The sequence below is a fragment of the Streptomyces sp. NPDC049597 genome, assembly GCF_040675505.1.
Classification (GTDB): Bacteria; Actinomycetota; Actinomycetes; order Streptomycetales; family Streptomycetaceae; genus Streptomyces.
Map to the genome: position 1 here is coordinate 115,344 of NZ_JBFAOY010000007.1, position 114,047 is coordinate 229,390.

99 protein-coding genes, 2 pseudogenes and 1 riboswitch (2 of these 102 cut by a window edge) are annotated in these 114,047 nt (G+C 70.7%); of the genes and pseudogenes, 30 read left to right on the top strand and 71 right to left on the bottom strand.

Features of this window, described 5'->3' with window-relative positions; all coding sequences use genetic code 11:
- The 5 genes from AB0K02_RS11100 to AB0K02_RS11120 all read right to left on the bottom strand — a co-directional run.
- Positions 1-380: the 5' portion of a gamma-glutamyl-gamma-aminobutyrate hydrolase family protein gene (locus AB0K02_RS11100; RefSeq protein WP_365992084.1), read on the bottom strand. The gene continues 397 nt to the left of window position 1, outside the view; 380 of the gene's 777 nt are visible here — the first part of the coding sequence; the start codon lies at positions 378-380; its stop codon lies beyond the left edge, outside the window.
- A complete protein-coding gene (locus AB0K02_RS11105; RefSeq protein WP_365992085.1) occupies positions 377-1,489 on the bottom strand; it encodes a Zn-dependent alcohol dehydrogenase in 1,113 nt (370 codons plus the stop codon). The genes AB0K02_RS11100 and AB0K02_RS11105 overlap by 4 nt, the downstream gene beginning before the upstream one ends.
- On the bottom strand, positions 1,486-2,844 hold the full coding sequence (locus AB0K02_RS11110) for a glutamine synthetase family protein (RefSeq protein WP_365992192.1): 1,359 nt from the start codon (positions 2,842-2,844) through the stop codon (positions 1,486-1,488). The genes AB0K02_RS11105 and AB0K02_RS11110 overlap by 4 nt, the downstream gene beginning before the upstream one ends.
- A gap of 1 nt (position 2,845) precedes the next feature.
- On the bottom strand, positions 2,846-3,451 hold the full coding sequence (locus AB0K02_RS11115) for a hypothetical protein (RefSeq protein ID WP_365992086.1): 606 nt from the start codon (positions 3,449-3,451) through the stop codon (positions 2,846-2,848).
- 167 nt (positions 3,452-3,618) lie between these two features.
- On the bottom strand, positions 3,619-5,073 hold the full coding sequence (locus AB0K02_RS11120; RefSeq protein WP_365992087.1) for an NAD(P)/FAD-dependent oxidoreductase: 1,455 nt from the start codon (positions 5,071-5,073) through the stop codon (positions 3,619-3,621).
- Between the two features lie 296 nt (positions 5,074-5,369).
- On the opposite strand from AB0K02_RS11120, the gene AB0K02_RS11125 reads away from it, so the two are divergent.
- Positions 5,370-7,013, top strand: a complete 1,644-nt coding sequence (locus AB0K02_RS11125; protein WP_365992088.1) for a long-chain fatty acid--CoA ligase — start codon at positions 5,370-5,372, stop codon at positions 7,011-7,013.
- Here AB0K02_RS11125 and AB0K02_RS11130 read toward each other — a convergent pair.
- The 15 genes and pseudogenes from AB0K02_RS11130 to AB0K02_RS11200 all read right to left on the bottom strand — a co-directional run bounded on the left by AB0K02_RS11130 (position 7,010) and on the right by AB0K02_RS11200 (position 19,569).
- Positions 7,010-7,336, bottom strand: coding sequence for a hypothetical protein (locus AB0K02_RS11130; protein WP_365992089.1), 327 nt, complete (start codon positions 7,334-7,336; stop codon positions 7,010-7,012). The two genes, AB0K02_RS11125 and AB0K02_RS11130, sit on opposite strands and share 4 nt — an antisense overlap.
- Positions 7,337-7,570: 234 nt before the next feature.
- Positions 7,571-7,987 (bottom strand): hypothetical protein, encoded by a 417-nt coding sequence (locus tag AB0K02_RS11135; protein WP_365992193.1) that lies wholly within the window; start codon positions 7,985-7,987, stop codon positions 7,571-7,573.
- A gap of 45 nt (positions 7,988-8,032) precedes the next feature.
- A pseudogene (locus AB0K02_RS11140) lies at positions 8,033-9,090 on the bottom strand (AMP-binding protein); the annotation flags it as partial.
- 61 nt (positions 9,091-9,151) lie between these two features.
- A complete protein-coding gene (locus tag AB0K02_RS11145; protein WP_365992090.1) occupies positions 9,152-9,283 on the bottom strand; it encodes a hypothetical protein in 132 nt (43 codons plus the stop codon).
- Complete coding sequence (locus AB0K02_RS11150) at positions 9,280-10,404, bottom strand: acyl-CoA dehydrogenase family protein (protein WP_365992091.1); 1,125 nt, start codon at positions 10,402-10,404, stop codon at positions 9,280-9,282. The genes AB0K02_RS11145 and AB0K02_RS11150 overlap by 4 nt, the downstream gene beginning before the upstream one ends.
- Positions 10,401-11,597 (bottom strand): acyl-CoA dehydrogenase family protein, encoded by a 1,197-nt coding sequence (locus AB0K02_RS11155; RefSeq protein WP_365992092.1) that lies wholly within the window; start codon positions 11,595-11,597, stop codon positions 10,401-10,403. The genes AB0K02_RS11150 and AB0K02_RS11155 overlap by 4 nt, the downstream gene beginning before the upstream one ends.
- Positions 11,594-12,826, bottom strand: coding sequence for an acyl-CoA dehydrogenase family protein (locus AB0K02_RS11160; protein WP_365992093.1), 1,233 nt, complete (start codon positions 12,824-12,826; stop codon positions 11,594-11,596). The genes AB0K02_RS11155 and AB0K02_RS11160 overlap by 4 nt, the downstream gene beginning before the upstream one ends.
- Positions 12,826-13,869 carry a phosphotransferase family protein gene (locus tag AB0K02_RS11165; protein WP_365992094.1) on the bottom strand — a complete coding sequence of 348 codons (1,044 nt, stop codon included), beginning with the start codon at positions 13,867-13,869 and terminating at the stop codon, positions 12,826-12,828. The genes AB0K02_RS11160 and AB0K02_RS11165 overlap by 1 nt, the downstream gene beginning before the upstream one ends.
- Positions 13,866-14,318, bottom strand: a complete 453-nt coding sequence (locus AB0K02_RS11170; protein WP_365992095.1) for a MaoC family dehydratase — start codon at positions 14,316-14,318, stop codon at positions 13,866-13,868. Before AB0K02_RS11170 ends, AB0K02_RS11165 begins: the two co-directional genes overlap by 4 nt.
- A 26-nt stretch (positions 14,319-14,344) precedes the next feature.
- The gene (gene fabG, locus AB0K02_RS11175) at positions 14,345-15,103 is read right to left on the bottom strand and encodes a 3-oxoacyl-ACP reductase FabG (protein WP_365992096.1); all 759 of its coding nucleotides are present in this window, start codon (positions 15,101-15,103) and stop codon (positions 14,345-14,347) included.
- A gap of 34 nt (positions 15,104-15,137) precedes the next feature.
- A complete protein-coding gene (locus AB0K02_RS11180) occupies positions 15,138-15,812 on the bottom strand; it encodes an HAD family phosphatase (RefSeq protein WP_365992097.1) in 675 nt (224 codons plus the stop codon).
- Positions 15,809-16,804, bottom strand: coding sequence for an NADPH:quinone oxidoreductase family protein (locus tag AB0K02_RS11185; protein WP_365992098.1), 996 nt, complete (start codon positions 16,802-16,804; stop codon positions 15,809-15,811). The genes AB0K02_RS11180 and AB0K02_RS11185 overlap by 4 nt, the downstream gene beginning before the upstream one ends.
- Positions 16,801-17,586, bottom strand: coding sequence for an SDR family oxidoreductase (locus AB0K02_RS11190; RefSeq protein ID WP_365992194.1), 786 nt, complete (start codon positions 17,584-17,586; stop codon positions 16,801-16,803). Before AB0K02_RS11190 ends, AB0K02_RS11185 begins: the two co-directional genes overlap by 4 nt.
- Positions 17,583-18,338, bottom strand: coding sequence for an SDR family oxidoreductase (locus tag AB0K02_RS11195; protein WP_365992099.1), 756 nt, complete (start codon positions 18,336-18,338; stop codon positions 17,583-17,585). The genes AB0K02_RS11190 and AB0K02_RS11195 overlap by 4 nt, the downstream gene beginning before the upstream one ends.
- A gap of 13 nt (positions 18,339-18,351) precedes the next feature.
- Positions 18,352-19,569, bottom strand: a complete 1,218-nt coding sequence (locus tag AB0K02_RS11200; protein WP_365992100.1) for an acetyl-CoA C-acetyltransferase — start codon at positions 19,567-19,569, stop codon at positions 18,352-18,354.
- Positions 19,570-19,717: 148 nt separating this feature from the next.
- Here AB0K02_RS11200 and AB0K02_RS11205 point away from each other — a divergent pair, with 148 nt between their 5' ends.
- Together AB0K02_RS11205 and AB0K02_RS11210 are read left to right on the top strand one after the other, a co-directional pair.
- A complete protein-coding gene (locus tag AB0K02_RS11205; RefSeq protein WP_365992101.1) occupies positions 19,718-20,044 on the top strand; it encodes a helix-turn-helix domain-containing protein in 327 nt (108 codons plus the stop codon).
- A pseudogene (locus tag AB0K02_RS11210) lies at positions 20,034-20,111 on the top strand (hypothetical protein); the annotation flags it as partial. The gene AB0K02_RS11205 and the pseudogene AB0K02_RS11210, both read left to right, overlap by 11 nt.
- Positions 20,112-20,971: 860 nt before the next feature.
- On the opposite strand, the gene AB0K02_RS11215 reads toward AB0K02_RS11210, so the two are convergent.
- Positions 20,972-22,210 carry a helix-turn-helix domain-containing protein gene (locus tag AB0K02_RS11215; RefSeq protein ID WP_365992102.1) on the bottom strand — a complete coding sequence of 413 codons (1,239 nt, stop codon included), beginning with the start codon at positions 22,208-22,210 and terminating at the stop codon, positions 20,972-20,974.
- A gap of 345 nt (positions 22,211-22,555) precedes the next feature.
- Between AB0K02_RS11215 and AB0K02_RS11220 the strand changes: the two genes are divergently transcribed.
- Both AB0K02_RS11220 and AB0K02_RS11225 read left to right on the top strand, forming a co-directional pair.
- Positions 22,556-23,443 carry an NAD(P)-binding domain-containing protein gene (locus tag AB0K02_RS11220; RefSeq protein WP_365992103.1) on the top strand — a complete coding sequence of 296 codons (888 nt, stop codon included), beginning with the start codon at positions 22,556-22,558 and terminating at the stop codon, positions 23,441-23,443.
- Positions 23,444-23,759: 316 nt separating this feature from the next.
- Entirely contained in the window at positions 23,760-25,106 is a 1,347-nt protein-coding gene (locus AB0K02_RS11225; protein ID WP_365992104.1) for an MFS transporter, read from the top strand.
- 655 nt (positions 25,107-25,761) lie between these two features.
- Here the strand turns inward: AB0K02_RS11225 and AB0K02_RS11230 are convergent.
- Positions 25,762-25,992 (bottom strand): hypothetical protein, encoded by a 231-nt coding sequence (locus AB0K02_RS11230; protein WP_365992105.1) that lies wholly within the window; start codon positions 25,990-25,992, stop codon positions 25,762-25,764.
- Positions 25,993-26,539: 547 nt separating this feature from the next.
- On the opposite strand from AB0K02_RS11230, the gene surE reads away from it, so the two are divergent.
- A complete protein-coding gene (gene surE / locus AB0K02_RS11235; RefSeq protein WP_365992106.1) occupies positions 26,540-27,328 on the top strand; it encodes a 5'/3'-nucleotidase SurE in 789 nt (262 codons plus the stop codon).
- Between the two features lie 129 nt (positions 27,329-27,457).
- Here the strand turns inward: surE and AB0K02_RS11240 are convergent, their stop codons facing one another.
- The 3 genes from AB0K02_RS11240 to AB0K02_RS11250 all read right to left on the bottom strand — a co-directional run bounded on the left by AB0K02_RS11240 (position 27,458) and on the right by AB0K02_RS11250 (position 30,955).
- The gene (locus AB0K02_RS11240) at positions 27,458-27,649 is read right to left on the bottom strand and encodes a hypothetical protein (protein WP_365992107.1); all 192 of its coding nucleotides are present in this window, start codon (positions 27,647-27,649) and stop codon (positions 27,458-27,460) included.
- A gap of 123 nt (positions 27,650-27,772) precedes the next feature.
- Positions 27,773-28,369 carry a TetR family transcriptional regulator gene (locus AB0K02_RS11245; protein ID WP_365992108.1) on the bottom strand — a complete coding sequence of 199 codons (597 nt, stop codon included), beginning with the start codon at positions 28,367-28,369 and terminating at the stop codon, positions 27,773-27,775.
- A gap of 174 nt (positions 28,370-28,543) precedes the next feature.
- Positions 28,544-30,955 (bottom strand): SpoIIE family protein phosphatase, encoded by a 2,412-nt coding sequence (locus AB0K02_RS11250; protein ID WP_365992109.1) that lies wholly within the window; start codon positions 30,953-30,955, stop codon positions 28,544-28,546.
- A gap of 469 nt (positions 30,956-31,424) precedes the next feature.
- Here AB0K02_RS11250 and AB0K02_RS11255 point away from each other — a divergent pair, with 469 nt between their 5' ends.
- Positions 31,425-32,198: an alpha/beta hydrolase gene (locus tag AB0K02_RS11255; RefSeq protein WP_365992110.1), complete on the top strand. Its 774-nt coding sequence runs from the start codon at positions 31,425-31,427 to the stop codon at positions 32,196-32,198.
- Between the two features lie 170 nt (positions 32,199-32,368).
- Positions 32,369-32,809 carry a hypothetical protein gene (locus AB0K02_RS11260; RefSeq protein ID WP_365992111.1) on the top strand — a complete coding sequence of 147 codons (441 nt, stop codon included), beginning with the start codon at positions 32,369-32,371 and terminating at the stop codon, positions 32,807-32,809.
- Positions 32,810-33,234: 425 nt separating this feature from the next.
- On the opposite strand, the gene AB0K02_RS11265 is transcribed toward AB0K02_RS11260, so the two are convergent.
- A complete protein-coding gene (locus tag AB0K02_RS11265) occupies positions 33,235-34,563 on the bottom strand; it encodes a class I SAM-dependent RNA methyltransferase (RefSeq protein WP_365992112.1) in 1,329 nt (442 codons plus the stop codon).
- A 70-nt stretch (positions 34,564-34,633) separates the two neighbouring features.
- Positions 34,634-36,682 carry an APC family permease gene (locus AB0K02_RS11270; protein ID WP_365992113.1) on the bottom strand — a complete coding sequence of 683 codons (2,049 nt, stop codon included), beginning with the start codon at positions 36,680-36,682 and terminating at the stop codon, positions 34,634-34,636.
- Positions 36,683-36,865: 183 nt separating this feature from the next.
- On the opposite strand from AB0K02_RS11270, the gene AB0K02_RS11275 reads away from it, so the two are divergent.
- Both AB0K02_RS11275 and AB0K02_RS11280 read left to right on the top strand, forming a co-directional pair.
- Positions 36,866-37,534: a TrkA family potassium uptake protein gene (locus AB0K02_RS11275; RefSeq protein WP_365992114.1), complete on the top strand. Its 669-nt coding sequence runs from the start codon at positions 36,866-36,868 to the stop codon at positions 37,532-37,534.
- Positions 37,534-38,202 carry a TrkA family potassium uptake protein gene (locus AB0K02_RS11280; protein WP_365992115.1) on the top strand — a complete coding sequence of 223 codons (669 nt, stop codon included), beginning with the start codon at positions 37,534-37,536 and terminating at the stop codon, positions 38,200-38,202. The genes AB0K02_RS11275 and AB0K02_RS11280 overlap by 1 nt, the downstream gene beginning before the upstream one ends.
- Positions 38,203-38,283: 81 nt before the next feature.
- Here the strand turns inward: AB0K02_RS11280 and AB0K02_RS11285 are convergent, their stop codons facing one another.
- The 8 genes from AB0K02_RS11285 to AB0K02_RS11320 form a co-directional block, all read right to left on the bottom strand.
- The gene (locus AB0K02_RS11285) at positions 38,284-39,042 is read right to left on the bottom strand and encodes a DUF3159 domain-containing protein (RefSeq protein WP_365992116.1); all 759 of its coding nucleotides are present in this window, start codon (positions 39,040-39,042) and stop codon (positions 38,284-38,286) included.
- A gap of 3 nt (positions 39,043-39,045) precedes the next feature.
- Positions 39,046-39,471, bottom strand: coding sequence for an OB-fold nucleic acid binding domain-containing protein (locus AB0K02_RS11290; RefSeq protein WP_365992117.1), 426 nt, complete (start codon positions 39,469-39,471; stop codon positions 39,046-39,048).
- A 33-nt stretch (positions 39,472-39,504) separates the two neighbouring features.
- Positions 39,505-40,200 (bottom strand): response regulator, encoded by a 696-nt coding sequence (locus AB0K02_RS11295; protein WP_365992118.1) that lies wholly within the window; start codon positions 40,198-40,200, stop codon positions 39,505-39,507.
- Between the two features lie 101 nt (positions 40,201-40,301).
- Entirely contained in the window at positions 40,302-42,848 is a 2,547-nt protein-coding gene (locus tag AB0K02_RS11300) for a sensor histidine kinase KdpD (RefSeq protein ID WP_365992119.1), read from the bottom strand.
- Between the two features lie 167 nt (positions 42,849-43,015).
- Entirely contained in the window at positions 43,016-43,747 is a 732-nt protein-coding gene (locus AB0K02_RS11305) for an ABC transporter ATP-binding protein (protein WP_365992120.1), read from the bottom strand.
- A gap of 140 nt (positions 43,748-43,887) precedes the next feature.
- Complete coding sequence (locus tag AB0K02_RS11310; RefSeq protein ID WP_365992121.1) at positions 43,888-44,661, bottom strand: DUF3710 domain-containing protein; 774 nt, start codon at positions 44,659-44,661, stop codon at positions 43,888-43,890.
- Position 44,662: 1 nt separating this feature from the next.
- On the bottom strand, positions 44,663-45,175 hold the full coding sequence (dut, locus tag AB0K02_RS11315; RefSeq protein WP_365992122.1) for a dUTP diphosphatase: 513 nt from the start codon (positions 45,173-45,175) through the stop codon (positions 44,663-44,665).
- Complete coding sequence (locus AB0K02_RS11320) at positions 45,175-45,795, bottom strand: PaaI family thioesterase (RefSeq protein ID WP_365992123.1); 621 nt, start codon at positions 45,793-45,795, stop codon at positions 45,175-45,177. The genes dut and AB0K02_RS11320 overlap by 1 nt, the downstream gene beginning before the upstream one ends.
- A gap of 58 nt (positions 45,796-45,853) precedes the next feature.
- Here AB0K02_RS11320 and AB0K02_RS11325 point away from each other — a divergent pair, with 58 nt between their 5' ends.
- Positions 45,854-46,312, top strand: coding sequence for a DUF3093 domain-containing protein (locus tag AB0K02_RS11325; RefSeq protein ID WP_365992124.1), 459 nt, complete (start codon positions 45,854-45,856; stop codon positions 46,310-46,312).
- A gap of 46 nt (positions 46,313-46,358) precedes the next feature.
- On the opposite strand, the gene AB0K02_RS11330 is transcribed toward AB0K02_RS11325, so the two are convergent.
- The 4 genes from AB0K02_RS11330 to AB0K02_RS11345 form a co-directional block, all read right to left on the bottom strand.
- On the bottom strand, positions 46,359-47,327 hold the full coding sequence (locus tag AB0K02_RS11330; protein WP_365992125.1) for a hypothetical protein: 969 nt from the start codon (positions 47,325-47,327) through the stop codon (positions 46,359-46,361).
- A gap of 13 nt (positions 47,328-47,340) precedes the next feature.
- Positions 47,341-47,637, bottom strand: coding sequence for a DUF4193 domain-containing protein (locus tag AB0K02_RS11335; protein WP_018848140.1), 297 nt, complete (start codon positions 47,635-47,637; stop codon positions 47,341-47,343).
- A gap of 382 nt (positions 47,638-48,019) precedes the next feature.
- On the bottom strand, positions 48,020-49,258 hold the full coding sequence (locus AB0K02_RS11340; protein ID WP_365992126.1) for an ATP-binding protein: 1,239 nt from the start codon (positions 49,256-49,258) through the stop codon (positions 48,020-48,022).
- A gap of 5 nt (positions 49,259-49,263) precedes the next feature.
- Positions 49,264-49,917 carry a response regulator transcription factor gene (locus AB0K02_RS11345; RefSeq protein ID WP_365992127.1) on the bottom strand — a complete coding sequence of 218 codons (654 nt, stop codon included), beginning with the start codon at positions 49,915-49,917 and terminating at the stop codon, positions 49,264-49,266.
- Between the two features lie 321 nt (positions 49,918-50,238).
- On the opposite strand from AB0K02_RS11345, the gene AB0K02_RS11350 reads away from it, so the two are divergent.
- The gene (locus tag AB0K02_RS11350; protein ID WP_365992128.1) at positions 50,239-50,406 is read left to right on the top strand and encodes a hypothetical protein; all 168 of its coding nucleotides are present in this window, start codon (positions 50,239-50,241) and stop codon (positions 50,404-50,406) included.
- Between the two features lie 134 nt (positions 50,407-50,540).
- Here AB0K02_RS11350 and AB0K02_RS11355 read toward each other — a convergent pair whose 3' ends face one another.
- Positions 50,541-51,341, bottom strand: coding sequence for an inositol monophosphatase family protein (locus AB0K02_RS11355; RefSeq protein WP_365992129.1), 801 nt, complete (start codon positions 51,339-51,341; stop codon positions 50,541-50,543).
- Between the two features lie 10 nt (positions 51,342-51,351).
- On the bottom strand, positions 51,352-52,479 hold the full coding sequence (locus tag AB0K02_RS11360; RefSeq protein WP_365992130.1) for a ferrochelatase: 1,128 nt from the start codon (positions 52,477-52,479) through the stop codon (positions 51,352-51,354).
- A gap of 136 nt (positions 52,480-52,615) precedes the next feature.
- Here AB0K02_RS11360 and AB0K02_RS11365 point away from each other — a divergent pair, with 136 nt between their 5' ends.
- The 3 genes from AB0K02_RS11365 (at position 52,616) to sepH (ending at position 56,838) form a co-directional block, all read left to right on the top strand.
- On the top strand, positions 52,616-53,866 hold the full coding sequence (locus AB0K02_RS11365) for an MFS transporter (protein WP_365992131.1): 1,251 nt from the start codon (positions 52,616-52,618) through the stop codon (positions 53,864-53,866).
- On the top strand, positions 53,847-55,145 hold the full coding sequence (locus tag AB0K02_RS11370) for a D-arabinono-1,4-lactone oxidase (protein ID WP_365992132.1): 1,299 nt from the start codon (positions 53,847-53,849) through the stop codon (positions 55,143-55,145). The genes AB0K02_RS11365 and AB0K02_RS11370 overlap by 20 nt, the downstream gene beginning before the upstream one ends.
- 646 nt (positions 55,146-55,791) lie before the next feature.
- A complete protein-coding gene (gene sepH, locus AB0K02_RS11375; RefSeq protein ID WP_365992133.1) occupies positions 55,792-56,838 on the top strand; it encodes a septation protein SepH in 1,047 nt (348 codons plus the stop codon).
- A 224-nt stretch (positions 56,839-57,062) separates the two neighbouring features.
- On the opposite strand, the gene AB0K02_RS11380 is transcribed toward sepH, so the two are convergent.
- Positions 57,063-57,893 carry a sulfurtransferase gene (locus AB0K02_RS11380; RefSeq protein ID WP_365992134.1) on the bottom strand — a complete coding sequence of 277 codons (831 nt, stop codon included), beginning with the start codon at positions 57,891-57,893 and terminating at the stop codon, positions 57,063-57,065.
- 223 nt (positions 57,894-58,116) lie between these two features.
- Here AB0K02_RS11380 and AB0K02_RS11385 point away from each other — a divergent pair, with 223 nt between their 5' ends.
- Positions 58,117-58,905, top strand: coding sequence for a VOC family protein (locus AB0K02_RS11385; RefSeq protein WP_365992135.1), 789 nt, complete (start codon positions 58,117-58,119; stop codon positions 58,903-58,905).
- Between the two features lie 149 nt (positions 58,906-59,054).
- Here AB0K02_RS11385 and AB0K02_RS11390 read toward each other — a convergent pair whose 3' ends face one another.
- Genes AB0K02_RS11390 through AB0K02_RS11405 form a run of 4 tightly spaced genes read right to left on the bottom strand, consistent with a single transcriptional unit; the run spans position 59,055 to position 65,110 of the window.
- Positions 59,055-59,705 (bottom strand): thymidine kinase, encoded by a 651-nt coding sequence (locus AB0K02_RS11390; protein ID WP_177151634.1) that lies wholly within the window; start codon positions 59,703-59,705, stop codon positions 59,055-59,057.
- A gap of 47 nt (positions 59,706-59,752) precedes the next feature.
- Positions 59,753-60,955: a nucleotide pyrophosphatase/phosphodiesterase family protein gene (locus AB0K02_RS11395; protein ID WP_365992136.1), complete on the bottom strand. Its 1,203-nt coding sequence runs from the start codon at positions 60,953-60,955 to the stop codon at positions 59,753-59,755.
- Complete coding sequence (locus AB0K02_RS11400; RefSeq protein WP_177151636.1) at positions 60,955-61,539, bottom strand: DUF5998 family protein; 585 nt, start codon at positions 61,537-61,539, stop codon at positions 60,955-60,957. The genes AB0K02_RS11395 and AB0K02_RS11400 overlap by 1 nt, the downstream gene beginning before the upstream one ends.
- Before the next feature lie 37 nt (positions 61,540-61,576).
- The gene (locus AB0K02_RS11405; protein WP_365992137.1) at positions 61,577-65,110 is read right to left on the bottom strand and encodes a GNAT family N-acetyltransferase; all 3,534 of its coding nucleotides are present in this window, start codon (positions 65,108-65,110) and stop codon (positions 61,577-61,579) included.
- Between the two features lie 164 nt (positions 65,111-65,274).
- Here AB0K02_RS11405 and AB0K02_RS11410 point away from each other — a divergent pair, with 164 nt between their 5' ends.
- Positions 65,275-65,556, top strand: coding sequence for an HPr family phosphocarrier protein (locus tag AB0K02_RS11410; protein WP_365992138.1), 282 nt, complete (start codon positions 65,275-65,277; stop codon positions 65,554-65,556).
- A gap of 199 nt (positions 65,557-65,755) precedes the next feature.
- Here the strand turns inward: AB0K02_RS11410 and AB0K02_RS11415 are convergent, their stop codons facing one another.
- The 4 genes from AB0K02_RS11415 to AB0K02_RS11430 form a co-directional block, all read right to left on the bottom strand.
- On the bottom strand, positions 65,756-66,433 hold the full coding sequence (locus AB0K02_RS11415; RefSeq protein ID WP_365992139.1) for a GntR family transcriptional regulator: 678 nt from the start codon (positions 66,431-66,433) through the stop codon (positions 65,756-65,758).
- Positions 66,434-67,188: 755 nt separating this feature from the next.
- Positions 67,189-67,968, bottom strand: coding sequence for a M23 family metallopeptidase (locus AB0K02_RS11420; protein ID WP_365992140.1), 780 nt, complete (start codon positions 67,966-67,968; stop codon positions 67,189-67,191).
- A 13-nt stretch (positions 67,969-67,981) separates the two neighbouring features.
- Positions 67,982-68,140, bottom strand: a riboswitch (cyclic di-AMP (ydaO/yuaA leader).
- Between the two features lie 232 nt (positions 68,141-68,372).
- Complete coding sequence (locus AB0K02_RS11425; protein ID WP_365992141.1) at positions 68,373-69,761, bottom strand: pitrilysin family protein; 1,389 nt, start codon at positions 69,759-69,761, stop codon at positions 68,373-68,375.
- Positions 69,758-71,128 (bottom strand): pitrilysin family protein, encoded by a 1,371-nt coding sequence (locus AB0K02_RS11430; protein ID WP_365992195.1) that lies wholly within the window; start codon positions 71,126-71,128, stop codon positions 69,758-69,760. The genes AB0K02_RS11425 and AB0K02_RS11430 overlap by 4 nt, the downstream gene beginning before the upstream one ends.
- 242 nt (positions 71,129-71,370) lie before the next feature.
- Between AB0K02_RS11430 and AB0K02_RS11435 the strand changes: the two genes are divergently transcribed.
- Positions 71,371-73,821: a DNA topoisomerase IV subunit A gene (locus AB0K02_RS11435; protein ID WP_365992142.1), complete on the top strand. Its 2,451-nt coding sequence runs from the start codon at positions 71,371-71,373 to the stop codon at positions 73,819-73,821.
- On the opposite strand, the gene AB0K02_RS11440 is transcribed toward AB0K02_RS11435, so the two are convergent.
- On the bottom strand, positions 73,818-74,951 hold the full coding sequence (locus AB0K02_RS11440; RefSeq protein WP_365992143.1) for a GTP-binding protein: 1,134 nt from the start codon (positions 74,949-74,951) through the stop codon (positions 73,818-73,820). The genes AB0K02_RS11435 and AB0K02_RS11440 overlap by 4 nt on opposite strands.
- A gap of 276 nt (positions 74,952-75,227) precedes the next feature.
- On the opposite strand from AB0K02_RS11440, the gene AB0K02_RS11445 reads away from it, so the two are divergent.
- The 4 genes from AB0K02_RS11445 (at position 75,228) to AB0K02_RS11460 (ending at position 78,714) form a co-directional block, all read left to right on the top strand.
- Entirely contained in the window at positions 75,228-75,875 is a 648-nt protein-coding gene (locus tag AB0K02_RS11445) for a DUF6082 family protein (protein WP_365992144.1), read from the top strand.
- A gap of 115 nt (positions 75,876-75,990) precedes the next feature.
- The gene (locus tag AB0K02_RS11450; protein ID WP_177151644.1) at positions 75,991-76,227 is read left to right on the top strand and encodes a hypothetical protein; all 237 of its coding nucleotides are present in this window, start codon (positions 75,991-75,993) and stop codon (positions 76,225-76,227) included.
- 130 nt (positions 76,228-76,357) lie between these two features.
- Positions 76,358-78,034 (top strand): sensor histidine kinase, encoded by a 1,677-nt coding sequence (locus AB0K02_RS11455; protein ID WP_365992145.1) that lies wholly within the window; start codon positions 76,358-76,360, stop codon positions 78,032-78,034.
- Positions 78,034-78,714: a response regulator gene (locus tag AB0K02_RS11460; RefSeq protein WP_365992196.1), complete on the top strand. Its 681-nt coding sequence runs from the start codon at positions 78,034-78,036 to the stop codon at positions 78,712-78,714. The genes AB0K02_RS11455 and AB0K02_RS11460 overlap by 1 nt, the downstream gene beginning before the upstream one ends.
- A gap of 237 nt (positions 78,715-78,951) precedes the next feature.
- Here the strand turns inward: AB0K02_RS11460 and AB0K02_RS11465 are convergent, their stop codons facing one another.
- The 3 genes from AB0K02_RS11465 to AB0K02_RS11475 all read right to left on the bottom strand — a co-directional run bounded on the left by AB0K02_RS11465 (position 78,952) and on the right by AB0K02_RS11475 (position 83,428).
- Positions 78,952-80,553 carry a cation acetate symporter gene (locus tag AB0K02_RS11465; protein ID WP_365992146.1) on the bottom strand — a complete coding sequence of 534 codons (1,602 nt, stop codon included), beginning with the start codon at positions 80,551-80,553 and terminating at the stop codon, positions 78,952-78,954.
- Positions 80,550-81,029, bottom strand: coding sequence for a DUF485 domain-containing protein (locus tag AB0K02_RS11470; protein WP_365992147.1), 480 nt, complete (start codon positions 81,027-81,029; stop codon positions 80,550-80,552). The genes AB0K02_RS11465 and AB0K02_RS11470 overlap by 4 nt, the downstream gene beginning before the upstream one ends.
- Positions 81,030-81,301: 272 nt before the next feature.
- Entirely contained in the window at positions 81,302-83,428 is a 2,127-nt protein-coding gene (locus tag AB0K02_RS11475; RefSeq protein WP_365992148.1) for a DNA topoisomerase IV subunit B, read from the bottom strand.
- A gap of 433 nt (positions 83,429-83,861) precedes the next feature.
- On the opposite strand from AB0K02_RS11475, the gene AB0K02_RS11480 reads away from it, so the two are divergent.
- The gene (locus tag AB0K02_RS11480; protein ID WP_100109587.1) at positions 83,862-84,092 is read left to right on the top strand and encodes a hypothetical protein; all 231 of its coding nucleotides are present in this window, start codon (positions 83,862-83,864) and stop codon (positions 84,090-84,092) included.
- 121 nt (positions 84,093-84,213) lie between these two features.
- Here AB0K02_RS11480 and AB0K02_RS11485 read toward each other — a convergent pair whose 3' ends face one another.
- The 5 genes from AB0K02_RS11485 to AB0K02_RS11505 all read right to left on the bottom strand — a co-directional run bounded on the left by AB0K02_RS11485 (position 84,214) and on the right by AB0K02_RS11505 (position 90,901).
- A complete protein-coding gene (locus tag AB0K02_RS11485) occupies positions 84,214-85,050 on the bottom strand; it encodes a serine protease (protein WP_365992149.1) in 837 nt (278 codons plus the stop codon).
- Between the two features lie 165 nt (positions 85,051-85,215).
- Complete coding sequence (locus AB0K02_RS11490; protein ID WP_365992150.1) at positions 85,216-86,769, bottom strand: RNA polymerase sigma factor; 1,554 nt, start codon at positions 86,767-86,769, stop codon at positions 85,216-85,218.
- Between the two features lie 338 nt (positions 86,770-87,107).
- The gene (locus tag AB0K02_RS11495; RefSeq protein WP_365992151.1) at positions 87,108-87,995 is read right to left on the bottom strand and encodes a FadR/GntR family transcriptional regulator; all 888 of its coding nucleotides are present in this window, start codon (positions 87,993-87,995) and stop codon (positions 87,108-87,110) included.
- A gap of 613 nt (positions 87,996-88,608) precedes the next feature.
- Positions 88,609-89,373, bottom strand: a complete 765-nt coding sequence (locus AB0K02_RS11500; protein ID WP_365992152.1) for an NUDIX domain-containing protein — start codon at positions 89,371-89,373, stop codon at positions 88,609-88,611.
- Positions 89,374-89,479: 106 nt separating this feature from the next.
- Positions 89,480-90,901, bottom strand: a complete 1,422-nt coding sequence (locus AB0K02_RS11505; protein ID WP_365992153.1) for a DUF4192 domain-containing protein — start codon at positions 90,899-90,901, stop codon at positions 89,480-89,482.
- A 111-nt stretch (positions 90,902-91,012) separates the two neighbouring features.
- On the opposite strand from AB0K02_RS11505, the gene AB0K02_RS11510 reads away from it, so the two are divergent.
- Complete coding sequence (locus AB0K02_RS11510) at positions 91,013-93,184, top strand: RecQ family ATP-dependent DNA helicase (RefSeq protein ID WP_365992154.1); 2,172 nt, start codon at positions 91,013-91,015, stop codon at positions 93,182-93,184.
- 225 nt (positions 93,185-93,409) lie between these two features.
- On the top strand, positions 93,410-94,039 hold the full coding sequence (locus tag AB0K02_RS11515) for a hypothetical protein (RefSeq protein WP_365992155.1): 630 nt from the start codon (positions 93,410-93,412) through the stop codon (positions 94,037-94,039).
- Between the two features lie 78 nt (positions 94,040-94,117).
- On the opposite strand, the gene AB0K02_RS11520 is transcribed toward AB0K02_RS11515, so the two are convergent.
- The 3 genes from AB0K02_RS11520 to AB0K02_RS11530 all read right to left on the bottom strand — a co-directional run bounded on the left by AB0K02_RS11520 (position 94,118) and on the right by AB0K02_RS11530 (position 96,219).
- On the bottom strand, positions 94,118-94,735 hold the full coding sequence (locus AB0K02_RS11520; RefSeq protein ID WP_365992156.1) for a hypothetical protein: 618 nt from the start codon (positions 94,733-94,735) through the stop codon (positions 94,118-94,120).
- 82 nt (positions 94,736-94,817) lie between these two features.
- Positions 94,818-95,519: a ribonuclease HII gene (locus AB0K02_RS11525; protein WP_365992157.1), complete on the bottom strand. Its 702-nt coding sequence runs from the start codon at positions 95,517-95,519 to the stop codon at positions 94,818-94,820.
- A gap of 73 nt (positions 95,520-95,592) precedes the next feature.
- The gene (locus AB0K02_RS11530; protein ID WP_365992158.1) at positions 95,593-96,219 is read right to left on the bottom strand and encodes a TetR/AcrR family transcriptional regulator; all 627 of its coding nucleotides are present in this window, start codon (positions 96,217-96,219) and stop codon (positions 95,593-95,595) included.
- Between the two features lie 121 nt (positions 96,220-96,340).
- Between AB0K02_RS11530 and AB0K02_RS11535 the strand changes: the two genes are divergently transcribed.
- On the top strand, positions 96,341-97,894 hold the full coding sequence (locus tag AB0K02_RS11535; protein WP_365992159.1) for an MFS transporter: 1,554 nt from the start codon (positions 96,341-96,343) through the stop codon (positions 97,892-97,894).
- Positions 97,895-97,972: 78 nt separating this feature from the next.
- Here the strand turns inward: AB0K02_RS11535 and AB0K02_RS11540 are convergent, their stop codons facing one another.
- Together AB0K02_RS11540 and AB0K02_RS11545 are read right to left on the bottom strand one after the other, a co-directional pair.
- Positions 97,973-98,881 (bottom strand): ADP-ribosylglycohydrolase family protein, encoded by a 909-nt coding sequence (locus tag AB0K02_RS11540; protein ID WP_365992160.1) that lies wholly within the window; start codon positions 98,879-98,881, stop codon positions 97,973-97,975.
- A 12-nt stretch (positions 98,882-98,893) separates the two neighbouring features.
- Positions 98,894-99,553: a histidine phosphatase family protein gene (locus AB0K02_RS11545; RefSeq protein WP_365992161.1), complete on the bottom strand. Its 660-nt coding sequence runs from the start codon at positions 99,551-99,553 to the stop codon at positions 98,894-98,896.
- A 166-nt stretch (positions 99,554-99,719) separates the two neighbouring features.
- On the opposite strand from AB0K02_RS11545, the gene AB0K02_RS11550 reads away from it, so the two are divergent.
- A complete protein-coding gene (locus AB0K02_RS11550; protein WP_365992162.1) occupies positions 99,720-100,424 on the top strand; it encodes a TetR/AcrR family transcriptional regulator in 705 nt (234 codons plus the stop codon).
- Here AB0K02_RS11550 and AB0K02_RS11555 read toward each other — a convergent pair whose 3' ends face one another.
- Positions 100,425-101,030: a YdbC family protein gene (locus AB0K02_RS11555; RefSeq protein ID WP_365992163.1), complete on the bottom strand. Its 606-nt coding sequence runs from the start codon at positions 101,028-101,030 to the stop codon at positions 100,425-100,427.
- Between the two features lie 138 nt (positions 101,031-101,168).
- Between AB0K02_RS11555 and AB0K02_RS11560 the strand changes: the two genes are divergently transcribed.
- Together AB0K02_RS11560 and AB0K02_RS11565 are read left to right on the top strand one after the other, a co-directional pair.
- Positions 101,169-102,128 carry a DUF1152 domain-containing protein gene (locus AB0K02_RS11560; RefSeq protein ID WP_365992164.1) on the top strand — a complete coding sequence of 320 codons (960 nt, stop codon included), beginning with the start codon at positions 101,169-101,171 and terminating at the stop codon, positions 102,126-102,128.
- Between the two features lie 57 nt (positions 102,129-102,185).
- Positions 102,186-102,704, top strand: a complete 519-nt coding sequence (locus AB0K02_RS11565; RefSeq protein ID WP_365992165.1) for a TerD family protein — start codon at positions 102,186-102,188, stop codon at positions 102,702-102,704.
- A gap of 138 nt (positions 102,705-102,842) precedes the next feature.
- Here the strand turns inward: AB0K02_RS11565 and AB0K02_RS11570 are convergent, their stop codons facing one another.
- Together AB0K02_RS11570 and nrdR are read right to left on the bottom strand one after the other, a co-directional pair.
- On the bottom strand, positions 102,843-105,725 hold the full coding sequence (locus AB0K02_RS11570) for a vitamin B12-dependent ribonucleotide reductase (protein WP_365992166.1): 2,883 nt from the start codon (positions 105,723-105,725) through the stop codon (positions 102,843-102,845).
- 168 nt (positions 105,726-105,893) lie between these two features.
- On the bottom strand, positions 105,894-106,403 hold the full coding sequence (gene nrdR / locus AB0K02_RS11575; RefSeq protein WP_365992167.1) for a transcriptional regulator NrdR: 510 nt from the start codon (positions 106,401-106,403) through the stop codon (positions 105,894-105,896).
- 519 nt (positions 106,404-106,922) lie between these two features.
- Here nrdR and lexA point away from each other — a divergent pair.
- Positions 106,923-107,708 carry a transcriptional repressor LexA gene (gene lexA, locus AB0K02_RS11580; protein WP_215176000.1) on the top strand — a complete coding sequence of 262 codons (786 nt, stop codon included), beginning with the start codon at positions 106,923-106,925 and terminating at the stop codon, positions 107,706-107,708.
- A 134-nt stretch (positions 107,709-107,842) separates the two neighbouring features.
- Here the strand turns inward: lexA and AB0K02_RS11585 are convergent, their stop codons facing one another.
- The 4 genes from AB0K02_RS11585 to AB0K02_RS11600 all read right to left on the bottom strand — a co-directional run.
- Positions 107,843-109,813, bottom strand: a complete 1,971-nt coding sequence (locus AB0K02_RS11585; protein WP_365992168.1) for an ATP-dependent DNA helicase — start codon at positions 109,811-109,813, stop codon at positions 107,843-107,845.
- Positions 109,814-109,850: 37 nt separating this feature from the next.
- On the bottom strand, positions 109,851-111,704 hold the full coding sequence (locus tag AB0K02_RS11590) for an IucA/IucC family siderophore biosynthesis protein (RefSeq protein WP_365992197.1): 1,854 nt from the start codon (positions 111,702-111,704) through the stop codon (positions 109,851-109,853).
- A gap of 164 nt (positions 111,705-111,868) precedes the next feature.
- Positions 111,869-112,519 (bottom strand): GNAT family N-acetyltransferase, encoded by a 651-nt coding sequence (locus tag AB0K02_RS11595; protein ID WP_365992169.1) that lies wholly within the window; start codon positions 112,517-112,519, stop codon positions 111,869-111,871.
- Between the two features lie 31 nt (positions 112,520-112,550).
- Positions 112,551-114,047 carry the 3' portion of an IucA/IucC family protein gene (locus tag AB0K02_RS11600; protein WP_365992170.1) on the bottom strand. Its footprint extends 408 nt past the window's final position, so the window shows 1,497 of its 1,905 coding nt (coding positions 409-1,905); its start codon lies beyond the right edge, outside the window — the gene reads right to left on this strand; the stop codon is at positions 112,551-112,553.

A 114,047-nucleotide genomic window follows, 5' to 3' on the forward strand; every position in this document is an offset into this window, starting at 1 on the left:
TGACCGCGGCACACGGCCAGGATCGGGAGGTCGGCCTGGAGCGCTGCCACGATCAGGGCCGCCTCGTACTCGTCTCGTTGGACGTCCGGCGCATCGAAGTCCCACCTCGGGTCGACTCCGGGGTCGACCTGGGCGCTGCCGCCCCATCGGGAGGGGTGAACATCCTGACCGCCGGTGACGACGAGTCCGTCGAGACGGTCGACGACGGCTTCCGCGTCGACGCTGAACGGCAGGTTGACCGGTATTCCGCCGGCGGCCGCCACGTTGTCGCCGAACGCGCTGAAGTACGAGTCGGTGAACTGGTACTGGAAGCGGCGGGACGTCCTTTTCACCATGCCCAGACTCAGGCGGCGGCCCGTGATTCCGATCAGCGGCTTCATGTACACGCCTCCCCGACCCGGGCGACGACGCGGATCTCCTGTCCGGACGCCAAGGCCTTGAATCCGTCGTTGATGGTGGCCAGGTCGCACCGGGCGGTCACGAGATCGTCGAGGTGGAGCAGGCCTATGCGGTTGAAGTGGACATACAGCGGGACATCGACCTTGAAATGGTTGGAGCCCATGAACGAGCCCTGGATGCGCTTCTCCTCCAGAAACAGCTCCGCCCCCCGGACCGGAATCGGCTGCGAGTCCGGGATCATGCCCATCACTGTGGCGGTCCCGCCCGGCCGGAGCATGGCGAACGCCTGTCCGGCAGTGGTGCCCGAGCCGACCGCTTCGAACGCATGGTGCACGCCGGTGCCGGTGATCGCCCGAACCGCCGCAACCGGGTCGGCTTCCCTTGCGTTGACCACGTGCGTCGCGCCGAAATGGAGCGCCCGCTCCAGCTTGCCCGGCACGACGTCGATCCCGATGATCTGCGCTGCGCCCGCCAGTTGTGCTGCTTGGACGGCAGCGAAGCCGACCCCGCCCAGTCCGATCACGGCAACGCTGTGCCCGGTGTGCACCGAGGCGCTGTGCAGGACCGCGCCCATGCCTGTCGTGACGGCGCAGCCGAGCACGCTCGCCGTCTCAAGACGGATGTTGTCCGGGATGGAGACGAGGCTGTTCTTGTGGACGAGCATCATCTCCGCGAAGGCGCCGACGCCGGCGGTCGGCCGCACCGGTCGGCCGTCGCGCTTGGTCAGCCGCGGCCGGGATCGCTGCTGTTGCAGCCGTGAGCGGTTCACGCACAGGGTCTGTCTCCCGGTCACGCAGTACTCGCAGGTGCCGCAGTACACGGACAGGCACGTCACGACCGTGTCACCCGCCGCGAACTCCGAGACGCCCGATCCGACGGCCACGACCCGGCCGACCGCCTCGTGCCCGAGGACGATCGGCGGTTGCGACTGGAAGGTCCCGTCGATCTCGTGCAGGTCCGAGTGGCACAGACCGGCGTACGCCACCTTCACCAGGACCTCGTCCGGTCCGGGATCGTCGATCACGAGCTCCTCGATCTCGAGGGGGCCCGGCGCCGTGTTCAGGACGGCGGCTACGATCCGGGTGCTCATGCCAGCTCGAAGTATCGGCTGCGCTCCCACGGCGTGATCCCGCAGTCGGGATCGCCCCCACCCATGGTGTGGAACGACATCCACTCCCACCGGCGCGTGCCGGTCCAGTAGGTGACGAATGCACGGCCGAGCGCCTCGGGAAGGATCTTGTCGTCTTCCAGTGCCGCAGTGGCTTGGCTGATGCTCGCCGGAATCAGCTCCCCGTCGGGGAGGAACCAGGCCATGCCGGTGAAGGGGGCGGGCGGCTCGAGTTCGTTGCGGACTCCGAAGAGACCTGCGCCGAGAACAGCCGCAGTGACCAGGTACATGTTCGCGTCCGAACCGGGCACGCGGTATTCGACGCGGGACTGCTTCGGGTGACCCACGACGGCGCGCACCGCCGTCGTCTTGTTGCCGACGCCCCACGTGATGGTCGTAGGCGGACCCTCGGCAGGGACGAGCCGGCGATAGGAGGTGATGAAGGGAAGGGCGATCGACGTCGTACCCGCCATCGCCGGCATCAGGCCGCCGATGAACCGGCTCATCGCGTCGGACAGGCCGTCGGGGCTGTAGAAGGCGTTCCCGTCCGGCGTCCCCAGCGAGAGGTTCAGGTGCGACGCCTGGCCCCAGGCGTCCGACCACTTCGCCATGAACGTCACGGTCCGCCCGAGCTCGTGGCCCACCTCGCGCATCACCTGGCGGCATCGGGCCCACCGGTCGGCGACCGCGACGACATCGCCCATCGCGACATTGATTTCGATCTGGCCTGCGGCGGCCTCGTCGTTCCATGCCTCCCAGTCGATGCCGATGGCCCGCAGCCGCTCCTCCACCCGCTCCAGGTATGCGCGCCAGTCCGCGTCCTTGGCGAGCACGTAGGCGCTTCCGCTGGTGCCGCCGAGCGGGGTGAGATTCTCGTAGCCCTTGGCGCGGGCTTCGCGAATCGGCTCCTCGAACACGGTCGCTTCGATCTCGATGGCGGCGTTGGCCGTGAAACCGAGTTGCCGGGCGTCGGCCTCGACGCGGCGCAGCAGGTTGCGAGGACAGACGGAGACCGGAGTGCATTCCTTGGTCCAGAAGTCGCCGATGACGGCCGCCTTACCCGGCTTCCACACGCACATCGTGCCGAGGTCGGGGCGAAGGAAGATGTCCTCCATCTCGCCGCGCCACGACGGGAAGGGCATACCGAGGATCGGGAAGCTGCCCAGGTCGTTGCCGAACACGACATCCGCAAAGGCGAATCCCTGCTCGATGCCGCTCAGGAACTTGCCTCGCGACAGGGTCTTGCCGACGAACGTGCCGTCGAGGTTGGTCGCCTGGATCTCGACGGAGGTGATGCCGTGCTCATCCAGCCAACGGTCAAGCTCATCCATGGTCATCTCAGCCACCGAATCTCACCTTCCAGTGCGCGCCGCACATGGCCGACAGTTGCGCCACGCTGCCGACGACGGTGACGCCGAGCGCGAGGCCGAACACAAAGGAATCACCGCGACCGCTGAACACCGTCGACAGCGCCTCTGCGGGGCCATGCACCTCGTACGCCCCCGAGCCCTCGCCGAAGCGGACCTCCTGCTCCTCGGTCGAGCAGACAACGCGGAGCCCCTCGGGGAACCCCTCCGAGCCCTGGTTCGCCGCCCAGAAGGACGACGCGGCATCACGCCACTCGGGGAGCGGCGGGTCCAGAAGCGTCGCGACGGCCTCGGCGAGCGGGTCGGGCGTCTCGGCCAGCGCGTACTCGGTAAAGGGGACGAGGGGGATCGCCTCGACGCCCGCGTCCACGCCGTGGTGGACGTCCACGCCGCAGTCGGCGAAGACCAGGGTCGCGGCCTGGGCGTCCAGCCCCGATCGCAGGGCCACGGTGCCGGTCAGCCCCGTGAGGAGGTCACGGAGTTCGGGAACCGCCGCGCTCTCGCGCAAGACCCTCGCCAGCGAGAGTACGAGCGGAGTCGGATCCGCCTCGACCTCGATTCTCACAGCGCCACTCATGGGCACTCACCTCAATCATTCGCGGCCGAACACGGGGTGCCGGCGCCCTCCACAGAATCCCGATCAAATGACTTGCACACTTGACTGAGTCGTTTGACTTGAACGTAGTCTCGGTGAAGCGTGGGCGTCAATCACATGGAGGCAAAGAAATCGCTCCTTGCCGGGCGCTATGCGAAGCGCAGGACGCCGTCCTCGAAAGGCGCGCTCAGCAGGTCCTTCAGCTGCTCGTGGACCTGGGGATTGATCCACGGCTCGCGGTCGCCCTGGGCCGGCATGTCATCCATGTGGCGCACGAGGTAGCCCGAGGAGACGTCCTTCATCCAGGGCCCGCGCGGCATGCCCTGGTCCTCGTCGCGCAGCACAGGCGTCACGACCGCCGCGCCCAGCTCGTCCATCCTGGTGAGCAGCGAGCTCCAGAACCGGTTGACCAGTTCGAGGCGGAGCGTCCAGGAGGAGTTGAGGTAGCCGAAGGCCATCAGGAGGTTCGGGACCCCGCTGAACGCGACCCCCTTGTAGGTGACGGTCTTCGAGAAGTCGATCGGCTCACCGCCCACGCTGAACCGGATCTTCCCCAGCGTGACGAGTTTCAGGCCGGTCGCGGTCACGATCACGTCGGCCGGGACCTCCTCGCCGGATGTCATACGAAGGCCACTCTCGGTGAACGTCTCGATGTGCCCCGTCACCACTTCGGCCTTGCCGTCACGGATGGCATGGAAGAGGTCCCCGTTGGGCACCAGGCACAGGCGCTGATCCCAGGGCTCGTAAGTCGGGGTGAAGTGCCTCTCCCGGCAGTCGCGGCCGACGATCTTCTCTATGTCATCGAAGAGGGGCTTCTTGAAGGCCTGGGGATCCATGCGTGCGAACTGGTACCTCGCTTGCTGGTCCTGGAGGTTGCGCAGCCGGATCCGCGTGAACGCCTCCTCGCCGCCTATGTCCGCGCGTAGCCGGTTGGCCTCCTCGTCGACATCGGAGTCGATGGCCACGTAGGAAGGCGACCGCTGCACCATCGTGACCTTCGACGCGGTCCGGGCGAGGGCCGGGACCAGGGTGATCGCGGTGGCACCGGATCCGATGACGACGACCCGCTTTCCGGCGCAGTCGAGGTCGGCCGGCCACTGCTGGGGGTGGACGATCGATCCGCGGAATGCCGCTTGGCCGGGGAACTCCGGCTTGTGGCCGCCGTCGTGGTCGTAGTAGCCCGCGGCCATGTAGAGGTAGGAGCAGGCGACGCGTTCGCGACCGGTGGGGCCCGCGACCTCCAGGATCCAGGAGCGGTCGCCCTGCGACCAGTCGGCACCGACAACCCGGCGCCCGAGGCGGATGTGCTGCCCCAGCCCGTACTCGTCGACGGTCTCCTTCAGGTAGTCGAGGATGGCCTCACCCGAGGCGATCGACTTCTCGGCGGTCCACGGCTTGAAGCCGTACCCCAGCGTGAACATGTCGCTGTCGGAGCGGATCCCGGGGTACCGGAACAGGTCCCACGTGCCCCCGACGTCGTCGCGCGCCTCGAGCATGACGAACGACCGCCCGGGGTGCGTCGCCGTCAGTTCGACCGCCGCCGCGATGCCTGAGAGGCCGGCGCCGACGATCACCACGTCGACGCGCTCAATGGTCTGGTCCATAAGGGTCACTTCCCACCTTGTTCACACGATGCGTTTCAGCACGTCGGACCAGCCCGGCATCACGTGCCCGGACTTCCCGGCCACCCTTCGGCAGGGCGTTGCGACGGCCTCGCGAAGTTGAGTAGAGTCATTTGACTAGATCTGATGCCTGAGTCAATTGGCCAACATGATGGTAGCCAGGCTCTCCGGGCCAGCGTCAACCCCTGCCGAGTCGATCGCGTCCTCCGCCGCCGGGGAGGACCAGCTGCCGCGCACTCGAATGCCGACACGGCGACCTCCCACCCAAGGAGCAAGAAATGCTGAGCACGATGCAGGACGGGCCACTGTCGCTCGCCAATTTGCTGCGCTACGCGGCCTCCGTGCACGCAGACGCCACCGTCACCACCTGGACGGGCGGGGCGGCACGCCGGCGCACGTTCGGTGAACTGGGCACACGGGCCGCCCGACTGGCGAACGCCCTGCGCGGCCTGGGCGTCGGGCCTTCCGACCGCGTGGCGACGTTCGTGTGGAACAACACCGAGCACATGGAGGTCTACGCCACGGTCCCCGCCATGGGCGCGGTTCTTCACGCCCTGAACATCCGCCTGTTCCCCGAGCAGCTCGTGTTCACGGCCAACCACGCCGAGGACCGTGTGGTGTTCGTGGACGGGTCACTCGCTCCCGCTTTCGAAGAGGTACTCCCCCGGCTTCACACCGTGCGTCACGTGATCGTCGTGAACGGTGACGCGGCCGGCTTCCGCGTGCCTCGGGGGGTCGAGGTCCACGACTACGAGCCCCTCCTCGAGGCGCAGCCCGCCGTGTACGACTTCCCCGTGCTGGACGAACGCTCAGCTGCAGCGATGTGCTACACCTCGGGCACCACGGGCGACCCCAAGGGCGTGGTGTACTCCCACCGTTCGCTCGTCCTGCACGCGATGCACGTGACCACTCCGGCCGCGATGGGGCTGGCGACGAGCGACACATGTCTGGCGATCGTGCCGATGTTCCACGTCAACGCCTGGAGCCTGCCGTTCGCGTCCATGCTCTCCGGCGCGTCACTCCTCATGCCCGACCGCTTCCTGCAACCCGAGCCGCTGCTGGCCATGATGGAAGCGGAGCGACCGAGCTCCGCCGCTGCCGTACCGACCATCTGGACGGGGCTCGCCGCGAGGCTCGCGACCCACCCGCAGGACATCAGCCACCTTCGCGAAGTCGTCGTGGGAGGCTCGGCCATGCCGCCCACGCTGATGAAGACCTTCGAGGAGCACCACGGGGTCAAGGTCGTCCACGGTTGGGGGATGACCGAGACCTCGTCCGTGGGCACAGTGGCCCACCCGCCGGCCCGCGCGACCGGTGAAGACCGGTGGCGCTACAGGATGAGCCAAGGACGGTTCGCGCCGCTGGTCGAGTTCAGGCTCAAGGGCGACGACGGCACCCCCGTGCCCCACGACGGTGAGTCGCTCGGCGAGCTGGAGGTGCGAGGGCCCTGGATCACGGGCTCCTATTACAGCCCGGACGACGAGCCGGTCGAAGCCGGCGCCTTCGACGACGGATGGCTGCGGACCGGCGACGTGGGCCGGATCAGCCCCGACGGATTCCTCACCCTCGTCGACCGGGCGAAGGACGTCATCAAGTCCGGCGGCGAATGGATCTCCTCCATCGACATGGAGAACGACATCATGGCGCATCCCGCCGTCGCCGAGGCGGCCGTCTTCGGCGTCCCCGACGAGCGCTGGGACGAACGGCCCTGCGCGGCCGTCGTCCTGAGGAACGGTGAAGGTGAACCGACCGACGCCGCGGCACTGAGGGAACACCTGACCGAGAACTGGGCCAAATGGCAGCTCCCGGAACGCTGGGCCTTCGTCGCCGAGATCCCCAAGACCAGCGTGGGGAAATTCGACAAGAAGGTCCTCCGTCGTCAGTACGCCGAAAGCCGGCTCTCCTTCATCCACCTGGATTAGGGCTGCGCCCCACCGACAGGTGCGTAGGCCTTCAGCATCGCGCAGGCGGTCGCCGTGTCGCGCAGCCTGCGCTGCTTGTCGCCGTTCGTGAGCATCTGCAGCGGAGAGCCCGTCGACCAGGGATAGACCCGCAGCACCGAGTGGAGTTTCTCGTCCTGGAGCGGTACGTCGACCTGGCGCAGGACGGCCTCCGACGACTTGAGAAAGGCGTCGTAGAAGCCGACGGAAAGCTCAGAGTCGTAGCGGTCGGCCCAGACTGTGACCTCGATCATGGCCCGCACCCGGACGGGGTTCTCCACACTCCACTGCATGGCGCTCGTCAAGCGCCGCTCTATCACGTGCCCCAGACTCGCGTTCTCGCCCTCCGGCACTATCGACGTCGCGCACACTGCGACGCCCCGGAGACGGTCGGGGCGTCGTTGGCGGCGGAGATCCAGGTGTTGTTCCCTCATCTGGACGAGCAGCAGCGCCGTCTGGCCAGTCGCCACGGCCCCGGCATGCCGAGCATGCCGGGGCCGTGGCGACGAGTGCGTCCGCGGAGGTCAAGGCGGCGGCGCTCAGCCGCGAAGTTCTCGCTTGAGGATCTTCCCGGTCGGGCCCTTGGGCAGCTCGGTGAGGAGCCGGACCTCACGGGGGTACTTGTAGGCGGCGAGCCGCTCCTTGCAGTAGGCCACCAGCTCATCGCTCTCGGCGATCTCGCCCCGCTTGAGCGCGATGTACGCGAGCACCTCCTCGCCGAGCCGCTCGTCCGGCCGACCGACGACCGCTGCCTCCGCCACGGCCGGGTGGGCGTAGAGCACCTCCTCTATCTCGCGGGGGTACACGTTGTAGCCCCCTCGGATGACCAGGTCCTTCAACCGGTCGACGACGAACAGGTAGCCGTCCTCGTCCCGGTAGCCCAGGTCGCCGGTGTGGAACCAGCCGTTGCGGACCACCTCCGCCGTGGCCTCGGGCTTCTTGTAGTAGCCCTTCATGACGTTGTGCCCGCGGACCACGATCTCCCCGACGTGCTCCTCGCCCGGTGGCAGCTCCTTGTCGTCCGCATCCACCACCCGGACCTCCCCCCCCAGATCGGCCTGCCGACCGAGAGCACCTTGCGCCGCTCCGCGTCGATGTTGAACGTCACGGTGCTCGCCGTTTCCGACAGGCCGTAGCCCTCCAGGACCACCACGCCCGGGAACTTCTCCTCAAAGGCCTGGATCACCTCACCAGGCATCGAAGCGCCGCCCGAGATGCCCGCCCGCAGGCTCGACAGGTCCCGCCCTGCGGTGTCCAGCTGCAGCAGGGCGACGTACATCGTCGGAACACCGGAGAACACCGTGCAGCGATGCCGCTCGATCGCGTCCGCCACAGCCCCGGCCTCGAAGCGCGGGACCAGCACCAGGCCGCCGCCGTACCGTACGGCGATGTTCAGCACGCTGGAGAGCCCGAAGACGTGGAACAGCGGCAGTACCGCCACCGCGATGTCGTCGGCGGAGAAGCCGAACAGCTCCCCGGAGACCGTGCAGTTCATATGGAGCTGATAGTGCGTCAGCTCAGCGCCCTTCGGCTTGCCGGTGGTGCCGCTGGTGTAGAGCAGCACCGCGGTGTCGTCGGCCATCGTCGGGTGGATCTCCCGCGAGTCCTCGGCCGCGTAGAGCTCGTCGAAGTGCCGCGTCCCCTCGGGCCGTACGTCGCTGCCCGGGGCGTTCACGACGTACGTCGGCACCTCGCCGGCCGCTCGAGCGCCCCGGAACGCCGCCTCGGCGAACTGCTCGAAGGTGAGCAGCAGCTTCGCGTTACTGTCCGCCAGCTGGTAGGCGATCTCGTGGGCGGTGAGCAGCGGGTTCAGCGGCACCATGACCAGCCCGGCCTTGAGGATGCCGAAGTAGCCGAACAGGAACTGCGGAAGGTTCGGCAGCTGCACCGCCACCTTGTCGCCCGGCTCCAGGTCCAGTCCGAGCAGACCGGCGGCGACCCGCCCCGAGATCTCGTCGACCTGGGCGTAGCTGAAGGACTGGTCGCCGAAGTGCACCAGGGCCTTGTCCGGGGTGGCCGCGGCGGACTCGCGGAGCGTGGTGGCGAGGTTGAAGGACATCGTGGGTTCGCTTTCGATGGTCGATCGGTCGTGGGAGGGTTCAGCGACCCTTCAGCGGCCTTCAGCGGGCCTCGAAGATCCGGCGCGGCACATCGTGCGAACACCTGCGTCGTACGAAGACGTGCTCGTGCATGAGCGTCACCCCGAGCTCCCCGCTGTCGACGGGGCCCCGGACGGTCCGGATCTCGGTCATCGTGCCCCCTGCTGGGCGAGAGTTCGCGTGGCGGCGGGCAGGTCTACGAGTCCCGCCAGGTGCGCGCGGTGAGCCCCCGGCGTGCCGAACGCGATCTGGTCGGCCTTCGCGCGCTTGAGGTAGAGGTGGGCGGGGTGCTCCCAGGTCATGCCGATGCCGCCGTGCAGCTGCACCGCCTCCTCGGCGGCCTTCACGGCCACATCGCTGCAGTAGGCCTGGGTCACCGCGGCCGCCACGGCCGCGTCCTCGTAGCCGGCCGCGAGCGTCGCCGCGGCGTACCGGGCGGCGGCGGCCGCCGACTCGACCTCGGTGAACAGGTCCGCCAGCCGGTGCTTGAGCGCCTGGAACCCGCCGACCGCCCGGCCGAACTGGCGGCGCTCCTTGAGGTAGCCGATCGTCGTGGTCAGGCACCACTGGGCCACGCCGAGCTGCTCGGAGGCGAGCAGCGCCGCCCCCGCCTCGAGGGCACGCCGGACGGCGGCCGCACCGTCGGCGACGACCAGCTCACCGGCCACGCCGTCGAGGGTGACGTCGGCGAGCTGCCGGGTCATGTCGAGGGAGAGCACCGGCGCGACGCCGGCCTCGGCGGCGTTCACCGCGTACACCGCGACGCCCTCACCGGTCGCGGCGGGCACGAGCAGGACGTCGGCCTCGAGGGCTCCGGCGACGCTCGTGACGGTGCCGGTGAGCCGACCGTCCGCGTCGACTCGCACCAGCTGAAGGGCGCCGTCGGGGGCCGTCGAGAGCGGTGCGGCGAGCGCGGCGGTCCGCTCCCCCGCGGCGAGCGAGGCGAGGAGGTCACCCTCGGCGTCGAGTAGGACCGTGGTCGCGACCACGGCGCTGGTGAGGAACGGTACCGGGGCCACCGTGCGGCCCAGCTCCTCCAGGACGACCGCGGCTTCGCGGGCCGACGCGCCGGCACCGCCGCGCTCCTCCGGCACCAGCAGTCCGGCCAGGCCCAGATCGACGGCCAGCGCCTTCCACAGTCCGTCGACGAGCGACCGGTCGCCGTCGTACACGGCCGTCACCGCGGTCGGGTCGCAGTGGTCGGCGAGCAGGTCGCGTACGGAGGCGCGCAGGTCGTCCTCGACGTCGGTGTAGAGCAGGTCGAGATCGCTCATCGGGCGAGCTCCTTCCAGGGGATGTCCTTGTCGACGCGCGGCTCGGCGGGGAGGCCGAGGACCCGCTCAGCCACGATGTTGCGCAGGATCTCCGAGGTGCCGCCCTCGATCGAGTTGCCCTTGGCGCGCAGGTAGCGGTAGCCGGCGTCGCGGCCGGTGAAGTCGACCTTCTCCGGCCGCACCAGGGTCCAGTCGGAGTAGCGCAGCCCGTCCTCGCCGAGCAACTCCAGCTCCAGCCCGGTCAGATCCTGGTTGAGCCGGGCGAAGGTCAGCTTCATCGCCGAGCCAGCCGGGCCGGGCTGGCCGATCGCGAGCTGTTGCCGCAGCCGCTGGCCGGTGAGCCGGGCGACCTCCGCCTCGACCCACAGCCTCATCAGCCGGTCGTGCAGCTCGGGGGTGCGGCGGTCCGGATGGTCGCGCCAGGTCTGCGCGACGACACCGACCATGCCGCCCTCGCGGGGTGCGGCGTCGCCGCCGATGGCCACCCGCTCGTTGTTGAGCGTGGCGTTGGCGACCTTCCAGCCCTCACCCTCGGCGCCGAGCCGCTGGCTGTCGGGGATCCGCACGTCGGTGAGGAAGACCTCGTTGAACTCCGCCTCGCCGGTGATCTGGCGCAGCGGCCGGACGTCGACGCCGGGGTCGGTCATGTCGCACAGGAAGTAGGTGAGGCCGCCGTGCTTGGGCACGTCCGGGTTGGTGCGGGCGACCAAGATCGCGAACCGGGCGTTGTGGGCGCCCGAGGTCCACACCTTCTGGCCGTTGACCACCCAAGTGTCTCCGTCGCGGACCGCCCGGGTGGCGACCGCGGCGAGGTCGGAGCCGGCGCCGGGCTCGCTGAACAGCTGGCACCACACCTCCTCGCCGGTCCACAGCGGCTTGAGGAACCGCTGCTTCTGCTCCTCCGTGCCGAAGGCCAGGATCGTGGGGGCCGCCATGCCCAGGCCGATGCCGTTGGCGTGCCGGTTGTTGTCCGGTGCCCCGGCCGCCTCGAAGAGGCGGTCCACCTCGGGCTGCAGGGCCCGGGGCAGGCCGAGTCCGCCGTGTCCCTCGGGGAAGAAGACCCAGGCCAGCCCGGCGTCGTACCGCGCCCGGAGGAACGCCAGCCGGTCGGTGGCCTGGGGGACGTGGGCGGCGAGGAAGTCGGCGACACGGCGCCGCAGGTCCTCGTACACGGCCGTTTCGTCGGTGGTCATCGGGCCTGCCTTTCGGTGGCCTGGCGGCGCAGCTCGTTGCGGGCCAGGGCGTTCTTATGCACCTCGTCCGGTCCGTCGGCGAAGCGCAGCGTGCGGATGTTGGCGTAGGCGCCGGCCAGCGGGAAGTCCTGGGAGAGTCCACCGGCACCGTGCACCTGGATGGCCTTGTCGAGGATCCATTGCACGGTGGCCGGGGTGGCGATCTTGATCGCCTGGATCTCGGTGTGGGCGCCCTTGTTGCCGACGGTGTCCATCAACCAGGCGGTCTTGAGGATCAGCAGCCGCAGCTGCTCGATCTTCACCCGGGACTCGGCGATCCAGTCACGGACGACGCCCTGCTCGGAGATCGGCTTGCCGAACGCGACGCGCTCGTCGGCTCGGGCGCACATCAGCTCGATGGCCCGCTCGGCGACGCCGATGGAGCGCATGCAGTGGTGGATCCGGCCGGGGCCCAGGCGGGCCTGGGCGATGGCGAAGCCGTCGCCCTCGCCGCCGACCAGGTTGGCCGCGGGGACCCGTACATCGTGGAACTCCAGCTCGGCGTGGCCGCCATGGTCGTGGTCGTCGTATCCGAGCACCTCCATGCCGCGCTTGATCTCCAGCCCGGGAGTGTCGCGCGGGACGAGGATCATCGACTGCTGGCGGTGCCGGTCGGCGGTGGGATCGGTCTTGCCCATCACGATGAAGATCCGGGCGTTGGGGTTCATCGCGCCGGTGATCCACCACTTGCGGCCGTTGACGACGTACTCGTCGCCGTCGCACTCGATGCGGGTGGCGATGTTGGTGGCGTCGGAGGAGGCGACGTCGGGCTCGGTCATCGCGAACGACGAGCGGATCTCACCGGCGAGCAGCGGTTCGAGCCACTCCTTCTTCTGCTCCTCGGTGCCGAACATCGCCAGCACCTCCATGTTCCCGGTGTCCGGCGCCGCGCAGTTGAGGACCGCCGGCGCCAGGCGGCCGCTGCGGCCGGTGATCTCGGCGAGCGGGGCGTACTGCAGGTTGGTCAGCCCGGCGCCGTGGTCGCCGGGGAGGAACAGGTTCCACAGCCCGCGGCGGCGCGCCTCGGCGCGCAGCTCGGCGAGCACGGGAACCGAGTCCCAGGCCCAGCGGTTCTCGAGCTTCCCGAGCTGCTCGTGGAAGACCGGCTCGGCCGGGTGGACGTGGGTGTCCATGAAGTCCAGGAGGCTGGCGCGCAGCTCCTCGGTCCTGGCATCGAGAGTGAAATCCATCAGCGGTGCTCCTTCAGTGCGGTGAGTCCGGCGTCGAGCAGGGGGTGGACGACCTTGCCGACGTGCTCGAAGCCCGCGCCGACGGTCTGGCCGTGCAGATGGCGGTAGTGGATGCCCTCGAGGATCGCGGCCAGCTTGAACGACGCGAGCCCGAGGTAGAAGCCGAAGCGGGACAGGTCGCGGTCGCTGCGGGCGGCGTACCGCTGGAGGGTCTCGTCCTCGGTGAGGAAGCCGGGTGCCGACGCGGCGTCGGCCACCGCGCTTCCGCCGAGCAGCGTGCCGAGCCGCTGGTAGAGCACCAGCAGGGCCAGGTCGGTCAGCGGGTCGCCGAGGGTGGCCATCTCCCAGTCGATGACCGCGGCCGGCCGGTCGCGGTCATCGGTGAGGACGTTGTCGAGCCGGTAGTCGCCGTGCACGATGCCCGGTGCCGACTCCGGAGCGACGTCGGCGGCGAGCCGGGCGTGCAGCTCGTCGGCGGCCGACAGGTCGCGGCAGTAGGACGCGTCGAGCTGCTTCTTCCAGCGGCCGACCTGCCGGGCGAGGAAGCCCTCGGGCCTACCGAAGTCGGCCAGGCCGACCGCGGCCGGGTCGACCTCGTGCAGGGTGGCCAGGGTGTCCACCAGCCCGGTCGAGATCGCGCGGGTCCGCTCGGGGCCGAGCGGCGCGAGCTCGGACGCGTGCCGGTACGGCGTCCCGGCGACCCGTTCCATCACGTAGAACGGGGCGCCCAGCACGTTGGTGTCCTCGCACAGGGCGTAGGTCGTGGGCACCGGCACCTCGGTGTCCTGCAGCGCCGACATCACGCGGTACTCCCGGGCCATGTCGTGCGCGGTCGCCAGCACGTGCCCGAGCGGCGGCCGCCGGACGATCCAGGCCTGCCCGGTCCCGTCCGTCACCTCGTAGGTGAGGTTCGACTTGCCGCCGGCGACGAGCCGCGCCGTCAGATCCCCGCCGGCTCCGGGCACCGACGAGGAAAACCAGTCGGTGAACCGGGCCAGGTCGAGACCGGGCAGATCGCTGCAACCAGTGGTCGCGTTCGTCATGGCACCAGGATGCTGACGGTCTCGACGACGCAAACGGGCTTGTCGCCGCCCTCGCGCTCGATGGTGACCTTCGCGGTGAGCTGGTGGCCACCGCCGCCGGGCACCAGTGAGACCAGCTCGACGCCGGCCCGCACCCTGGAGTCCACTGACACCGGCGAGGGGAAGCGGAGCTTGTTGGCGCCGTAGTTGACGCCCATCGTCAGGCCCTCGACTTTGTAGACCTGCCAGACCAGCATCGGCACCAGCGACAGGGTGAGGTATCCGTGCGCGATGGTGCTGCCGAACGGGCCCCGTGCCGCCTTCTCGGGGTCGACGTGGATCCACTGGTGGTCGCCGGTAGCCTCGGCGAAGGTGTCGATCTGCTGCTGGGGGACGGTGTGCCAGTCGGAGTACCCGAGGTGGGTGCCGACCGCCTTCTCCAGCTCCTCGATGCCATGGAAGACCTTCATCGTCTGCTCCTCTCTCTGCGGCCCGGTCAGGCCTTCGGCCCGCCGGCGACGTACAGCACCTGGCCGGACACGAAGCCGGCCCCCTCGCTGACGAAGAAGGACACTGCGTGGGCGATGTCCGCGGGCCGGCCGGTGCGGGCGACCGGGATCTGCGACGCGGCGGCCTTCTTGAACTCCTCGAACGGCATGCCGACCCGCTCCGCGGTGGCGGCGGTCATCTCGGTCTCGATGAACCCCGGGGCGATCGCGTTCGCGGTGACGCCGAACTTGCCGAGCTCGAAGGCGAGGGTCTTGGTGAAGCCCTGCAGACCGGCCTTGGCTGCGGCGTAGTTGGCCTGGCCTCGGTTGCCGAGCGCCGAGGTGCTGGACAGGCTGACGATCCTTCCCCAGCCGGCCTTGGTCATGTAGCCCTGGACGGCGCGGGTCATGAGGAAGGAGCCGCGCAGGTGCACGTTCATGACCGCGTCCCAGTCGTCGGCGGTCATCTTGAACATCAGGTTGTCGCGGATGATGCCGGCGTTGTTGACCAGCACAGTGGGCTCGCCCAGCTCCTTGGCGATCCGATCCACGGCAGCCTGCACGCCCTGCTCGTCGGCGACGTCGACGCCGACGGCCAGCGCTCGGCCGCCGGTGGCCTCGATCTCCTCGGCGACCGGCTTGCAGGCCGCCTCGTCCAGGTCGATGACGGCGACGGCGAAGCCGTCCGCGGCGAGCCGCTTCGCGACGCCGGCGCCGATGCCGCGGGCCGCTCCGGTCACGACGGCGGTGCGGGTAGTGGTGGTCATGGGGTCACTCCTGTTGGTGCTGGGCGGGCGTGGGTCAGTGCTGGGGTACGGCGGGCAGCGGCTGCGGTGGCAAGTCGGGGACGAGCTCGGCCAGGGCCGCCCGGGTGCCCGCGGCGTCGGTGTGCAGGAGGGCCTGCATGCCGAGCGCCCGGGCGCCGAGCAGGTTGGGCTCGGCGTCGTCGACGAAGACCACCCGCTCGGCAGGCAGGTCGAGCCGGTCGAGAGTCAGCTCGTAGATCGGGGCGAGCGGCTTGCGCAGGCCGACCTCCCCCGAGATCACGACCGGGTCGAGGAGCGCGTCGATCCGTTCCCGGGGGTAGGTGTTCCCCCAGCTGTTGGACAGCAGCGCGACCCGGACGCCGAGGTCGCGCAGTTCCTCGCAGAGGGCGAACATCGCCGGGTCGGGGCGCATCCCGGCGAACAGCCGCCCGAGCAGGCCGACCGGGTCGACGGGCCGCCCGTCAACGGTGGTGAGCTCGGCGGCGAACAGGGCGTCGAACTCCGCGACGGACAGCTCCCCGGTCTCCAGCCGGTGGATCGGGGTGCCGTCCGCGGCGTCGCGCGAGAGCCACGCCTTGAGGGTTCGGGAGAACGACGCCGGCTCGATGCCGTCGGCTTCGATCCAGGCGGCGATCGAGTGGCGGACCGGACCGGTGAGCACGCCACCGTAGTCGAACACGACGGCGTCGACCCGACGCTCGCCGGTCACCGGGCTGCTCCCTGCAGGTAGACCACCCGGCCGACGGTGACGCCGTCGGCGAGCCGTTGCACCCCGTCGGCCACCTCGTCCAGCGCGAGCCGCTCGCTGACCAGCGGCCGTACGGCACCCCGGGCGGCCAGCGCGGTGAGGTCGCGGTGGCAGTCGGCGACCGCCGCCGGGTCGTAGCGGTTGTAGAGCCCCCAGTGCAGACCGACGATCGAGTAGTTCTTCACCAGCGCGTGGTTGAGCGCGGCCGACTGGATCTGGCCACCGGCGAACCCGACGACGAGGATCCGGCCCTCGAAGGCGATGCACTTGGTCGAGCGCCGGTAGGTCTCCCCGCCGACGGGGTCGTAGACGACGTCGGCACCCCGGCCGCCGGTCTCGGCCTTCACGACGTCGACGAAGTCCTCCTCGCGGCGGTCCACCACCACGTCGGCGCCGAGCTTGCGGGCGACCTCAGCCTTCTCGGGGCCGCCGACCACGCCGATCACCCGGGCGCCGGCAGCCTTCCCGAGCTGGATGGCAGCGCTGCCGACACCGCCTGCCGCGGCGTGCACGAGCAGTGTCTCGCCCGCGCGCAGGCCCGCCCGGCGGTGCAGGCCGAACCAGCCGGTCTGGTAGCCGATGTAGAGCGAGGCCGCCTCGGCGTCGTCGAGGTCCGCGGGCGCCGGGAAGGTGGTGGCAACATCCAAGAGCGCGAGCTCTCCGAAGCCGCCGTACGGCAGTACGGCACCGCCCAGTACCCGGTCTCCGACCGCGAACCCGGTGACTCCCTCGCCGAGCGCGGCCACTTCGCCGCACAGCTCCACGCCCGGCGTGAACGGCAGCTCCGGCTTGACCTGGTACTCCCCGCAGCACATCAGGACGTCGGGGAAGTTGGCCGGCGCGGCCAGCACCTTCACCACGAGCTGTCCCGGCCCCGGCTCGGGGTCGGCCACTTCGACGAGCCGGAGTACGTCGCGGGGTCGGCCGAGCTCGGCCACCTGCCAGGCCTTCATGCGAGCGCCCCCTGTTCCTCGAGACGGCGCTGGAGTTTGTTCATGCCGGCCAGCCAGCGGTCGGTCCGCCCGGCCCGGTTGGTGTAGTACTCGCCGACCTCGGGGTGCGGCAGGATCAGGAACCGGTTGTCCTGCAGGGCCTGCCACACGGTCTCGGCGACGTCCTCGGGCGCGAGCGCGGCGTCGTGACTGAGCAGGTCCTGCAGCCCGCCGGCGTTGTCCAGCATCCTGGTCTTCACGCCCTGCGGGCAGATCGCCTGCACGACGACGCCGCGGTGGCGGTAGGTCGCCGAGAGCCATTCGGCGAACGCGACGGCGGCGTGCTTGCTGACCGAGTACGTCGGGCTGCCCAGCATGGTCAGCAGGCCGGCCGCGGACGCCGTGACCACGAACCGGCCGGCGCCCCGCTCGACCCACTCGGGCACGAGCAGCCGCGCGGCGCGCACGTGCGCCAGCACGTTGACGTCGTGGGTGGCCGCCCAGTCCTCTTCTGAGGCGTCCAACCCGTGGCCGCGGTCGATGCCGGCATTGGCGAACCAGATGTCGATGCCGTCCAGGTGTGCCCGGGCGGCCTCGACCAGCGAGGCCACGCCCGCCTCTGACGCTGCGTCACCGGGCACGGCGTACGCACCGATCTCCCGCGCCACCTGCGTCGCGGCCTCGCCGTCCAGGTCGTTGACCACGACCCGCGCGCCTTCCGCCGCGAGCCGCGCGGCCAACGCACGGCCGATGCCGTGGCTGGCGCCGGTGACCACGACGCTCTGTCCCTGCACCGGCATCAGACACCTCCGGTCAGGGTCACGCCGCCGTCGACCACCAGCAGATGCCCGGTCATCCACGCAGCCTCGTCGGAGAGCAGGAACGCCACCACGCTGCCGATGTCCTCCGGGACACCGAGCCGCCCCAGCGGGTACGCCGCGGCGACCTCCTCCTCCCGCCCGTCGTAGAGCGCGGTGGCGAACTTCGTCTTCACCACCGCCGGGGCCACCGCGTTCACCCGGATGTCCGGGCCGAGCTCGACGGCCAGCTCCTGGGTGATGTGGGTGAGCATCGCCTTGCTGGCGCCGTAGAAGCCGATGCCCGGCGACGGCCGGATGCCGGCCACGGAGGAGACGTTGACCACCGAGCCGCCGTGTTCCTTCATCCAGGCCTGGTGCACCTGCTGCACCCACGACAGCGCCGCCAGGCAGTTCACCTCGACGATCTTGCGGGCCGCGTCCAGGTCCATCTCGACCATCGGGCCGTACACCGGGTTGATGCCGGTGTTGTTGACCAGCAGGTCGGCACTGCCGAAGGTGTCGACCGCGCGCTTGACGACCTCGGCCTGGTGGTCGACGTCGGCCGCGTGCCCAGCCACACCGATCGCGTGGCCGGGTCCGCCCAGCCTGGCCACGGCCTCGTCGAGCGCCTCCTGCTTGCGGGCGGTGACGACGACCTTCGCGCCGTCGGCCACCAGCCGCTCGGCGATGGCCAGGCCGATCCCCCGGCTGGCTCCGGTGACGATCGCGGTCCGTCCTGCGAACCTCGTGCTCATGGGGTCGCTCCTCTCAGCTCAGCCGCTCGAGGACCATGGCCATGCCCTGGCCGCCGCCGACGCACATGGTCTCCAGGCCGAACTGCTTGTCGTGGTACTGCAGGGAGTTGATCAGGGTGCTGGTGATGCGAGCGCCGGTCATGCCGAACGGGTGCCCCACGGCGATCGCCCCGCCGTTGACGTTCAGCCGGTCGAAGTCGATGCCCAGCTCCCGGGCCGACGGGATCACCTGGGCGGCGAACGCCTCGTTGATCTCGACCAGGTCGATGTCGCCGATGGTCAGGCCGGCGCGGGCGAGCGCCTGCCTCGAGGCCTCGACCGGACCGAGCCCCATGATCTCGGGCGAAAGGCCGGTGACGCCGGTGCTGACGATGCGCGCCAGCGGCGTGAGGCCGAGCTGCTTCGCCTTCGTGTCGGACATGATCACCAGCGCCGCCGCGCCGTCGTTGAGCGGGCAGCAGTTGCCGGCCGTCACGGTGCCGTCGGGGCGGAAGACCGGCTTGAGCGCGGAGACCGCCTCCAGGGTGACGCCGGGGCGCGGGCCGTCGTCCCGGGTGACCTGGCTGCCGTCGGGCAGCGTCACAGGGGTAATGTCACGGGCCCAGAAGCCGTCGGCGATGGCCTGCTCCGCCAGATTCTGCGAGCGCACCGCGAAGGCGTCCTGGTCCGCGCGCGTCACGCCCATGGACTGCGCGACGTTCTCGGCGGTCTGCCCCATCGTGATGTAGGCGTCGGGCAGCCGGCCCTCGGTCCGCGGGTCGGCCCAGGTCTGGCCACCGGAGGCGAACTTCTCGGTGCGCGCCTGCGCCTCGGCGAAGACCGGGTTCTCGGTGTCCGGCAGGCCGTCAGCATTGCCCTTGAAGTACCGGCTCACCGTCTCGACCCCGACGGAGAGGAACACATCGCCCTCCCCAGCCTTGATCGCGTGCAGGGCCATCCGGGTGCTCTGCAGGCTGGACGAGCAGTAGCGGTTGACCGTGGTTCCGGGCACAGAGTCCAGACCGGCCAGCACCGAGACGATACGGGCCATATTGAAGCCGGACTCACCGCCGGGCTGGCCGCACCCGAGGACCAGATCGTCGATTTCGGTCGGGTCGAGCTCGGGCACCTTCGCCAGCGCCGCCCGCACCATCTGGACGGCGAGGTCGTCGGGACGCATGTCCTTCAGCGACCCTTTGACGGCCCGGCCGATCGGCGAGCGGGCGGTGGCGACGATCACGGCTTCAGGCATCAATGCTCCCCTTCAACATACTAAGCGGTTGCTTACCGCGTTGCCGGTCACCCTGCCCCAGGGGGACCGAGGCGTCAACCGGCGACTGCATGTAACCCGCATCACACGAGCCGGAGCGGCCAGGACGGTGACAGTGACGGAGGACGACATGACCAGCCCCGAGGACCGTTCCCGCGCCGGCGAGACCCGCGCACAGCCGCTCGAGGCCGAGGCCGCGTTCGCGGACCGGTGCTTCCACGGGACCCCCACGCGCGACATCGCGTCGACCGCGGGCATGAGTCCGGCCGCGCTCTACGTCCACCACAAGTCCAAGGAGGAGCTACTCCACCTGATCTCGCGGACCGGCACGAGCCGACACTCGACCTGGTCCGTTCGGGCGATCGCCTCGGCACCCGACCCAGCCGGCCGCCGCCGTACGCTCCTTCGCCGTCCACCACACCTGGGCCCACACCAGCGCACGCATCGTGAACCATGAGCCGGCCTCGCTCGGCGACGAGCACCTCGCCGAGATCCGGGACATCCGCCGGCAGATCGACGTCGAGATCCGGCGCCTGGTGGAACGCGGCATGGGCGCCGGCGTCTTCGACACCCCCAACCCCGCATGGCGGCATGCCCGCACCACCGACGAAGGGGGCCGAGGCCTCTTCCTCGTCGCGCAACTCACCCGGCGACAGGGCACCCGCTACACCCTCGGCTTTGTAGCGAACGGTGATCTTGGGGTGGGCTCTACGCGGCTGCTGCGGCCCAGGCGCGGGTGACGGCCGCGATTTCCTCGGGGCCGGGCGCTCGGTGAGGTCGGCGGGGTGGTGCCCGTGCAGCGCGTATCAGAGCACGGTGGTCGTGCAGACGGCCAGGCCGAACGGGACGGAGCGCTCCACCGCGCGCCGGGTGCGGTTGCGCGCCCGGCCGATGCCGAAGTCCTCGCGCATCTGGTGGTATCGGCGGAGATCAGCGCGAGGTCATAGGCCTGAGTCGAGTCCGGGTCGCGTGCCAGGTCAGGGCAGGATCACCCGCTCGGGGAACCTCACACCCCTCATGCGAGATCGCCGCAGAGTCGAGACTGCCGCCGACTTTCTCGAACTCGGGGGCGATGGCCGCGATGAGATTCGTGGCCGAGCCCCGCCGAGCGGTGGAGCCGCGGGGCAGCGCGCGAAGGGGCGCCTGCTGCCCCACTTCCAGGCACGATCGCCATCGCGCGGTGCACCACCCCGACTCGTCCCCGCACACCAGCAGAGCCGCACCGCCCGGCGCGCCCGGTCAGCCGATTCCCGTCAACCACCACGGACATCCGACGGATCGCCGAATTCCCTTGATATCCAAGGCTATTGAGGAGCTTTTGAGGGCCGCCCAGTTTGCGCACGAGAGCAGGTGCGAACCTCACCGTTCCGCACCGCGCAGCCGATCAACATCCGGAGCCCTGGTCCTGCTGCAGTTCCACCAGCATGAGGGCGGCCGAAACGCTCGTCGGATCGTGGTCGAGCGGCCTCGGCAGCATTGTGCGGGCCTTGGCGAGACGCCGTTCGATGGTGTTGCGGTGGGCGAACAACCGGTCGGCGGTTCTCGAAACGCTGTACCCCTCGGCGATGTAGGTGCGCACCGTGCACTGCAGGACCGGGTCCGCTGTCGCCAGATCGCCGAGAGCGCCGGCTACGAACTGCTCGGCCTGGCTCGGATCGGCTGTGAGCAGGTCGACGAGGTGCACATCCTCGTAGCGGACGACCTGTCGCGGCGATCCGACCCGGGCCAGCAGGCGCTGTGCCGCGGCAGCGTCCAGATGGCTCTGCCTGAAACCCGGGAGACCTGCTCCGGGACGGCCGAGGGTCACGCGTACGCCGGGGGTCTTCTCCAAGACGTGCAGAACATCGGCCGCCGGCGGAGCCTCGTGCGCAGGGATCCACAGCCAGAGCGCGGATGTGCTCGGCGGGAGGGTCAGACGGCGGGTCGCACCGCACGTCCGCATGACGCACTCGGCGGCTCGCTCGAGCTCATGCACATCGGCTGGGGAATCGACCCACAGGATCGCCGCGACGTGATGCCCGGCCAGCGGATACCCGAGCTGCTCCTCCGCACGTCCGGGGCTGATGCGCGCGCCCTGCAGCAGCAATTGGACCGTCGTGTGCCGCTGCGCCTGTGCGCCGAGGCCCATCTCCGCGCGGATTTCGTCGACGTAGGTTCCGACCGCGGCGATGGAGTCGTCGGTATAGGTCGTCAGCGAGTTGGTGGACACCTCTATCAGCTCGCGCAGCTCGTCGCGGTCCGTGGTCGCGGCGAAGCACTGCTCGACCCACAACCCCCAGCCGACCCGCTGGGCGGCACGCCAGGACCCGATTTCGTTCAGGTCCATCCCGCGCAGCACAAGGTCGCGGGCGGTGATCAGCATCTCGCGGTCCTTGGCCGGAGTCACCCGGCGCCCCGGTTCCTGCAGGTTGGACACGAGCCAGTGCGTCAGATTGGCCTTGCAGAGGCGCCGGTCCGCCTCCGACAGCACGGGATCGTCGACGTACTCGCGCTGCCGCGCCTCGCGCTGCGAGGCCCGCCACACCTGGTCGACGACCTCGTCCGGCACCGGCAGCAGGCCTTCAGCGATTTGCCGAATCAGCTCGCACACCCGTTCGGACGGATTCGGCCACAACATCTTCATGCACCGCGATCGTAGGCGTGAAAGGGATTGGGGCATGGTGCCTCCCACCGTGCGGATGCCGCAAGGTGCGGAGTACACCCAGTCTCACTCGAACCTGTGCTGAACGCGCCCTGGCAGGACGACGGCCCCAGCAGCCAGGGTCGAAGCGGAAGAGAGCCATTTCAGCCCCCGTCGACCCATGTGCGACCCAGGAGTGCGGTAACTCCGTCGTCGTCGGCCTGCGCGTCGCATTGCAGGGGACCGTAGTGCCGGCCTGCAGGCCGTCCGGCGACGTCGGCCTGAGGCGTGCGCCCCCGTCGGTTGGAAGTGACGAGCGACGTGGCAGTCATCGAAAGGAATGGATTCATGGGCAGTACGAAGAAGTACGACGTCCTGGTCATCGGCTGTGGGCTGATGGGAGCCGCACTCGCGAGAACCCTCGCCGGGCGGGGCTATTCGGTGGCCGCGTGGAACCGCTCGCCGGAACGGGCTCTCGCGCTCGCCGACTCGGGCGTCTCGCCTGTGGTTTCACTCGACGAAGCGGTGCCGGCGTCGAGGATCTGCATCGCCTGCACCAACAACTACGAGAGCACGCGCTCGGCTCTCCAGCCGGTCACCGCCTGGGGCTCCACCACATTGGTCAATCTGGGCAGCGGATCGGCCGACGAAGCCGAGGACATGGCGCGCTGGGCGGGCGAGCGAGGTGCCTCCTACCTCGACGGACTCATCGCCTCCTACCCCAGCGGCATCGGCTCTCCCCAGGGAATGGTCCTCGTGTCCGGGCCGGCCGACCTCTGGGAGGAGCACCGGGACGTCTTCATGAGCCTCGGCGGTGCGTCACAGCACGTTTCCGACGAGGTGCGCGGCGCCGGGGTGCTGGAGGCGAGCATGATCGGCGCGTTCTTCGTCGCGGCGCTGGGCGCCTACGTCGAGGCAGCGACCTATGCGATCGATCAGGGACTCTCCCCGCGGGCGTTGGCTTCGACGGCGGCGCAGGCGATCGCCCTGCTCGAGGAAGTGACGCCGGAGACCGCGACCGCGATCGCCCTCGACTCCCACGAGACCGACCAGGCGACACTGAAGACCTTCGCTGAGGGCGCCCGGGCCACGCTGGCCACCATGCGTGCCGCGGGGCACCGTGGCCGGCTGATCGGGGCGGCTGTCGAGAATCTCGACCTCGCCGAGCAGGCCGGGCTCGCCGATCTCGCGTTCTCTGCACAGAGCAAGGTCCTCACCAGGCCAGACACACAGTAACGGGTCGGCAAGCAGGCGCCCGGCCACTGGCGACGCGCTTACGCACAGCAGCGGCGCTGTGGTGCATGGTGCACCACAGCCACCCGCATGTTGGTCGGTCCTGCCATAGCCGCGGCGAGGCCCTGCCACGCACCTTGAGACCCACCTCACACGTCGGCGCCGGGCTCAGCCGGAGGAGACGGTGCCCCCTCTCGTACGGGAGTGAATCACGATGACAAGAGCGAACGAGACAGTGCTCAGCGCCGGAACAGGCGTTGCAGCCCAGGCTTCGAGCAAGCGAGGCTCACTGATCAGCGTCTCCGCGCTGCTGTGCACGGTGACCATCGCTGTCAACTTCATGCTGGGGCCTCTGCTGCCCCTGATGCAGAGCCACTTCGCAGTCGGCGTCTCGGCGGCGACCTGGGTCATCACGGCGATGTTGCTAGGCAGCGGCGCCGGCTTCGTGCTCATTCCGCGCCTGCAGGACATCGTCGACGACCGCACGATGCTGCTGTGGTCCGGCGTCCTCCTCACGGTGGGCGCGCTGATCCCCGCCATCGCCGACTCGTACCCGGCACTGCTCGTCGGGTCGGCCGTGCTCGGCTTCGGCAGCGCGGCGCAGATGCTCCCGCTCGGCTTCCTGCGCCGCCACCTGTCCGACTCCTCGGTGGCCACCGCGGTCAGCGTCCTGGTCATGGCCACCGGAACCGGCGTCGTGGCCGGCATGGTGGGCGGCGGCCTGTCGGTGAAGTACCTGTCGTTGTCGGCCTTCTTCTGCATCCTGGCAGCGGCGTTCGCGGCGACCACGGCGGCACTTCTGGCGGTCGTTCCGCACTCGCGCCCCGCCTCCTCGGCGCGGATCGGCGTGTGGGGAACGGTGTGGATGATCGCCTGGGTGACGCTGATACTGCTCGCCATGGCGCAGATCAGCGTCTGGGGCAACGTGTGCTACCTGATCCTTGCCATCGGGGTCGTCGCCGCTGTCGCCTGGGTGCTGGCGCAGCGCCGGTCGACCGCCCCGGTCTTCGACCTCGCGATGCTGAAGCGGCCGTACGCCACGACGGCCTGCGTGGCCTCCTTCCTGTTCGGCGCTGTCGATGCGGCCTTCGTCCTGCTGGTCGCTTACTACGCCCAGACCCCGGCCGAGGTCGGATACGGCCTCGGCACCGACGCGCTCGGGACGAGCCTCCTCATGCTGCCGTTCGCGCTGACCATGTTCATCAGTGGCAAGGTGGCGGAACGCATGGTGCAGCAGGGACGTCCCGGCGTCATCCTGGCCGTGGGCGCGGCAATATGCGGCCTCGGACTCGTGTGGCTCGCGTTCGCCCACGACCACACGTGGCAGTACCTCGTCGGCTCGGCCCTCGTCGGTCTCGGAAGCCGCGCAGGCTACAGCGGCTCGTTTGCGATTCCGCAGCTGGTGGTGGACGAGGAGCAGGCCGGGATGGCTGCTGGCATCCCGGCCACGGTGATGATGATCGGCGCCGCTTTCGGCGCCGCGGTCAACACGATCGTCCTGTCCCTCGCCTTCATCCCCGAGGTCCCCGGAGTGCCGCAGCCCCACCTCTACACCGTGGGATACCTGGTCGCAGCCGCCTTCCCGGTCGGCGTTCTCGCCGCCACAGCCGTGTCCTCCGCCCGCCACCCGGGCGCCTTCAAGGCCCTGGTGGCGCAGGCCGCGTAAGCCGCCGACGCCGCAACGGACATCGTGATCGATCAAGCTTCGCTCGTCGAAGGCAGCGCTGGCCGCCACCCGAACGGCAACGCACTCGTTCTTGCCGACACCAGGCTCACATGCTGAACGTCAAGGCGAACCAGGTAGCCGTGCTGCCGGCCGACCGCGGCGTCAAGCCCGGCGGCGAGGGAGCGCACGGAGCAACGAGCAGCTCCAGGTGCAGGTCCTCGAAGGCCACGATCCCTCGAAACCTCCCCCAGTGGTCACTCTCAGTGCGCCCGACCGGGCACCGTGACCGACGTGGCCGTGCTCGGCTGCGGACTGATAGGCGCCGCACTGGCCCGCACTTCGCCGCAAAGGCCGCAAGACGGCCGCATGGAACCGCTCCCCGGCCAGAGCCGAGGCAGTTGCTCCCGACGGAGTGAGCTCGATCCGGGACATCGACGAGACGGCGCGGTCCTCGAAGGTGGTGGTCACCTGCACCTCGCCGTACGACACGACGCATAAGGCGCTGGCGGGCGTCACCGGCTGGACCGGCACGAGCGATTCTCTGCTACCCGCAGCAGATCGGCACCGGGAACGGTCGTCCACCCGGGCTCATCGGAGGCGTGGGGCGGGCACGAGCAGACCCTGATGGCGACAAGTAACCCACTCGACGCTTGTGTCAGACGACGTCAAGGCCGCCGGCGTGCTCGACGCCACCATCATCGGCGCGTTCTGCTCGCCGGCGCTGAACGCCTGCGTCGAGGCGGCGGCGTACGCCCTGGACCAGGGCGTACGTCGCCCCGGAGACCCTCAACGCTCTGAGCGAGATGGCCTCCCGGACTTTCGCCGCCATGGCGAACGAGTCGGTCGCCGCGATCGCGAGCGACCAGCACCGCCCGTCTGAACGCATACGCCGTGGGATGCCGCGCCGCGCTCGACGTCATTCAGGCCGCGGGCTTCAAGGGCCGGATGCTCGAGGCCGCCGTGGGGAACGTGAACGACGGCGCCCGGCGAGGACAGGGCGCTGGCGGTCGGCTTCGTCGGCGCAGGGCCCAGACCGTGAAGCTCGGACGTCGATCCGGCCCTGCTCGAACGGCTGCGCTGCTACTGAGTACCCGTCAAATACCGCGAAACCAACAGGGTTACGGCGGTCGCAGGCAGGCACGGAAGCCCGCGACACGGCCTCTCGGAGCCGAGCGAGTCACGCGACTCGTCCCCGTCGCATGGTCTCTCCGTAGCGCAGAACGCGGCATCGCGAAAGGAACACGCCCCAAGAAGGGGGCGCCTTCACCCCGAGGATCGGAGAACACATGATGAATCGACGAGGCAGGATCGCGAGCCTCGCTCTCGGTCTGGCCACACTGGGCGTGGCCGGACCATCCGTCGCCGTCACGGCGCATGGAGAGAGCCGTGCCGCCGCAACCGCCGCGCGCCCAAGCTGCACAGGACCTCTCGATGTGCTCCTGACCAACGACGACGGCTGGTCGGCACCAGGCATCCAGGCGGTCTACACAGCGCTCAAGGCCGCCGGGCACCGGGTGACGATGGTCGCCCCGCTGAAGAACCAGTCGGGCATGAGCTCGCGGATCGCGTACGGCGGGGTGCTGAAGGTGACCCACCCAGTGGCGCAGGATGACGACATTCTCGCCGTCGACGGCTCCCCCGCCGACGCGGTGGCGTTCGCGCTCCACGCGCTCCCCGCCGACCGGTACCCGGATGTCGTGGTGTCGGGTGCCAACTACGGGCAGAACACCTCGCGCGTGACCAACCACTCGGGGACCGTCGGCGCGGCGACCACCGCCATGGACCGCGGGGTCTCGTCGATCGCCGTCAGCTCCGAGTCTCCTTGGGACTACGACGGGGACGCCACGAATCCGCCGGACTTCGAGGGCACATCAGCCTTCGTGGTCAAGCTCCTGCGCACCCTGCAGGAGTCGTCCGAGGACTGCCGGCGGCTCCTGCCCAAGGGCCTCGGCCTCAACGTCAACTACCCCTTCGACGGCCTCAAGGAGGTGAAAGCAGCGAAGCTGGACGCCATAGATCCCTTCCCGACCACCTACACGCTTCGGGAGGACGGCGACTACGACATCTCCGCCGTCAACGCCGACTCGGACCGGAGCGACGTCGACTACCAACTATTGAAGGACGGCTACGCGACGATCACCCCGCTCGACGGCGACCTCTCGGCGTCGCGCACGGGCCAGGACCTCTCCTTCGTCACGGAGTTGGTGAAGGGTATGAACTGAACTGACAGGCAGGGGTCCCGCCCCACTACGGCGCGAGCGCTCGTCCCCGAGGGTGTTCGGGGACGAGCGCCTTAGATCGTCGTGCTCCCGCTCACGCGCCCTGCGCGACTGCGCGCAGCCCGGCGGCCGTCAGGGGCCGGGGGCCTCGCCGACGGCGTCGAAGCCGGTGCCTCCGGTCAGGCCCTGGAGGTTGAAGTATCCGACGCCCAGGTGGAAGTCCAGGCGGTCCAGGTCACGTCCGCTCGACTCCGCGTAGCGGTCGGCGAGTTCGGCTCTCTTCGGCAGGCGCTCGCCGGTCGATGCCTCTGGGCCGGCCAGCACCGGTGCGAAGGCAGACCGCCGACTTGCCTTCATCCGCCTGCATTAGGGCTGCGCCCCACCGACAGGTGCGCTCTTGACAGCCGCGTCTCCGGCACCCCTCCAGCGTCCGGAAACGCGGCTCCTTCAGGCGGTCTTTCGCGCACCTTCGCCCAGGTAGGCCTTCAGCATCGCGCAGGCGGTCGCCGTGTCGCGCAGCGTGCGCTCCTTGTCACCGTCTGTAAGCATCTGTAGCGAGAGCCCGTCGACCATGGACGTCGCGACCCTCACCACCGAGTCCAGCTCCTCATCCGAAAGCGTCTCGTCGGCCTGGCGCAAGGCTGCCTCCGAAGACTTGAAGAAGGCGTCGTAGAAGCTGACGGAAAGCTCAGGGTTGTAGCGGTCGGCCCAGACTGTGACCTCGATCATGGCCCGCACCCGGACGGGGTTCTCCACGCTCCACTGCATGGCGCTCGTCAAGCGCCGCTCTATCACGTGCCCCAGAGTCGCGTTCTCGCCCTCCGGCAGATCGACGTCGACAGGCATCTCCTCAGAGAGCTGCGCAAAGACGGCGAGCAGGAGGTTTTCCTTGTTCTGAAAGCAGTAATGGAGGGAGGCGAGTGGTGCCTTCGCCTCATCGGCGATCTTCCGGGTAGTGGCTCCGTCGGCGCCCTCGCGAGCGATCACCCGCACAGCCGCCTCGATCAACTGTTCCCGCCGCGCCTCCGCCGACACGTACGCCATCCAACACTCCCAGAGGAACCGACTCAGTCATTTGAACCACTTGAACGGTATCATGGGCCGGCCATCCACTTTGGCGAACGATGTGGTCAGACCTGCTTGCGCGCGTACGGGCCGTGCAGGGCGCGGCTGCGGGAATGGATCTGCGCGAGTGTTGCCGGCTTTCACCCAAAGGCGTCACAGTCCGAACGCCAGGGGGGTGATCTCCTGTGGATCCAATGACAATTCGGTCCAGATCGTCTTGCCGGTCGGGGTGTAGCGGGTTCCCCAGCGTTGCGTCATCTGTGCGACGAGGAAGAGGCCGCGGCCGCCCTCGTCCTCCATCGCGGCTCGACGCAGGTGCGGGGAGGTGTGACCGCCGTCGGAGACTTCGACGATGAGTCCGCGTTCCCGGATCAGCCTCAGGCGGATCGGGGGGCGGCCGTAGCGGATCGCGTTGGTGACCAGTTCGCTGACGGCGAGTTCCACCGTGAAGGAGGCACCCTCACCGATTTCCCACCGTTCGAGCTGTTCACCGACCAGCGACCGCGCGCGGGCCACTTCGCCGGGGTCGGCGGGTATGTCCCAGGTGGACACCAGATCCTCGGCGAGGGCGTGCATCCGGACCAGGAGCAGGGCGGCGTCGTCCTCGGGCGGTTGCGGCAGCAGCGCGGCGGTGGCGCTGTCGCAGAGGTTTTCCAGCGGGTCGCTCCCAGGGTCGGAGACCACCTCGCACAGGGCGCGAATCCCCAAGTCGATGTCCCGGTCCCGGCTTTCCACCAGCCCGTCGGTGTACAGCGCGAGCACCGCGCCTTCCGGAACCTCGACTTCCGCACTCTCGAAGGGAAGGCCGCCCAGGCCCAGCGGAGGCCCGGCGGGAAGGTCGAGGAGTTCGGCGCGTCCGCCGGGCGTGACCAGCACAGGCGGGGGGTGCCCCGCCCGTGCCATGACGCAGCGCCGCGAAACCGGGTCGTAGATCGCGTACAGGCAGGTGACGCCGAACGCCTGGTCCTCCGCCTCATCCGCCGTCCGGATGGCACCGGCCTGGACCACCAGGTCGTCCAGGCGGGCGAGAAGTTCTTCCGGCGCGAGATCGAGCGCCGCAAGGGCGGCCACGGTGGTACGCAGACGCCCCATGGTGGCGGCTGCATTCATTCCACGGCCCGCCACGTCCCCGACCACGAACCCGACGCGCGCCCCGGACAGCGGGATGACGTCGTACCAGTCCCCGCCGACACCCACCGGCCCCGTTGCCGGCAGGTAGCGGTGGGCGAGCTCCACCCCGGCCGGCCGGGGCAGCGCGCGGGGCAGGAGGTTTTGCTGCAACATCAGTGCGGTCGCGTGCTCCCGGGCGTACCGGCGGGCGTTGTCCACACACACTGCGGTACGGGACGCCAGTTCCTCGGCGAGCGCGACTTCCTCGGCATCGAAGGGATCACGCGGCGCGGATCGCACGAAGGCCACCGCCCCCATCGCCACGTCCCGGGCTTCCAACGGCACCACCAGAGCACCGGCCGCCGGGTCAAAGACCGGCGCGGCGTCCGCGAGACATCCCGGTCCTGCCGCGTCCAGGGCCGCGGCCGCGATGTCACCGACCGCCGCGGCACGCGTGCTCCGCGCCACCTCGCACAGCTCGGAACCGGCCTTGCCGCCGCTCACCGACACCGGGGGTTCCTGCCCGCTCAGCACCGACGCGAACAGACCGACCACGACCGCGTCCGCGAACTCCGGAACCACCAGATCGCCCAGCTCGCCCGCCGTGCGCCGCATGTCCAGGGTTCCACCGATGCTGCCCCCCGCCCTGCTCAGCAACGCCAGGCGCTGCTGCGCCACATAGCGCTCACTGATGTCCACGCCGGTCTCGCAGACCCCGACCGGCACCCCTTCCTCGTCGTTGAGCACGAAGTACGAGGCCGTCCAGACGTGCTCGCGCAGCGGCTCGACTTGGGTGACGCTCCGGTAGCGCATGTCAATCACCGGTTCGCCGGTCCGCGCGACGCGTCGGATGATCTCCTCGACGTCCGGCGTCTGATGACCTTCGTCATGCAGGAGCGCGCCTTCCGGGAGGAGGTCCTTCTGGAACTTCCCGGCGCATTGCTCCACCGGGGCGCCGAACTGCTCCTCGACCGCATGGTTGAACCAGCGAATCCGGCCGTCCGTTTCGTAGATGGTCAGCAGGACGGGCGACTGGCGGTAGAGCCCGGCTATCACGGCCCGGTCGACGACCTGCTCGCGCAGTTCTCGCGCGGGCATCGCTCGCACGAGCCAGGCAACCCCGGATGTACCGTGAGGCAGCCGGCTGCAGTTCACGGCCGCCTCGACCCGGTGCCCGTCACGACGGCGTACCGGCCGGATTTTCGGCGTCCGCCCACGACCCCCACTGGCGGTGAACAGGCCGGTGCCGGTGTCCGCGTCGGCCAGGATCACATCGGCGGGACGGCCCAACACCTCATCCGGGCGATACCCGAACAACTTCTCGGCTTCTCGGCTCCACCCGACGAGCCGCTGCTCACGGTCCAACACCATGACCGCACCATCGGCCGCGGACACACCCGCGGAAAGACCGCCTTGCGAGGATCTGGCGTCCTGGGGGCTGCCGAGCTCAGTCATGACCGTTCCGAGTATCCCGTGGTACGGAGCCTGTGGCCTGTCCAATGTATCGCCGGATCCCGCAATCAGCCCCTCCCCGCATGTTGATCGCATGATCTAGTCGTGCGACCATGCCTAACCGGCTAGATCTTGTCAAGGTCCCTGCATGCGGAGCGCCCCTGTGACCACTCCCCCCATTCCCCCCGTCGAGCGACCGATACCATCTCCTGACCCGGACGGCAGACCGGCCCGGCCAGGACCCGCGGCCACAGGGGCACAATCGCCGCCCGGCTGGCGCGGACTCCTCGATCCCGAGTCGGTCCTGGCAGCCGACTTTCTGGCCGAGGTGCTCCCGCAGCCTCTGCATACCCTCGGGCTGGAGGGGGTGCGGAGGTTCACGGCCCCGCAACCTCCGCCCCGGCTCACCCAGGTCGCGTCCGTAACGGAAGAGACCGCGACCTGGACCGGGCCGGCCGGGGCACTGCACTCCGTGCCGGTTCGCATCTACCGGCCGCACGCGCCCCGCACGGGGCCTGCCGGCCTGCCCTGCCTCCTCTACCTCCACGGCGGGGGCTTCACGGTCGGCACCCTGGACGGCTCCGACGAAGTGTGCCGTCTCTTCAGCCGCCACGCCGAGTGCGTCGTGGTCTCGGTCGACTACCGGCTGGCCCCCGAGCATCCGTACCCCGCCGCCATCGACGACACCAGGGCAGCCCACGGCTGGCTCGTCGAAAACGCGGCCGCCCTCGGCATCGACAGCCACCGCATCGCGGTCGGCGGCGAATCGGCCGGCGGAAGCCTGGCGGCAGCGCTCTGCCTGGACCTGCGCAGCCGCGGACTGCCCCAGCCGGCCCTCCAGATCCTCGTCTACCCGGGGGTGGACGACTCCTTCGAGCGCCCGTCCTGGACCGAGTTCGCAGACGCCCCCCTGCTGGGGACCGCCGACGCGCAATGGTTTATGCGTCAGTACGTCGGCGACGGCGTGGCACCCAGCCCACTCCTGACGCCCCTCCAGGCTCCGACCCTGGCCGCTCTCGCCCCCGCCCACATCATCACCGCGGAAGTGGACTGCATGCGCGACGACGCCGAGGCATACGCACGCCGGCTCGAGGCAGAAGGCGTACCCATGCTGCACCACCGCTATCCAGGGGTGTTCCACGGGTTCTTCACCGAGACCGGCACCTTCGCCAAGGCCACCGAAGCCGTCGCGGACGCGTGCGCCAGCCTCCGTACAGTCTTCACCGACGGGGCTCTCCCCTCATGATCGAACCATCCTGAAATCCCTCCGACCTGCCCCGGCGTCATCGGGAACGACGATCACGTCTTCCTGATCACCCAGCTCGGATGCACAGGCGTCGAGCTGGGTGATCGCGCTGGCATGGCTGGAGACAGCAGGCCCCGGCAACGTCGAAGCTGAGGACTCCGCGGCCGGACGTGCCGCCGTCGACGGCGAGCGTGCTGCCGGTGATGCAGGACGAGGCCGGCGATGCCAGGAAGAGCACTGCAGTCCAATTCGTGCTGTCGGCCCAGCCTGCCGAGAGGGCTGCGTTCTGCGATGGCGCCCATCAGCAGGTCCTCGGGCACGACCGCTGCCATCTCGCCGGCGAAGTAGCCGGGCGCCACGGCGTTGACCCGGATGCCCCGGCGGCCCGCGGGCTCAAGCACCGAATCCGCTGGGCCCACACCCGGATCAGCACCGCCGCGGACTTCCTCACCGCCATGCGCGAGCAGGGACTGCTCGCCGGCGCTCCGAGCACGCGCTCCTTGGTCCGTGACTTCGTGGTCTCGGCCGCGCGCCGCGGCCACAGCCGCCCGCTCCCGGTGCCCCACCGGCCCAAGAAGGACCCGGTCGGCCTCGACGAGGACTCCCACTGAGCGGTGCGCATCGTGAAGTTGCAGGTCATGGGGCTGGTGTGCGGGCGTCTTGCCGTGCTCGCGCTGGTCGGCGGCCGGTGTCCACGAGGAAGATCGTCCGACTCGGCGGCCGGGGCGGCGCCGCACTGCTGGCCGCTCGAAGCCCCGCGACGGCACGAAGCCTGGACCGTGACCAGGCGACGTCGACTACATGAACTCCTTTGGCAGCCGCGAGCGAGCAAGGAGCTCTTGCCGATCCGACCCTGGTGCTTCTGCCAGGCCGCCACGCCCTCACGAGGCCCACCGCATGCCGTCCGAGCAGCCCACAGAGGGCCTGACACCCCATCAGAACGAGCGTCAAATGAGCGTCACGAGCGTCATTTCAGCGTCAAGATATCGCCCGTAACGCCCACACCGCACATAATGCGCACGCGCAGAATCGCAGATCAGAAGCCCTTCGCGGCCGGCTCAAGGATCGCCACGCACTCCACGTGATGCGTCATCGGAAACAGGTCGAACGCCCGCAGCGTCCTCGGCTTGTAGCCGCTCTCGCGGAAGTACGCCAGGTCCCGTGCCAGCGCCGCCGGGTCGCAGGCCACGTACGCGATGCGGCGGGCGCCCAGGGAGGCGAGGTGCCTGACCGTCTGCTTGCCGGCGCCCGCGCGGGGCGGGTCGAGGACGATCAGGTCGACCTCCTCGATGCCGGTGCGCGGAAGTACGGACTCCACCTTGCCCTGTTCGATGCGGACGCGGTCGAAGTCCTGGAGGTTGTGGCGGGCGTCCTCCACCGCGCGCTTGCCCGACTCGATGCCGAGCACCGCGCCCTTCTCGCCCACCCGGTCCGCGAGGGCACCCGCGAACAGGCCCACGCCGCAGTACAGGTCCAGCGCCATGTCGCCCTTGCGGGGCAGCAGGCCCTGCATCACGGCCTTCACCAGCACGTCCGCGGCCTGCGGGTGCACCTGCCAGAAGCCGCCCATGCCCACGCGGTACGTGCGCTCGTCCGCGCGCTCGCGGACGAAGGCGCGGCCGTGGACGCGGTGGACGGAGCCGTCGCGCTCCTCGACGCGGAGGACCGAGACCGGCTTGTCGAGTTCGACGAGCGGGAGCCGGCCGCCGGGACGCGGCGTGAGGACGACCTGGCGGTCGCTCGAACCGGACGCCGCGATCGCCTCGACCGTGGCCATCTGCGGCCACTCCCGCTTCTCGACGCCCAGTTCGCTGACGCCCGGTGCCGCGATCATGCAGTGCTCGATGGGCTGGACGTCGTGCGAGCGGTGCTTGCGCAGGCCCGCCCGGCCTTCGGCGTCGATCGCGTACTGCACGCGCGTGCGCCACGCGGGCACCTCGCCGGCCGGGACCTTGTCGCCCGGCGCCGGCATCACGGTGCCGTCCCAGCCGGCCTCCTCGGGCGTCAGGCCCGCGAGGCGCTTCAGCTGTTCGGCGACGACCTCGCCCTTGAGGCGCCGCTGCGCCCCCGGCTTGGCGTGCTGCCAGTCGCAGCCGCCGCACTTGCCGGGCCCGGCGTAGGGGCACGGGGCCTCGACGCGGTCCTTCGACGCCTCCAGGACGCGCACCGCGTCGGCACGCAGGAAGCGGGAGCCCTCCTCGCCCTCCGTGACCCGGGCGACGACCTTCTCGCCGGGGAGCGCGTGCCGGACGAACAGCACGCGGCCCTCGTCGGTGCGGGCGATGCAGTGGCCGCCGTGCGCCACGGGACCGACCTCGACCTCGTACTCCTCCCCGATCAGCGAAGAATCAGGTGCGTTCTGCATGACGAGGTGACTCCAGAGGTGAGGCGGGGACTGCCGGAGCGGCAGCCCACCAGTCTACGTGGCCCGCGGCTCAGCTCCTGGCCGCCGGCTGCCTGGGGCGCTCGTCGACCGGACCGCGGCGCACCGAGCCGGGCGCGTTCCACTCCTGGCGCTTCCTGGCCCGCTTCTTCGCGACCTCGGAGGACTGGAGCTGGTACGGCACCGAGGTCACCATCACACCGGGCGTGAACAGCAGCCGGCCCTTGAGACGCAGGGCGCTCTGGTTGTGCAGGAGGTGCTCGTACCAGTGGCCGACCACGTACTCCGGGATGATCACGCTGACCGCGTCCCGCGGGCTCTCGCGGCGCAGGCTCTTGACGTAGTCGATGACCGGGCGGGTGACCTCGCGGTACGGGGAGTCGAGGATCTTCAGCGGGACGTTGATGCCGCGCCGCTCCCATTCGGCCTGGAGCGCCTTGGTCTCGGCCGGGTCGACGTTGATGCTGAGCGCCTCCAGCTTGTCGGAGCGCATCAGCTTGGCGTACGCGACGGCGCGCAGCGTCGGCCGGTGGACCTTGGAGACCAGGACGATCGAGTGCACGCGGGAGGGGCGCACGCTGTCGTCGCTCGGCTCGTCGGGTGCGGCGATCTCCTCGGCGACCCGGTCGTAGTGCTTGCGGATCGCGGTCATCGTTCCGTAGAAGATCACCATGCCGAGCAGGGCGACCCAGGCGCCGTGCGTGAACTTGGTGGCGAGGACGACCACCAGCACCAGGCCCGTGAAGAAGGCGCCGAAGGTGTTGATCGCACGGGAGCGGATCATGTGGCGGCGCTTGGCCTTGTTGCGCTCCGTCCTCAGGTGCCTGTTCCAGTGCCGGACCATGCCGGTCTGGCTGAGCGTGAAGGAGACGAAGACGCCGACGATGTAGAGCTGGATCAGCTTGGTGGAGTCGGCCCCGTAGATCCAGACGAGGAGGATGGCCGCGCCGGCGAGCAGCACGATGCCGTTGGAGAAGGCGAGCCGGTCGCCGCGGGTGTGCAGCTGACGCGGCAGGTAGCGGTCCTGGGCGAGGATCGAGCCGAGGAGCGGGAAGCCGTTGTACGCGGTGTTCGCGGCCAGGAACAGCACGAGCGCGGTGGCGGCGGCGAGCAGCACGAAGAAGAACGTTCCGTCCCCGAAGACGGCGGCGGCGACCTGCGAGATCACCGGGTGCTGGACGTAGTCGGCACCGACCGGGGCGCCGTTGAGGATCAGGTCCGTCGCGGGGTGCTCGGCCATCTTGACGTCGGTGGCCATCGCCAGGCCGATGATGCCGCAGAACATGGTGACGGCGAGTCCGCCCATCAGCAGCAGCGTGGTCGCCGCGTTCCTGCTCTTGGGCTTGCGGAAGGCGGGGACGCCGTTGCTGATCGCCTCGACGCCGGTGAGCGCCGCACAGCCGGAGGAGAAGGCGCGCAGCAGCAGGAAGACGAGCGCGAAGCCGGCGAGGCCCTGGTGCTCGGGCTTGATCTCGTAGTCGGCGGTCGGTGCGCGCATGGTGTCGTCGAGGACGATGCCCTTGAAGGCGCCCCAGAGGATCATGATGAAGACGCCGGCGACGAAGACGTACGTCGGGATCGCGAAGAGCTTGCCCGACTCCTTCACGCCGCGCAGGTTCATCAGCGTCAGCAGCACGATGATGACGATGGCGCTGAGCACCTTGTGCTCGACGACGAACGGGATGGCCGAGCCGAGGTTCTCCACACCCGAGGAGATGGAGACGGCGACGGTCAGGACGTAGTCGACGAGCAGGGCGCTGGCGACGGTCAGGCCGGCCTTCGGGCCGAGGTTGGTGTTGGCGACCTCGTAGTCCCCGCCGCCGCTCGGGTAGGCGTGGACGTTCTGCCGGTAGGAGGCGACGACCGTGAACATCAGCACCACGACCGCCGCGGCGATCCAGGGGCTGAAGTGGTACGCCGACACACCCGCGATGGACAGGACCAGCAGGACTTCGCCAGGGGCGTACGCCACAGAGGAGAGCGGGTCGGAGGCGAAGACGGGGAGTGCAACGCGCTTGGGGAGGAGTGTTTCCCCGAGCCTGTCGCTGCGCAGCGCCCGGCCGATCAGGATCCGTTTGGGCACGTCGGTCAGTTTGGACACGGGGAGGATCGTAAGCGTTCGAAATGAGTCATGCCCACTTCTCACCCGGGCCTTAACGGAATCCTGTCTCCCCGTGACGCCCGGGTCCAAGGGGCGACCGCGCGTGTTTAGCTAGGGCCGCGGTCTGAGACCCTGGAGGGTCTTGACAGCGAGACAGGATCAGTGACAGCCGGAAGGACGGTCGTGCACATCGTCATCATGGGGTGCGGGCGAGTGGGAGCCGCCCTCGCGCAGACCCTGGAGCAGCAGGGGCACACGGTCGCCGTCGTCGACCAGGACCCCACGGCCTTCCGTCGCCTGGGATCGGGATTCGGCGGCCGCCGTGTCACCGGAGTCGGCTTCGACCAGGACACCCTGCGCGAGGCGGGGATCGAGGACGCGGGCGCGTTCGCCGCGGTCAGCAGCGGCGACAACTCGAACATCATCGCCGCGCGGGTGGCGCGGGAGATGTTCGGCATCGAGAACGTGGCCGCGCGGATCTACGACCCGCGCCGCGCGGAGGTCTACCAGCGCCTGGGCATTCCGACGGTCGCGACGGTCCGCTGGACCGCCGACCAGATGCTGCGGCGGCTGCTGCCGTCTGGCGCGGAGCCGCTGTGGCGCGATCCGAGCGGCGGGGTGCAGCTGGCGGAGGTCCACACGTCGCCGGCGTGGATCGGCCACAAGGTCAGCAGGCTGCAGGAGGAGACGGGCGTACGTGTCGCGTTCCTCACCCGGCTGGGTGAAGCGGTGCTGCCGACGTCGCAGACCGTCTTGCAGGAGGGCGACCTCGTGCACGTGATGATGCGTACGGACGAGATCGCGAAGGTCGAGGCGGCCTTCGCGGAGGGCCCCGAGGAGGGCGGTCACTGATGCGGGTGGCTATTGCGGGCGCCGGTGCGGTGGGGCGTTCCATCGCGGGCGAGCTGCTGGAGAACGGGCACGAGGTCCTCCTGGTCGACAAGGCCCCGACCGCCATCTCGGTGGAGCGGGTGCCGCAGGCGGAGTGGCTGCTGGCCGACGCGTGCGAGATCACGTCGCTGGACGAGGCGGCGCTGCAGCGCTGCAACGTGGTGATCGCGGCGACGGGCGACGACAAGGTGAACCTGGTCGTGTCGCTGCTCGCCAAGACGGAGTACGGGGTGCCGCGGGTCGTCGCCCGCGTGAACAACCCCAAGAACGAGTGGCTCTTCAACGAGGCATGGGGCGTGGACGTGGCCGTGTCCACCCCGCGTCTGATGTCGGCGCTGGTGGAGGAGGCGGTGAGCGTGGGCGACCTGGTGCGTCTGCTGCGCTTCAGCCACGGCGACGCGAACCTGGTCGAGCTGACGCTGCCGCCGGAGTCGGCGCTGGCGGGTACGCAGGTGGGCGATGTGGCCTGGCCGGAGGACACGTCCCTGGTCACGATCATCCGCGGTCCCCGGGTCCTGACCCCGAGCACGGAGGAGACGCTGGAGGCGGGCGACGAGCTGCTGTTCGTCGCGGCCCAGGCGCGCGAGGAGCAACTGGAGGACCTGCTCTCCGTCCGCCGCGAGTCCTGACGACCCGGCGGCACCTCGCGCATACGGGACGGCCCGGAACCGATGGGTTCCGGGCCGTCCCGTATGCGCGAGGGCGGGAGGCTACGCCTCGCCGCCGGGGGTCCGTGCCGCCGCCGTGCGGGCCTTCTCCTCCCGTTCCTCCGCCTCCATCTCGGCGAAGACGTCGATCGGCGGCGGCGCCTTGGCCAGGAACAGCCAGGTCAGGTACACGGCCAGCAGGAACGGAGGGATCTTGAGCGTGACCAGGACCCAGCCCAGCTGCGTCGTGTCCGCCCACCAGTACAGCGGGAAGAGGATGGCGCACTTGGCGAGCAGGATCAGGCCCCAGGCCCAGCTCGCCTTCGCGTACGCCTTCTTGCGGCCGGGGTTGCGGGTGCGCCAGGAGAGGTTCTCCTTGAACACCGGGCCGAGGATCAGGCCGATCAGCGGCACGCCCGCCAGCGTCGTGATGATGTACGCGAGGGCGAGCCCGAGCGTGTAGAGCATGCCCGGCAGGTAGAAGTCCTTCGCGTTGCCGGTCATCATCGCGAAGACGACACCGAAGGCCACGCCGAAGACGCCGCTGAAGGCGTGCTTCACGGTGTCCTTGCGCACCAGCCGGACGGCCACCAGCACCAGCGAGACCGCGAGCGCGGCGATCGCCGAGACGTGCAGGTCCTTGTTGACCGTGTAGATCGTGACGAAGAGCAGGCCCGGCAGGACCGTCTCCACCATGCCGCGCATGCCGCCGAACGCCTCGAACAGCGCTGCCTCGGTGACCGCCTTGCTGTCGGCGGGGCCCTGCGCGCTGTCCTGCTGCTGGTCGTTCGTCGTCGGGGTCGGCTTGTCGACAGACGTCACCGGCTACTCCTGTCCGAGCGGTCGGAGTTCGTATTTGGGATTGAACAGCACCCGGCGGCCGTGGCTCATCGAGATCCGGCCGGACGCGATCATCCTGCGGCCCGGCTCGATGCCCACGATGGACCGGCGGCCGAGCCAGACGACGTCGAGCGGTGCCGTGCCGTCGAAGAGCTCCGCCTCCAGCGCGGGCACACCGGCCCGCGGACGAAGGGTGACGGTGCGCAAGGTACCAGTGACCCGCACGACCTGGCGGTCGCCGCAGTCGCAGATTGGGGTGCACCCCGATGCCTGGGCGTCCTCCTGGAGCTCCTCCGACTCGAGATCCTGCTGCGAACTGGAGAGCCGGTCGAGCATGCGGCGGAAGCGGCCGACGGGTTTCGACGCCCTGTCGTCCTTCGCCGCCTTCTCAGGACGGGGTGCAGCACTCATACAGAAAGCCTACCGGCCCCCACAGGGGCCGGATCAACGTTCGAAGCGGTACCCCATGCCGGGCTCGGTGACGAAGTGCTTGGGGTGCGAGGGGTCGGCCTCCAGCTTGCGGCGCAGCTGCGCCATGTAGACCCGGAGATAGTTGGTCTCCGTTCCGTAGGACGGGCCCCAGACCTCCTGGAGCAGCTGCTTCTGGCCGACCAGGCGGCCGGTGTTGCGCACGAGGACCTCCAGCAGATGCCACTCGGTGGGGGTCAGGCGTACGTCGCGTCCGTCGCGGTTCACCTTCTTCGCCGCGAGGTCGACGGTGAAGGTCTCGGTCTCGACGGTGGCCGCGCCTGCGTCGCCGTCCTCGCCGCCGCCGACGGGCTCGGCCCTGCGGACGGCGGCGCGCAGCCGGGCCAGCAGTTCGTCCATCCCGAAGGGCTTGGTGACGTAGTCGTCGGCGCCGGCGTCGAGCGCCTCGACCTTCTCGTCCGAGGAGTGGCGCGCGGAGAGCACCAGGATCGGCACCCTGGTCCAGCCGCGCAGACTCCTGATGACCTCGACGCCGTCCATGTCGGGCAGGCCGAGGTCGAGGACGACGACGTCGGGCTGACGGGCGGCGGCGATGTCGAGCGCGGTCGCGCCGTCGGGAGCCGAGTCCACCTCGTACTTGCGCGCCTTCAGATTGATGACGAGGGCGCGGACGATCTGCGGCTCGTCGTCGACCACGAGCACCCGGGTCATGCCGGTCCGCCTTTCTGCCGAGTGGGCTGGGTGGGTGGGGACTGCCGTGCGGGCCGAGGGACTCCGCAGGGGCCGGCGGGCGCCGGGCGCGCCGCGCGGCGTCATGTCGTCGCCCGCGCGGGCAGAGCGGCGGTGCCCTTGCGGCCGTGTCCCGGCGCGGCGCACAGGGTGAGCACCATGGTCATGCCGCCGCCGGGGGTGTCCTCGGCGGTGAGCGTGCCGCCCATGCACTCGACGAAGCCCCGGGCGACGGCGAGGCCGAGGCCGACGCCTGCGCCGCGCGGGGCGTCGCCGTAGCGCTGGAACGGCTCGAAGATGCGTTCCTTCGCCTCGTCGGGCACTCCGCTGCCGCGGTCGGCGACGCGCAGTTCGACCCGTTCCCCAAGAGCGCTGGCCGCGACGGTGACGGGAGCGCCGGCGGGGCTGTACTTGACGGCGTTCTCGACGATGTTGGCCACCGCCCGCTCCAGCAGCCCGCGGTCGACGGCCACCATGGGCAGCGACTCGGGGATGTCGAGGCCCACGCTCTCCGGCGGTACGCCGGCCAGCGCGAGCGGGATCACCTCGTCGAGACTCGTCTCGCGGATCAGCGGGGTGACGGTGCCGGTCTGCAAACGCGACATGTCGAGCAGGTTGCCCACCAGGTGGTCGAGACGGTCCGCGCCCTCCTCGATGCCGGCGAGCAGTTCGGCCTCGTCCGCTTCGGACCAGGCGACGTCGTCGGACCGGAGCGAGGAGACCGCGGCCTTGATGCCCGCGAGCGGGGTGCGCAGGTCGTGGCTGACGGCGGCGAGCAGTGCGGTGCGAATGCGGTTGCCCTCGGCCAGCGCCCGGGCCGCCTCCGCCTCCCCCACCAGGCGCTGGCGGTCGAGGACGACCGCTGCCTGGGTGGCGAACGCGGCGAGCACCCGACGGTCCTCGGCGGGCAGTACGCGGCCGGAGAGGGCCAGCGCCATGTGGTCGCCGACGGGCATGTCCACGTCCGCGTCGTCGGGGCGGGCCGCGGGAGCGGGTCCGACGCTCGCCGTGCACGTCCACGGCTCGACGTCGCCGGCACGCTCCAGGAGGGCCACGGACTCCATCGCGAAGGTCTCCCGGACCCGTTCGAGGAGCGCGTCGAGCGCGGTCTCGCCGCGCAGCACACTGCCGGCGAGGAAGGAGAGGATCTCCGACTCGGCCCGCAGCCGGGCCGCCTGATGGGTGCGGCGGGCGGCGAGGTCCACGACGGAGGCGACCGACACGGCCACCGCGAAGAAGATCACGATGGCGACGAGGTTGTGCGGCTCGGCGATGTCGAGGGTGTGGGTGGGCGACGTGAAGTAGTAGTTGAGCAGCAGTGATCCGACGGCGGCGGAGGCGAGCGCGGGGAGCAGCCCGCCGATCAGTGCCGCCGCGACCGTGAGGAAGAGGAACAGAAGGACGTTGTTGGCGAGGCCGGGGCCGTTCGCCATGCTCGTCAGCACCAGGCTCAGCAGCACGGGCGCGACGACGCCGGCGACCCAGCCCGCCGCGATCCGGGAGCGGCCGAGCCGGGCGCCGCGGGCCCCGGGCAGGCCGCGCCCCTTGCCGGCCTCGTCGTGGGTGACGATGTGGACGTCGAGGTCGTGCCCGGAGTCGCGGGCCACGGTCGCGCCGACGCCGGGGCCGAAGAGGTACTGCCAGGTCTTGCGGCGGCTGGAGCCGAGGACGATCTGGGTGGCGTTGACCCCGCGTGCGAACTCCAGGAGCGCGGAGGGCACGTCGTCGCCGATCACGTGGTGGAAGGTGCCGCCGAGGTCCTCGACCAGGGTGCGCTGGACGGCGAGTTCCTTGGGGGACGCGGAGGTCAGCCCGTCGCTGCGGGCGATGTAGACGGCGAGGATCTCGCTGCCCGAGCCCTTGCCCGCCATCCGGGACGCGCGCCGGATCAGGGTGCGGCCCTCGGGTCCGCCGGTGAGACCGACGACGATGCGTTCGCGTGCCTGCCAGGTGGAGCGGATGTTGTGCTCGCCCCGGTACTGCTGGAGGTATTCGTCGACCCGGTCGGCGAGCCAGAGCAGGGCCAGCTCGCGCAGTGCGGTGAGGTTGCCGGGGCGGAAGTAGTTGGACAGGGCGGCGTCCACCCGGTCCGGCTTGTAGATGTTGCCGTGCGCCATCCTGCGGCGCAGCGCCTGGGGCGCCATGTCGACGAGTTCGATCTGGTCGGCTCTGCGGACCACCTCGTCGGGGACGGTCTCCCGCTGCCGTACGCCGGTGATCGACTCGACCACGTCCCCGAGTGATTCGAGATGCTGGATGTTGACCGTCGATATGACGTCTGTGCCGGCGGCGAGCAGCTCCTCGACGTCCTGCCAGCGCTTGGCGTTGCGGGAGCCCGGCACGTTGGTGTGGGCGAGTTCGTCGACGAGGGCGACCGCGGGGCCGCGCTCCAGCACGGCGTCGACGTCCATCTCGCCGAGGGCGACGCCTCCGTGGGTGATCTCGCGGCGCCGCACGTGTTCCAGTCCGTGGAGCAGCGCCTCGGTGCGCGGCCTGTCGTAGTGCTCCACGAACGCGACGACGCAGTCCGTGCCGCGTTCCACGCGGCGGTGCGCCTCGGAGAGCATCGCGTACGTCTTGCCGACTCCGGGCGCCGCACCCAGGTAGATCCGAAGCTTGCCGCGTCCCATGGCCCCATTGTCTTCTCTGTGCCGCGTCACGCGGCGGCGGCGTCGGCCGCCGCCCGCGCAGCGTCGACCCTACGTCGAACAGAGGGGGTGAATGGGACGCCGGAGGACTCCCCGGTGCGTATTGACGCGATTCTGACGCGCCCCGGCCCGTGGCCGCCCGCGGCCCGTCAGTGCTCGACGATCTCGCCGTCGCGCAGCTCCAGCACCCGGTCCGCGAGGTCGAGCAGCTGGGCGTCGTGGGTGGCGACCAGGGCGGTGACCCCCTCGCCCCGGACGACGGCGCGCAGGAGCTCCATGACCGAGAGCCCGGTCTCGGCGTCCAGCTGGCCGGTCGGCTCGTCGGCGATGAGCAGGGCGGGGCGGTTGGCGAGGGCCCTCGCGATGGCGACGCGCTGCTGCTGGCCGCCGGAGAGCTCGCCGGGGCGCTGGGCCGCGTGGTCGGCGAGGCCGACGAGGGCGAGCATCAGCTGCACCCGCTCCTCCCGCTCGCGCGGATCCGCCTTGCGCAGGCGCAGGGGCACGCCCACGTTCTCGGCCGCGCTCAGGATCGGGATCAGGCCGAAGGACTGGAAGATGAAGCCGATCCGGTCCCGGCGCAGCTCCAGGAGGCCGTTCTCGCCGAGCCCCGACAGGTCGATGCCGTCGACGGTGATCCGGCCCTCGTCCGGGGAGTCGAGACCGCCGACGAGGTTGAGGAGCGTGGTCTTGCCGGAGCCGGAGCGGCCCTTGAGGGCGACGAGTTCGCCGCGGGGGATCTCGAAGGAGACGCCGCGGAGCGCGTGCACGGCCGCGGCTCCGGTGCCGTAGGACCGGCGCAGGTTCTCCACCCGCACCATCGGCGCGTCGGCCCGGTCACCGATGACGGCGGTGCCGCCGTGCGCGCTGCTGCTCTCGGTCATGCGTCCCCCCGTACGTCCTGATCGTCCGGGCCACAGTATGTGCAGGGGCCATGCGCACGGGCAACGGCCGTGCGCACAAACGCGCTTGGGCCGCGGCTCCCGCGGAGGGGAATCGCGGCCCAAGCGCCCTTGCACGTGTGTCAGCGGACCTCGGTGATCTCGGGTCCGCGCTGGAGCTGGCCCATGCCTCCGGAGAAGCGGGATCCCTCCTGCTCCTCCTGCTGGACGCCCTCGGGCACCATCTGGGCGTCGTCCGGCAGCTTGAGGACGATCGGGTCGCGGGGCGCCATCGGGCCGTCGCCGCGCACGACGACGGTGTCCCGGAAGATCTGCTCCAGCAGACCGGCGGCCTGCGGCTGCACCGCGGCCTGCCCGGAGATCACGCCGCGCAGGAACCAGCGGGGGCCGTCGACACCGACGAAGCGGACGAGCTGTACGCCGCCCGTGCCGTCGGGCAGCTGCACGGGCACCTGCGCCCGCAGCTCCCAGCCGAGCGGGCCCTCGACCTCGTCGATGACCCCGCCCTGCCGCGTGATGCCGGAGGCGATCTCCTCACGGACCTCGCCCCAGATGCCTTCCTTCTTGGGTGCCGCGAAGGCCTGCAGCTGGATGGCGCTGTCGCGCAGCACGACCGTGGCGGCGACGATCGCGTCGCCGGCGACCTCGACGCGCAGTTCCATGCCCTCGACCCCGGGCACGAAAAGTCCGCCCAGGTCGACCCGGCCGTCGCCGGGCCGGGAGACCTCGGAGACGTCCCAGGGGCCGTCGGGCCGGGGCGCCGGCGGGAGGTTCACCCTGCGGGGCGCGCTCTCCTCGGCGTCGGTGCCGAGCTCGTCCGACTGGTCGGCGACTCGCTCGGCCTCGCCCGCCGCCGTGTCACCGGCGGAACCACTCTTCTTGCGACGTCCGAACACGTCACTGTCCTTCCCGGTCAGATACGACCGAAGCGTATCGATTCCCACCCGTAGTGCCGTCCACGGCGGCGTGACCGCCGGTGGACCCGAAGCCCCCCTCGGCCCGCGCCGAGCCGGGAAGCTCCGCCACCTCGTGGAAGCGCACCTTCTCGACCTGCTGGACGACCAGTTGGGCAATCCGGTCGAACCGTTCGAACCGCACGCTCTCACGCGGGTCCAGATTGACCACGATCACCTTGATCTCCCCACGGTACCCGGCATCCACCGTCCCTGGGGCATTCACGAGGGCCACTCCGCAGCGCGCGGCGAGACCCGAGCGCGGATGCACGAAGGCCGCGTACCCGTCGGGCAGCGCGATCGACACTCCGGTGGGCAGGACGGCGCGTTCGCCGGGGGCCAGCTCTGCCGCCTCGCAGGTCACGAGATCGGCGCCGGCGTCGCCGGGGTGTCCGTACGCCGGGAGCGGGACCTCGGGGTCCACACGGCGGATCAGTACGTCGACGGGTTCACGCATCACGGGTTCACCTCGAAGGCGCGGGCGCGCCTGATCTGGTCGGGGTCGGCCATGGCTGCCTGGATCTCCTCGGCACGGCCGTTGTCGATGAAGTGGTCGACCTTGACCTCGATGAACAGCGCACCCGCGCGGACGGCCACCGGTCCGTCCGGGCCGCCGATCCGGCCGGTGGCACGCGAGTAGATCTTGCGCCCGGCGACGGCGGTGACCTCGGCGTCGAGGTGCAGCACGGTGCCGACGGGCACGGGGCGCACGAAGTCGGTCTCCAGCTTGCCGGTCACGGCGATCACGCGCAGCAGCCAGTTCAGCGAGCCCAGCGTCTCGTCCAGCGCGGTGGCGAGGACCCCGCCGTGGGCGAGGCCCGGTGCGCCCTGGTGGGCGGGCCTGACGGTGAACTCGGCGGTGACGCGCACGCCCTCCTGGGCACGGGCGGCCAGGTGCAGCCCGTGGGGCTGGGCACCGCCGCAGCCGAAGCAGTGGTCGTAGTGCGCGCCGAGGAGCTCGCCGGGGGCCGGGGCGTCGGGGTGCCGGACCGGTGCCGTGGCGTCGGCGGGCGGGGTCAGCGCCGTGGAGCCGGCCGGGGGGCCGGGCGTCGCCGCCGGGGGGTTCGCGTTACTCACAGGCGCAGACCTTACCCGCGCGGATACCCGCCGGTCGCGCCGTGCCAAGCTTGGATTCATGCAGCCTTCCGCCCCGCAGTACTCAGAACGCCTGACCGTGCCACGTTCGTGGTGGGTCGTCACCGCTCTCGCCGGCGTCAGCGGCGGTCTGGTCGCGCTGCCGCTGGGGACGCTGCCGATGCTCGGCGGGCTGATCGGGGCGGCGGCACTCGTGGGGGCTCTGGTCAGCTCGTACGGCTCGGCCCGCATCCGCGTGGTGGCCGGCTCACTGGTCGCCGGTGACGCGCGGATCCCGGTGTCGGCCCTCGGCACGCCCGAGGTGCTGGACCCGCAGGAGGCACGTGCCTGGAGGTCGTACAAGGCGGATCCGCGGGCGTTCATGCTGCTGCGCAGCTATGTGCCGACGGCGGTGCGCATCGAGGTCACGGACCCGGCGGACCCGACGCCTTACGTCTATCTGTCGACGCGGCATCCCCAGGAGCTGGCGGCGGCCGTGACGGCCGTCCGCGCGGCCTGAACACGGCTGTCCGCGCGGCCTGAACCACGGTCCTGCGAGCGGTCGCTCAGCTCTCCGCCGAAGGCGGCAGCCGCCGGGTCTCCCCCAGCAGCTCGCCGGGCAGCACGTCCTTCGGCTGCTCGAGCGGCGGGAGCTGCGGCAGGGCGTCCCAGGGGACCTGCCGTCTGCGCAGGTCCGCGCGGATGTGGTCGGCGAGCTTGCGGGTGTCGCGGCGGTTCATCACCGCGCCGACGGCGGCTCCGACCAGGAACGGCGTGAGGCTGGGCAGGTTGCGCACCATGCGCTTCATGATCTGCTGGCGCAGCTGGCGCTTGAGCTGGCCGCCCATCGACGCGTTGTACGTCGACGGCTTGGTCACGTCGATGCCGCGCTCGGACGACCAGGAGGTCAGGTACGCGGTGCTGCGCTCCTTGAGGCCGCCCGGCGGGCGCAGCCCGTAGACCTCGTGGAGCTCGGCGACGAGCTTGAGTTCGATCGCTCCGACGCCCAGGACCTCCGCCGCCAGCTCGGTCGGCATGGCGGGCGGCACGGGCATCATCGCGGCGGCGCCGACACCGGCGCCGACGGTGGACGTCGCGTTGGCCGCGCCCGTGACGAGTTTGTCGGCGAGCTGCTCGGGCCCGAGCCCGGGGAACTGTCTGCGCAGCGTGTCGAGGTCACGGACCGGGACGCGCGGCGCGTTCTCGATGAGGCGGTCGGCGAGGCGGCCCAGGGCCGCCTTGGTGCCCTGTCGTGTCCTCATCAACGAAACCCTGGCGGTCTCGCCGCCCCTGGCGACGCCGTGCCGCACCGCGGCCAGGCCCCGGACCCTGGCCGGGGACCCCGCCGGGCCCGCTGCTTCGAGCGAGGCCGAGCGGCCTCGCTCCACGTCGTGACCTGCGCCGTGCGGCAGCAGGGCGGCATCGCGCTCGGTGGACGCCGTGGCGTCCTGCGCCGGGCCCGAACCGCCCTGGTGCGCCTCCGTCGGCTTCTGACGCCGAAAGCGCCGCTTCCTGGACGGTGTCTCGCCTGCCACTGGCGACCAGTCCTCAGTCGCAGTCGCGGCAGATCGGCTGGCCGTTCTTCTCGCGTGCCAGCTGGCTGCGGTGGTGCACGAGGAAGCAGCTCATGCAGGTGAACTCGTCGGCCTGCTTCGGCAGGACGCGAACGGCCAGCTCCTCGTTGGACAGGTCTGCTCCGGGGAGTTCCATGCCCTCCGCGGCGTCGAACTCGTCGACGTCGACGGTGGAGGTGGACTTGTCGTTCCGCCGGGCCTTCAGTTCCTCAAGGCTGTCCGAATCGACGTCGTCGTCGGTCTTGCGTGGGGTGTCGTAATCCGTTGCCATGTCGCTCTCCCCCTCTGGGTGTCTGCGGTGTCTCCAGCGCACGTAACGCGTGAGAGGCCGGACTTGTGCCCGACCTGAGGCGGAGATTTTGCCTCACATCAAGGTCTGTTACTCAATCGACACCCAACCGGACCCCTCAAGAGTGATCGGGTTGGATGGCGATGGGGACCGTACACGGTCCGCGGGGCACGCCGCACAGGCGCCACCCCGTGTACTTCCCGTGACCCCACCCCCCGGAAACTCGGACTTTTTCCGGCTTTCCGGCAGGATGAGCGACCACGGAGAGTAGACGGCCTGAAATCCGCGTCTGTGATCGAACGCACACGGCACCTTCCGGACGGGGTCCTGAAAATTCCGCTTAAAGCGAACGCCCTTCAGCATGTCAGACCGGCAGGGTGACACGCATCACAAGCCCGCCGCCCTCACGAGGCTCCGCGATGATACGGCCCCCGTGGGCCCGCGCGACCGACCGGGCGATGGAAAGGCCCAGGCCGACACCCTTGTCGCTGCCAGTCCGCTCCTGCCGCAGCCTTCTGAACGGCTCGAAGAGGTTGTCGATCTCGTACGCGGGGACCACGGGCCCCGTGTTCGACACGACCAGGACGGCCTGGCCCTGCTGGACCTCGGTCGAGACCTCCACCCAGCCTCCGTCCCCCACGTTGTAGCGCACCCCGTTCTGCACGAGGTTCAGCGCGATCCGCTCCAGCAGCACGCCGTTGCCCTGCACGATGGCGGGCGCCCGCTCCCCGCGGATCTCCACGCCCTGCGCGTCGGCCTCCGCGCGCACCTGGTCGATGGCGCGCGCGGCGACCTCCGCCAGGTCGACCGGCTTGCGCTCGACGATCTGGTTGTCGCTGCGGGCGAGCAGCAGCAGGCCCTCCACGAGCTGCTCGCTGCGCTCGTTGGTGGCCAGCAGCGTCTTGCCGAGCTGCTGGAGCTCCACGGGCGCTCCCGGGTCCGAGAGGTGGACCTCCAGGAGCGTGCGGTTGATCGCCAGCGGCGTCCGCAGCTCGTGCGAGGCGTTGGCGACGAACCGCTGCTGGGCGGTGAAGGCCCGCTCCAGCCGGTCCAGCATCTCGTCGAAGGTGTCGGCGAGCTCCTTCAGCTCGTCGTCCGGGCCGTCCAGCTCGATCCGGCGGGTCAGGTCCGAGCCGGCCACCTGGCGGGCGGTACGGGTGATGCGGCCGAGCGGCGACAGCACGCGCCCCGCCATCGCGTATCCGAAGGCGAAGGCGATGATGCTCAGCCCGAGCAGGGCGAACAGCGAGCGGCGCAGCAGGTCGTCCAGGGCCAGCTCGCGCTGGTGGGCGAAGCACGACTTCAGGGCGGCGTTGGCCTCGTCGGCCGACAGGCCCGTGGTCAGCGCCTCGCAGGAGTTGTCCGTCAGCTGGATCTTGCTCTCCGGCAGCAGCTTGAACGGAAGCCCGCTCCCGTCGTGCAGCGCCTGCGCGGTGAACAGATAGATGATCGACAGCAGCAGGATGCCCGCGATGAGGAACATCCCGCCGTACAGCAGGGTGAGCCGTATCCGGATGGTCGGGCGCAGCCACGGCCGCACCGGCTCCCTGGGGTCCCAGGTCGGCTTCGGTGGCGCCTCGGGGGGCGCGGGGAGGGAGGCCATGCGGATCAGATCCGGTAGCCGGAGCCGGGCACCGTGACGATCACCGGCGGCTCGCCGAGCTTGCGGCGCAGGGTCATCACGGTCACACGCACGACGTTGGTGAACGGGTCGGTGTTCTCGTCCCAGGCCTTCTCCAGCAGCTGCTCCGCCGAGACCACCGCGCCCTCGCTGCGCATCAGGACCTCCAGCACGGCGAACTCCTTCGGGGCGAGCTGGATCTCCTTCCCGTCCCGGAACACCTCGCGGCGGTTCGGGTCGAGCTTGATCCCGGCGCGCGCCAGTACCGGGGGCAGCGGCACGGTCGTCCGCCGGCCGAGCGCGCGCACCCGGGCCGTGAGCTCGGTGAACGCGAACGGCTTGGGCAGGTAGTCGTCGGCGCCCAGCTCCAGGCCCTCCACACGGTCACTGACGTCCCCCGACGCGGTCAGCATCAGCACGCGGGTCGGCATGCCCAGCTCGACGATCTTGCGGCAGACGTCGTCGCCGTGGACGAGCGGGAGGTCACGGTCGAGGACCACGACGTCGTAGTCGTTGACCTCGATGCGCTCCAGGGCCGCCGCGCCGTCGTACACGACGTCGACGGCCATGGCCTCCCGGCGCAGTCCGGTGGCCACCGCATCGGCGAGCAGCTGCTCGTCCTCGACGACGAGTACGCGCACGTCGCTGTTCCTTCCTCCGAGCCCGTCCGGGGACGGGCAGGCCTTTGCACTGGCTGTGCGCATACATCCTGCCCGTTACGCGTGTAAACCGGCTGTAAGACGGAATCCCGTTGCAAGAGCATCGGGGAATGAAGCCGATCCCCGGGACAGTTGAGGTTTCCCTGAGGGAACGGGTGGGGAAGACGTCTGCACACCCACGATCACGCCTTGTAGTGGCGCAGCACGACCTGTTCCAGGGTTGATCACCCGCCTCTCGCCTCGGCGAGGGGGACCCCAGCCAGGCACACCCCCGTGCCACCGACCTAGCCGAGGGGGCGCATCATGGACGCTTTCACCGCGGGACTTCTGCAGCGCATAAAGGCTGCGGAGACCGACCTGACGATGGCTCGCGAGACGGGCGACGACTTCCTCGCCGACGTCGAGATGGCCGAGCTGGAGGACCTTCGCCGGCTCGCCGCCGAGCACGGGGTCGAGGTCAGCGCGGCGTAGCACCCGCTCCGAGCAGCACGAGGGCCCCGGCACCGCGGAACGGTGCCGGGGCCCTCGTCTGTCCGCGTCCGGGCCGGCCCAGAGGCGAACCGAGGCCCGGGATGCAGTCGCCGCGAACCGAGCCCGGGAACTCCTCAGTCGTGCCAGGCGCCCAGGTCCTCCAGGAGGGTCTGGAGCGGCTCGAAGATCCCCGGTGGGGCCGCGACCGTCAGGTCGCCGGAGGGCAGTTCGCCGGGGCGGCCGCCCGTGCGGGCGCCCGCCTCACGCGCGATCAGGTCGCCCGCGGCCAGGTCCCACGGGCGGAGCCCGCGCTCGTAGTAGCCGTCGAGACGGCCCGCGGCCACGTCGCACAGGTCGACGGCCGCCGAGCCGCTGCGACGGATGTCACGCAGCTGGGGGATCAGCCGGTGCGCCACTTCCGCCTGGTGCGCGCGGACGGTCTGGACGTAGTTGAAGCCCGTGGCCACCAGCGCCTGGTCCAGCGGCGGCGCCGGCCGGCAGCTCAGCCGCCGCTCGCCCAGGTACGCCCCGTTCCCCAGGACCGCCTGGAAGGTCTCCCCGCGCATCGGCGCCTCGACGACCCCCACGACCGTCTCGCCGTCGCGTTCGGCGGCGATCGACACGGCCCATGTGGGCAGCCCGTACAGGTAGTTGACGGTGCCGTCGAGCGGGTCGATCACCCAGCGCACGCCGCTGGTGCCGCTGCTGGAGGCGCCCTCCTCGCCGAGGAAGCCGTCGTCGGGCCGGTGCTCCGACAGGTAGCCGGTGATCAGCTTCTCCGCGGCGATGTCCATCTCGGTGACCACGTCGATGGGGCTGGACTTGGTCCGGGCGACCGCCAGGTCGTCCGGCCTGCCGTCCCGCAGCAGCGCCCCCGCCCTGCGGGCGGCTTCGAGGGCGAGGGTGAGCAGTTCGGACGTCAGGGGGTCGGTCACAGGGGTCTCCTTACGCGTAGGGGCTGTCGGCGCCGGCGGCCGCGGGCTTCGGCGTCCGCGCCGGGCAGCAGCCGACCGGGCACAGGTCGTGGCTCGCGCCGAGCGCCCCGAGGGCGCAGCGCTCGGCGGCGATGCCTCGCTCGGTCGCGGCGCGTTCCAGCACGAGGTCGCGCACGGCGGCGGCGAACCGCGGGTCGGCGCCCACGGTGGCGGAACGGCGCACGGGCAGCCCCAGCTCGGCGGCCTTGGCGGTGGCCTCGGTGTCGAGGTCGTAGAGGACCTCCATGTGGTCGGAGACGAAGCCGATGGGGACCATGACGGCCGCGGGCGCCCCGGACGCGTGCAGCGCTTCGAGGTGGTCGCAGATGTCCGGCTCCAGCCACGGGATGTGCGGGGCGCCGCTGCGGGACTGGTAGACGAGCTGCCAGGGATGCTCGACACCCGTCTCGTCCCGGACGGCGGCGGCGATCAGGGCCGCCACGTCCAGGTGCTGGGCGACGTAGGCGCCGCCCTCGCCGTGCTCCGGCTCGGGGCCCGAGGTGTCGGCGGCGGACGTGGGGATGGAGTGGGTGGTGAAGGCGAGGTGGGCGCCGGCCCTGACGTCCTCGGGCAGGTCGGCCAGCGAGGCGAGGACGCCGTCGATCATGGGGCGGACGAACCCGGGGTGGTTGAAGTAGTGGCGCAGCTTGTCCACCCCGGGCGCCTCCAGACCCTCGGCGCGGAGGGTGTCCAGTGCGTCGGCCAGGTTCTCCCGGTACTGGCGGCAGCCGGAGTAGGAGGCGTACGCGCTGGTCGCGAGCACCGCGACACGCCGGTGCCCGGCGGCCGTCATCTCGCGCAGGGTGTCGGTGAGGTACGGCGCCCAGTTGCGGTTGCCCCAGTACACCGGCAGGTCGAGGCCGTGTTCGGCGAAGTCCTTGCGCAGGGCGTCGAGCAGGGCGCGGTTCTGGTCGTTGATGGGGCTGACGCCGCCGAACAGGAAGTAGTGCTGACCCACCTCCTTGAGCCGCTCTTTGGGGATGCCCCGGCCGCGGGTGACGTTCTCGAGGAACGGGACCACGTCGTCCGGCCCTTCGGGGCCACCGAAGGAGAGCAGCAGAAGGGCGTCGTAAGGAGCTGGATCACGCAGATCGGACATGGGATCGATCCTGCCACCCTCGGACCGGCTCCGGCGGGGAGGCCCCCGGCACCGGGCGGGGACAAAACCGCGGTGCGCGGACACCCGTTCGGCCGTAATCTGTGAAGGCTGCCCATACGCCTTACCGGAGTGCTCCTTGCCCAGTCCCTACCGCGCGATCTTCGCCGCCCCCGGCACCCTGGGGTTCTCCACGGCCGGCCTCCTCGGCCGGATGCCGCTGTCCATGATGGGCATCGGCATCGTCACGATGATCTCGCAGATCACCGGCCGCTACGGACTGGCCGGTGCCCTCTCGGCGACGCTCGCGATGTCCGCCGCCGTGCTGGGGCCGCAGATCTCGCGCCTCGTCGACCGGCACGGCCAGCGGCGGGTGCTGCGCCCGGCCACGCTGGCGGCCGTCGCGGCCGTCGCGGGTCTGCTGGTCTGCGCACAGCAGGGCATGCCGGACTGGACGCTGTTCGTGTTCTCGGCCGCGGCGGGCTGCGTGCCGAGCGTCGGCGCCATGACGCGGGCGCGCTGGGCCGAGATCTACCAGGGCTCGGCGCGCGAACTGCACACCGCGTACTCCTTCGAGTCGATCGTCGACGAGGTGTGCTTCATCTTCGGGCCGATCGTCTCGATCGGTCTGTCGACGGTGTGGTTCCCGGAGGCCGGTCCGCTGCTCGCCGCGCTGTTCCTGCTCGTCGGCGTCTGGTGGCTCACCGCCCAGCGCGCCACCGAGCCGAAGCCGCATCCCGTCGAGCAGCACACGGGCGGCAGCGCCCTGCGCTCACCCGGGCTGCAGGTGCTGGTGGCCGCGTTCGTCGCCACGGGGGCGATCTTCGGCGCGGTGGACGTGGTGACCGTGGCGTTCGCCGAGGAGGAGGGCCACAAGGCGGCCGCGAGCCTGGTGCTGGCCGTCTACGCGCTGGGCTCCTGCCTGGCCGGCGCCGTGTTCGGGCTGCTGCACCTCAAGGGCGAGCCGTCACGCAGGTGGGTGCTGGGCGTGTGTGCGATGGCCGTGAGTATGATCCCCCTCCAACTGGCCGGGAACCTGCCGTTCCTGGCCGTGGCGCTCTTTGTCGCGGGCCTTGCCATCGCACCGACGATGGTGACGACCATGGCCCTCGTCGAAGCCCACGTACCGCGCAGCAAGCTGACCGAGGGCATGTCCTGGACCAGTACGGGGCTCGCGGTCGGTGTGGCACTCGGTTCGTCGGCCGCCGGCTGGGTGGTCGACGCGTACGGAGCCGCCGCGGGGTATGGGGTGCCCGGCATCGCGGGAGTGCTCGCGGCCGTGGTGGCGTTCCTGGGGTACCGCCGGCTGCGCAGGCCGGTGCCGACGCGGGAGGGACAGCGTGAGCGGGACTCGCAACACTCCGAAGAGCGTGAAGAGCACGTGGCGTAACTGGGCGGGGACCGTCGCCTCGACGCCGCAGCGCGAGGCCCGTCCGGCCTCCGCCGACGAGCTCGCCGCCGAGGTGCGCCGCGCTGCGGAGGACGGGCTGCGGGTCAAGACCGTGGGCAGCGGCCACTCGTTCACCGCGATCGCCGCCACCGACGGGCTGCTGATCCGTCCCGACCTGCTGACCGGGATCCGGCGGATCGACCGTTCGGAGATGACCGTGACGGTCGAGTCGGGCACCCCGCTCAAGCGGCTGAACGCGGCCCTGGCACGGGAGGGCCTGTCGCTCACCAACATGGGCGACATCATGGAGCAGACCGTCGCCGGCGCCACCTCGACCGGCACCCACGGCACGGGCCGTGATTCGGCCTCGATCGCCGCGCAGATCAAGGGTCTGGAGCTGGTGACGGCGGACGGCTCGCTGCTCACGTGCTCCGAGAAGGAGAACCCGCACGTCTTCGCGGCGGCCCGCATCGGGCTCGGCGCCCTCGGTGTGGTCACCGCGATCACGTTCGCCGTGGAGCCGGTCTTCCTGCTGACCGCTCGCGAGGAACCGATGCCCCTCGACCGGGTGCTCGCGGACTTCGACGCGCTCCACGCGGAGAACGAGCACTTCGAGTTCTACTGGTTCCCGCACACCGGCAACTGCAACACCAAGCGCAACAACCGCAGCGCCGGACCCGCCGCCCCGGCCGGCGCCGTGCGCGGCTGGATCGACGACGAACTGCTGTCCAACGGGGTGTTCCAGGTCGCCTGTTCGGTCGGCCGCGTGTTCCCGGCGGCGGTCCCCGCCATCGCACGGATCTCCAGCCGAGCCCTCTCCGCCCGCACGTACACGGACATTCCCTACAAGGTCTTCACATCTCCGCGCCGGGTGCGGTTCGTGGAGATGGAGTACGCGGTGCCGCGCGAGGCGGTTCTCGACGTGCTGCGCGAGTTGAGGGCCATGGTGGAGCGCTCACCGCTGCGCATCAGCTTCCCCGTGGAGGTTCGCACCGCGCCGGCGGACGACATCACGCTCTCGACGGCGTCGGGCCGGGAGACCGCGTACGTCGCCGTCCACATGTACCGCGGGACGCCGTACCGCTCCTACTTCACCGCGGTCGAGCACATCATGACCGCGCACGCCGGACGGCCGCACTGGGGGAAGATCCACACCCGGGACGCCGCGTACCTCGCCGACGTGTACCCCGGGTTCGGTGAGTTCACGGCGCTCAGGGACCGGCTGGATCCGGACCGGATGTTCCAGAACCCTTATCTGCGACGGGTCCTGGGCGACTGACCGGAGGAGCGGCCGGGGCCGCGGCGGCCCTTCGGCTCGCCCGGACGACGGCTTCGCGCAGCCGCTCGCCGATTGGGCCGAAGACGCGCCGGGCCGGCGGACCGCCGCAAGTGGCCATCGCACCGACGGCTCGGGCACGGTGACGGTCCCTTAGCTTCTGCCACCCGCCTCTGTCCACCTGTCTGTCAGGTGGTGCACCATGGAGTGACAGATGGGTGTAGCGGAAAGTTCCGCTTCTGCCGTTTCTGTGCAGCACAACACCTGGTCACCCCCGGTTCGGCAACCCAACTCCCACGGCCGGCGAGAAGTTCGGCGGCGCGGCAGTCCACCCCGATGGCCCGAATGGAGTACTGTGGCGAGCCCTGGGCCCAAGCACCCTCCCGGTGTTCGGACCCCAGGTAGGGGGCCGAAAGCGGCGCTCGATCCGGCGGCGCCGCGGCACCGGACGGGAATCTATTGCTCAGAGTGAGCTTCGATCACTCTGAGTGGCAAATAGATAACCGTGCCATAACGGCGATCAAGGGCCTGTGCCCGACACGCCGGGCAACTCGGCAAGGTTGTGGCAGGCTGCACCCGGGCAGGCCACACTCGACTAGCGGAAGCAGCGACGCAGGTGACGTCGGCAGGCACCACCCGGGAGGTCCCCATGCCCGAACTGCGTGTCGTGGCCGTCTCCAACGACGGCACACGACTGGTGCTCAAGGCTGCGGACAGCACGGAATACACGCTTCCGATTGACGAGCGGCTGCGCGCCGCCGTACGCAACGACCGCGCCCGTCTCGGTCAGATCGAGATCGAGGTGGAGAGCCATCTCCGCCCCCGCGACATCCAGGCGCGCATACGCGCGGGTGCCTCGGCCGAGGAGGTCGCGCAGCTCGCCGGCATCCCCGTCGACCGGGTGCGCCGCTTCGAGGGCCCGGTGCTGGCCGAGCGCGCGTTCATGGCGGAACGGGCCCGGAAGACGCCCGTACGCCGCCCCGGCGAGAACACCGGCCCGCAGCTCGGTGAAGCGGTGCAGGAGCGGCTGCTGCTGCGCGGCGCCGAGAAGGACACCGTGCAGTGGGACTCGTGGCGCCGTGACGACGGCACCTGGGAGGTCCTGCTGGTCTACCGCGTGGCGGGCGAGCCCCACTCGGCGAGCTGGACCTACGACCCGCCACGGCGGCTCGTGCAGGCCGTCGACGACGAGGCGCGCGCGCTGATCGGCGAGACGGACGACACGATCGCGCAGGAGCCGAGCTTCCCGTTCGTCCCGCGCATCGCACGCCTGCCGAGGGACCGGCCACTGGACCGTTCCCTGGACCGCCAGATCGACCGCCCTGCCGTGGGCCCCGTCGCCGACCCGGAGGAAAGCGGCGAACGGGACTCGCTGACCAGCCTGTTGGAGGCCGTGCCGAACTTCCGCGGCGACATGGTCGTCCCGGAGCGCCCGGCGCAGGCGGAGCCCGCCGCGCTCGACCCGGTGCAGGAGCCGGAGGCCGAGGAGGAGTCGGTGGCCCCCGCGGCGTCGGCCGGCGCGGGATCCGCGTACGCGGACGTGCTCATGCCGCGCTCGGTGGCGGGCCACCGCGACCGGCTGACCGGCACGACGGACCGTCAGGCCGAGGCGGACGGCGTCCGCCCCGGCCGCCGGGCGGCGGTGCCGAGCTGGGACGAGATCGTCTTCGGCACGCGCCGCAAGAAGCAGGAGTAGCGACAGCGTTTCGCCGAAGGGCCGGCACCGAACCGGTGCCGGCCCTTCGGCGCGCGCGGACGGCCTGCGCGGCCGCACCTGCCGACAGTCCTCACGGCGGGCCCGCTCTCGTGGCGAACACCGGCTCGGCCCGGTCCCCGCCGCCCATGACCACCGAGCGCTCGCGCGCTGACGGCACTCGTTCAGGGCGGCGCGGGGCTCACGCCGCCGTACCGCGCCGGGCGTCAGGACGGGTTCGGGCCCGTGGCGACCGGTCGGGACGGGTCGCGGGACCACTGCGACCAGGAGCCCGCGTACAACGCCGGGACGAAGCCCGCCAGTTCCAGCGCGACCGCCTGCTGCGCCGCGGAGACGCCCGAGCCGCAGTAGACGCCGACGGTCTTCGTGTCCTCGCCCGCACCGAGGCCGACGAAGCGCGCGACCAGCTGCTCGCGCGGCAGGAAGCGACCCGCCTCGTCCACGTTCTGCATGGTCGGAGCCGAGACCGCGCCGGGGATGTGGCCCGCCACGGCGTCGATGGGCTCCACCTCGCCCCGGTACCGCTCCCCCGCCCTCGCGTCCAGCAGCAGCCCCTCGCGGGCGATCTCCGCGGCACCGTCGGCGTCCAGAAGCGGCAGCGCGCCCGGCGCGGGGAAGAAGTCGCCCTCCGCGGGCTCGGGGACCTTCGTCTCCAGCGGCCCCGTCCAGGCGGCGAGTCCGCCGTCGAGGACCCGTACGTCGGCATGCCCCGCCCAGCGCAGCAGCCACCAGGCGCGGGCCGCGCCCCAGCCCTTGTCGTCGTCGTACGTCACGACCGGCGTGCCGGCGCCGACGCCCGCGCGGCGCATCGCCGCGCCGAAGGCGTCGACGTCGGGCAGCGGGTGGCGCCCGCCCGCTCCGGGCGGCCCCGCCAGTTCCGCGTCGAGGTCGACGAAGACGGCGCCGGGGATGTGCCCGGCCTCGTACGCGGGCCGGCCGTGCGGGCCGCCGAGCTGGTACCGGACGTCGAGCAGCACCGGCGGCGTCGGGCCGGCGAGTTCGGCAGCGAGATCGGCCGCGGAGATGATGGGTGTCATACGGCCATCCTCGCGCACCGGATCGCCGGACGGTCAACACCTGCCGAGGTGGATGACCGGGTGGCAGAACGGGCATGCTCCGGCGGGAACCCGCCACATCCGGCGCGGCCGGGACACAGGGGGCGCCCGGTGGTGAAAGCATCTGCTCGGGCGCACGGCCTTCCCGCACAACGGCGCGCCCGTCCCCGCACGGCCACCACGATGGTCCGAGGAGAGAGTGACGATGACCGAGGCGACTCGGCGCGCGCCCGGCACACCCTGCTGGGTGAGCCTGATGGTGCACGACGTTGACGCGACGCAGGAGTTCTACGCGTCGCTGTTCGGATGGGAGTTCACGCCCGGCCCCCAGCAGTTGGGCCCGTACGTCCGAGGGCTGCTCGACGGCAAGGTGGTGGCGGGAATCGGCCGCCTGCCCGCCGACCGTCACCTGCCAGTGGCCTGGACGCCGTACCTGGCGACGGACGACGCGGACGCGACGGCCGAGGCGATCAGGAGCGCCTGCGGCACCGTGGGCGTGGGCCCGCTGGTCGCCGGGGACGAGGGACGGCTCGCCATCGCCTCCGACCCGGTGGGCGCGGTCTTCGGCGTCTGGCAGGCGGCGGCGCACACCGGCACCGCCGTCCAGGGCGCGCACGGCACCCCGGTGTGGAACGAGCTGGTCGCGCGGGACACCTCGGTGGGCAAGTTCTACCAGGTGGTCTTCGGCCACGAGGCGCAGACGAGCCTCCCGTCCGGCGTGGGCGACCCCGCGGACGAGGACCGTATGACGCTGCTCGTCGGCGGCCGGCCGGTGGCGTCGGTGCACGGCGTCGGCAAGGCGTTGCCGCGCGACCGCGGCCCGCACTGGATGACTTACTTCGAGGTCGAGGACCCCGACACCGCGGCGCGGCAGGTCGTCGAGCTGGGCGGGCAGGTGATCCGGCCGCCGGGCCCGGGGACCGCCGGACGCGAGGCGACCGTCGCGGACCCCGAGGGCGCGGTGTTCACCGTCGTCCGGACGGAACGGACCTGAGGCGGACCGAGACGGACTCGGACGGGGCGGGACGAGGCGCACCCGGAGGGAAGGGAATCGGGAGGGACCCGGGCGGAACCGGTGCCGAGGCGGACCCGGACGGAACGGGATCCAGGCGGACTGGGCGGCGGCCGGACGGCGGCTCGTGGTCACGCGCTCCCGACGGGCAGCACGTCCGGGGACAGGGCGGCCGCGCGGGCGGTGGCCGCCGTCATCCGGCGCCGGTGGTGGCGTCGGCAGAGCACCTCGTAACCGATCTCGTCCGGCGACTGGTTGACGTCCCCGACCACCACCTGCGCGCCCTCCACGACCATCTCGCCGCCGACGGTGCGGGCGTTGTGCGTGGCGCGGGCACCGCACCAGCACAGGGCCTCGACCTGCAACACCTCGACGCGGTCGGCCAGTTCGACGAGCCGCTGCGAGCCGGGGAAGAGCTTGGAGCGGAAGTCGGTGGTGATGCCGAAGGCGAAGACGTCCAGCTCCAGGTCGTCGACGATGCGCGCCAGTTGGTCGACCTGCTCGGGCGCGAGGAACTGCGCCTCGTCGGCGATCACGTAGTCGCAGCGGCCGCCCTTGGAGAGGCGGTCGACGAGGTACGCGTAGAAGTCGAAGCCCACGGCCGCCTCGACGGCGTCCGTGACCAGCCCGAGGCGCGAGGACAGCTTGCCCTCGCCCGCACGGTCGTCCCGCGTGAAGATCATGCCCTGCAGGCCGCGCGCCGACCGGTTGTGCTCGATCTGAAGAGCGAGGGTGCTCTTTCCGCAGTCCATCGTTCCGGAGAAGAACACCAGCTCGGGCATGGGAGGTCGAGGACCTTTCGGGTCGTGGGAGCGGTCGGCGTACGGGATCAGGAGCGTACTTCGAGGAGGGGGACGAGCTGCTCGGCGGGGGTCATGGACCCGTGCATGCCGACCATGGCCGACTCGTTCGGCTCGTTGACCGACGCGATGATCACCACGTCGTCGTGGGCCGCGGCCACGACGTCGCCGATCCGTCCGTACACCCGCTCGTCGACGCGTTCGCCGAACCAGCCCGCGGCGATCGCCTCGTCGCGCCCGGCCACCCAGAACTGCTCGCCGAGCACCTCACGCCAGACCGCGAGCACGTCGGACTCGGCGCCCGGCACGGCGTAGACATGGCGGGCCCGGCCCTCGCCGCCCAGCAGGGCGACACCGGCGCGCAGTTCCCAGTCCTCGTCGAAGTCGATACGGGACTGCTCGCCGAAGGGGATGTCGATCATGCCGTGGTCGGCGGTCACGTACAGGGCGGCACGCGGCGGCAGTTGCTCGGCGAGGCGCTGCACCAGCCGGTCCACGTACATCAACTGGCCGCGCCAGGCGTCGGAGTCGACGCCGAAGCGGTGCCCCTTGCCGTCGACCTCGCTGTAGTAGGTGTAGACGAGCGACCGGTCGCCGGCGGCGAGTTGCTCGGCCGCCAGGTCCATGCGCTCCTCGCCGGAGAGTCGCCCGTGGAAGGTGCCGCCGCTGAGCGCGATCTTGGTGAGGGGCGTCTGCTCGAACGTCGGCGAGGACACCTGGGCCGTGTGCACGCCCGCCTCGTCGGCGAGCTGGAAGACGGTCGGGTAGGGCTGCCAGATGCGCGGCGGGGTCCAGGGCTTCCAGCGCAGCTGGTTCATCAGCTCGCCGGTCTCCGGATTGCGCGCCGTGTAGCCGGGCAGACCGTGCACGCCGGGCGGCAGGCCGGTGCCGACGGAGGCGAGCGACGTCGCGGTCGTCGCGGGGAACGAGGCGGTGATCGGACACCCCGTGCCCCCGCGCGAGGTGCCCAGCAGGGAGGTCAGGTACGGGGCTTCGTCGGGGTGCGCCAGGATCTGCTCCCAGCCGAGACCGTCGATGAGGAACACGCAGTTGCGGTCGGCGGGGGTCAGCTCCGGGATGGCCCGGGCGAGCCCGGGGACGCCCTGGCCCGCGGCCAGGGTGGGCAGCAGATCCGCGAGCGAGCCGCTGCCGTACTCGGGAGCGGGCGCGGTGTCGAGGGCGAGCGGAGTCGGTTCGTCCGGCCAGACGGCACTCTGCGCGGGCTGGACCATCAGCGGGTGGCCGCCGTGGCTTCGGAGAGCGCCTGGGCGAAGGCGAGCGTCTGGCGCACGGTGTCGGGACCGTCCCCCGCCTCGCTCACCCGCAGGCTGAGGTCGTCGGCGGTGGAGTTGCCGGTGTAGCCGTGGTCGGCGTCGCAGTTCGGGTCGCCGCAGGCGGCGGGCTCCAGGTCGATGCGGGAGACGGCGCCCCAGCCGATGGTGAGCACGACCTCACGGGGCAGGGTGCCGGGGGTGTACGACTCGGGGTTGGCGACGACCCGGCTGACCACGACGGACGAGATGCGGTCCAGCTTGACCGATTCGGTGGACGTGGTGGCGTACGGCGTCGGGGAGCTGTCGTCGGCGGCCTGCTCGTCGGTGTGGCTGACGATGAACCTGTTCGCCGTCAGAACGAGGACCGTGACATGGCGGCGGACCTCGTTGGCGTCGAACGTGGTCTCCTGGTGCACGACGTAGGACGAGATCGGCTCGCCACCGACGGCGGCCTCCACCGCCTCGGCCACGAGGGCCGGGTAGTAGCCGCTGCGCTCGATCGCCGCGCGCAGCCCCTGGGTCGTCGTACCGGTCTTCGCCATGCCGTCCATCCTACGGGGCCCCGGGGCCCCCGAGCGCTCAGTAGCTGGGGAGCCGGCGGGGGCCCAGGTCGGTGCGCGGGGGCGGCGGCGCGAGGCGCACGGAGGCGTCGAGCACGGAGAGGCCCTGCGGTGCGACGACGACCGGTTCGAGTCCGATCGAGACCACCTCGGGGTGGTCGTCGACCAGCCGGGAGACCCGCAGCAGCAGCTCCTCCAGCGCCGCGGTGTCGACGGGCGCGGCGCCGCGCCAGCCGAACAGGAGCGGGGCGGTGCGGATGCTGCGGACCAGCTCGGCGGCGTCGCGGTCGGTGGCCGGGACCAGGCGGTGCGCGGTGTCGCCGAGCAGCTCGGAGGGCGGGCCCGCGAGTCCGAAGGACAGCACGGCGCCGGCTGCGGGGTCGATGGCGGCGCGCACGACGGTGTCGACCCCGCGCGGGACCATCGCCTGGACGACGGGCTGGAGCTCGGCGGGTTTGCCGAGGGAGCCCGTCAACTCCTCGTAGGCCTGGCGCAGTTGCGTCTCGTCCGCGAGATCGAGGCGTACGCCGCCGAGGTCGGCGCGATGGCGCAGGTGGGGCGCGGTCGTCTTGAGGGCGACGGGATAGCCGAGGCGCCGGGCGGCCTCGACGGCGGAATCCGTGTCCGAGGCGGGCAGGGCGGGCCGGACGCGGATGCCGTAGCGGGCGAGCAGCTCATGGGTGTCGGCCTGGCCGAGGGTGAAGCCGCGGGTGTCGCTGTCGTCCCCGAGCAGCCGCTCGATCTGGGCGGCGGCACCCGTCTCGTCGATGTCGTCGTACTCGGGCACCCGGCCGGGCTCGGCGGCCTGCCGCCGCCACTGCGCGTACCTGACGGCCTCGGCCAGCGCCCGGACAGCTCGCTCCGCGGCGGGATAGGCGGGGATGCGCCACGTGTCGTCGCCCGGGACGGAGCCGACGGTGCCGGGCGCGGCCGGGGCGGAGGTGCCCGCCGGGCCGGCCGCCGGCCCGCGCGTACCGGGGGCGGTGCCGTCCGCCGCGGCCTGGTCCGGGCGGCCGCCCGGACCGGGCTCGTGGGAGGGAGTGCCACTGGGGGTGGAGGCGGCCGGGCGGCTGCCCGGCCGGTATGGAGCGTCCGCCGATCGCGTTCCCCGTGCGCCCGGGGTCGTGGGCCCGTCCGCGCCGGGAGAGGACCCGGCGGGGGCGGACGGCCTGCCCTGCGCACGGCCCCGCAGCCCGAACCACGACCTGGAGCCGCCGGAGCGGGACGCCTTCTCGGACGCACGTCCGCCTTCGGCCAAGGACGCGCCGCCGTCCGCGTCCACCGGGGCGGAAGCTCCCGCTCGCCGGTGCTCCGATGCCGGTACGGGGCCACCATCGGCGCCGGTCGCGCCGGCCTCCCCCGGCTGCGAGGCGCCCTTGTCACCCGAGGCGCTCTCCGCCCTCCGGGACTGCCGGTCTCCGGGCTGCGAGGCGGCAGCGGTAGCCGACGCGGCCCCCGGATCGGGCTGCCGGTCCTTCGGGACCGACGCGGCCCCCGGATCGGGCTGCCGGTCCTTCGGGACCGACGCGGCCTCGACCTCGCGGTCCGCCGGAACGGCCGGGCCACCGGCGGCGGACGAAGGCGCGGCCGGGCCAGGGCCCGGCTCGGCGGGGGTGGACGAAGGCGTGGCCGGGCCACCGGGGCCCGGCTCGGCGGCGGCGGACGGCGGCGCGTCCGCGCGGGTGCGGCGGGCCGTGCTCGACGCCGCCGAGAGCGCGTCCGCCAGCGCGCCCATCTCTACGTGGACCACCGCCACGGGCTTGGCCGGGCTCGCGGCCGCCGCGTCGCGCAGCGCGGCGGCCAGCACCTCGCCGTCGCCCGACTCCGTGACACCGTTCTCACCGACCCACGGGATCGCCGTGACGACGACGGCATCGCATGCGTCGTCCTCCAGCGCCTGGGCCAGAGCCGCCCGGAAGTCCGCCGGCGTGGCCTCGGTCGTCAGGTCGAGCGGCGGCAGCGGTCGCAGCCCCTCGGTGAGGCAGGCGTCGTACGCGAGGAGCCCGAGAGACTCGGAGTTGCCGAGGATCGCGACTCTCGGCCCGGCCGGCAGCGGCTGGCCCGCGAGCAGCAGCCCCGCGTCGATCAGTTCGGTCACGGTGTCCACGCGGATCACGCCCGCCTGGCGCATCAGAGCGCCGACCGTCGCGTCCGGCATCCGCGTCACCGGCACCGCGTGTCCGGGCGGCGCGCTGCCGCTGTGCCGCGCGCCCTTGACGACGACGACGGGCTTGACCGCCGCCGTGCGCCGAGCGAGCCGGGTGAACTTGCGCGGGTTGCCGATGGACTCGAGGTAGAGCAGGGCGACGTGCGTGCCCGGGTCCTCGTACCAGTACTGGAGGAAGTCGTTGCCCGAGACGTCCGCCCTGTTGCCGGCCGAGATGAACGACGACAGCCCCGCTCCCCGCCGGTGCAGGCCCGCGAGCAGCGCGATGCCGATCGCCCCGGACTGGGTGAACAGACCGATGCGCCCGGGCGCGGGGGACTCGGGAGCGAGGGAGGCGTTGAGCCGGACGGTGTCCGCGGTGTTGATGACGCCGAAGGCGTTCGGCCCGATGATCCGCATGCCGTACGAGCGCGCCTGGCGCACCAGTTCGCGCTGGCGCTGCCGGCCCGCCGCGCCGCTCTCGGCGTATCCGGCGCTCAGGACCACCAGGCCCTGGACGCCGTGCTCGCCGCAGTCGGCGACCACCTCGGGTACCCGCTCGGCGGGGACGGCGACGATCGCGAGGTCGACCGGCTCCCCGACCTCGGCGACCGAGCGGACGGCCGGAACGCCCTCCACCTCGGTGCGCCCCTCGGGGAAGGCGCGGTTCACCGCGTACACCCGCCCGGTGAAGCCGGCGCCCAGGAGGTTGCGCAGGGTGGTGCGGCCGACGCCGCCGGGCCGGCGGCCCACACCGATCACCGCGATCGAGCCCGGCGCGAGAAGGCGCTGCACGGAACGCGCCTCGGCCCGCTGCTCGCGGCCGCGCTGCACGGCGAGGGACTCCTCGGTCGGCTCGAGGTCGAGGGTGAGGTGGACGGAGCCGTCCTCGAAGCTGCGCCTCTGGGTGTACCCGGCGTCCCGGAACACCTTGATCATCTTGTTGTTGGCGGGCAGGACCTCGGCCGCGAACCGCCGGATGCCGCGCTCCCGCGCCACGGCGGCGATGTGCTCCAGCAGGGCGGAGGCGATGCCGCGCCCCTGGTGTGCGTCCTGGACGAGGAACGCGACCTCGGCCGCGTCGGCCGGAGCACCGGCGGGACGGCCCTGCGCGTCGATCCGGTCGTAGCGCACGGTCGCGACGAACTCGCCCCCGACCGTCATCGCGAGCCCCACCCGGTCCACGTAGTCGTGGTGGGTGAAACGATGGACGTCCTTGTCGGACAGGCGGGGGTAGGGCGCGAAGAAGCGGTAGTACTTCGACTCGTCGGAGACCTGCTCGTAGAAGCTGACGAGCCGGTCGGCGTCCTCGGTGGTGATGGGCCTGATGCGCGCGGTGCCGCCGTCGCGCAGCACCACGTCTGCTTCCCAGTGATCCGGGTAAGCGTGCTCCGACGAGGTCTGCATGGGCCAAGCGTACGGCCCAGTCACGGGTCGCGTGGGTGGTTGTGGACGGGCACGCTGAGAGGGCTCCGCGGGGCCCGTGACCACCATCCGGACGCCGACGGGAGCACGCCGGAGCGCATGAGAGACTGGTCTAGACAACCCGTTGAGACTTGAAGGGCAACACCATGGCTGAGCGTCGCGTCAATGTCGGCTGGGCCGAGGGCCTTCACGCCCGCCCCGCTTCCATCTTCGTTCGTGCCGCGACGGCCGCCGGCGTTCCGGTGACGATCGCCAAGACCGACGGCACCCCCGTCAACGCCGCCTCCATGCTGGCCGTGCTGGGCCTCGGCGCCCAGGGTGGCGAGGAAATCGTCCTGGCTTCCGACGCGGACGGCGCCGACGCCGCGCTGGACCGCCTGGCCAAGCTCGTGGCCGAGGGCCTCGACGAGCTGCCCGAGACGGTCTGACCCCCGTCCGAAAGGATTCCGTGCTCCGGCCCGCCCGGCGGGGTGCCCGAGAAGCACGGCGAAGCCGCGGCGTTCCACGACTGAGGAACCCGCGGCTTTTCCGTTCCCGCTTCCGCTCGGCGCGAATGAATTCAGGCAAGCCGAATGCAGGGCCTCAAAAAGACTCTCGAATAAGCCCTTCTTGTATACGGCTCGATTGTTAATTGCGGAGGCCCGCAATGTTTACGGAATGTTGCGAAGTCCTCACCCGGTCCGGGCGCCGCAGCCGGTGCGCGGCCACCGCCCTTTCCACGTGGAGGGCCGTCAGCGTCCGCGCCCTTTCCACGTCCCCGCGCGCGACCGCGTCCACGATCGCGCCGTGCTCGGCCCAGGACTCGGCGGGCAGGGCCGGCTGGTCGACGGCGTACATCCAGGCGATCTTGTGGCGCAGCTGGGTCAGCAGGGCCGTCAGCCCCGGGCTGCCGCAGGCCTGCGCGAGCGTCTCGTGGAACCAGGCGCCCAGGGAGCGCAGGTCCTCGCCCTGCCCGCGGCGCGCTCTTTCCTGACCGAGCCTCACCAGGCCGCGCAGCACCTTGAGATGGGCCTCGGTGCGCCGCTGGGCGGCGCGCGCGGCACCGAGCGGCTCCAGCAGCATGCGGATCTCCAGCAGGTCGGCCGCCTCCTGCTCGGTGGGCTCGGCGACGTGCGCGCCGGCGTGGCGTCGGGTGACGACGAAGCCCTCCGACTCCAGGGTCCGCAGGGCCTCGCGGACGGGGACGCGGGAGACCCCGTAGCGGCGGGCGAGGTTCTCCTCGGTGAGCCGGCTGCCCCGCTCGAATACACCGGAGACGATGTCGTCGCGGATCGCCGTGCATACAGAGTGCGCGGGAATGCGCATGTCCGAACCTCCGCCTCGATCCGCGCGAAACGCAGCCGATTGACTCGTGTCCGGTGACTCTATTCCAGTCCACGGGATTTTCCGATGGCCGACCGGAATCCATGGATATCTTTTGGCCGGAAACGGCGTAATTCGATCGCCACGACGGGCGTCACCGGACCGGGGCGACGGCAGGCGCCCGACGGCGCTGGGTCGCGGTGCGGGCCACCGGGGGCCCGGTCGGCCCCGCCCCCGCAGAGCAAGACGACAGCCGTCTGACGCAGGCAGGGCCCACGGGCCCGCGCCCCGGCCCTCAAGACCGGCGGACGGCCGCGAGAAGCGCAGCACAGCGGCCCCCACAGCGCCAGACGCCGACCGCCGGACACAGCCGAGCCCGCCAGGACTCGCCTCCGGCCCGGCGGACGGCCGACCCCGGCACCGCGAGACGCCGAGCGACGCGGCCAAGCCCACCACGACTCGCACCCCGCCCGGCCGACGGCCACGGGAAGCGCGGCACAGCGCCCCAGCAGCGCCAGACGCCGACCGCCCGACACAGCCAAGCCCGCGGGGGCGCGCCCGGCCACAGACCGGCGGGCCGCTTCGCGGGCGGACGACCGGTGCCGGACGCCGTCGGCAATCCGCCGCCGAGCACGTACCCGGCGGACAGCCGGGACGCGCCGACGGCGGACGGTCAGGCCGTCGGGTGCCCGGGGGGCGCCGTCACCGAAGCGCGCAGACCCCCGGCGTGCGCCGGGGGTCTGCGCGAGGACGTCGGGTCAGACGCTCACACCACGGGCGCGCAGATACGCGACCGGGTTGATGTCGGAGCCGTACTCCGGCGAGGTCCGGGCCTCGAAGTGGAGGTGCGGGCCGGTCGAGTTGCCGGTCGAGCCCGAGAGGCCGATCTGCTGGCCGGGCATCACCCGCTGGCCGACCGAGACGTTGATCGACGACAGGTGGCCGTACTGGGTGTACGTGCCGTCGTTCATGCGCAGCACGATGTTGTTGCCGTACGCGCCGCCCCAGCCGGCCTCGACGACGGTGCCCGCGCCCACGGCCACGACCGACGTACCGGACGCGGCACGGAAGTCGACGCCGGAGTGGCTGCCGGAGGACCACAGGGACCCGCCGGCCTGGTAACCGGTGGTCACGTACGAGCCGGCGACGGGCAGCCGGAAGGAGTTCAGGCGGCGGCGCTCGGCCTCACGGGCGGCGCGCTCCTTGGCCTCGCGGGCCTCCTTCGCGCGTGCCTCGGCCTTCCGCTTCGCCTCGGCCTCGGCCTTCGCCTTCGCCCGGGCCTTGGCGGCCGCCTCGGCGGCCTCCTTCTTCTGGGCGGCGGCCTGGTCGGCGATCTCGTCGGCGATGGACCCCATGGAGACGATCTGGGTGAGGCCGGTGTCCTCGGCCGAGGGCTCGGTGTCGGCGGCGAACGCCGGGGAGGCGAGGCTTCCGATGACGCCGGTGGTGGCCAGAGTCGCGACGCCGGCGATGTTCCGGCTCCTGCGCGTCAGACGGCTCGGGGCACGGTGCTTCCCGGTGGCACGGGTGAACGCCATGAAAAGGCTGGTCCTTTCCTTCCTTCTCGCCTACCGGGTTAGCTGACGGGTTCGGAGCAGGAAGGTCTCCTACGGGCCCCTCCGCGCGGGCGAAGGCGTCCGATTCACCCCAGGGGACTGGGTCCCCGGCTCCCCGGGCTCGCGCCTGAAGGGGACTCGGCGATGACTGTCCGATGCCGCGGGTGCGGCGTGATCCAGGCGGACAGCCGGACCGACGCTAGGCAGTTCGTCTGTCGATCACCAAACGGACAGCCCGTTTTGTAGCGCATGCCACAGGGCAGACAGGCCACCTCTCCAACAAACCGGACATAGCACGGAACCCCGGCATACAACTCGAAGCCGGGGTTCCGTAGGGCATGCGCCGCGCTCGTTCTGCGCGCTTTCGCCCGATGCGCGACCTTCGATCAGCCCGTGACGACGGTCACTTCACCGATCCCGAGCGCCCTGACCGGGGCCTCGATCTGCGCCGCGTCGCCGACCAGCACCGTGACGAGACGGTCCACGGGGAACGCGCTGACCACCGCAGCGGTCGCCTCCACCGTGCCCGTCGCGGCCAGGCGGGCGTACAACTGCGCCTGGTAGTCGTCCGGGAGGTGCTGCTCGACCTGGTCGGCGAGGGTGGCCGCGACCGACGCCGCGGTCTCGTACTTCAGAGGGGCGACGCCGACCAGGTTCTGCACGGCGACGTCGCGCTCCGCGTCGGTGAGCCCCTCCGCGGCGAGCGTGCGCAGCACCGCCCAGAGGTCCTCCAGTGCGGGGCCGGTGTTCGGCGTGTCCACCGAGCCGCTGATGGCCAGCATCGAGGCGCCCGAGCCGTCCGGGGCCGACAGCAGCACCTGGCCGAAGGCCCGTACGCCGTAGGTGTAGCCCTTCTCCTCGCGCAGGACGCGGTCGAGCCGGGAGGTCAGCGTGCCGCCCAGGCAGTACGTGCCGAGCACCTGGGCGGGCCAGACGCTGTCGTGGCGGTCGGGTCCGGTACGGCCGATCAGCAACTGGGTCTGCACGGCGCCGGGGCGGTCGACGATGAACACCCGGCCGGTGTCGTCGGCCGTGATCGCCGGCACGGGCCGGGTGGCCGCCTTGTCGCCCGTCCAGGCCCCGAGGGTGTCGGCGAGGACGGCGTCCACATCGATACCGGAGAGGTCGCCGACGATCACGACGGTCGACGTGGACGGACGAACGTGCGTCTCGTAGAAGGCCCGTACGGCCGCGGAGTCGATCCTCGCCACCGTCTCCTCGGTGCCCTGGCGCGGCCGGGACACCCGCAGGGACGACGGGAAGAGCTCCTTGGAGAGCTGCTTGGCCGCGCGGCGGGCCGGGTTGGCCATCTCGTGCGGGATCTCGTCGAGGCGGTTGCGGACCAGCCGGTCGACCTCGCCCGGCGCGAAGGCGGGGGCGCGCAGGGCGTCGGCGAGCAGACCGAGTCCCTTGGGCAGCCGGGAGGCGGGGACCTCCAGCGAGACACGGACACCGGGGTGGTCGGCGAGCGAGTCGAGCGTGGCGCCGCAGCGCTCCAGCTCGGCGGCGAAGTCCTCGGCGCTGTGCTTGTCGGTGCCCTCCGACAGGGCGCGGGCCATGATCGTGGCGACGCCGTCGAGGCCCTCGGGCTCCGCCTCCAGGGGGGCGCCGAGGAGGATCTCCACGGCGACGACCTTCTGGCCGGGGCGGTCGCAGCGCAGCACGGTCAGCCCGTTGTCCAGGGTGGCGCGCTCGGGAGCCGGGAAGGCCCAGGGCCGGGCGGTGCCGGGGGTGGGCTGCGGGTGGAAGTCCATGGTCACGGCAGCGTCGCTCACTGGTCCGTCCCCTTGTGCTCGTCGTTCTCGTCGGCCGCCGCGGACTCGTCGTCCATGTCGCTGTCGTCGGCGGAGATGGGCTCGTAGACCAGGACGGCCCTGTTGCGCGGGTGCAGCCGGGCCTCGGCGACCGCCTTCACCTCCTCGGCGGTGATGTCGAGGACGCGCTGCACGGCGGTCAGCGCCAGCTGCGGGTCGCCGAACAGGACGGCGTAACGGCACAGTTCGTCGGCGCGGCCGGCCACGGTGCCGAGCCGGTCGAGCCATTCGCGCTCGAGCTGGGCCTGGGCGCGCTCCATCTCCTCGGGCGTCGGGCCCTCGGCCGCGAACCGCGCGAGCTCCTCGTCGACGGCGGCCTCGATCTGCGGGACCTCGACGCCGCCGGACGTCTTGACGTCCAGCCAGCCGAGCGAGGGGGCTCCGGCCAGGCGCAGCAGCCCGAACCCGGCGGCGACGGCCGTCTGGTCGCGGCGGACCAGGCGGTTGTGCAGCCGCGAGGACTCCCCGCCGCCGAGGACGGTGAGCGCCAGGTCGGCGGCGTCGCACTCGCGGGTGCCGTCGTGCGGGAGGCGGTAGGCGGCCATCAGGGCGCGGGCCGGGACCTCCTCGACGATCTCCTCACGCAGCTGCTCGCCGATGACGTCCGGCAGGGAGCCGTCGCGCGGGGGCTGCTTGCCGTCGTGGGACGGGATGGAGCCGAAGTACTTCTCGATCCATGCGAGCGTCTGCTGCGGATCGATGTCGCCGACGACCGACAGCACCGCGTTGTTCGGCGCGTAGTAGGTGCGGAAGAAGGCGCGGGCGTCCTCGAGGGTCGCCGCGTCGAGGTCGGCCATCGAGCCGATCGGCGTGTGGTGGTACGGGTGGCCCTCGGGGTAGGCGAGGGCGGTCAGCCTCTCGAACGCCGTGCCGTACGGCACGTTGTCGTAGCGCTGGCGGCGCTCGTTCTTGACGACGTCGCGCTGGTTCTCCATCGACTCGTCGTCGAGCGCGGCCAGCAGCGAGCCCATGCGGTCGGCCTCCAGCCAGAGCGCCAGCTCCAGCTGGTGAGCGGGCATGGTCTCGAAGTAGTTGGTGCGCTCGAAGCTGGTCGTGCCGTTCAGCGAGCCGCCGGCGCCCTGGACGAGCTCGAAGTGGCCGTTCCCCTTCACCTGGGCCGAGCCCTGGAACATCAGGTGCTCGAAGAGGTGGGCGAGTCCTGTACGGCCCTTGACCTCGTGACGGGAGCCGACGTCGTACCAGAGGCAGACCGCGGCGACCGGGGTCAGGTGGTCCTCCGAGAGCACGACGCGCAGGCCGTTGGCCAGGCGGTGCTCGGTCGCTGTCAGGCCGCCGGAGTCGGCCTGAGCTGTGGCCGTGTGACCCATGGGCATGTACGTCCCTTCGATCGCGATGCTGAATGTCCTGCCAGACCTGCCACTGTATGCAAGCGTGCTGACACCTGGCGAAGTTCCCGGCCGCCGGTCGGCGTTGTTCGCCCGCTCGTGGAGGACGCGGCCGCGGGGCCACCGCGGGCCTCCCGCCCGGGTCGCGGTCCACGTTGTCAGCGGGACGGTCCACAATGGTCGGCGTCAGATCCAGACTGGTACGTGAAGGAGCAGCAGCCGCGATGGCCCGCCGCAGCACGAAGACCCCACCGCCGGACGATTTCGAGGAGAGGATCCTCGACATCGACGTCGTGGACGAAATGCAGGGCTCCTTCCTCGAGTACGCGTACTCGGTGATCTACTCCCGTGCCCTGCCCGACGCCCGCGACGGCATGAAGCCGGTGCACCGCCGCATCGTCTACCAGATGAACGAGATGGGCCTGCGCCCCGACCGCGGCTACGTGAAGTGCGCCCGCGTCGTCGGCGAGGTCATGGGCAAGCTGCACCCGCACGGCGACGCGTCGATCTACGACGCGCTGGTGCGCATGGCGCAGCCGTTCTCGATGCGCCTGCCGCTCGTCGACGGCCACGGGAACTTCGGTTCGCTGGGCAACGACGACCCGCCGGCCGCCATGCGGTACACCGAGTGCCGCATGGCGGACGCCACCAGCCTGATGACGGAGTCGATCGACGAGGACACGGTCGACTTCCAGTCGAACTACGACGGTCAGGAGCGGGAGCCGGTCGCCCTCCCCGCCGCCTATCCGAACCTCCTGGTCAACGGAGCCTCCGGCATCGCCGTCGGCATGGCGACCAACATGCCCCCGCACAATCTGGGCGAGGTCATCGCCGCGGCCCGGCACCTGATCAGGTACCCCCACGCCGACCTCGAAGCGCTGATGCGCCATGTGCCCGGCCCCGACCTGCCGACCGGCGGCCGGATCGTCGGCCTCGGCGGGATCAAGGACGCCTACGAGACCGGCCGCGGCACGTTCAAGATCCGCGCCACCGTGTCCGTCGAGACGGTCACCGCCCGCCGCAAGGGCCTGGTCGTCACCGAACTGCCCTTCTCGGTCGGCCCCGAGAAGGTGGTCTCCAAGATCAAGGACCTGGTCTCGGCGAAGAAGCTGCAGGGCATCGCCGACGTCAAGGACCTCACGGACCGGCAGCACGGCCTGCGCCTGGTCATCGAGGTCAAGAACGGCTTCATCCCCGAGGCCGTCCTGGAGCAGCTGTACAAGCTGACGCCCATGGAGGAGTCCTTCGGCATCAACAACGTGGCTCTGGTGGACGGCCAGCCGCTCACGCTGGGGCTGAAGGAACTGCTGGAGGTCTACCTGGACCACCGGTTCGACGTGGTGCGCCGGCGCAGCGAGTTCCGCCGCACCAAGCGCCGCGACCGGCTCCACCTGGTCGAGGGACTTCTCGTCGCCCTGCTCGACATCGACGAGGTCATCCGTCTGATCCGCTCCAGCGACAACTCCGCCCAGGCCAAGGAGCGCCTGATCGAGCACTTCTCGCTGAGCGAGATCCAGACGCAGTACATCCTCGACACTCCGCTGCGGCGACTGACCAGGTTCGACCGGATCGAGCTCGAGAGCGAGCGCGACCGGCTCAACAGCGAGATCGAGGAGCTCACCCGGATCCTGGAGTCGGACGCCGAGCTGCGCAAGCTGGTCTCCTCCGAACTGGCGGCGGTGGCCAAGAAGTTCGGCACCCCGCGGCGCACGGTGCTGCTGGAGTCCGCGGGCGCGCCCGCGCCCGCCGCGTCGCTCCAGGTCGCGGACGACCCGTGCCGCGTACTGCTGTCCTCGACGGGCCTGCTGGCGCGCACCGCCACCGGTGAGCCGCTGGTGGACCACGGCACCAGGCGCACCAAGCACGACGTGATCGTCTCGGCGGTGCTCACGACGCAGCGCGGAGAGGTGGGTGCGGTGACATCGGCCGGACGGCTGCTGCGCCTGTCCGTGATCGACCTCCCGCAGCTGCCGGACACGGCGTCCGACCCCAATCTGGCGGGCGGGGCGCCGGTCGCGGAGTTCCTGACGCTGGAGGCGGACGAGCACGTCGTCTGTCTCACCACGCTGGACGAGTCCTCGCCGGGCCTCGCGCTCGGCACCGCGCAGGGCGTGGTCAAGAGAGTGGTCCCCGACTATCCGTCCAACAAGGACGAGTTGGAGGTCTTCGCGCTCAGGGACGGGGACCGGATCGTGGGCGGCACGGAGCTGCGTACGGGCGAGGAGGACCTGGTCTTCATCACCTCCGACGCGCAGTTGCTGCGCTTCCCCGCCTCGCAGGTGCGGCCGCAGGGCCGGGCGGCCGGCGGTATGGCCGGCATCAAGCTGGCGGAGGGTGCCGAGGTGATCTCGTTCACCGCGGTCGACCCGGCCGGGGACGCGGTGGTGTTCACGGTGGCCGGCTCGCAGGGCACACTGGACGACGCTCCGACGACGGCGAAGCTCACGCCGTTCGACCAGTACCCGCGCAAGGGGCGCGCGACCGGCGGTGTGCGCTGCCAGCGCTTCCTGAAGGGCGAGGACATGCTGGTCCTGGCCTGGGCCGGCGCAGCCCCGGCGCGCGCGGCGCAGAAGAACGGCGCACCGGCGCAGTTGCCGGAGCTCGACCCGCGCCGTGACGGCTCGGGCACGCCGTTGCCGTCCCCGGTGGCGGTGCTGGCAGGGCCCGCGAGCTAGTACTCCTCGTCGGGGGTGCCGGTCCCGTCCGGCTCCCCCGGCTCGCCCGGCTCCCCCGGCTCGTCCGTTCCGTCCGGCTCGGTGGGCACGTAGCGCAGGACGCCCCACATGCTGCGCTCGTCGGGACGGTCCTCGGGTCCGCTCAGCGCGCAGGCCTCGATCTCCTTGCGAAGTCCCTCGGCGTCGATCCCGGAGCCGATGAGCACGAGCTGCGTCATGGGCGGCTCACCGGCCGGCCAGGGCTGCGGGGAGAAGCGCAGGAAGCGCCCGACCGCGTGGACGGCGTACCGGTTGCGCGGATCCGCCGCGCCGAAGTCGACGAAGCCCTTGATCCGGTACAGCCCGGCGGGCCTGGAGTCGAGGAACGCCATGAGCCGCCGCGGGTGCACCGGTACGTCGAGGGCGACGGAGACGCTGTCGTACGCGGCGTGCAGATGCCCCGCGTGCCCGTGCTCGCGGTCGTACGCCTCCGCGTACAGGTCCTCGAAGGAGAGCTGGCGGACCTTGTCCTGCTGTTCTTCGGGCCGTGGGGCGGGGTCCAGGAGCAGGGCGGGGTCGACCCGTCCGTACCGCGCGGAGACGACCGGTGCGGCCCCGGCGAGCTGGGCGAGCGTCTCCCGCAGCCGCTCCTGTCCGGCTTCGTCCACCCGGTCGGTCTTGTTGAGCACGACGAGGTCGGCGACGGCGAGGTGCCGGTCGAGCTCCGGATGCCGGACCCTCGTGTCGTCGAACTCGGCGGCGTCGACGACCGCGACGAGCCCGCCGTACACGATCCGGGGGTTGTCGCTGGCGAGAATCATCCGCACGAGCTCCTGCGGCTCGGCCAGCCCGGAGGCCTCGACGACGATGACGTCGATCCGCGCCGAGGGGCGGGTGAGCCTGTCCAGGTAGTCGTCCAGCTCGCTCGCGTCGACGGCGCAGCACAGGCAGCCGTTGCCGAGGGAGATGGTGGAACCGACCTGCCCGGCGACGGTCATGGCGTCGACCTCGATCGACCCGAAGTCGTTGACGACGACACCGATGCGGTTGCCGCCGTTGCGGCGCAGCAGGTGGTTGAGCAGCGTGGTCTTTCCTGATCCGAGGAAGCCCGCGAGGACGACGACGGGGATCTGGGACCTGCTCGGGCTCACTGCTGCACCTCGGACGGTTGGACTGCTCCGGCGGCCCAGGATAAGGGCGCACGCGAAGTGAACGATTGTTAGCAGCGCGTACCGGGCACACATTCGACACGGCCCCAGCGGGAACGCTTCGGCGTTCCCTCCGTGCGCCGCCGTCTCCGCCTCCCCGCCGGTCAGAGCCGCTCGGCACTCTGGGAGTCAGCAGTTTTGCAGTCGACGACCGCTCACCGGTGCGCTGCGCCCGCACTCCGCCGGTCCGGTGCACGGTCGCCTGTCTCGGGGGTTGACATGAGCACACAGGGAAATCGGCACCAGCGGGGGGTTGCGGCGGGTATCGCGCTGGTCATCGCCTCCGCGACCGGCGTGGTGGGACTGGTCGCCGCGCTCAGCCTCGCCATCAGTTCGACGATGGAGGCACTCGCACCCGACACCGACGTCTCCGCCGCGAACGCCGTCTTCTCCGGCCTGGCCTTCGGCGCCGTCCTCGTCGCCCTGATCATCCAGCACGGCCAGCTCCGCCGGCAGAACTCCAGCCTCGCCACCCAGCTCCAGCACATGGAGGCCGCCAACGGCTACCAGCGGCGCGCCGACATCACGAGCCAGCACCGGCTCCAGTTCGAGCTGCTGTCCAAGGCCATGGACGATCCGGATCTCGCCGAGGTCCTCAACGCGTACGGTGACCACGTTCCGCCGGTGCGCCGGCGCCAGTATCTGTACGCCAACGCTCTCTACGGCAATCTGCTGCACGCCTACCGGATCGGCTCGACCAGCGAGCGGGACCTGAAGGGCCATGTGAAGGTGATCTGCCGCAGCCCCCTCTTCCGCGACTACTGGCGAGAGACGCGGGAGCATCGCGCCGAGCTGCCGTACGAGTCGGACGAGGCGAAGCTGGGGCGGATCGTCGACCGGGTGATCGACGAACGCCCGGCGGGGTGACCGAGGAGCAAAGCCGTCGTTTCACCTGTGTGTAATCAGGGGTCGCGGGGGACCGGTCGTGGCACACTGCGCCCCAGCCGTGTCACCCCTCTCCCACACACAAGGATCGGCGCCAGTGAAGATCGTTCGTAGGATCGGAGCGTCCCCTCGCGAGCGCGGAAGCCTGTCCGGGCAGACCTGCCCGGACATTTTCGAGCTCAGCGACGGCCGCTTCGCCGTGATCGGCACCGAGGCGACGGAAGACCTCGACAAGGAGCTTCCCGCCGACGCCGCCCGCGCGGACTACGAGCGCATCGTGATCATCAGTCGCGAAACGCTCATCAGGGCCAAGGCCGACATCCCCGACGCGTAACGGCCGGCGGGGACCCGCACGTGCTCGGCACCGACCGGTGCCGAGCACGTCGTCGTTCCGGCCCCCGTGATACGCCTCGGCGTTCTGCCCCATTTCGAAAAGCGGGCCGCGCCGTTTACCGTTCGTAGGCATGAGCCCCGTACCGACCGCCCCCGCCCGGCGACGGCGGTTCGGCTGGCCGCAGCGGGTCTTCTCCCAGGTCCTGCTCATGCAGCTGGCCATCGCCGCCGGCGTCACCACGCTGGCCACCGGCCTTTTCCTCGCGCCGCTCAGCTCCCAGCTCGACGACCAGGCGATGCGGCGCGCCCTGGCCATCGCACAGACCACGGCTTCCCCCGAGCTCGCCGACGAGGTGACCCGCACCCGCCCGACCGCCGACGGCCCGGTGCAGAAGGAGGCCGAGCGGATCCGGGTCTCCACCGGCGCCGAGTACATCGTCGTCATGGACGACAACGGCGTGCGCTGGTCGCACACGTCCCCCTCCCAGATCGGGCGCATCGTCTCGACCGACCCGAGCGCTGCTCTCGCCGGCCGCGAGGTGATGGAGATCGACAGCGGCACCCTGGGACGCTCCGCGCGGGGCAAGGTGCCGCTCAAGGACGACGAGGGCCGGATCGTCGGGGCCGTGTCGGTCGGCATCGAGTACGACAGTGTCCGCGCCAGGCTGCTCGCCGCCATCCCCGGGCTCATCGCGTACGCGGGCGGCGCGCTGGCCGTCGGCGCGCTGGCGGCCTACCTGATCTCCCGCAGGCTCCAGCGGCAGACCCACGACCTCGCCTTCTCCGACATCTCGGCCCTGCTCGCCGAACGCGAGGCCATGCTCCACGGCATCCGTGAAGGCGTGGTGGCCCTCGACGGGACCGGCAGGATCCGGCTGCTCAACGACGAGGCACAGCGTCTGCTGGGGGTCGGCCCCGACGTCACCGGCCGGCCGCTGGACGAGGCGCTCGGTGAAGGCCGCACGACCGAGGTGCTCGCGGGCCGCGTCAGTGGCGAGGACCTGTTGACCGTACGCGGGAGCCGGGTACTGATCGCGAACCGGATGCCGACCGACGACGGAGGCGCCGTCGTCACTCTGCGCGACCGCACCGAACTGGAACAGCTGGGCCGGGAACTCGATTCGACCCGAGGCCTGATCGACGCCCTGCGCGCCCAGGACCACGAGCACGCGAACCGGATGCATACCCTCCTTGGCCTGCTCGAACTGGAGATGCACGAGGAGGCCGTGGAGTTCGTCACCGAGGTCGTCGGCGTGCACCGGGCCACCGCCGAGCAGGTCACGGAGAAGATCCACGATCCGCTGCTGGCGGCGCTGCTCGTGGGCAAAGCGACCGTGGCGGCCGAACGCGGGGTGTCGCTGCGCATCGCGCCCGCGACACTGCTGCCCGACCGGCTGGTGGATCCGCGCGGACTGGTGACCGTCGTCGGAAACCTCGTCGACAACGCGCTGGACGCGGCAGCCGGCACACCGGACGCGACGGTCGAGGTGGAGCTGTACGCGGAGGACCGCACCGTCGTCCTGCGCATCGCGGACAGCGGGCCCGGTGTCCCGCCCGAGCGGCGTGAACTGATCTTCACCGAGGGCTGGTCGACCAAGGAGCTGCCCGCGCACGGCAGGCGCGGGCTGGGGCTGGCACTCGTGCGCAGGTTCGCCGAGCGGCAGGGCGGCACTGCGGTGGTGAGCGAGGCGGCCGCGGGCGGTGCCGAGTTCACCGTTGTCCTGCCGGAGGCACTGACCGAGCAGCCGCTCGCGGCGGCGGGAGCGGCGGAAATGCCGGCGGCCACCGCCGAGATGCGCGAGGCATGATGATCGACGTGCTGGTCGTGGACGACGACGTCCGGGTCGCCGAGATCAACGCGGCCTACGTCGCCAAGGTGCCCGGCTTCCGGGTCGCCGCGATCGCCCACTCGGCCGCCGAGGCACTGACCCGTATCGCCGACACGCCTGTGGATCTGATCCTGCTCGACCACTATCTGCCGGACGAGAACGGCCTCACCGTCGTCCGGGAGCTGCGTCGTCTCGGCCATCAGACCGATGTGATCATGGTGACGGCGGCCCGCGACGTGGCAACGGTCCAGGCCGCCATGCGTCATGGCGCCCTCCAGTACCTGGTGAAGCCGTTCAACTTCGCCGGGCTGCGCACCAAACTGGAGGCGTACGCGACGCTGCGGCGCGCCCTCGACGTGGGTGGTGAGGCGGAGCAGGCCGAGGTGGACCGCATGTTCGGCGCCCTGTCGGCGGGGTCGGCCGCGCCCGAACTGCCCAAGGGGCACTCCCCGGCGACGGCCGAAGTGGTGCGCCAGGTCCTGCTGGCCGCCGATGGCCCGCTCTCGGCCCAGGAGATCGCGGAACGGGCCGAGATGAGCCGGCAGACCGCACAGCGGTACCTGAAGCTGCTGGAACGGACGAACCGGGTGCGGCTGAGCCTCAAGTACGGCGAGACGGGCCGTCCCGAACACCGCTACTCCTGGACGACCAGCGGCTGAGCCCGCCTCCGGGGTGTCCGGCTTGTGCGCGGCGCCGTGTCACGCCGCACACGAGGGCAGTGTCAGTCGTCGGGCACCGCGATGTCGTGCCGGCTGAGGCGCTCCGCTCCGCCATGACGTCGATGGCGGTGGCCATGCCCCTGCCGCTCGTGAAGCCGCGCGTGCCGGTGCCAGGATGGATCGACGGATCGGCTGTCGGCGACCGCGGGATTGACGACGGGCCGCGCAAGCAGTCCGCTACACGGCGCCGGCCCCGGTCAGCGCCCGAACCTCGGTCTCGGCATGCCGGGCCGCGTCCGGCGGCTCCGACGACGTGACTGTGCCGATCCAGCCCGCGAGGAAGCCGAGCGGGATCGAGACGAGACCTGGGTTCTCCAGTGGGAAGACGTGGAAGTCCATGCCCGGGAAGAGCGCCTGCGGGCTCCCGGACACCACCGGTGACAGCACCACGAGCAGCACCGAGGGGATGAGACCTCCGTAGACCGACCACACCGCCCCGCGGGTGGTGAACTTCCGCCAGAACAGCGAGTAGAGCAGGACAGGCAGGTTCGCCGACGCGGCAACCGCGAACGCCAGCCCCACCAGAAAGGCGACATTCAGGTCGCGGGCCAGCAGACCGAGCCCGATGGCGACGGCACCGATCCCGACCGCCGCGACCCTGGCGACCGTCACCTCGCTGTACCCGCCGTCCTCCCGGCCGGCCGAGCGTCGCAGGGATGCGTACAGGTCGTGCGCGACCGAGGCGGAGGACGCCAGCGTGATGCCCGCGACGACCGCGAGGATCGTCGCGAAGGCCACGGCGGCGACCACCGCGAAGAGCACGGTGCCCCCGGTCGAGCCCGCTCCCCCGCCGAGGTCGAGGGCGAGCAGCGGCACGGCGGTGTTCCCGGCGGCGCTCGACGCCCGTACCTCGTCCGTGCCCACCAGGGCCGCGGCGCCGAAGCCGAGCACGATCGTCATCAGATAGAAGCCGCCGATGAGGCCGATGGCCCAGACGACCGAGCGGCGGGCTGCCCGCGCGGTCGGCACGGTGTAGAAGCGCGACAGGATGTGCGGCAGCCCTGCCGTGCCCAGCACCAGCGCCAGGCCGAGGCTGACGAAGTCGAGACGCGCGGTCCAGTCGCCCCCGTACCGGAGCCCGGGTGAGAGGAACTCCTTGCCGCGTCCGCTGCGCCCGGCAGCGGAGTCGAGCAACTGGCCGATGTCACCGCCGAACCGCATCAGCACGAGCACGGTCATCGCGATCGCGCCCGCCATCAGCAGCACGGCCTTCACGATCTGGATCCAGGTGGTGGCTCGCATCCCTCCCATCGACACATAGATCACCATCAGGGCACCCACGCCGACGACGGTCCACGAGCGCGCGGCTTCGCTCGTCCCGCCCAGCAGCAGCGCGACGAGGGACCCGGCTCCCACCATCTGCGCCACCAGATAGAGAACGGACACGGTGACCGAGGAAGTTCCCGAGGCGATGCGCACCCGTCGCTCCCTCATCCGGGAGGCGACGACGTCGGCGAGAGTGAACCGGCCGCAGTTGCGCACCAGTTCCGCGACGAGGAAGAGAACGACGAGCCAGGCGACCAGGAACCCGACGGAGTACAGCATTCCGTCGTAGCCGAACAGGGCGATGAGTCCGGAGATACCGAGGAAGGAAGCGGCCGACATGTAGTCGCCCGCGATGGCGAAACCGTTCTCCATCGGGGAGAAGAGCCGCCCGCCCGCGTAGAACTCCTCGGCCGAACCGTGCCTGTGGCGGCTCACCCATGTCGTGATGCAGAGGGTGACGGCGACGAACGCGCTGAACAGGAGCAGCGCCAGGGCCTGGTGGTCGCCGCTCAACGCCCCGCCCCCCGGGTCATCTCCTGGGTGTCCCAGCGCAGTTCGAGCGCGGCACCGTCCCGCCGCCGACGGGCATGGCGGGCATACGCCCAGGTCAGCAGAAACGTGGTGAGGAATTGGGCGAGTCCTGCCACCATCGCCACGTTGACCGCACCCGCGACGGGCCGGGCCATGAGCTCAGGTGCGGTGGTCGCGGCCACCACATAGGCGAGATACCACAGGAAGAAGGCGAGGGAGGCGGGCACGACGAACCGCCGGTAGCGACGGCGCACTTCCCGGAAGGCGGCGCTGCGCTGCACCTCCAGATAGATCTCGGCAGCGCTCGGACCGGTCTCGGCCCGCCGCGCGGACGCCGACGCAGCCACCGGGACCCGCCCGCCGGTGCCGTCCGTATTGCCCCAGCCGGAGGTCGGCGCGTCGTACCACGGGTCCGCGATCCGAGCCGTCGGCGGGCCTTGCGCTTCCTTCTCGTCCACGCTCAACTCTCCTTGTCAGCGGACCTTTTCGGCCCGCATGCACAAGAATGGACAAAGCGAGAAGATCTCGGACTCTTCTCCCAGCGCTCTTCACTCCATCAGGTGATGCCCGTCCCCGGTGGCTGAACGAGCCCTTCCGGACGTGGCCTTGGCGGCGACGTGGCCCGGCAGCACAGAGACCGGCCGCACGGCGCACAGGGATGGACAGCGCCGACAAAGGGGCGGGCCGGGGAGGAAGCGGGGGTGGAGCCCGTCTCCACCCCCGGGTGGCGTCAGGCGTCGATGCGGGAGCGGTCGAGGGTGGCCGCCGAGCTGGTGATGAACTCCTTGCGGGGTGCGACCTCGTTGCCCATCAGCAGGTCGAAGATCTGCTCGGAGGCTTCCAGGTCACCGATGTTGATCCGGCGCAGGGTCCGGTGACGCGGGTCCATCGTGGTCTCCGCGAGCTGGTCCGCGTCCATCTCGCCGAGGCCCTTGTAACGCTGGATGGAGTCCTTGAACCGGACGCCCTTGCGCTGGAACTCGAGCAGCGTCTGCCGCAGCTCGTTGTCCGAGTACGTGTAGATGTACTTGTCCTGGCCCTTCTTCGGCTGGATCAGCTCGATCCGGTGCAGCGGCGGAACGGCGGCGAACACCCGGCCGGCCTCCACCATCGGCCGCATGTACCGCTGGAAGAGCGTGAGCAGCAGGGTCCGGATGTGGGAACCGTCGACGTCGGCGTCCGTCATCATGATGACCTTGCCGTAGCGCGCCGCGTCGATGTCGAAGGTGCGGCCGGAACCCGCACCTATGACCTGGATGATCGCGCCGCACTCGGCGTTCTTCAGCATGTCCGACACGGACGACTTCTGGACGTTGAGGATCTTGCCGCGGATCGGCAGGAGCGCCTGGAACTCGCTGTTGCGCGCCAGCTTGGCCGTGCCGAGCGCGGAGTCCCCCTCGACGATGAAGAGCTCGCTGCGCTCCACGTCGTCACTGCGGCAGTCGGCGAGCTTGGCCGGCAGGGACGAGGACTCCAGGGCCGTCTTGCGGCGCTGCGCCTCCTTGTGCTGGCGGGCCGCGATGCGTGTACGGGCAGCGGCGACGGCCTTCTCCAGGACGGCGCGGGCCTGGGCCTTCGCGTCCCGCTTGGTGGAGGTCAGGAAGGCCTTGAGCTCCTTGGCGACCACGTTCGCGACGATCCGGTTGGCGGCCGAGGTGCCGAGCACCTCCTTGGTCTGGCCCTCGAACTGGGGCTCGGCGAGCCTGACGGTCACGACCGCCGTGAGGCCCTCCAGGGCGTCGTCCTTGACGATGTCGTCCTCGGCGACGCGCAGCAGCTTGGTGGAGCGCAGGACCTCGTTGACCGTCCTGGTCACCGAGCGCTCGAAGCCGGTGACATGGGTGCCGCCCTTGGGGGTGGCGATGATGTTGACGAACGACCTGACCGTGGTGTCGTAGCCCGTGCCCCAGCGCAGGGCGACGTCGACGCCGAGCTCGCGGGTGACCTCGGTCGGGGTCATGTGGCCGCGGTCGTCGAGAACGGGGACGGTCTCCTTGAACGTGCCCTGGCCGCTCAGGCGCAGCACGTCGCAGACCGCCTTGTCCTGCGCCAGGTACTCGCAGAACTCGCTGATCCCGCCGTCGAAGCGGAACGTCTCCACGCTCTTGCCCTCGCCGTCGCCACCCGCCGGGCCGCGCTCGTCGTGCACGACGATGGTGAGGCCGGGGACGAGGAAGGCGGTCTGCCGGGCACGCTGGTGGAGGGTCTCCAGGGAGAGCCTGGCGTCCTTGAGGAAGATCTGGCGGTCCGCCCAGTACCGCACGCGGGTGCCGGTGCGGGCCTTGGGCACGCGCTTGCCCTTCAGGAGCCCGTTGGCCGGATCGAAGGGGGCGTCGGGGCCGGACTCGGTGAAGATGCCGGGCACGCCGCGCCGGAAGCTGATCATGTGGGTGGCACCGCCGCGGTCCACCTCGACGTCGAGGCGCGCGGAGAGCGCGTTCACCACGGAGGCGCCCACGCCGTGCAGACCGCCGGAGGCCGCGTACGACCCGCCGCCGAACTTGCCGCCGGCGTGCAGTTTGGTCATCACGACCTCGACGCCCGACAGGCCGGTCTTGGGCTCGACGTCGACCGGGATGCCGCGGCCGTTGTCCCGGACCTCGACGGACCCGTCCTCGTGAAGGATGACCTCGATGTGGTCGCAGTGGCCGCCGAGGGCCTCGTCCACGGAATTGTCGATGATCTCCCACAGGCAGTGCATCAGGCCGCGGCTGTCGGTGGACCCGATGTACATTCCGGGCCGCTTGCGGACCGCTTCGAGGCCCTCCAGGACGAGCAGGTGCCGCGCGGTGTAGTTGGAACCGTCACGGTCTGCGGTCAGCAGCGCTGTGGACGGCACGGACGTTTCGGCGGTCACGCGGTTCGCTCCTCGCTGAATTTCAGATGTGGCCAAGTGGGGTAAAGGCCCGGGCGTCGGTCGCCGCTCAGAGCGTACCGAGGCCTGGTAGAGCCGATGTAACGCCACCCTCGTGATTTCTCATGCTAGTCCAGCATCGCATGCATGTTCGATCCCTCGATGGGGTGACGTGCACATCACGTTCCCTTCCAGGCATGAACCATTTAGGCTCCGGGCACGTCCTCATGAACAACCGGCAACCCAGCCGGGAGGGCCAAACGAGACAAGCAACGCGAAATCCGTAGAGCGAAGCAATACGGCTCATTCGCCGCCAACCGGCAGCAGACAGCCGCCTCGGAAAAAAATTCGAGGGAAAGCCCCGAGCGGGAACGTTTTCGGGCTGGTTGGATGTTGCACCTGGTACGACAGCTCGTCGAGCTAGAGAAGAGGCGACGTGACTACTGTTCTGACCCCCGCGAGCCCGCTGACGGCCGCTGACCGTTGCGACCGCTGCGGCGCCCAGGCGTACCTGCGCGTCGTCCTGATCAGCGGCGGTGAACTGCTCTTCTGCGCCCACCACGGACGCAAGTTCGAGCCGGAACTCAAGAAGATCGCCGCGGAGATACAGGATGAGACGGACCGACTGACGGCCGTTCCGGCCGGCGCCGGCGAAGAGGACCACTGAGACCTCGCATCCACGACGAGCCATGGGCCGGTCGAGGACCGGCATCGGGCGGCCGCCCCCTGGACACAGGGGGCGGCCGCCCGCTCTCATACGGTGACCGCGGGGACGGCCGCGGCAGCCGTCAAGGGCCGACCAGGACCTTCCCCCCGGTGACCAGAGGGGCGACGGTCGACACCCGGGTGTAGACCCCGGGTGCGTCGGGGCGGCCGCAGCCGCTGCCCCACGAGACGATGCCGATGAGTCGCCCGCGGGCGATCAGCGGGCCGCCGCTGTCACCCTGGCAGGCGTCCCGCCCGCCCTGCGGAGCCCCGGCGCAGAGCATGGTGTTCTTCAGGTAGCGGCCGCCCTGGTAGGCCCGCTCGCAGGTCGCGTCCGGCAGGACGGAGACGCGCGCCGCACGCAGCGTGGGCGCGTAGCCGCCTCCGCCCGTGGTGTCCCCCCAGCCGTACACGGTGGCCTCGGTGCCGGGCGTGTACACGTCTTCCCCTGCGTTCGCGACCGGGAGCACGTTCGCCGCCGGTAGAGCCTCGGAAAGCGTCAGGAGGGCCATGTCGGCCCCGTTGGTGGCAGGGTCGTACGCCGACGAGACGTGACTCGAGCGGACGGTGATCTCCCGTCCGCCCCGCCCGTCCAGCGCGGACCGGCCGGAGATGACGCGCAGGTCCTGCACGGCGCTCACCTCCTTGCCCAGCACGGTCCGGCTGAGGCAGTGGGCGGCGGTCATCACCTTCGTGGGCGCCACGACGACGCCCCCGCAGAACTGCCCGGCCCGCGTTGGGCCGAACCGGTCACGGCTGGAGAGGGCGACGACCCAGGGACTCTCTTCGGCCTTCACCTCGAAGCCGCCGACGACCACCCTGTCGGCGGCCGCGGATGAGGGCATCACCAGAGGCGCCAGGACCGCGGCGGCGATGAGGGCCGGAACCCCGGCCAGTCCTCGGGCTGTGGGACGACGCATACGGCCTCCTGACTCTGCGTGAATCCTGTGCACCCAGAGTGGTCCAGGAGGCTGCCGACCGCACCCGCGAGGGAACCTGGACACGACAACCGGACATGGCGAAGGGCCCGGTCCCACGAGGGACCGGGCCCTTCCACGGCGTTGGCCGCAGGGCGCGCCGACGACCTAGTCGAGGTAGTCGCGGAGCACCTGGGAGCGCGACGGGTGACGCAGCTTCGACATCGTCTTGGACTCGATCTGACGGATGCGCTCACGCGTCACGCCGTAGACCTTGCCGATCTCGTCGAGGGTCTTCGGCTGACCGTCGGTGAGACCGAAGCGCATCGAGACGACGCCCGCCTCACGCTCGGACAGCGTGTCGAGGACCGAGTGCAGCTGCTCCTGGAGAAGCGTGAAGCTGACCGCGTCGGCCGGCACGACCGCCTCGGAGTCCTCGATGAGGTCACCGAACTCGCTGTCGCCGTCCTCGCCGAGCGGCGTGTGCAGCGAAATGGGCTCGCGGCCGTACTTCTGGACCTCGATGACCTTCTCGGGGGTCATGTCGAGCTCCTTGGCCAGCTCCTCCGGCGTGGGCTCGCGGCCCAGGTCCTGGAGCATCTGGCGCTGCACCCGAGCGAGCTTGTTGATGACCTCGACCATGTGCACCGGGATGCGGATGGTGCGGGCCTGGTCGGCCATGGCGCGGGTGATGGCCTGACGGATCCACCAGGTGGCGTACGTGGAGAACTTGTAGCCCTTGGTGTAGTCGAACTTCTCGACGGCACGGATCAGACCGAGGTTGCCCTCCTGGATCAGGTCCAGGAAGAGCATGCCGCGACCGGTGTAGCGCTTGGCCAGCGAGACGACCAGCCGGAGGTTGGCCTCCAGCAGGTGGTTCTTGGCGCGGCGGCCGTCCTCGGCGATGATCTCCAGCTCACGCTTGAGCTTGGGGGCGAGCTTGTCCGAGTTCGCGAGCTTGTCCTCGGCGAACAGGCCCGCCTCGATGCGCTTGGCGAGCTCGACCTCCTGCTCGGCGTTGAGCAGCGGGACCTTGCCGATCTGCTTGAGGTAGTCCTTGACCGGGTCGGCGGTGGCACCGGCGACGGCGACCTGCTGAGCGGGCGCGTCGTCCTCGTCGTCGTCGGAGAGGACGAAGCCCTTGCTCTCGCCCTCGGTCTCCTCTTCGTCGACCTTGCCGCCGGGCTGGACCTCGTCGAGCAGCTCTTCGCCCTCGACGATCTCGTCGTCCTTCTTGCCCGCGGTCTTCTTGGTCGCGGTCTTCTTGGCGACCGTCTTCTTCGCCGCGGTCTTCTTGGCCGCCGTCTTCTTGGCGGCGGCCTTCTTGGCGGGCGCGACGGCCGCCGACTCCTCCGCCGTGACGTCGACGGACTCGGGCGACGGCGCCGCGGTCGCGGCGACGGTCTTCGCCGGAGCCGTCTTGGCAGCGACGGTCTTGGTGGCGGTGCGCTTTGCCGGGCTCTTCGCTGCGACGCTCTTGCGGGCGCGCTTCGGCGACTCCGCTGCACTGACCATCAGCGTCACACCCTCTTCCTCGAGGATCTGGTTGAGGCTGCGCAGAACATTCTTCCACTGGGTTGGCGGAATCTGGTCAGCCTCGAAGGCCCGACGCACGTCATCGCCGGCGATCTGCCCATCAGCCTTTCCCCGCTCGATGAGCGCCATCACAGACTCGGACTCGGCGATCTCCGGCGGGAGCGTACGGGATGTGCTGGCCGACACGAACAACCTCTCGGAACGATGGAAAACGGCTTCCGGCCCCGCCCATGATCGGGCCGGAGCCGACGACCACCGGGCTGCGGATGTACCGGTGGCGCGGGCGGAACCTCGGAGCTGTCACAGCGCCGTCCACGGCAGCTGTATTCCCCTCCTCGGCTGTCACCTCTTAGGTCATCGCACGGTTTCGAGGAGCGTTACGCCCAATCCGCGTGGCCCGAGTCACACCGCATATGCCATGAAACGGCCATATGAGGCGTTAGCCGCACAGCGTGTCCCCGGATCCCGGCGGAATCCGGCGACACGCTGGGCGTACACCTCCGCACTCCCGACCGCTCCGGCGGTCAGTGCTCGCGCGGGGCGGGAACCACTCGTTCCGCTTCCGGGTGAACCGTGAGCAGTTGCCGCATGGCCGATTCGGCGGCCTGCGAGTCGCCCGAGGCCAGCGCTTCGGCGATTCGGGCATGCTGGGCCACTGCGGCTTCGGTCGGGCGATCACAGCCCGTGACCGGCCCGCCGGACACCTGGAGGGCGGCGGAAACGATTCCCGACAGGTGCTCCAGCATGCGGTTGCCGGCGAGCTGGATCAGCAGGGAGTGGAACTCGGCATCCGCCCGCGAAAAGGTGAGCCCGTCACCTTGGGTCAGGGCATGCCCCATGATCTCGACCATGTCGGCCAGCCGCTGCTGGACGTCGTCACGGCCGTGCCCGGCCGCGAGGCGGGCGGCGAGCGGCTCGATGGTCCAGCGCAGCTCGTTCAGCTCCCGTCGCTGGTCGTCGCGCTGGGGGCCGAAGGCGCGCCACTCGATGATGTCGGGGTCGAGCAGGTTCCAGTCGCTCACCGGGCGCACGCGAGTGCCGACATTGGGGCGGGCGCTGACGAGACCCTTGGCCTCGAGGACGCGCAGGGACTCGCGGACGACGGTGCGGGAGACCTCGAAACGCTGGCCGATCTCCTCGGGGACGAGCGGACGATCGGCACCGAGGTCACCGGAGACGATCATCTGGCCGAGCTGCTGGACGAGTTGACCGTGCAGACCGCGGCCGCGGCTGCCTGCCGCACGGCGGGCGACCCGGCCCAGCTCCGCGTCCCCTCCCTCCCAGGAGGGAGGAGCGACGCGGTCGACGCCCGGCGACTCCGCGTAGGGATATCGGTCGAGTTCGCCCGGGCCTGCGAGGCCGGTCTCGGAGGGGCGGGCGGCGGTCATCATGGTGTGCGCAAGGGTACTCACGCATCCTTTGTCGGCTCCGCTTCCGACCCCCTTGAGGTCTTTGGTGAAAAGCACACGAAAGGGTGATCGGCGCTCACACCGCAATTGACGCCTTATCGTAAGGAATCGGGCAGTCTCAAGGGAGTTGCGGGCAGTCGGCGCCCGAGCGATCGGCCTTGATCACCAAGAGGCACCGCGTCGAACCGCCATGAACAGATACGCGCAGATGAGGGCCGACAACGACAACACCAGTGCCTCTCCCCCAGATTGTCGGATCACCTGAAGGGCCGCTGCCGGCTACCGATCCGCCTTGTGAGGCAGGGCCCGCTGCGCACAGCGCGGCTCAGGCAGCGGCCCACGCAACCCACCACGAGCAACAGCTGTTTCGCTCGGCCCGGCTCCCAAGTCGCCGCCGTGGACAAGACGCAGGGTCTGCACGTCGGCCGCCACCACTGCCGTCGCGATCACCTGGGCTACGGCCGCGGTCACCGCGAGCTGCACCGGCAGCAAGCCCTGCCCGACAGGGCTCGTTCCCCTGGAGCGCGGCCAGCGCGGGGTGCGGAACTCTCGCCGACGACGGAGCACCGGTCAGCCCGGCTCCGGAGGCCGCGGCAGGCGGCGGCCGGACACGGGATCAGACCTCGGGGCGCAGCATGGGCGGGTTGAGCAGAGTGGCCCCGCCGGCCCGGAACAGCTGGGCGGGACGGCCTCCCTGCCGGGTGGTCGTGCCGCCCGCAGGCACCAGGAAGCCTGGCGTACCGGTCACCTTGCGGTGGAAGTTGCGCGGGTCGAGGGCCACACCCCACACGGCCTCGTACACCCGGCGCAGCTCGCCGACCGTGAACTCCGGCGGGCAGAAGGCCGTGGCCAGCGAGGAGTACTCGATCTTGGAACGGGCGCGCTCCACACCGTCCGCCAGGATCAGCGCGTGATCGAAGGCGAGCGGGCCCTGCTGCTCGTCCTCGCCCGCGAAACCGTGCTCCTGGCCCAGCAGCTCCTCCACGGGGGCCCAGCGGGCGCTGTTGGCGTCGCCGCCGGCGCGGGGGGCCGGCAGGTCGGGTGCGAGAACGAGGTGCGCGACGCTGACCACACGCATCCGCGGGTCGCGCTTGGGGTCTCCGTAGGTGGCGAGCTGCTCCAGGTGGGCCCCGTTGGCCGGCGCCGGGGACGCGGGGTCATGGGCGCACAGACCGGTCTCCTCGGAGAGCTCACGCGCCGCCGCGGCCGCCAGGTCCTCGTCCGCCCGTACGAATCCTCCGGGCAGCGCCCATCGCCCCTGGAACGGCGGCTCACCTCGACGCACGACCAGCGCACAGAGGGCGTGGCGACGCACGGTGAGCACGACCAGGTCGACGGTGACAGCAAAGGGCGGAAAGGCCGACGGGTCGTAGGGAGACATGCCGCGATCATAGTCGTCTGCCTGACGATAAACACACCCTTCCTGAGGTGCGGCACCGGTTTCTCCGCCGCCACGTGCCCGGTCGGCTGCCGTTCGGTCACATGCGTCATCGCCCGCTCCTGCTGCCGCGCCCACTGCGCCTGCCCACGCGCACCGGGGTGCCTGGGGAGTCGGGGCGGTGACGGGAGACGGCACCCGGCCCTCGGGCCGCCCGGGCCGCAGATCGAACCCGGGCGCGGCGCCGACGGTGCCGAAGCCGCTCCTGCCCGGCGGCCGCCGGGCCCGTCGGGTGATCGGCCGATGGCTGCCCGTCGGAGACGACCCGTCGATCACCGGCTGGACGGTCTCCCGCTGCCGCGGCACCGACAGCCACAGCGCCGCCCGGCGTCGGCCAGTCCTGTTCCTGACGCAGACAGTGCCGCAACGTCTCGGGGTCGAGACCCTCGTTGCAGGCCTGGTGGAGCAGGCGCGCGAAGACGTACCCGGGGTCCGCGCGCAGCGCGAGGCCGAGGGCGACCCGGGCCGCGGGCTCGTCGCCGAGGGACCACGACACCCACCCGGCGAGAGTCAGGGGCGCGGCGGCATGGCTGTCGTAACTCCCGACACAGCGCCGGGACAGAGCGCGCCACAGCCGGAGCGCGGGAGCGGCGTCGGGGCCCTCCATCCACTGGGCCGCGCGGTCCCGGGTCCGGCGGTCCTGAAGGCCGAGGATCAGTTCGGCTGCCTCCTGGTGGGAGACGAGCCGGTCGTCCGCCGCGTCACCCTCGCCCGATGCGGCGGCCTGCGGTGTCCGGGGAGTCCGCGCCAGCCGGTCCAGCACGCGTCTGGCCAGCTCCAGGGTCTCCGCCGCCAGGCGCCGCCTTCCCTGCTCGTCCAGGATCCGGGGGACGAGGGCTGCGCCGGCCTGGTCGAGGGCCCGCTGCTGCTCCGCTGCCTCCTCATCGGTCCGGGGCATCAGCCGAGCCTCCATCTCCCGCAGGCTGCCCCGCACTTGGATGCCTGCGTAGGCGGCGGCCGCGGCCATCACCGAGGTGCCGGGGAGAGCGAGCGGCGTCCCGTCGGGCGGGCAACACCGCGCGTCGGGACAGCAGTAGGACCAGAAGCGGCCGTCGGAGATGCACAGCGCCTCGTACACGGGCACGTCGAGCGCCCCGCAGGCGGTGCGCAGCCGCTGGGCGAGCGGGCGGAGCCGCTCCATCACCCGCAGTCCGCTCTCGTCCTCGGCTGGTTCCTGGCAGAGGAAGACGACGATCCCGTCGGGCCGGGGCCCGCGGCGCTCGCTGCCGTGGATCAGGCACTCGGCGAGCTGCTGCGCCACCGGCTCCCATTCGCGGGAGGATCGGGGGATGCCGAGCCTGAGTCGGCCGCCGAACCGTCCCCGTCCTCCGTGCAGGGCGACCAGCACGATCGAGTCGCTCGGATGGAAGCCCATCATGTACGGGAGGGCATCGGCCAGTTCGGCCGGACTGCGCAGGGTGATCTGCTGCTCGTCGGCGGATCCGGCGGCGAAGTCGTGGTGCTTGTTCATGGCAGGACCGTCTCGCGGACGAGCGACCGGCCGCGACCCCTGTGGAAAACGTTATCCACAGGACGGCGGACTCGTTCGCGCTTTGTCGGTGCCATCGGGTTGCATGGGGGCATGACCAACGCAGACCGTGCGGAGCTCAGGGCCGCCGCCGATGCCGTACTCGCACGACTCGTCAGTGACCCTTCGGGCTCCGCACGCCTGCGCGAGGACCAGTGGCGGGCGATCGAGGCGCTCGTTGCCGACAAGCGCCGGGCCCTGGTCGTCCAGCGCACCGGCTGGGGCAAGTCCGCCGTCTACTTCGTCGCCACGTCGCTGCTGAGGGCGGCCGGGAGCGGACCCACCGTGATCGTCTCACCGCTGCTGGCGCTCATGCGCAACCAGGTCGAGGCAGCGGCCCGGGCAGGCATCCGGGCCCGCACGATCAATTCCTCCAACACGGAGGAGTGGGAGTCCGTCCAGGCCGAGATCGCGGCGGGAGAGGTGGACGTGCTGCTGGTGAGTCCTGAGCGGCTGAACAATCCGGACTTCCGCGACCAGGTCCTGCCCCGGCTCGCGGCGGCGACCGGTCTGCTGGTGGTGGACGAGGCGCACTGCATCTCCGACTGGGGCCACGACTTCCGGCCGGACTACCGTCGGCTGCGCACCATGCTCGCGGACCTGCCGACAGGCGTTCCGGTGCTCGCGACGACCGCCACGGCCAATGCCCGGGTGACGGCGGATGTCGCCGAGCAGCTGGGCACCGGTGCGGGCACCGACGCTCTGGTGCTGCGAGGCCCCCTGGACCGGGAGAGCCTCAGCCTGAGCGTGCTGCAGCTTCCCGACGCCGCCCACCGTCTCGGCTGGCTCGCCGATCACCTCGGTGAGCTGCCAGGCTCCGGGATCATCTACACGCTGACGGTGGCCGCGGCCGAGGAAGTGACGGCATATCTGCGCCAGTGCGGTCACACCGTGGCCTCCTACACCGGCCGCACGGAGAACGCCGATCGCCAGCAGGCCGAGGACGACCTCCTCTCCAACCGCGTGAAGGCGCTCGTCGCGACGTCGGCGCTGGGGATGGGCTTCGACAAGCCCGACCTCGGATTCGTCGTGCACCTGGGTTCCCCCTCCTCCCCCATCGCCTACTACCAGCAGGTGGGCCGGGCAGGCCGCGGGGTGGAGCACGCGGAAGTGCTGCTGCTGCCCGGCAAGGAGGACGAGGCGATCTGGCAGTACTTCGCCTCGGTCGCGTTCCCGCCCGAGGAACTGGTGCGGCGCACGCTGGATGTCCTCGCCCGGGCCGACCGGCCGCTCTCGCTGCCCGCGCTGGAACCGTTGGTCGAGCTCCGGCGCACGCGGCTGGAGACCATGCTGAAGGTGCTGGACGTGGACGGTGCCGTGCGCCGGGTCAAGGGCGGCTGGACGACGACCGGTCAGCCGTGGACCTACGATGCGGAGCGGTACGCCTGGGTGGCCCGGCAGCGCGAGGCCGAGCAGCAGGCGATGCGGGACTACGTCCGCTCCACCGGCTGCCGGATGGAGTTCCTGAGGACGACGCTGGACGACGAGGAAGCCTCGCGGTGCGGCCGCTGCGACAACTGCTCCGGCGCGCGGTTCAGCGACAAGGTGTCCGCGGGCGCGCTGGACGCGGCACGTGGGGAACTGGGCCGGCCCGGCGTGGACCTGGAGCCGCGGAAGATGTGGCCCACGGGTCTGCCGGCCGTGGGTGTGAACCTCAAGGGCCGTATCCCCGAAAGCGAACAGGCCTTCACGGGACGGGCGCTCGGGCGCCTGTCGGACATCGGCTGGGGCAATCGCCTGCGTCCCATGCTCTCGCCCCAGGCGCCGGACTCTCCGGTCCCCGACGACATGGTCGGCGCGGTGGTCACCGTGCTCGCCGACTGGGCCAAGGGCCCGGGCGGCTGGGCTTCCGGTGCCGACGACGCTCCTGCGCGGCCGGCGGGGGTCGTGACCATCGCCTCCCGTTCACGGCCCGGGCTGATCGGCTCGCTCGGCAGCCGCATCGCCGAGGTCGGGCGGATGCCCCTGCTCGGTTCCGTCGAGTACGCGCCGGAAGCTCTGGATTCGCGCTTCTCCCGTACGAACAGCGCCCAGCGGGTCCGCGCCCTGCATGAGGCGTTCGTGGTGCCACCGGAGCTGGCACAGGCCGTGTCAGGCGTCGACGGCCCCGTGCTGCTGATCGACGACTTCTCGGACAGCGGCTGGACACTGGCGGTGGCCACCCGGCTGCTGCGCCGCGCGGGAGCAAAGGGCGTGTTTCCACTGGTCCTTGCCGTTCAGTCCTGACGAGGACGGGGCGGGCGCGCGTGGAAGTCAGGAAGAAGGGAAGGATATGAGCCTCATACCCGCCGATTCCCGTCGGTCACGCCAAATTGCTCGTTGCCGCATCCTCACGCGCCAGGAAGAATTGAACTGCTCCCCGCGCAGGCCTGTTCGGCTCTGAGGGCCCTGTCGCGGTGCGCCCTCACCCGACCCTGCCCGCACTGTGGGCGCGTATGCGAAGGGAGGACTGTGACCTTCGGATTCGCTTCGTCCGCAGCCACCTCGATCACCGCTTCGGCCAACTCGGCCAGTCGCCTCGCCCGACTGCTGGAGCCCGCCGAGTGGGCGGCGGCAGGAATCCCACTGCTGCGCAATCCGCGCGAGGTGGTCAGTGGGTTGCATGCCCGGCACCGCCCGGCGCCGGCGACCGCTGTCGTCGCCGTGCTCGATCACGAGGAGCGGCTGGCCGCGAGCGCCTCGTTCTCCCGGTGTTCGTTTCCGGTGGACGGCTGGGAGTTCCGCAATGCGCTGCTCGCCCATCTGCGTCGCGTCATCCCGCACGACCTGCGCCGCCGCACACCGGTGCGCACCGCAGTCCTGCTCTACTGCCGTGAGGGCGACGAGCGTTGGACGGAGGAGGACGGGGCCTGGATGTGGGGGCTGCGTGACGCCTGCACGCTGCACGGGCTGCGCTGCGGCGCGTACATCACTCTGACGCGTGGCGGCTGGCAGGTGCTGGGTGAAGGGCGCGGTGGCCGACAGCCCCACTCGACGTCGGCGCCGGGCTCTCTGGCCGATGCCGGGGTCGAGGCCGAGCCCGCTGCGCTGCGCACGGCCGGCGGAGCAGTGGACGCGCTGCGGCGCACCGCTGCTCGCTGACCGGGTCATCCACCGGCTGCCCGTGGTCAGGGCAGCCGGGTCACGACCGGACCTTCGGTCCGCGACCGCTGAGCGGTGTCAAACGCCTGCGCCGAGGGCGCTGTTGATCCTCTTCGGGTCACCGCACACGATCAGGAGTGCGGAGGCCTTGGTCATGGCCGCGGGCAGCGCTCGGGCCGCCGAGTCGTCGCCCCCGTTCACCGCGACGACCACGACGGGGCGGGCGGATGCCCGTTCCACCGAGGCCGCGGCCGCGTAGAACACGTCGTCACGGGCATCGTGCTGTGCCCAGTAGGCGGGCTCGCCGAAGGAAAGCTCGTGAGCCGCCCACGGATGCAGGTCGCCGGTGGTGAGGACCAGGATGTCGCCGGGCGCGCGGCCGGAGTCGAGCAGCAGGTCGACCGCCTCGCCGGCGGCGTCCAGCGCGCCGTCCGCCGGAGCGGGGATCAGCTGGATCTGCGGCCCGGAACGATTCTCCTTCCGGGGCGGCTGGGGCTTCCCCGCGGCCGCCGACGGGCGCTGGGCAGGGGGCGCGGGCCTGGCCGGACCAGGTCCCGGGTGTCCGGGACGCGGCGAGGCCGCGGAACGCGGACCGGGTACGGGACGAGGGGTCGGCGTGGGACGGCCTGCGGCCGCTGCCACGCGGGGACCCTGGGCGCTCTCGTGAATCTGAGGCTCCTCGGGGATGAGAGGCATGGGTGGATGTCTATCAAATGCCCGTGCCGACAGCATCGGCGGGTGGGCACAAAAGTGCGACCCGGCTGTTGGCAGGGCGGGGTCAGAAGTCGAAGCCGAGCTGGCCCCCGTCTTCCAGTGCGGCCGCCTCCGGGGAGAGGCGGACCTTCTTGAGGTGCCGCCACTTGGGCAGCGCGTCCAGGTAGGCCCAGGAGAGCCGGTGATAGGGGGTGGGCCCCAGGTCCCTCAGAGCCGCCTTGTGCACGGGTGAGGGATATCCGGCGTTCTCGGCGAAGCCGAAAACGGCGAACTCCTCCTGCAGGTCAGCCATCATGGCGTCCCTGCGTACCTTGGCTATCACCGATGCCGCGGCCACGGAAACGCACGACTGATCGCCTTTGATCACCGTCCGCACCCGCCAGGGCACTCCGAGGTAGTCGTGCTTGCCGTCGAGGATGACGGCGTCGGGGCGCACCGGCAGACCGTCGAGAGCCCGGACCGCGGCGAGCCGCAGGGCAGCGGTCATTCCGAGGTCGTCGATCTCCTCCGGCGAGGCATGACCGAGAGCGTGGGCCGTGACCCAGGACTCCAACTCGCCCGCCAGCTCCGTACGGCGCTTCGGGGTGATGAGCTTGGAGTCGGTGAGCCCGGCGGGCGGTCTGCGCAGTCCGGTGATCGCCGCACAGACGGTCACCGGCCCTGCCCATGCCCCACGGCCGACCTCGTCGATGCCTGCGACGATCTTGGCGCCTGTGGTCGCCCGGATCGAGCGCTCGACTGAGTGAGTAGGTGGTTCGTACGGCATGGCGCCAGCAAGCGTACGCCGCCGGGCGGGCCCTGCGACACCCGGATTCCCGTCGGAGTCCTCGCACCGTCGGTCAGCGGGTGTCCGGCCTCAATAGCGGCACCATGACCTGGTCGATCATCTGGGCGATGTCCTCGTCCGGCCATTCGCTTCCGCACACTTTCGAGCGGTACATCAGCAAGCCGGGGATGACGTCGAACACCAGGTCACACGTGGCGTCGGCTCGCACGTCGCCCCGGGCGACCCCGCGGCGGACCACCTCCCGGAACAGGCGGTTGGACGGTTCGACGACGCGGTTCACGATCACTCCGTGGAAGCGTTCGGCGGAGGCGGTGTCGCACTCGTGAAGCACTGATCGCAGCGCGATGCCCGAGCGGGAGAACATGGCGTCCCGTACTCGGCGGCAGAGCTGGTAGAGGTCCTCGCGAATGCCGCCGTGGTCGGCGGCCTCGTCCAGCGTCGGCAGCCCCGCTTCCAGCGCGTCCGCGACCAGATCCTCCTTCGACGGCCAACGGCGGTAGACGGCAGCCTTGCCGGTCTGGGCGCCGGCGGCGACGCCTTCCATCGTGAGCCCGCCCCAGCCGACCGTGCTGAGCTGCTCCAGCGCGGCTTCCAGGATCGCTCGTTCCAGTACGAGCCCTCGCCGGCGCAGGGGGACCTTTGGGACCTGCGCACCAGGGGAGCAGCGCGAAGTGGCCATCGTTTTCTCTCCGTTGGGGACTGGAGGCCTAGTGAACGCTTGCGTTCACTGACGGGGATTCTCTACGGTTGACGGCAAAGTGAACGGCTTCGTTCACTAACTCATGTGTGGGGGACTAGACGTGACAACCTCTCAGTTGACGGCTCCAGACAAACCCGGAGCGGCCCGGCGGCAGGGTCGCCCAGGGATCGCTCTCGCGGTGATCGCGGCTCTCCAGCTCATGGTGGTCCTCGACACCACGATTGTGAACATCGCGCTCCCGCACATCCAAGGAGCGCTCGAGTTCACCACGACCCAGCTCTCATGGGTGGTGAACGCCTACACGCTCACCTTCGGCGGTCTGCTGCTGCTCGGCGGCAGGGCGGGTGACATCCTCGGCCGGCGCCGTGTCTTCGTGTCCGGCGTACTCCTGTTCACCGTCGCCTCGCTGCTCTGCGGAATCGCCCAGGAGCCGTGGCAGATGCTGGCCGCACGCGCCCTCCAGGGTGTGGGCGGCGCCATCGCCTCCCCCACCGCGCTCGCCCTCATCACCACCACCTTCCGGGAAGGCCCGGAACGCAACCGCGCGTTCGGAATTTTCGCGGCCGTGTCGGCCAGCGGCGCCGCCATAGGCCTGCTGGCGGGCGGCATGCTCACCGAGTGGCTCGACTGGCGCTGGGTGTTCTACGTGAACCTGCCCATCGGTGTCCTGATCGCGCTCCTCGCTCCGGTCTTCATCAATGAGTCCGAACGCCATTCCGGCCGGTTCGACGTCTCCGGCGCGCTCACCTCGACGGTGGGCATGGCGTCGCTGGTCTACGGCTTCATCAGGGCGTCCGAGGACGGATGGCGCGACGAGCTGACCCTGGGCGCGTTCGGCGTGGCCGCCGTCCTGCTCACCTCGTTCGTCCTGATCGAGCGCAGGGCCAAGGAGCCGATCACGCCCCTGCGCATGTTCGCCGACCGCAATCGCTCGGGCACCTACCTGATCATGATGAGCCTCTCGGCTGCCATGTTCGGGATGTTCTTCTTCATCGTGCTCTTCGTCCAGAACGTGCTCGGATACAGCCCCATCACCTCCGGGCTGGCCTTCCTGCCGGTCACCGTGATGATCGTGACCGCCGCCGGGATCTCCTCCAAGCTGCTGCCCGTCCTCGGACCCAAGCCGTTCCTGGTCGGCGGCGCCGTCCTCACCGGCGGCGGCATGGCGTGGCTGACCGCGATGAGCCCGGACACGTCCTACCTCGGAGGGATCCTGGGTCCGATGCTGCTGTTCGGCTTCGGCATGGGTCTCGTCTTCGTCACCGCGACGCTGACGGCCGTGTCGGGCGTGGCGCAGCACGAGTCGGGCGCTGCCTCGAGTCTGCTCAACGCGACACAGATGGTCGGCGGCTCCCTCGGGTTGTCGATCCTCATGACCGTCTTCGGGACCTCCGGCCGGGCCGAAGGCGAGCGGCAGCTCCCCTCATTCCTCGCCGAGTCGACTCCCGCCCAGAAGGAGGCGTTCGCCACGACGCGGGAGCTTCCGCCGCCGTGGGGGCACCAGGTGCTCGCCGAGGGGATATCCACCGCCTTCTGGGCCGGGGTGGGCCTGGTCGGGCTCGCGGTCCTGGCCGCCGTCGCCGTCATCCGGGTCCGCAAGAGCGACCTCGAGGCGCTGAGCGGCGCGGCCGGCCCCGGCGCACACGCGGGCTAGCCCGCCACCCAACCGGTCCTGGTCGCCGGGTACGGGCCGTGTCGGACGGCCGGTACCGACAGGTGCGACCGGGACCGGTCAGCCCGGCCCTTCCGGCAGCCAGTCCGGGAGCGCTTCCGTCCGCTCCAGCCAGTGCGCGGGGGGCCGGCCCCCCTTGCCCGCCGCGACCACTCCGCAGGCGATCGCGCAGGTGGTGTCGACGTCCCCGCCGACCTGGGCCGTCGTCCAGAAGGCCCGCTCGAAGTCCCCGAGGGACCTGGCGGCGGACCAGAGCGCGAACGGCACGGTGTCATGGGCGCTGGTACGCCGGCCACTGCCGAGCACGGCGGCCACGGTGCCTGCGTCGTCGTAGTCGAGCATGTCCCGCGCCCGTCGCAGCCCCGCCCCGACAGCACTGCGGGGGACCAGAGCGATCACCCCGTCCAGAAGCTCCGCCGGCTCCGGCGGTCCGCCGGGATCAGCGGCCAGCGCGGCTGCTGCCGCCACCGCCATGGCGCCGACGACCGCCTCGCGGTGCTGGTGCGTGGTGTAGGAGGAGATCTCGGCCTGATGGGTCGCCTGCTCGGGATCGTCCGCGTACCAGGCTCCGAGCGGAGCGATCCTCATCGCCGAGCCGTTGCCCCATGATCCCTGGCCCTTGAAGAGAGCGGCGGCGAGTTCCCGCCAGTCTCCCCCCTCCCTGATCAGCCGGAGCATCCGGTTGACGGCCGGGCCGTAACCGCGGTCGAAGTCATGGTGTTCCGCGAACGAGCGGGCCAGTGCGTCCTGGTCCACGCGATGGTGCTCGACGAGCACCGCCAGCACGGAGCAGGCCATCTCGGTGTCGTCGGTCCACTGCCAGTCGGCGGGCGGCAGCTCGCGCCGCTTCAGCAGGGGATAGTTGGAAGGAACGAAGAACTGGGAGCCCAGGGCGTCTCCCACGGACAGTCCGCGCAGGCTGTCCAGGGCGCGTGCGAAGCGCCGGTCGCGAGAGGAGTCAGCGGTCATCTTCCTGCCACTCTAACCGGTGACGCCGTACGGCTCCGGGGTTCGCCAGCGCTCGAACGGGCGGTCCAGCGCGTAGCGCCCGTCCTCGCACAGCTGCAGTATCCGGGTCTCCCCGTTGCCCGGATTGGCGAGTGACTCGAATTCCGCCACCGACCAGTGGAACCAGCGCATACAGAACAGCCGCATGGTCAGTCCGTGGGTGACCAGCAGGACGTTGGGCGGATGGTCGGGCGCCTCGAAGCTGCGGTGCAGGCTCTCCAGGAACGCCCCGACACGGTCGTACACGTCGGCTCCGGACTCGCCTTGCGCGAAGCGGTAGAAGAAGTGGCCGTACGCGTCGCGGTAGGCCTTCTGCAGTCGGACGTCGTCCCTGTCCTGCCAGTTGCCCCAGTCCTGCTCCCTGAGCCTCGGCTCCTCCCGGACCCGCACAAGCTCCGGATCGAGCCCGAACGCCTGAAAGGTCTCGTGGGTCCGGCGGTAGGGAGACACGTAGACGCTGACCCGCTCGCGACCGAAGAGGTCACGAAGCCGCGCCCCGGTCTCCTCCGCCTGTGTCCGCCCGAGCTCCGTGAGGTGGAGCGCGTGATCGGGCTCGCGCTCGTAGACCGTGTCGTCGGCGTTGCCCACCGATTCCCCGTGCCGGACAAGGACGATGCGTCGCGGTCGTGCCATGGGACGACCCTAGGCCCGCCTGTCGGCGGCCGAGGAGCCGGCCCGAGTCCAGCCGGCACATCCGCCCGCCGATACGCCGCCGCAGCTGCCGGACGTGCCGGGCCTTGCCGGGACCGAAGCAGCGGGACACCATCATCCACTTGACGCAACCCTTGTCGCATTACGCATGCGTGTGCCACGATGGAGACCACTAACGCAACTGGAGTGGCAATTGAACGACGAGACACCGGCCCCGGGCACCCAGCGCCCCGGTGGCCGCACCGCCCGCACCCGAGCAGCCGTCCGGGATGCCGTCCTGACCGGCCTCGGCGAGCACGGTTATCCGGGGCTCACTGTCGAATACGTCGCCGAGCACGCGGGAGTGCACAAGACAACGCTCTACCGCCGGTGGGGAGGCGTCGACGGGCTGGTGGCCGATGCGCTCGACCTCGCCGGGGAGGACAGGTGGACCCCGCCCGACACCGGCACTCTGGAAGGAGATCTCCATTCACTGGCCCGGGAGGTCGCCGAATCCTTCGACGACCCGGCGGCGGTTGCGGCGCCTGCCGCGTTCATCGCGGCGGCCTTCCGGTCCCGGCGCGCGGCCGATGCTCTGCACGCTTTCTGCAGGGAGCGATTCAGACGGTCGGCCGTTGTCGTCGAGAGAGCGGTCGCCCGGGGCGAGGCACCCGCGGACACCGATGCGGGCGACGTCGTGCGCGCCGTGTCCGCACCGTTGTTCTTCCGGCTCTTCATCACCCGCGAGCCGGTCGACCGGGCTCTCGCCGACCGGTCGGCCGCAGCGGCGATCGCGGCTCTTCGCGCCGGTGTCTTCTCGGCACGCCGATCGGCGTCGGCATCCGCCGAAGCACCGGGAGACGCGAGAGCCTGATCAGACGGTCCAGGACCGCTCCAGGTCCACGACGTCCCCGGCCAGTGCGGAGACATCCGCCTCGGTCTGCGCGCGCAGGAGCAGCCGCTCGATGCGCTCCCTGCGGTACTTGCCGTGCTCCGCAGCGGCCAACCACATGGACAGCACCAAGAACTCGTTCCCCGGCGCCTCGCCGAACAGCCCCCGCACCATCCCCGGCGACCCGGCCATCGCCGGATTCCACACCTTCTCCTGCATGAGCGAGAAGTGCTCGACCCGCTCCTCGCGGACACGGCAGTGCGCGACCCGCACCACGTCCGCGTCCGTGAAGCGCGGCTCGAAGCCCGTCTTCACGTCGAAGCGGTAGTCGAAGAGCTTGGCCTGGATGTCCTTGTACGTGCCCGACTGCCCGGCCGCCAGCCGGTCGTGGGACCGCGCCATGAACGAGTCGTAGAAGGGGCGGCTCTCCCAGAAGGCGAACACGTGGGCAACGTCGGGCCGTATCCGGCTCCAACCGCCGCCCTGCCCCCGGAATCCCGGCTCACCCAGCAGCCCCGCCCATTTCCGCTGCCCCCGCTCGAACCCTCGACGGTCCACCACGGTGCAGCGAATCCACTTGACCAGCACCGCGCCATCGTACGGCCCGGACCATGAGGCCGTTCCCCGTCGACAGGAGTGCATCCACCGGTGCGACAGTGCGCTGGTCATGCCCCGGTCGTCATATTCCGTACCGTCCGCCCGCAGCGCCCCGGCACAATGATCACCATGACGGCGCTGCACACCAACCCGCTCTTCGCCCGACTCGCATCAGCGGAGCGCGTTCTCGTCGCGGGCGCCGGCGGTGGTTTCGACGTCTACGCGGGGCTGCCGATCGCTCTGTCCCTCATCCACCAGGGCAAGACGGTCCACCTGGCCAACCTCACGTTCAGCGCCGTGGAAGGTCTGCCCCTGGACGCCTGGCTCGCGCCCGACGTCGCCGAGATCACTCCGGAGTCCGCACCGCACCAGACGTACTTCCCCGAGCGGACCCTCGCCCAGTGGCTGGCCCTGCACGGCTATCGGTGCACCGTGCACGCGTTCGCCCGCGTCGGCGTGCAGCCGCTCCGCGCGGCGTACCGGGCGCTCATCGAGCGGTACGAGATCGATGCCGTGGTCCTCGTCGACGGCGGCACCGACATCCTGATGCGCGGCGACGAGTCCGGGCTGGGGACGCCGGAGGAGGATCTGACGAGCGTGGCCGCTCTCGCCGGCATCAACGGTCCCGAACGCCTCGTCGTCTCCGTCGGCTTCGGGGTCGACGCGTACCACGGCGTGAGCCACGGCCTCGTCCTGGAGAACATCGCGGCCCTGGAGAGCGACGGCGCGTACCTGGGCGCGTTCTCGGTACCGCGGGCGACGCGGGAAGGCGCACTCTTCCTCGACGCCGTCGCCCATGCGCAGGAGCACACGCCCGACCACCCGAGCATCGTGAACGGCTCCATAGCCGCCGCCGTCCGGGGCTCCTTCGGGGACGTCCAGTTCACCTCGCGGACCCGCGGCAGCGAGCTGTTCGTCAATCCTCTGATGTCCCTGTGCTTCGTCTTCGAGCTGGCAGGACTGGCTCGCCGCTGCCTGTACCTCGACCGCATCGAGAACACCCATCTGATCCGTCAGGTGAGCAGCGTCATCGAGAAGTTCCGCGAGGAGCTCGTACGGCAACGGCCGCCTCGCCGCGTCCCCCACTGAGCGACTACGGTCAACACCGGCAGCAGCAAAGGACGTTACGGGGAGGGAGAGATCCGGGTGAGCAACCTCAGCAAGGGGGTCCGGAAGGCCGAGGTGGCACTCAAGTGGGATCCGAGTCCGATGGGCGAGCCGTCCCACGACCTCGACCTGGTGGCCGCGACCTATCGGGCCGATGCCGCAGGCGAGCCGGCGTACGTCGTCCATTTCGACAGCAGGTCACCGGACGGGACGATCATCCTGACCAGGGACAGCAAGACGGGCCAGGGATTCGGCGCCGACGAGGTGATGACGCTGGAGTTCGACCGGCTGGCGCCGGTGTACGAGCGTGTCGTCGTGGGGGTCGTCATCCAGCAGCGCGCCGGCCGGAAGGTGTTCGGCGACGTCGCCAACACGCTGGTACGGGTCCTGGAAGGCCATGAGGAGCTGGCGACGTGCGACTTCGCGGCGGTCGCGCAGTCCACGGCGGCCGTCGTCTGCGAGTTCACCCGCGATGCGGCCGGGCACTGGAAGTTCCACGACTCGGTGCGCGGCTTCGACACGGACCCGCAGTCCTTCATCGGCCTCATGAGCGGCTGAAACGGGGCCGCCGCCCGATCCCGGGCCGGCCACGCGCAGACTGGGGCGGGGAGACCTTGGGAGGTCTCCCCGCCCTCAGCGGACCGGCCGATGCGTTGCGGGTCGTGTCACACGGGCCGCGTCACGGCGCGTGCCGCGTCAGCTGCAGCCGCTGGTGGAGCCGCAGCCCTCGCAGATGTAGCAGGAGCCCGCCCGCTGCATCTTCGTTCCGCACGAGAAGCAGAGCGGTGCGTCGGCGCTGATGCCGAGCTGCATCTCGACCAGCTCGGCCGACGTGTGCGCCTGCTTCAGAGCCGGAACCTCCGCCTTGGGGGCGGCAACCGCCTTCAGTTCCTGCTGACGCGGAGCGGACTGCGCGAGCCCTTCGACGTCGACCTCGTCGTCGGCCGGCTCGTAGGAGCCCGTCTCCAGGTGACGCTGGCGCTCCTCCGCCGAGTGGATGCCGAGCGCCGAGCGCGTCTCGAAGGGCAGGAAGTCCAGCGCCAGGCGGCGGAAGATGTAGTCGACGATCGACTGCGCCATCCGCACATCCGGGTCGTCCGTCATGCCGGCCGGCTCGAAGCGCATGTTGGTGAACTTCGAGACGTACGTCTCCAGCGGAACGCCGTACTGCAGACCCACCGACACGGCGATCGAGAAGGCGTCCATCATGCCCGCGAGGGTGGAACCCTGCTTCGACATCTTCAGGAAGACCTCGCCGAGACCGTCGTCCGGGTAGGAATTGGCGGTCATGTAGCCCTCGGCTCCGCCGACCGTGAACGAGGTGGTGATCCCCGGGCGGCCCTTGGGGAGGCGCTTGCGGACCGGGCGGTACTCGACGACCTTCTCGACCGCGGCGCGGATCGTCTCCTCGGCCTTCTCGGCGACCTCGGCCTTCTCCTTCTCCTTCTTCTTGGCGGAGAGGGGCTGGCCGACCTTGCAGTTGTCGCGGTAGATCGCGAGCGCCTTGACGCCCATCTTCCACGCCTCGAAGTAGATCTCCTCGACCTCCTCGACGGTCGCCGACTCCGGCATGTTGACCGTCTTGGAGAGCGCGCCGGAGATCCACGGCTGGATGGCAGCCATCATGCGGACGTGCCCCATCGCGGAGATCGAGCGCTCGCCCATGGCGCAGTCGAAGACCTCGTAGTGCTCGGTCTTCAGACCGGGCGCGTCGATCACGTTGCCGTGCTCGGCGATGTGGGCGACGATCGCCTCGATCTGCTCCGGCTGGTAGCCGAGGCGGCGCAGCGCCTGCGGCACGGTGCCGTTGACGATCTGCATCGAGCCGCCGCCGACCAGCTTCTTGAACTTGACCAGCGCCAGGTCCGGCTCGAGGCCGGTCGTGTCGCAGGACATCGCGAGACCGATGGTGCCGGTCGGAGCGATCACGGACGCCTGGGAGTTGCGGAAGCCGTTCTTCTCGCCGAGACGGATCACGTCCTGCCAGGCCTCGGTGGCCGCGGCCCAGATCGGCGTGTCGAGGTCGTCCATGCGGACGGCCTTGGCGTTGGCGTCGGCGTGCTGCTTCATGACGCGCTTGTGCGGCTCGGCGTTGCGGGCGTAGCCGTCGTAGGGGCCGACGACCGCGGCGAGTTCGGCGGAGCGCCTGTAGGACGTGCCGGTCATCAGGGAGGTGACGGCCCCGGCGAGGGCTCGGCCGCCGTCCGAGTCGTACGCGTGGCCGGTCGCCATGAGCAGGGCGCCGAGGTTGGCGTACCCGATGCCGAGCTGGCGGAAGGCGCGGGTGTTCTCACCGATCTTCTGCGTCGGGAAGTCCGCGAAGCAGATCGAGATGTCCATCGCGGTGATGACCAGCTCGACGACCTTGGAGAAGCGCTCGACGTCGAAGGACTGCCGGCCCTCGCCGTCGTCCTTGAGGAACTTCATGAGGTTCAGCGAGGCGAGGTTGCACGAGGTGTTGTCCAGGTGCATGTACTCGCTGCACGGGTTCGAGCCGTTGATGCGGCCGGACTCGGGGCAGGTGTGCCAGTGGTTGATCGTGTCGTCGTACTGGATGCCCGGGTCGGCGCAGGCCCAGGCGGCCTCGGCCATCTTGCGGAAGAGCGCCTTGGCGTCGACCTCCTCGATGACCTCACCTGTCATCCGGGCGCGCAGGCCGAACCTGCCGCCGGACTCCACGGCCCTCATGAACTCGTCGTTCACGCGCACCGAGTTGTTGGCGTTCTGGTACTGGACCGACGTGATGTCGTCGCCGCCCAGGTCCATGTCGAAGCCCGCGTCACGCAGCGCGCGGATCTTCTCCTCTTCCTTGACCTTGGTCTCGATGAAGTTCTCGATGTCGGGGTGGTCGACGTCGAGGATGACCATCTTGGCGGCGCGGCGGGTGGCGCCACCGGACTTGATCGTTCCGGCGGAGGCGTCAGCACCGCGCATGAAGGAGACCGGGCCGGAGGCGTTGCCGCCGGAGGAGAGCAGTTCCTTGGAGGAGCGGATGCGGGAGAGGTTCAGGCCGGCACCGGAGCCGCCCTTGAAGATCATGCCCTCTTCCTTGTACCAGTCGAGGATCGACTCCATAGAGTCGTCGACGGACAGGATGAAGCAGGCCGAGACCTGCTGCGGCTGGGGCGTGCCGACGTTGAACCACACCGGCGAGTTGAAGCTGAAGATCTGGTGCAGCAGGGCGTACGCGAGCTCGTGCTCGAAGATCTCCGCGTCGGCGGGCGAGGCGAAGTAGCTGTAGTCCTCGCCGGCCTTGCGGTACGTCTTCACGATCCGGTCGATGAGCTGCTTGAGACCGGTCTCGCGCTGGGGAGTGCCGACCGCCCCGCGGAAGTACTTGCTGGTGACGATGTTGACCGCGTTCACCGACCAGAAGTCGGGGAACTCGACGCCACGCTGCTCGAAGTTCACCGAGCCGTCACGCCAGTTGGTCATGACGACGTCACGGCGCTCCCAGACCACCTCGTCGTACGGGTGCACGCCGGGGGTGGTGTGGATCCGCTCGATACGCAGCCCCTTGCTCGCCTTGGCTCCCTTGGTGCGGGACCCTCGTGCCGGGCCGCTCGTCGTCTCGGTCATGCCGCCTCCCATATATGGGCAAAAACGCCCTGAAGTGCCCAGATCTTCCCGTGGCACTGCTTGTGTCTGTTGTCCCGGAGCGCTGCCGGCGCCCGTGACAGGTCATGTGCCGCCCGAAAGCGGGAGGAGATCCGTGACGCACGGCTCCGACCGCTCGGCGGGTGCCGCTCAGTCGGCGGCGGTGGCGGGTACGGGGACCGCGACAGCCCCGTCGCCCCGCTCCTGTGCAGGTGGCCGTTGATCGCGCAGTTCCGCGATGGCGGCCTCGAAGTCCTCGAGTGAGTCGAACGCCCGGTAGACGGACGCGAACCGCAGGTACGCGACGAGGTCGAGTTCCTGCAGGGGGCCGAGTATGGCCAGACCCACGTCATGGGTGGTCAACTCGGCACTGCCGGTGGCGCGCACCGCTTCCTCGACCCGCTGGCCGAGCTGAGCGAGGGCGTCCTCGGTGACCGGCCGCCCCTGGCACGCCTTGCGCACGCCGGAGATGACCTTGGTACGGCTGAAGGGTTCCGTCACACCGCTGCGCTTGATCACCATCAGCGACGCGGTCTCCACCGTCGTGAAGCGACGGGAGCAGTCGGGGCACTGCCGGCGGCGTCGGATCGACGTTCCGTCGTCGGTGGTCCGACTGTCGACGACGCGGCTGTCGGGGTGCCTGCAGAAGGGACAGTGCATGGCTCCCAACCCCTCCTTCACGCACGACCGAATAGCCTCAACTGGCTCGTTGAGCCCCCCGAAGCAGCCACAAGCATAGGCGATGCCCCGAGCTTCGACGGACCGGGGACCACAACTTCTGGGTGGCGGCCACAATCCAACCACTAGATCTGGGGTCTGGCCGCCTTCTCGGCCCGTAGAGCGTGTCGCGCCTGCCCTTGGAGGAACCTCCCGCGCACGGGGCGTAGCTCGACCGTTCACGGAGCGCACACGGCGCACCGCGCGCCGTTCGTCGCGGGCGCGGCGGCGGGCGTCGCCCACGAGCGGGTGCAAGACTGGGCCGGGCCCGGTCCCGTCCCCTCCGGCGGCGGGGGCTACCGTAGATCTCCTCGCCGGCCCACCCTCCGGCGTTCGCACATACACCCAGCTGAGCGGCCACGTCAGGCAATCCGCGATTTTTCACTCGAACGTGTGTTTGGCGCAACCTTTCGAAACCAACTACCGTTGTCCAGCTAGGGAGACCATTCGAGAGGGGCCGACGTGACCACCACCGCTGACAGTGCCGCCATCACTGCCCAGGACCGCTCCCAGAACCGATTCGAGCCGGTGCATGCCATGAATGACGCAGCCACGACACCGGAGGGGCCCAAGCCCACCCGCTCGCTGCCCGGTCGACCTCCAGGGATCCGTGCGGACAGCTCCGGTCTCACGGACCGGCAGCGGCGTGTCATCGAGGTGATCCGCGACTCGGTGCAGCGGCGGGGTTACCCGCCGTCCATGCGCGAGATCGGTCAGGCCGTCGGCCTGTCCAGCACCTCCTCCGTCGCCCACCAGCTGATGGCGCTCGAGCGCAAGGGCTTCCTGCGGCGGGACCCTCACCGCCCCCGCGCCTACGAGGTCCGCGGCTCCGACCAGCCCAGCACACAGCCGACGGACACCACGGGCAAGCCCGCCGCCTCCTACGTGCCGCTGGTCGGCCGGATCGCCGCCGGTGGCCCGATCCTCGCCGAGGAGTCCGTCGAGGACGTCTTCCCCCTCCCCCGCCAGCTGGTCGGCGACGGCGAGCTGTTCGTGCTCAAGGTCGTCGGTGACTCGATGATCGAGGCCGCCATCTGCGACGGCGACTGGGTGACGGTGCGCCGCCAGCCCGTCGCGGAGAACGGGGACATCGTCGCCGCCATGCTGGACGGCGAGGCCACGGTCAAGCGCTTCAAGCGGGAGAACGGACACGTCTGGCTGCTTCCCCACAACGCCGCGTACCAGCCCATCCCCGGCGACGAGGCGACCATCCTCGGCAAGGTGGTGGCAGTGCTTCGGCGGGTCTGACGGACTCGCCGGCTCCGACCGGGCCCCGGGACCCACTGCGCCGGTCCCGGGGCCCTGCTGTGTCTCCTCCGGCGGAACGGCCCTCCGCCGGGGTGCAGCCCGGGCCTCTCCCCGGTAGAGCCCGGGCTCCCGCGCTACTTGCCGTCGGCCTTGGCCGCCGCATCGATGGCAGCCAGCGACCGGCGCACCTGATTGCGGTCCGTCGTGTACCAGAAGTCGGGCAGTGAGGCCCGCAGGTAGCTGCCGTACCGGGCGTTGGCCAGCCGCGGATCCAGCACGGCCACCACTCCGCGATCCCCCGTGGCACGCACCAGACGGCCCGCGCCCTGCGCCATCAGGAGGGCGGCATGCGTGGCGGCAACGGCCATGAAGCCATTGCCTCCCGCCTCTTCCACCGCCTTCTGCCGCGCGCTCATCAACGGGTCGTCCGGGCGGGGGAACGGAATCCGGTCCATGACGACCAGCTGGCAACCGGGACCCGGGACGTCGACGCCCTGCCACAAGGACAGCGTGCCGAACAGGCATGTCGCGGGATCGCCGGCGAAGGTCTTGATCAGCTCGCCGAGCGTCTCCTCGCCCTGCAGCAGAATCGGCTTGTCGAGCCGCCCTCTCAGCTCCTCCGCGGCCGCCTTGGCCGCGCGCATGGAGGAGAACAGCCCCAGTGTGCGCCCGCCCGCCGCCTCCACCAGCTCGGCCAGCTCGTCCATCATGTCGCCGCGTGAGCCTTCACGGCCGGGCGTCGCCAGGTGCCGGGCGACGTAGAGGATGCCCTGCTTGGGATAGTCGAAGGGCGAGCCGACATCGAGGCCTTTCCACTGCGGCACCTCCTCGCCTCCGGTGCCCTCCGGGGCGAGCCCCAAGGACGCCCCCACGCCGTTGAAGTCGCCGCCCAGCTTGAGCGTCGCGGACGTGAGCACGACCGACCGCTCCGCGAACAGCTTCTCGCGCAGCAGTCCCGAGACCGACAGCGGAGCCACCCGCAGGGACGCGCCGAAGCGGTCGTGCCGCTCGTACCAGACGACGTCGTACTCCGAACCGAGCGTGATGCGCTCGGCAACAGCGTGGATGTTCTCGACGGAGGCGAGCGCCTGCTTGCGCACCGCGTCCTCGTCCTGGACCGACTTGTCCCGGGTGGAGCCGAGCGCACTGATCACCGTCCGTGCGGCGTCCCTCAGAGCCAGGAGTGCGTAGCCCAGATCCTCGGGGATCTCCTCCAGGCGGCCCGGCAGCGCCAGCTCCATCACACGCTCGAATGTCTCCGAAGCAGTCTGGAGCGCGTCCGCCGCCTTCTCGTTGACCAGCTTCGCCGCGCGTCGCACAGCCCGGTTGACCTGGCCGGGGGTGAGCTCGCCGGTGGCGACTCCGGTCACGCGCGAGACCAGTTCATGGGCCTCGTCGACGATCAGGACCTCGTGCTGCGGCAGGACCGGCGCCCCCTCGATGGCGTCGATCGCGAGCAGCGCATGATTGGTGACCACCACATCGGCGAGCTTCGCCCGCTCCCTGGCCATCTCGGCGAAGCACTCCGCACCGTACGCGCACTTGGAAGCCCCGAGGCATTCGCGGGACGAGACGGAGACCTGGCTCCAGGCACGGTCGGAGACACCGGGCGTGAGATCGTCGCGGTCACCCGTCTCGGTCTCGTCCGCCCAGTCCCGCATGCGCAGGAGGTCCTGGCCCAGCTTGCTCGTCGGCGCGGCGGCCTCGAACTGGTCGAAGAGACCCTCCTCCTCGTCCTGCGGAGCGCCCTCGTGCAGTCGGTGCAGACAGAGGTAGTTGGAGCGGCCCTTGAGCATGGCGAACTCGGGCCGCCTGCGCAGCAGGGGGTGCAGCGCGTCGACCGTGCGCGGAAGATCACGCTCCACCAGCTGGCGCTGCAGCGCCAGGGTGGCCGTGGCAACGACCACCCGCTCCCCGTGGGCGAGAGCCGGGACGAGATAGCCCAGCGACTTTCCGGTGCCGGTGCCGGCCTGCACCAGAAGGTGGGAATTGTCGTCGATGGCCTCGGCCACGGCCTCGGCCATGGTGACCTGGCCTGGCCGCTCCACTCCGCCGACGGCGGTGACGGCGGCGTGGAGGAGCTCGGGGAGGGTTGGCTTCGTCATAGCGCGACCAGCCTACGGGGCACCACTGACAACGGGATCACGCATCGGCTCCATCAGGCCATGCCAGGGGGTTCGGTACGGTCCCGTGCACGGCCGCGTGGGGACGTTCGGGCCGGTCACGGTAGCCGTCGAGATGGAGTCTGTTGCGGTTCAGACACAGCCGGTCGATACGCTCCGTGAGCAGATCGAACAGTTCGTAACGCTCTTTGAGCTCGGGAAAGCGGGCCTGGTACCTCACGATCTCCGCCCGTACGAGGGCGAAGAAGCGTTCCTCGGCGACTTTCAGGTGCTCCTCGAAGAGAGGCGCGAGGTAGCGGAAGACGCCCACGAACAAGCCCGCGTGGATGAACTGGGTGAGGAACCCGGGCTCCTCGGTCAGCAGGACCCGGCGGACGTCGTCGGGCATCGAGGCGTGCTCGGGCAGCGGCCGGGCGCTGATGTTGACGTCGTCGACGAAGTCCTTGATCGCCATCCGCACCGGGACGTCGTGCTCGTCGTAGACGACGATCGCGTTCTCGCCGTGCGGGGAGAAGACGGTGCCGTAGCGGTACAGGAAGTGCAGCAGCGGGGGCAGGAGCGCGGCGAACAGCCGCTTGAGCCAGGCCTCCGGGGCGAGCCCCGACCGCTCGACGAGCTCGGTGGCGAAGGCGCGGCCCCGCTGGTCCGTGTGCAGCAGCGCTGCCAGGGTCCGGGCCCGTTCGCCCGGGTCCAGACGGGGCTGGAGCGGCTCGCGCCAGATCGCGCCGAGAAGTTCCTTGTACTGATAGGGCACATCGTCGAGGCGGTCGTACAGAGGATGCTCGACGGTGACCGAGGCGACCTCGCCCAGGAGGATCACCCGGCAGTCGTCGCGGAGGAACGGGTCGCCGTCGCGCAGGCCGTGCACCCAGGCGGTGACGGCAGGCGCGGCGAGAGTCCGTTCGGTGGGCAGACCGCGCCAGACCAGGGTGTTGAGAACGGACAGCGGCAGTTTGACCATGTGCCGGTCGGGGCGGTCGACGTTCACGAACGTGCGGATGGACTGCTGGGGCAACCGGAGGTCGCCGTCCTCCGGCAGCGGCACGATCTCCCGGCGCGCGACGGCCGGCGCGTACAGGGGCAGCAGCACCTCGTCCCACTGCCACGGGTGTACGGGGAGGAGCAGGTACGCGGCCGGGTCCAGCCCTCTGGCGCGCAGAGCGGCTTCGAAACCCGCACGCACGGAGTCGTCGAGCTCGTGGCGGTAGAGAGCGTCCGGGGAGGCGAGGTGGCCGACGCCCCGGTAACAGGCGAGCGCGGTGCTGACGGCGATCCACGGCAGTGCGGTGGGGCGGCGTGCCTCGGGTGCCCAGCGGGCGGCGTCGACAGCGGAGAAACCGATGCGGCCCTTGTTGAGGACGAGCCACGGATGTCCGGTCTGGTGCCCTTCGAGTTCGGCGTAGCCGAGGTCGGCCAGCTCGGCGGCGGTGGCGGCGGTGTGATCGAGCGCGGTGTCGGCGGTGAGCGTCAGGGATACTTCGCGCAGCAAGTGGCCGAGGGTGGCTCCGTCGAGGGCGAGGGTCTCCTTCGCTCGGGCGAGGAAGGTGAGCGGGTCAGAGAAGGGCCGGCCGTCCCATTCGACGGAGGCGGCGTCCACGCGCCAGCTCCCGTAGGCGCCGCGGCGCGCCAGGAACGTCAGGTCTCCCGCGTCCCCGACGGTGAGGACATGGCGACGGCGCGGTGACTGGCGGCCGCAGCCAGCGGGAGGGGCGTCGTCGTGGCGGGCGGCCGGACCGGCGGGCGTTTCCGCGATCCTCGGCTCGATGATCTCCTCGTAGGCGAACTCGCCGAGCATCTTCGCCAGGAGACGGCCGCCTGCCCGCTCCCAGTTCTCGCGGTCGAGACCGGGCGGCAGAAGCAGGGGGGTCGACAGCGGATCCGGTCCGGCGGCCTCGCCGCAGGCGGAGCCGGGCGGATCGGTCGAGGCGGCGGGTGCGGTCGACGCGTGGGAGTCGTTGCTGGCAGGCGACTTCGGCACGGGGACTCCTCGAGGGGAACCGATGCGGTTCGAGCGGTGTATGTACGGCGGCGGGCTGGTCACAGCAGGTCCCGAAGCCGGCGATCGCGCACCATGAGCGCGGCTCGTTTGCCGGGCAGGTCGACTTCGGCGAAGAAGCGGAAGCCGGCCCTGAGGAACGCGGACACGGAAGGGGTGTTGCGCAGGTCCGGTTCGGCGACGACGCGTGCACAGCGGGGGCGGTGGTCGAGCACGAGGTCGGAAACGGCTCTGATGAGCAGCGAGCCCAGACCTCTCCCCCGGTCGGCGGCGCCGCCGAGGAGGAGGTGGATGCCTGTGTCGTGCGGTCGGGCCGGGTAGTGGCGGGCCAGAGGGTCGAGGTCGGCACGGTAGATCTCGAAGTAGCTCATGGGTGTGCCGTCGAGTACGCCGAGGCAGGGGAGGCTGCTGCCGGTGCCGTCGTACTGGCCGCGCAGGTGGGCGGCTGTGACGGTCTCGGGCCCGGCCAGCTCCCAGAAGGCGGCGACGGCCGGGTCGTTCATCCAGCCGGTGATCAGGGAGAGGTCCCGCTCCGGGAGGACGGGGACGAGGCGGAAGTCACCGGCGGGGGTGTCCACCGGCCCCCAGTCCGCAGGGGCGTCCGGCACCTCCGCGAAGGTGCCGGACGGCTCCCGCGCGGCTTGGGGGCGAGGCACGGCGGCGGTCTCCTCTTCTCGTTCGGACGGGGTCATGGTCGTGGGCGTTCGGCGGTCCGCGCGGTGTTCAGGAGAGGAGCGGGTTGGTGACGGTGACGTAGACGGACTGAGTGTCGACGGGACCGACGAGTTCGTCGAGGCCGCGCAGACGGGTGAGCAGGTTGGCCTTGGAACGAAGGGTGGGGGCTTCGAGCAGCAGCGTCGGCAGCGGCGAGCCGAGGGAGGCGTTGGCCGCCAGGAATCGGCGGAACGCGGCGAGGAGGACGCGTTCGTCGGCGAGGTGCTGCGCCCCGAAGGCGCCGATCAGACCGAGCACGTTGTTGATGCCGAGGTAGTACGCGAAGCGCTCGTCCGTCACGTCGTCGGAGACGAAGGTGTCGCTTTCGGCACCGATTCCCGGGAGCCGGCGCTCGAGTTCGTCACGGTGGGACTGGCGGAAGTAGTAGCCCTGGTTGTCCCGGTAGCGGCCGCCTGTCGGCCAGCCTTCGGGGTCGAGGAGGACGAGGGTGTTCTGCTGGTGCGCTTCGAGCGCGATGCCCGCGGTGGCGTCGAGCCAGAGCACCGGACGTACGACGTGGTCCAGGTAGCGCAGGAACCACTCCGCCGCGACGGCGGGGACGGGCCGGCCTGTCCGGGCGGCGAGACGCTCGACCGTGTGAGAGAGGCGTGAGTACATGACCGTGCGTCCGGGCCAGGGCCGCGGTGCGGTCAGAGCCGCGATGCACACGGCGTCGTCGCTCCGGTGGAAGGGGTTGTGGCGCAGCACGACGTCGAGTCCGGAGACGGGTTCGCCGTCGGGTGTGTCGACCGCGAGCCATGCCGGATCGCGCACGATGTCGAATCCGGGGTGCGCCGCCCGCCACTGTGCGGAGAGTCCGGTACGGAGCAGCCGATGGACCTCCACCCCCCGGTGGAGTTCCTTGCGGAGGTTCTCACGGCGGGAGTTGGTGATGCGCAGGCCGAGAGACAGCTTGAGCATCGCGGGTGCACCGGGGCGGTGCACGGTGCGGACGGAGGAGGTGGGGTGCCAGGTGTCTCCATGGGGACCGAGGTCGTGGAGCAGGCCGGAGTCCAGCAGCGCGGCCACAGTGGGCCGGTGCCGGAGGTCGCGTGCCTGCCACGGGTGCAGGGGCAGGGCGGCGCAGTGGGCGGGGAGCCGGATGTCGCCGGCGAGGCGGGAGGTGAGCTGCTCGGCCGGGAGTGTGCGTCCTTGCTCGGTCCAGGCCGAGTCGGCTGCGAGCACGGACCGGTCGACTGCCCACCAGTGCAGCGGGAAGGAGCCGTGCGACTCCGGTGAGTACAGCAGTGCTTCGGTGTCGGAGAGTCCCTCACGGCTCTTCGGTGTGGGGTGGAGCGGGTGGCCGAGCAGGAGCGACTGTTCGGCGTCAAGGAAGAGGTCCGCGTCCTCCGGTGCGACGGGATGCCGGCGCCGGTGAGCGATGAACCCGGCTGTGCGCCGGGCGGAATCGGCTACGCGGCCGACGAGGTCGGCTCCGTCCGTGCCGCCGGCTTCCCGGCCGAGGAGCGCGGCCACGGTCACCGCGTCGGCGGTGGTGGCCTCGTG

Bases quoted from the DNA above. Each gene is read 5' to 3' on its own strand.
- AB0K02_RS11105 (WP_365992085.1), bottom strand. From the start codon at position 1,489: ATGAGCACCCGGATCGTAGCCGCCGTCCTGAACACGGCGCCGGGCCCC.
- AB0K02_RS11110 (WP_365992192.1), bottom strand. From the start codon at position 2,844: ATGACCATGGATGAGCTTGACCGTTGGCTGGATGAGCACGGCATCACC.
- AB0K02_RS11115 (WP_365992086.1), bottom strand. From the start codon at position 3,451: ATGAGTGGCGCTGTGAGAATCGAGGTCGAGGCGGATCCGACTCCGCTC.
- AB0K02_RS11120 (WP_365992087.1), bottom strand. From the start codon at position 5,073: ATGGACCAGACCATTGAGCGCGTCGACGTGGTGATCGTCGGCGCCGGC.
- AB0K02_RS11125 (WP_365992088.1), top strand. From the start codon at position 5,370: ATGCTGAGCACGATGCAGGACGGGCCACTGTCGCTCGCCAATTTGCTG.
- AB0K02_RS11135 (WP_365992193.1), bottom strand. From the start codon at position 7,987: ATGAAGGGCTACTACAAGAAGCCCGAGGCCACGGCGGAGGTGGTCCGC.
- AB0K02_RS11145 (WP_365992090.1), bottom strand. From the start codon at position 9,283: ATGACCGAGATCCGGACCGTCCGGGGCCCCGTCGACAGCGGGGAGCTC.
- AB0K02_RS11150 (WP_365992091.1), bottom strand. From the start codon at position 10,404: ATGAGCGATCTCGACCTGCTCTACACCGACGTCGAGGACGACCTGCGC.
- AB0K02_RS11155 (WP_365992092.1), bottom strand. From the start codon at position 11,597: ATGACCACCGACGAAACGGCCGTGTACGAGGACCTGCGGCGCCGTGTC.
- AB0K02_RS11160 (WP_365992093.1), bottom strand. From the start codon at position 12,826: ATGGATTTCACTCTCGATGCCAGGACCGAGGAGCTGCGCGCCAGCCTC.
- AB0K02_RS11165 (WP_365992094.1), bottom strand. From the start codon at position 13,869: ATGACGAACGCGACCACTGGTTGCAGCGATCTGCCCGGTCTCGACCTG.
- AB0K02_RS11170 (WP_365992095.1), bottom strand. From the start codon at position 14,318: ATGAAGGTCTTCCATGGCATCGAGGAGCTGGAGAAGGCGGTCGGCACC.
- fabG (WP_365992096.1), bottom strand. From the start codon at position 15,103: ATGACCACCACTACCCGCACCGCCGTCGTGACCGGAGCGGCCCGCGGC.
- AB0K02_RS11185 (WP_365992098.1), bottom strand. From the start codon at position 16,804: ATGAAGGCCTGGCAGGTGGCCGAGCTCGGCCGACCCCGCGACGTACTC.
- AB0K02_RS11195 (WP_365992099.1), bottom strand. From the start codon at position 18,338: ATGAGCACGAGGTTCGCAGGACGGACCGCGATCGTCACCGGAGCCAGC.
- AB0K02_RS11200 (WP_365992100.1), bottom strand. From the start codon at position 19,569: ATGCCTGAAGCCGTGATCGTCGCCACCGCCCGCTCGCCGATCGGCCGG.
- AB0K02_RS11205 (WP_365992101.1), top strand. From the start codon at position 19,718: ATGACCAGCCCCGAGGACCGTTCCCGCGCCGGCGAGACCCGCGCACAG.
- AB0K02_RS11215 (WP_365992102.1), bottom strand. From the start codon at position 22,210: ATGAAGATGTTGTGGCCGAATCCGTCCGAACGGGTGTGCGAGCTGATT.
- AB0K02_RS11220 (WP_365992103.1), top strand. From the start codon at position 22,556: ATGGGCAGTACGAAGAAGTACGACGTCCTGGTCATCGGCTGTGGGCTG.
- AB0K02_RS11230 (WP_365992105.1), bottom strand. From the start codon at position 25,992: ATGCGTTCAGACGGGCGGTGCTGGTCGCTCGCGATCGCGGCGACCGAC.
- AB0K02_RS11245 (WP_365992108.1), bottom strand. From the start codon at position 28,369: ATGGCGTACGTGTCGGCGGAGGCGCGGCGGGAACAGTTGATCGAGGCG.
- AB0K02_RS11250 (WP_365992109.1), bottom strand. From the start codon at position 30,955: ATGACTGAGCTCGGCAGCCCCCAGGACGCCAGATCCTCGCAAGGCGGT.
- AB0K02_RS11265 (WP_365992112.1), bottom strand. From the start codon at position 34,563: ATGCAGAACGCACCTGATTCTTCGCTGATCGGGGAGGAGTACGAGGTC.
- AB0K02_RS11280 (WP_365992115.1), top strand. From the start codon at position 37,534: ATGCGGGTGGCTATTGCGGGCGCCGGTGCGGTGGGGCGTTCCATCGCG.
- AB0K02_RS11290 (WP_365992117.1), bottom strand. From the start codon at position 39,471: ATGAGTGCTGCACCCCGTCCTGAGAAGGCGGCGAAGGACGACAGGGCG.
- AB0K02_RS11295 (WP_365992118.1), bottom strand. From the start codon at position 40,200: ATGACCCGGGTGCTCGTGGTCGACGACGAGCCGCAGATCGTCCGCGCC.
- AB0K02_RS11300 (WP_365992119.1), bottom strand. From the start codon at position 42,848: ATGGGACGCGGCAAGCTTCGGATCTACCTGGGTGCGGCGCCCGGAGTC.
- AB0K02_RS11305 (WP_365992120.1), bottom strand. From the start codon at position 43,747: ATGACCGAGAGCAGCAGCGCGCACGGCGGCACCGCCGTCATCGGTGAC.
- dut (WP_365992122.1), bottom strand. From the start codon at position 45,175: ATGCGTGAACCCGTCGACGTACTGATCCGCCGTGTGGACCCCGAGGTC.
- AB0K02_RS11325 (WP_365992124.1), top strand. From the start codon at position 45,854: ATGCAGCCTTCCGCCCCGCAGTACTCAGAACGCCTGACCGTGCCACGT.
- AB0K02_RS11335 (WP_018848140.1), bottom strand. From the start codon at position 47,637: ATGGCAACGGATTACGACACCCCACGCAAGACCGACGACGACGTCGAT.
- AB0K02_RS11340 (WP_365992126.1), bottom strand. From the start codon at position 49,258: ATGGCCTCCCTCCCCGCGCCCCCCGAGGCGCCACCGAAGCCGACCTGG.
- AB0K02_RS11350 (WP_365992128.1), top strand. From the start codon at position 50,239: ATGGACGCTTTCACCGCGGGACTTCTGCAGCGCATAAAGGCTGCGGAG.
- AB0K02_RS11360 (WP_365992130.1), bottom strand. From the start codon at position 52,479: ATGTCCGATCTGCGTGATCCAGCTCCTTACGACGCCCTTCTGCTGCTC.
- sepH (WP_365992133.1), top strand. From the start codon at position 55,792: ATGCCCGAACTGCGTGTCGTGGCCGTCTCCAACGACGGCACACGACTG.
- AB0K02_RS11380 (WP_365992134.1), bottom strand. From the start codon at position 57,893: ATGACACCCATCATCTCCGCGGCCGATCTCGCTGCCGAACTCGCCGGC.
- AB0K02_RS11385 (WP_365992135.1), top strand. From the start codon at position 58,117: ATGACCGAGGCGACTCGGCGCGCGCCCGGCACACCCTGCTGGGTGAGC.
- AB0K02_RS11390 (WP_177151634.1), bottom strand. From the start codon at position 59,705: ATGCCCGAGCTGGTGTTCTTCTCCGGAACGATGGACTGCGGAAAGAGC.
- AB0K02_RS11395 (WP_365992136.1), bottom strand. From the start codon at position 60,955: ATGGTCCAGCCCGCGCAGAGTGCCGTCTGGCCGGACGAACCGACTCCG.
- AB0K02_RS11400 (WP_177151636.1), bottom strand. From the start codon at position 61,539: ATGGCGAAGACCGGTACGACGACCCAGGGGCTGCGCGCGGCGATCGAG.
- AB0K02_RS11405 (WP_365992137.1), bottom strand. From the start codon at position 65,110: ATGCAGACCTCGTCGGAGCACGCTTACCCGGATCACTGGGAAGCAGAC.
- AB0K02_RS11410 (WP_365992138.1), top strand. From the start codon at position 65,275: ATGGCTGAGCGTCGCGTCAATGTCGGCTGGGCCGAGGGCCTTCACGCC.
- AB0K02_RS11415 (WP_365992139.1), bottom strand. From the start codon at position 66,433: ATGCGCATTCCCGCGCACTCTGTATGCACGGCGATCCGCGACGACATC.
- AB0K02_RS11420 (WP_365992140.1), bottom strand. From the start codon at position 67,968: ATGGCGTTCACCCGTGCCACCGGGAAGCACCGTGCCCCGAGCCGTCTG.
- AB0K02_RS11430 (WP_365992195.1), bottom strand. From the start codon at position 71,128: ATGGGTCACACGGCCACAGCTCAGGCCGACTCCGGCGGCCTGACAGCG.
- AB0K02_RS11435 (WP_365992142.1), top strand. From the start codon at position 71,371: ATGGCCCGCCGCAGCACGAAGACCCCACCGCCGGACGATTTCGAGGAG.
- AB0K02_RS11445 (WP_365992144.1), top strand. From the start codon at position 75,228: ATGAGCACACAGGGAAATCGGCACCAGCGGGGGGTTGCGGCGGGTATC.
- AB0K02_RS11455 (WP_365992145.1), top strand. From the start codon at position 76,358: ATGAGCCCCGTACCGACCGCCCCCGCCCGGCGACGGCGGTTCGGCTGG.
- AB0K02_RS11460 (WP_365992196.1), top strand. From the start codon at position 78,034: ATGATCGACGTGCTGGTCGTGGACGACGACGTCCGGGTCGCCGAGATC.
- AB0K02_RS11485 (WP_365992149.1), bottom strand. From the start codon at position 85,050: ATGCGTCGTCCCACAGCCCGAGGACTGGCCGGGGTTCCGGCCCTCATC.
- AB0K02_RS11500 (WP_365992152.1), bottom strand. From the start codon at position 89,373: ATGTCTCCCTACGACCCGTCGGCCTTTCCGCCCTTTGCTGTCACCGTC.
- AB0K02_RS11505 (WP_365992153.1), bottom strand. From the start codon at position 90,901: ATGAACAAGCACCACGACTTCGCCGCCGGATCCGCCGACGAGCAGCAG.
- AB0K02_RS11510 (WP_365992154.1), top strand. From the start codon at position 91,013: ATGACCAACGCAGACCGTGCGGAGCTCAGGGCCGCCGCCGATGCCGTA.
- AB0K02_RS11520 (WP_365992156.1), bottom strand. From the start codon at position 94,735: ATGCCTCTCATCCCCGAGGAGCCTCAGATTCACGAGAGCGCCCAGGGT.
- AB0K02_RS11525 (WP_365992157.1), bottom strand. From the start codon at position 95,519: ATGCCGTACGAACCACCTACTCACTCAGTCGAGCGCTCGATCCGGGCG.
- AB0K02_RS11530 (WP_365992158.1), bottom strand. From the start codon at position 96,219: ATGGCCACTTCGCGCTGCTCCCCTGGTGCGCAGGTCCCAAAGGTCCCC.
- AB0K02_RS11540 (WP_365992160.1), bottom strand. From the start codon at position 98,881: ATGACCGCTGACTCCTCTCGCGACCGGCGCTTCGCACGCGCCCTGGAC.
- AB0K02_RS11545 (WP_365992161.1), bottom strand. From the start codon at position 99,553: ATGGCACGACCGCGACGCATCGTCCTTGTCCGGCACGGGGAATCGGTG.
- AB0K02_RS11550 (WP_365992162.1), top strand. From the start codon at position 99,720: ATGCGTGTGCCACGATGGAGACCACTAACGCAACTGGAGTGGCAATTG.
- AB0K02_RS11560 (WP_365992164.1), top strand. From the start codon at position 101,169: ATGACGGCGCTGCACACCAACCCGCTCTTCGCCCGACTCGCATCAGCG.
- AB0K02_RS11570 (WP_365992166.1), bottom strand. From the start codon at position 105,725: ATGACCGAGACGACGAGCGGCCCGGCACGAGGGTCCCGCACCAAGGGA.
- nrdR (WP_365992167.1), bottom strand. From the start codon at position 106,403: ATGCACTGTCCCTTCTGCAGGCACCCCGACAGCCGCGTCGTCGACAGT.
- AB0K02_RS11585 (WP_365992168.1), bottom strand. From the start codon at position 109,813: ATGACGAAGCCAACCCTCCCCGAGCTCCTCCACGCCGCCGTCACCGCC.
- AB0K02_RS11595 (WP_365992169.1), bottom strand. From the start codon at position 112,519: ATGACCCCGTCCGAACGAGAAGAGGAGACCGCCGCCGTGCCTCGCCCC.